The sequence below is a fragment of the Neorhizobium huautlense genome (assembly GCF_002968575.1).
Classification (GTDB): Bacteria; Pseudomonadota; Alphaproteobacteria; order Rhizobiales; family Rhizobiaceae; genus Neorhizobium; species Neorhizobium huautlense.
In genome coordinates, this window is sequence record NZ_PVBM01000005.1 from 169087 (window position 1) to 283265 (window position 114179).

Below are 114179 nucleotides of genomic sequence, written 5' to 3' on the forward strand. Positions count from 1 at the left end.
CGGGCCTAGCGCCACGACCACAAACCAGAAATTGTCTGCCATCGCTTTCTCCTTTCAGGCAAGGTCCCTGCGGGCCGTGCCGGGGCAGCCCAAGGGGCTGCTGATTGTGGGTTTCCCTCGATCACAGAGGCGTATCTGGGAAACAGCCGTTTGCCGCAAAAGGTTCCGGAACGGGCCTATCCCTGCCACCACTGCAGCACCTCGTCGGCGCCGGCGATCCGCAGCTGGGTCGAAAAGCGCCTGCCGAAAAGGGCGAGGGAGGCGTCGTGGGTTTCGTCGGAGGTGCTGCAGATCGCATCCTTGACGAGGATGATCGCATAACCGAGGTCGACCGCTCCCAGAATGGCCGCGAGGACGCAGACATCCGTTTCTCCGCCCGATATAACGAGCGTGGTCACGCCCTGATCTTGCAGGAAATGATGGAGCCGACCGTCGAGCCAGGGTGAATAGACCGGTTTGTCGAAGACGAGTGCTGGCGGAACAAAGGCTCTGAGCTCCGGCAGGATGTCGACCATCTCGTCGCCGAGCCGCTCGCGCGTCATCATCGCCCATTTCTCGTAATAGCTGCGCCAGCTTCCTCCTGCTTCGGCGGATGTTCTCGGAGGCACAAAGCGGGTGAAAATCGTCTCGGCGGGATGAGTTCCTGTAAGTTCGGCGACCGGCTCCCGTACCCGCGGCATCCAGGGAATATGCCAGGGGGTATCTTCTGCGAACATCCGTTGCATATCGACGCAAAGATGTCGGCAGCGGTTCGGGTCTTCCATGGCGCATTTACTCCGTCAGCGTTCACGAACGGCGGCCCGCGGGCAAAAGTTCCGGCGAAGAGGAACTTGAGGTGCGCGGATCGCGTTGCCTGTTGGGAATGGAGATGACTGCCGAAGGGAAGAGAAAATGCAGGACAGCCTTAAGATCTACCGCCTGGTGCCGATCGCGCCGCCCCATGATCCGAACTGGCAGAACTCGCCTCCGCAGGGCGAAGTGATCGTCCGCGCAAGGACGGCAGGCGACGCCCGTCTCGTTGCGAGCGAAGCGGAACTCGACTTTACCGAAATCGACGCCTTGCCCTCAGAAGGCAATTCCACACAGATGGCCAGCGCCTTCCGCAGCGAAAAACTCTATACGGTGATCGAGGACGAGAGCGGGCGGTTTGATGCGAAAGGCCCGCGAGGCGTGGTGGAGGGACAGGTCAGGATCGACAATCTGATATCGACCCAGCTCTAGCCGATATTGACCGGCTCAAGGTCGTCAGTCGGCCCCATTGGTCTTGCCGTTGAGCGCCTTCTGCAGCTCGCGGGCCAGTTCGAGCAGGCGGTCGGGAATTTCCTCCTTCTCGATTTCGGTGAGCAGGACCGAAACCCGGCGATTGACGCGCCGTCCCATCCTGACTTCCTGTTCCTCAACCGGACTATTCTGCTTCGCCATCCCGACCTCGTCATCGATATCCGGCCAATCCAAGCCGAAGTTGCCCGCCCCGCCAAAATTTGCAGTATTCCTCCTTACCGCAATATGCTTGGCTTCGGATATCCCGAAAAAGTCACAGGCCATAAATCAAATCAGGCGACTTCCTATCCAGGAAGCCGCCTGATTTGTTCCAGGACCCTGCCGAGAATCGTCTAATGCTTGGGCGGTTTCGGTGTGCCCGCGGGAATGGACGTCACCGTGGTCGAAACCGGATCGCTTGCCGGGAAGGTATCTTCCAACCCTTCGTTCAGCTGTTCTTCCAGTTCCTGGCTCTCGTGTTTCGAGCGTGCGGAGCGTTCGGCCGTCTTCTTGTCCCACTCCTTGCGGGGAGCGTTCGGGCTGTTGTTCGTGCTCATGGAAATACCCTCCTGTGCTGCGTCTGGAAGAAAACGGCTTCTCCTGCCGTTTGTTCCGGAACCAAGCCGGTGCGGCATGGGTTATCGCCGCAAAAGAAGGAGGTTCTCCGTGGCACCGCGCGTCTTCTGGAAAGGCTATCTGAAGCTTTCGCTCGTCACCTGCCGCGTGACGATGACGCCGGCGATCTCGGAAGGGGCGAAGGTGCGGTTCCACAACATCAACCGCAAGACCCAGAACCGGGTGCTGAGCCAATATGTGGATGCCGAGACCGGCGAGGCGGTCGAAGACGACGACCAGGTGAAGGGTTATCCCAAAGACGAGGAAAACTACGTGCTCTTCGAGGATGATGAGCTCGAGGATGTGGGACTGGAAAGCACCCGAACGATCGATATCGAGAGGTTTGTCCCGGCGGGTTCCATCGGATGGATCTGGTATGACAGACCGCATTATCTCGCCCCGGACGACGAGGTGAGCGCGGAAGCCTTCGCGGTCATCCGGGAGGCAATGGCCAAGACGAAGACTGGCGGGATCGCGCGGCTCGTAATGTATCGCCGCGAGCGCGCGGTGCTGCTGCTGCCGAAGGACAAGGGAATTGTCGTCTGGACGCTGCGCTACGGAGACGAAGTGCGCGATGCCGACGAGTATGCGGCGGAAGCGCTGCGAGAAAAGCCCGAAGCCCGGCATCTGACGATGCTGAAGAAGGTGATAGAGGAACGGACGGAGGCCTGGCAGCCTTCCATGGTCGACGATCCGGTCCAGGACCGGCTGCTGGAAATCATCGCCGAGCGCAAGAAAGGCCGCAAGGCGAAGAAACGGCCCGAAGAGAAAACCCCAGAGCGGACGAGCAATGTCATCGATATTACCGCCGCCCTGAAGAAGAGCCTCGAGGCGGAGCGCAAGTCGACGCGAAAATAGAAGCTATTTCTTCTTCTTCTCCTTAAATTCAATCGGCGTCTCCGCTCTGCGGAAATCGCCCCAGGGGTCGCTTGTCTGTTGAGAGATTCGGGCGGGCGCGTTGTTGACGGTGAAATAATTCGGGCCGATCGCGCCGCCGAGTTCTTCCCAGGCGACCGGCATGGAGACCGGGGCGCCAGGGCGGGCACGAGTGGAGTAGGGAGCGACGGCGGTCGCGCCGCGGCCATTGCGCAGGTAGTCGATCAGGATCTTTCCCTTGCGCTTCGATTTGGTGATGGTCGAGACGTATTTGTCCGGGTCGTCGCCGGCCATGCCGTCGGCGAGCGCCTTCATTGCGGCTTTGACTTGGGGCCATTCCGCTTTCGGCTTCACGGGCGCCACGACATGCAATCCTTTGCCGCCCGATGTCTTGACGAAGGCGGTGAGCCCCATGTCCTCAAATCGCTGCTTCACCTCGTGTGCCGCCGCAATGATTTCCGTCCACGAGACGCCGTCGCCGGGATCGAGGTCGATATTGACCATGTCCGGCTTTTCCCAGTCGTCGAGATTGGAGCCCCAGGGGTGGACCTCGAGCGTCGCGCCCTGGACCAGGCCTAGAAGGCCGTCTAGGTCGCGGATGGTGATATCTTCCTCGCTCGGATCGGCGGGATCCTTCACCAGGACGGCGTTTTTCGTCATGCCCTTCCAGCCGTGCTTCTGGAAGAAGAGCTGGCTGTTGATGCCGTCAGGGCCACGGATGAGCGCCAGCGGCCGGTTGACGACGAAAGGAGCCATCAGGCGCCAGACCTGCGTGTAATAATCCGCCAGACCGGCCTTGGTCACGCCTGCATCCGGCCAGTAGAGGCGGTCGGGATGGGTGAGATTGACCGTCCGTTTCGGCGGCTTTTCCTCCTCGGTAGCTGTCACAGGGCCGCCCTCCCGGACGATTTCGTTCGGATCCTTGTCTTCCCGCAATCCTCGGAACGCCGCATGCCGGATATGCGCGTCGGCCGTCCAGCCGCGGAATTCCACCTCGGCGACCAGCTCCGGTTTCAGGAAAACGACATCCTTCTTTTCCACCGCGGCGAGCTTTTCGTCAAACGGGCTCTTGTCGATGCGGATCTCGTTCAGCCGCTTGAAGAGGGATTGCGCCACCGCGCCGGAATAACCGGTGCCGACACGTCCGGCATGGCGGAGTTTTCCCTTCTCGTAATAGCCCATCACCAGCGAGCCGATCGCCTTGTTGCTGACGGAGGAGGGGACGTAGCCCGCTACGACGAATTCCTGCCGGGCGGAACATTTCGACTTTACCCAATCGCGCCCGCGCCCGGGGCGATAGGGTGCGTCGGCTATCTTCGAGATGATGCCTTCGAGGCTGAGCCGGCAGGCATGTTTGAGCACCAGCCCTCCCTCGTCGCCGAAATGTTCGCTATACCGCAGGGCAGGGCCGCTGCCGGCTAGAAGCCTCTCCAGCGCCTCCTTGCGCGCGAGCAACTTTGCCCCGGTCAGATCGTAGCCGTCGAGATGGAGGAGATCGAAGGCGTAGAATGTGAAGCGATCCGAGCGCCCCTCGCTCAGATCCTGCTGCAGCAGAGAGAAGTCTGTCGCACCGGAACCGGCTTCAACGGCAACCTCGCCGTCGATCACGGCGCTCGACAGATCGAGCTTTGTGAATGCCGAAACGATCTCCTCGCCGAACTTGTGGGTCCAGTCGAGGCCGGTGCGGGTGAGCAGCCTGACCTTGCCGTTCTCCACCCGCGCCTGCAGGCGATAACCATCGATCTTGATCTCGTGCAGCCACCGTTGTCCGGAGGGCGCGGCTTTCACCAATGTCGCAAGCTGCGGCTCGACGAATTCCGGCAGGTCGGCCTTTTTCGCGCCCTTAACCCCGGCGACCGCAACCTCCGTCGCTTCGGGCTCCGGAGCCGTCGGCCTGTTTTTCCTGATCGCCTTCTTCTTCTTGGGCGGCGTGCGGCCCCAGATTTCCTCGAGCGTCTTTCCGGTCTTCACCGAAAGCGGCATCTCCTCCAGAATGTCGGCATCGCCCTCGCTGCGGGCAAATTCGTCCTCACCCTTGATCAGCAGCCAGTTCTCGCGCTTTTCCCCTTCACGGTGGCCCATGCGCACCAGATGCCAGCGGCCTTCCAGCTTCTCGCCCTTCAGCTCGAATTCCATATGGCCTTTCTTGTAGGCCTTATGCGCATCGCCGATCGCCTCCCAGGAGCCGCGATCCCAAAGGAGGACGGCCCCGGCGCCATAATTGCCTTCAGGAATGGTGCCTTCAAAACCGCCATAGTCCAGCGGATGGTCTTCCACATGTACCGCAAGACGCTTTTCGCCGGGAACGAGGCTCGGGCCGCGGGTGACGGCCCAGCTTTTCAGAACCCCGTCCATCTCCAGTCGGAAATCGTAGTGGAGCCGGGTAGCGTCGTGTTTCTGGATCACGAAGCTGTTGCCGGTGGTCTTGCCCTTGCGGGTGCGGGAGAATTTCCCCTGAGGCTCCGGCGAGACCTTGAAATTGCGTTTCTGATTATAGGTTTCCAACGCCATGGTCAGCTAGCCTTTTTCTGCGGAGCGGCGGTCTTGCGAGATGCGGTTTTACCGGCGGTCTTCTTGGGCGCGGCCTTCTTCCTTGCTGAGGGTGTGCCGGCACTCTGACGCAAGGCGTCGAGCAGGCTCGACACTTTTTTCGGTTCCGCTTTTGCCTTCTTCTTCAGCTTGCGGCCTTCGATCTTGGCGCGGATCAGTTCGGCAAGGGCCGTCTCATAGCGGTCGTCGAATTCGGTGGGGTCGAATTCGCCGCGTTTGGTGTCGATGATGTGTCTGGCGAGATCGAGCATTTCGCCGTCGATCTTGAAGTTTTTGATGTCCGAGAAGATCTCCTTGGCCGGCCGGACCTCGTAATCATAGTTGAGCGTGCTGGCGATCAGGCCCTGCTCGCCCGGCCTGATCAGCAGCGTCCGGAGCCTCCGGAACAATACGGTCCGGGCAAGGGCTGCGACGTTCTTTTCTTCAAGTCCTTTGCGGATCAGGGCGAAGATCTCCGCCGACGGTTTGTCGGCCGGCGCCAGATAATAGGGCCTGTCGAGATAGGCGGTGTCGACACCGTCACAAGGGATGAAGGCTTCCAGCTCCAGCGTCTTGTCGGCCTCGGGCACTGCCGCCTTCACCTCGTCCGGCTCAAGGAAGACATATTCGCCGCTCGATATTTCGTAGCCTTTGATGATGTCTTCGTTCTCCACCGCCTTGCCGGTATCGGCATCGACCATCTGGCGGTGGACGCGGTTGCCGGTTGCCCGGTTGATGATGTGGAAGCTGACGCGATCGGACGTGGAGGCGGCGGTATAAAGCGCCACCTGACAACTCAATTCGCCAACCTTGAGATAACCCTTCCAATTTGCACGCGGTGCCACGATCAGAACTCCGTGAGAGTCCTATCAACAGGGGTATGGGCCGGTTTGTTCCGCGAGCAAGATGAACAAGCTATTCATCTTACTGGAACCAAACACGCAAGGCGTGCGTTTGCCACCGAAATTCCAGCCCATCGAGTTCGGAGAGGTAGGCAACGGTGTCTGAATCACAGTTGAATAGTGATCCTGCACGTGCGGACATAGTCAGGCTCATCCCGGCCCTCCGCGCATTTGCCCGCACTTTCTGCCGCAACCCCAGCGATGCGGACGATCTGGTGCAGGAGACGCTTGCCAAGGCGCTCGCCAACCTCGACAAATTCGAGCCGGGCACCAAGCTGAAGAGCTGGCTGTTCACGATCATGCGCAACACGTTCTACACCCGCGTCAAGGTGCTCGGCCGCGAGGCGCCGGGGGTCGAGGAAAATGTTTCCGGCGACACCGCCATGGCGGCGACCCAGGAGACCGCTGCGCGGGCAAAGGAGGTGCAGCGGGCGCTGCAGAAGCTTCCGCCGCACTACCGCGAAGTTCTGACCCTCGTGGCGATCCTCGGCGAAAGCTACGAGTCCGCTGCCGAAATCTGCGACTGCGCCGTCGGCACGGTGAAAAGTCGGCTCAATCGCGCGAGGCATCAGATATTGCAGGAACTGGGAGAGGATGCGAGCTGAGCTGTCGGTTGAGGCCAGTCGCCTTGGGGGGATCATCCATGAAATTCACGTTGATTGCCGTGGCCGTCATCGTTGCGACGATCGCGCCGGTTTTCCTTTTTATCTGATCCCGGTTCGGCCCGGATCCTGGTCCAATTCCGGATAATGCCGGAATATTCCGGACTGGTTGAAGGCGAGCCGACGATCGGACTTGAGATAGGCGTTGAGGTTTGGCCGATCGCGGACCATGTCGCGCAGTCTGGCAACACGCGGAAAAGAGCTGTCGAAGTTCTTCATGGCGCGGGGGAAGGCATAGGCGAGCCCTTCCGAAACATGAAACAGCGACAGATCCACGTAGCTTAGCGCACCGCCGATCGCGTAGCCGCCGCTTGCCGGATTGCCCTCGATGATCCGGTCGAAGTAACCCATGAACTTCGGCACGCGGTTTTTGAGGAAGGCCTCCGTACGCGCCTTGGCCTCGTCCTTCTGGTCTTCGTAATAGTCGTCGGTGCTGATCGGATGGTGCGTGTCGTGCGCTTCCATCACGAAATCGGCGATCGTGAGCTGCAGGCCGTGCGCAAAGATCCGGTACTTCTCGTCCTTCGGAACCAGATTCAGTTTCGGGCCGAGATAGTGCAGGATGTTGGCCACATGGGAGACGATGATGTCGCCATCCTTGAGAAACGGCGGAGCAAAGGGCGTGCAGAGATAACCGTGTTTACCACGCAGATATTCCATCATGGCGGACATCCCGTGGCTGGTTCGCACCACGTCGAGATATTTGGCGCCGGCTTCCTCGAGAGCGAGGCGCACGAATTCGCCCCGGCCGGGAATGCCGTCCCAGTAATAAAGTTCGTATGCCATGCCTACTCCACAAAATCCGCGATCTTCCTCAGGTCCTCAACAAACCGGGCCCTGTTCATTTCCGCATCCGGCTGATCCATGGTCCGCAGCAATGCCGAGGGATGGATGGTGACGAGGACCGGCAGCCCGTCTGGCGAACGCAACACGGTTCCCCGGTCGCGGGTGACCTTGGCCTGCCGTCCCAGTAAGGAATAGAGCGCCGTCGCGCCCAGCGCCACGGCAAGTTTCGGCTTCACCAGCCGCAGTTCGGCCGCCAGCCACCAGGCACAGGCCTGCACTTCGCCGGCATTCGGCTTTGCGTGGATGCGGCGCTTGCCGCGGGCGGCGAACTTGAAATGCTTGACGGCGTTGGTGACGTAGCAGAGGTCGCGGTCGACGCCCGCTTCGTCGAGGCAGCGGTCCAGCAGCCTGCCGGCCGGCCCCACGAAGGGTTTGCCCGCTAGGTCTTCCCTGTCCCCCGGCTGTTCGCCCACGAACAGGATCCTTGCCCGTCCGGGCCCTTCACCGAAGACGAGATGGGTGGCGTTTTTATAAAGATCGCAACGGGTGCAATTTTCCGCGTCGTTCCTGACGTCGGAAATGTGGTCTCCGTCTGCGCCCGTCGTTTCGAAAGCGGGGCCTTTGCGGGAGGTCAGCATGCCGGAACTCCTTGATGTGGCAGAACCAGCTCGACTGCCGCAGGTTCCGGAAAATCGAGCGGGGGAATGTCCGGTCGTGCTGGAACCTTTCCGCCAAGCTCGGGTTAAAGGCGCAGAGCGCGGATTGTTCCCACGCGGCTTCATATCTTTTTTGCGGACAGGGTTTTTCAAAATGGCCATCAAGATCACCGCGATCCTCTTTACGTTGATCGGGATCGCGCTGGCCGTCGGCGGCGGCCAGTTGGTGCTGCTCGGCGGAAGCGCCTATTATCTTATCTGCGGTCTGGGTTTCGTGCTGACTGCAATTCTTCTTTTCCTCAGGAAGTCCGTGGCGCTCAGGGTCTATGCGGTCCTCGTGCTGGCGTCGCTCGTCTGGGCGATCTGGGAGGTCGGCTTCGACTGGTGGCAGCTTGGACCGCGCGGAGGTGTCATCATTCTTTTGGGCCTTTGGCTGCTCACGCCCCCGATCCGGCAGCCGCTTGGCTTTCTCAGCCCTACCGGCGCACGTTATGGCGCAAGTGCCACGCCGCTTGCGATCTCGCTGGCGATTGCCATTGCGGTCGCCGTCCTCTCGATGTTTATGGATCCGCTCAGCAAAACCGGCGAATTGCCGACACAGTCGGTGGCGGCGGCGCCCGCCATGGGCGGAAACGTACCCCCCGGCGAATGGCATCAGTATGGACGCACGCCTTTCGGCCAGCGTTATTCGCCTCTCGACCAGATCAACCTGGACAATGTTGCCAACCTCACGGAGGTCTGGCGCTACCAGACCGGCGACGTCAAGCTTCCGGAGGATGTGGGCGAGACGACCTATCAGGTGACGCCGCTCAAAGTCGGCAACTCCCTCTATCTGTGCACGCCGCACAACTGGGCGATCGCCCTGGACGCCACCACCGGCCAGCAGAAATGGAAATATGATCCCAATGCCGGCCTCAATCCGGACAGGCAGCACCAGACCTGCCGGGGCGTGTCCTATTACAAGGATCCGGCAGCGGCGGCCGGAACGCCCTGCGCGGAACGCGTCTATCTGCCGACTTCGGATGCACGCCTGATTGCGCTCGATGCGGCAAACGGCCAGGTCTGCCCATCCTTCGCCGACAACGGCACGCTGCGTCTCGAGGCCGGCATGAAATACAATCCGGCCGGCTATTATTATTCCACGTCGCCACCCGCGATCGCCGGCAACAAGATCATCATCGGCGGGGCGGTCAACGACAACTATTCCACTCAGTCGCAGTCGGGCGTCATCCGGGCCTTCGACGTCAATACGGGACAACTGATCTGGAACTGGGATTCGGGCAATCCGGGGCAGACGCAGCCGCTTCAGCCCGGCCAGACCTACACGACGAATTCGCCGAACAGCTGGTCCGTCTTCAGCGTCGATGAAGAACTGGGGCTCGTCTATATCCCGCTCGGCAACCAGGTTCCCGACCAGCTGGGCATGGGCCGCAGCGAAAGCGTCGAAAAATATTCATCCTCCATCGTGGCGCTCGACCTCAATACCGGTGCGGACCGCTGGGTGCGCCAGACGGTGCATCACGACCTCTGGGACATGGACGTTCCCGCCCAGCCGGTGCTTCTCAACATCACCAAGCCGGACAACAGCGTCGTACCGGCGCTGGTCGGACCGACCAAGCAGGGCGATATCTACGTGCTCGATCGGCGCACCGGCGAGCCGATCATTCCGGTGACGGAAGAACCGGCGCCGGGAGGGGCGATCCCTGAGGATTTCACCGCTCCGACGCAGCCGACATCCGCCTTGACCTTCAAGCCGGAGCCGCTTGAGGAAAAGGACATGTGGGGCGTCACCATGTTTGACCAGATGGTGTGCCGTATCCGCTATCACCAGTACAACTACCAGGGCCGTTACACGCCGCCGTCCCTCAGGGGCACAATCGTCTATCCCGGCAATTTCGGCACCTTCAACTGGGGCAGCGTCGCGATCGACCCGGAACGGCAGGTGATGTTCGGCATGCCCACCTATCTCGCCTTCACTTCGCGCCTGGTGCCGCGCTCCGAGATCCCGCCGAAGGAGCAGGATCAGAAGGGCAGCGAACAAGGCCTTAACCGCAATGAGGGGGCACCCTACGGCGTGTATATGGGACCTTTCCTCGGCCCCTTGCAGATCCCCTGCCAGGCGCCGCCCTGGGGTTATGTCGCCGCTGCCGATCTGCGGACAGGCGAGATCGCCTACAAGCGCCGCAACGGCACCGTCTACGATATGACGCCGCTGCCTCTGCCTTTCAAGGTCGGGGTGCCCGGCATCGGCGGTCCGATGATCACCAAGGGCGGCCTGGCATTCCTCGGGGCGGCCGTCGACAACTATTTGCGGGCCTATAACCTCACCACCGGCGAGGAACTCTGGAAGGCGCGGCTGCCCGCCGGTGGGCAGGCCACGCCGATGACCTATGCGGTCGACGACGGCCGTCAATTCGTGGTGATGGTGGCCGGCGGCCACGGCTCGGTCGGCACCAAACCGGGCGACTACGTCATCGCCTACGCGCTGCCGCGCTGACGAATGGCCTGGAGTGCTCGAAGGCCCGAAGGTCTTGCCTTCGGGCCTTCGCCGTGATCGCTTCAAAAGCCCGCAAGGCCCTTGGCGCTGATCTCGTTTCGGACGTCTGTGACGCCAGCGACGCCGCGTGCGACTTCCCCGGCTCGGGCGATCTCGCGTTCCTGCAGGACAGTGCCTGCCAGCGTGACGGTTGCACCATGGGCCGTCACAGTCACGTCGGAGGCGTCTATGCCGCCGGCGGATGCGAGCGCATCGGAAACGGCGCCTTCCAGGGTGGCGCTCGGCGGAAATTCCGCTTCGACTTCCGGCGGTGTCTCGTGAAAATGCTGATGTTTGAAAACCATTGATCGCTCTCCGTTCCTGTCAAGGTCCGGCCAAACAACGTTTGTCGTAGCGAATTGGTTCAGGCTGCGCCCGCCAATACCGAGGCGATGGTTTCCTGAAGCTGGTTCTGCGAGAATGGCTTCGGCAGCCTTGGCAGACGGTTGTCGCCGCCCGAAGGCAGTTCGGCGTAACCGGTTGCCAGGACGACCGGAAGCCCCGGCCATTCCTCGCGGATGGCGGCTGCAAGTTCCGAACCGGTCATGCGCGGCATCGAATGATCCGTGATGACAAGGTCGACTTTGTGAGCGCCGCTTTTCAGCTCCCGGAGCGCGTCGACGCCGCTGTAGGCTTCGATCACGGTGTGACCGAGGTCCTCCAGCATCAGCGTCGTGTTCATCAGCACGAGAGCGTCGTCATCGACAGCCAGGATGGTCAGATTGCCTTTGGGAGGGTCGACAAGCGCGGACATCGCCGTCTCAGAAGGTGGAGGGCAGTCGTTGACATCGGCGACGGGGAGGAGCAGCGAAACGGTCGTCCCGTGCCCCTTTTTGCTCTCGATCAACAGCTTGCCGCCGGATTGTTCGGTCAGGCCCTGCACCATGGAGAGCCCGAGACCGGTACCTTTGCCGACACCCTTGGTGGTGAAGAACGGTATGGCGGCCCGTGAGATCGTCTCGCTGTCCATGCCTTCCCCGGTATCGGCCACGGACAGCCGGACATAGTGGCCGGGCTTCAGCTGCTTGTGATGTTCGTCCGCGACATAGTCTTCGGCAGCAATCGTAATCAGGCCGCCGCCGGGCATGGCATCGCGGGCATTGACGACAAGATTGAGGAGGGCCGTTTCGAGCTGCACAGGATCCGTGACGACCGGAGCCACATTGCCTGAAAATCGCGTTTCGATGCGCACCTCGGCGCCAAGCGACCGCTGAACGAAGTCCATCATGTTGCCGATCAGCGCGGGGGCATCGACCGTCTGCATGTTGAGTTGCTGGCGGCGGGAGAAGGCCAGCATGCGCTGCGTCAGCGCGGCACCCCGCTCGGCGCCCTGGATGGCGTTGTCGAGCAACGGCGTGATCGAAGGGTCCTGAGGCAATCGCTTCTTCAGAATTTCAAGGCTGCCGAGGACTGCCATCAGGAGATTGTTGAAATCATGGGCGACGCCGCCGGTGAGCTGGCCGATCGCCTCCATCTTCTGGGCTTGAAAGAGCTCTTCCCGGGCCTTTGCAAGTTCCTTCTGCGCCTCGATCTTTTCGGTGATGTCGCGGGTGATCTTGGCAAAACCGATAAGCTCGCCGTTGTCGTCGTGGATCGCATCGATGATCACATGAGCCCAGAACCGGGTACCGTCCTTGCGCTGCCGCAGGCCCTCCCTCTCGGTCCGCCCTTCTTTCCTGACCATATCGAGGCTGCGCTGCGGCTCGCCGCGTTCGCGGTCTTCCTCCGTATAAAATTGAGAGAAGTGTTTTCCGACGATTTCCTCGGCCTGGTAGCCCTTGATGCGTTCAGCGCCGACGTTCCAGCTGCTGACGTAGCCGTCGGGATCGAGCATGTAGAGCGCGTAGTCGGAGATGCCCTGAACGAGAATCTGGAATTGCCGCTCGCTCCGCCTGAGCTCGAGTTCGGCCTGTTTCCGCTCCGTTAGATCGCGGGTTACCTTGGCGAAACCCAGAAGTTCGCCCGATCTGCTCCATATCGGATCGATGATGACATGAGCCCAGAAGCGGTTGCCGTCCTTTCGCACCCGCCAGCCCTCGCTTTCGAAGCGGCCTTCGCTCGCCGCCGTCCGCAAGGCCTTTTCCGGCAGACGGGCTAGGCGGTCTTCGGGGGTGTAAAAGTGTGAAAAATGCTTTCCAAGCACTTCCCAGGCTTCGTAGCCTTTAAAGCGTTGCGCTCCCGGGTTCCAGCTCACGATCCGGCCGTCCGCATCCAGCATAAAGATCGCATAATCGGTAATTGCGTCCACGAGAAGTCTATAGCGCTCCTCATCAAGCAACGAGACGTCGTAACTTTGCGTCATACTCATTAATCGTCCCCAGCGCCGGCGGATCGCGCGGCGCGACGTAGCGTAACGTGCAACGCCCGGAATGGTTCCCGCCACGGTGCGACCTTAACACGATTCGCCCCTTTCGGCGGAGTCGGCGTTGACAAACACATGTGATGAGTTTACGACTGACGAAATATGAAATTCGTCAGTCGTAAACAGAAGGCCGCCAGCAAGATGGATTCCATGGAGCAGACCCTGGAGACAACGAAGCAGGAGAACGTCACCCGCATCCTCGATGCGGCAGAGCGTCTCTTCAAGCACTACGGCTACACAAAGACCAATGTCGCCGATATCGCCCGCGATCTCGGCATGTCGCCGGCCAACATCTACCGTTTCTTCTCCTCGAAGGCGGACATCCACCAGGCGCTCGCCCGGCGCATGCTGGAAGCAAGCCAGGCCGTCGCGCTTGAAAACGCAAGGCGCCCGGTAAGCGCGACAGAACGGATCCGCGACCATTTCCTGCAGCAGCACCGCATCACGGTCGAAACGTTTCTCCATGAGAACAAGGTGCACGAGATGGTGGTGATCGCCATCGAGGAGCAGTGGGGGGCCGTGCAGGACCACATCGAGAAGATGCGCGTCATCGTCGCCGGCCTCATCCGCGAAGGTATCGAGACTGGCGAATTCCGCGAGCAGAATCCGGACGTGGCGGCGGAATGCTGCTGCTCCAGCATGGTTGTGCTCTGCCATCCGCAGATCGTTGCCGAGTGTCTGGTCGAGAACCGGCACAGTACCCCTGCCGATATCGTGGAATTCGTTTTGCATGCATTGAAGTGATCGGCGCCGGACGCGCCTTTTTCGTTACCCGCTATTAGGAGTGCGGACCATGTTTGTCGTGACGCCCAGAAATCACGTGTCTTTTTTCTCCAAGGCTCTGGCGCTTGCTGCAGCGCTCGCCGTCCTCACCGCCTGCTCGGAAGAGAAGAAAGCCGAAGCGCCGGAAGTGGTGCGCCCCGTGAAGGTGGCTGAAATTGCCGCTCCCGATCAGGGGCGGCGGCTTGAATATTCCGGCTCCGTCAAGGCGCGCACGGAAATGAATCTCGGCTTCCGCGTTGCCGGAAAGGTCACCGAGCGGCTTGTAGATGTCGGCGACCGCGTCAGCCATGGCGAAGTCCTGGCGCGGCTGGATAACGTGGACTACGAATTGGCGGTTCGTCGCGCCGAAGCAGATCTGGCCTCCGCACAGAAGCAGGTGGAAATCTCCGAACTTGCCTATCGCCGCGCCGACTCGCTTCACTCGAAGAATATCACCTCGCAATCGGAACTGGAGCAGGCGGCGCTTGCCCGGGACCAGGCCGTTTCCGCCCGCCAATCCGCTCAATCCGCCCTCGATCAGGCGCGCAACCAGGTGGCTTATACCGAGCTCAAGTCCGACCAGAACGGCATCGTCACGACGGTCAGCGCCGATATAGGCCAGGTCGTCAGCATCGGCACGCCGGTCATGGCCGTTGCCGTCGATGGCGGCAAGGAAGTGCAGGTTGCCGTTCCGGAAGTAGAGGTTGGTCAGTTCAAGCCCGGCAAGACGGTCAAGGTCCGCTTCTGGTCCGCCGCCGATCTCGTGCTCGACGGCAAGGTCCGCGAGGTGGCCGGCAGCGCCGATGCGCAGTCGCGCACCTTCGCGGTCCGCGTAAGCCTGCCGGAAGACCCGCGCGTGCTTCTCGGAATGACTGCCACGATCGAAGCCGCCGAAGACAACGCGGTGCAGACCTGGTCCATTCCGCTTGCGGCGCTCGGCAAGAAAGAGGGTCATCCGGTGGTCTGGATCGTCGATCGCGAGAAGGGGACCGTCAGTTCCCGCGCCGTTACCGTCGCCGATTTCTCCGATGACGGCGTACGTGTCCTGCAGGGGCTCGAAAAAGGCGATCTCGTCGTTTCGGCCGGTACCCAGTTCATGCAGGAAGATATGAAGGTGAAGCTGCCCGAAACCGTTGCGTCCCGCTTCGGCTCCGTCAGCAGCATCAGCACCGCTTCGATTGCGCCCTGATTTCCGGTTTCAAGGACCACGACCATGAACTCCTCGCATCAGGCCGATCCCTCGGAAAAAGCCTCATTCAACCTGTCGCGCTGGGCAATCGCCCATCCAAGCATCGCGCGCTTCCTGTTTGGCCTCATCATCGTCATGGGCGCGCTCGGCATCATGAACATGGGCCAGAAGGAAGACCCGGATTTCACCTTCCGCGTCATGGTAGTTCAAAGCGTCTGGCCCGGCGCCTCGATCGACGAGATGCAGAACCAGGTGGTCAACAAGATCGAGCGCAAGCTGCAGGAGACGCCGCATCTCGATTTCGTGCGCTCCTATACCCGCGCCGGCTTCGCGATCACCACCGTCCAGATCAACGGCGATACTGATGGCGAGGAAGTCGCCGACGCCTTTTATCAGGTGCGCAAGAAGATCGGCGATATCCGGCAGGAACTGCCGTCCGGCCTGCTCGGCCCCTATTTCAACGACGAGTTCGGCGATACATTCATCACGCTGCACGCGATCACCGGCGAAGGCTACAGCTTTCCCGAGCTCAAGCAGTTCGCGATCCAGGCGCGTGACATACTGCTTGCGACGCCCGGCGTGGAAAAGGCCGTCATCCTCGGCGATCAGCCGCAGAAGATCTTCATCGACGTCTCGTCCAAAGCTCTTGCCGAGCGCGGTCTGACCGTTCTCAACATCCGCGACGCGCTTTCCGGCCAGAATGATGTCGATCCTTCCGGCAGTGTGGAGACCGCCGACCATTCCGTGCGGATTTCTGTCGAAGGCGGTGTTACGACGCCGGAAGACATTCGCGAATTGCGGTTGCGCGCCGGCGATCAGGTGATCCGGATCGGCGATATCGCCACCGTCAAGGAAGGTCTCGAAGATCCCTTCCAGCGCAAGTTCCGCTTCAACGGAAAGGACAGCGTCCAGCTTGGCGTCGTGATGGCCAAGGGCTTCAAGGTCACCGATGTCGGCCACGAGCTTGAAGCCGCCTATCACCGCTTCGAACAGACCCTGCCGGTCGGCGTTTCGGTCGAGCAGATCTCCAACCAGCCGGAAGTCGTGACGGAGGCGGTCGGCGAGTTCACCCAGGCGCTCCTCGAGGCGTTGGCGATCGTGCTCGTCGTCTCGCTGATCTCGATCGGCTGGCGCTCGGGAATCGTGATCGCGATCGCCATCCCGCTCGTGCTCGCGGCCACGCTTGCGATCATGTACTACCTGGGCATCGAGCTGCAGCGCATCTCGCTCGGCGCGCTGATCATCGCGCTCGGGCTCCTCGTCGACGACGCGATGATCGTGGTCGAGATGATGGAGCGCAAGCTGGAGGAGGGGCTGCACCGCATCGACGCCGCAAGCTTCGCCTATTCCTCCACCGCCTTCCCGATGCTCACCGGCACGCTGATCACCACCGCCGGCTTCATTCCGGTCGGTTTTGCCGAGTCGACCGCCGGCGAATATGTCCGTTCGCTGTTCTTCGTGGTCGGTATCGCGCTCGTCGTATCCTGGTTCGTGGCGGTCTATTTCACGCCCTGGCTCGGCTACATGATCCTGAAACAGCGGGCGCATGCCGGCACCCATCATGATGTCTATGACACGCGTTTCTACCGGCGGCTCCGCTCGACGGTCGGCTGGGCCGTCCGGCACCGGATCATCGTTCTCCTTCTGACGATCGGTGTCTTCGCCGGCAGCCTCTGGTCTTTCCAGTTCATCCCGCAGAGCTTCTTCCCGCAGTCGTCGCGGCCGGAAATCCTGGTCGACATGTGGCTGCCGGAAGGCACGGCGATCGAAGAGGTGGAGCGCCAGGCCAAGGCGCTGGAAAACAAGATCCTGCCCGATGAGGACAAGACCTTCGTTGCTACTTTCATCGGCGAAGGAGCCCCGCGCTTCTTCCTGCCGCTCGACCAGCAGCTCCGCAACCCGAACTATGCGCAGCTCCTGATCATGTCGAAGGGTGTCGAAGAGCGTGAGCGGCTGATCGTCAAGCTGAGGGACATCCTCGCGAAGGATTTCCCGACCGTGCGCGGCAAGGTCGACCGTCTCTTCCTCGGTCCGCCGACCGGCTGGCCCGTGCAGATGCGCGTGGTCGGTCCCGACAAGGCCGAGGTCCGCCGTATCGCCGATCTCGTCAAGGAACGCTACCGGCAGCAGCCGCTGTTCGGCGCCATCCACGACGACTGGCTGGAGCCGGTGCCCGCGATGAAACTGGTCGTCGACCAGGATCGCGCCCGCGCCCTCAGCGTTACCTCGCAGCGCGTTCGCCAGATGCTGCAGGCCTCCGCCTCAGGCGCGCCGATCAGCGACTTCCGAGACGGCGAGGAAACGGTGTCCATCGTCGTGCGTGAACCGGAAGCGACCCGCAATCTGCTTTCGGCCGTGCAGTCGGTCTATGTGCCGACCGATTTCGGCGGCTTCGTGCCGGTCTCGCAGGTGGCCAAGGTCGTGCCCGTGCTCGAACAAGGCATCGAGTGGCGCCGCGACCGCCTGCCGACGATCACCGTCAAGGCGACGCTGCCGGATGGCATCGAGCCCACCCAGGTTTCGCTCAACCTCTACAACAGCATGGCCGATCTGCGGGCCAGCCTGCCGGCGGGCTACAAGATCGAGATCCAGGGCGGGGCTGAAGATTCTGCCGAAAGCCAGGCGTCGATCGCCGCCAAGGCGCCGATCATGCTGCTTGTCATCCTGCTCCTGCTGATGGTCCAGCTCCAGCATTTCGGCAAGGCCATGCTGGTGCTGGCGACCGGCCCGCTCGGCATCATCGGCGCCGCCATGGCGTTGTTGATCACAGGCGCGCCCTTCGGCTTCGTCGCCATCCTCGGAGTGATCGCGCTGCTCGGCATCATCATCCGCAACTCGATCATTCTCGTCGACCAGATCGATCAGGATATCGCCGCCGGCATGGACCGGATGGAAGCGATCGTCGGCGCCGCCGTCCGCCGTTTCCGACCGATCACGCTGACGGCATTGACTGCGGTGCTTGCGCTGATCCCGATCTCGCGCGGCCTGTTCTGGGGACCGCTCGCCTATGCAATGATGGGCGGCATTCTCGTGGCCACCGTGCTCACCATCCTCGTCCTCCCCGCCGGCTATGCGCTCTTCTTTGGTCGCGAACGTAAGAAGAAGAGCGATGATGACCTCCAGCCGGCAAATCAAGGCGACCTGTTCGAAAGCCGTGAAACACCCCTGCCCATGGCTGCCGAATAATGTCGCCCGCCTTCCTCCGGGGCTTGGAATCCCCGGAGGAAGGCGTTTTGATTGTGTTTGACGGCGTCGAAGATGTAGTCCGTCACCATGCGCACCCGCGGTATGTGGCTCAGGTCCCGATGGCAGACGAGCCAATAGTTGCGCCGCAGTTCCACCTCGTCCGGCAGGACGATCTGCAGATCCGGCTGCGTGCGGGTGATGAAATGCGGCAGCACGCAGAGCCCGAGCCCGTTCAAAGTGGCCGTCATCTGGGCGAAGATGCTTGAACTCTGGAACCGCGCCTTGATGCCCGGATGCACGTCGCCGAGGTAATCCAGGCCGGGAACGAAGATCATATCCTCGATATAACCGATGAAGGGATGCTCGAGCAGATCCTCCCGGCTGCGGATTGGAGCGGCCTTGGCGAGGTAGGATTTCGACCCGTAGACGTTCAGGTTATAGTCGGTCAGCTTTTCGGTGAGATAGGGGCCTTCCTTGGGAGGATCGAGCGACACGGCGATGTCGGCTTCCTTGCGCGACAGCGACATGATCTGCTGGATCGTCACCAGTTCGAGCGAAATGTTCGGATGGCTGTCGCAGAAATCGCGGATCTTGTCGGCAAAGAAGAAGTTCGCAAATCCTTCCGGCGCGCTCAGGCGCACCACGCCCCGCTGGGCGGTCGTCCCGGAGGTTATGTCTGCGGCAAGTCGATCCGCCTCCGCCTCGATCCGTTCCGCCGCCTCTATGAAGCGCTGGCCGAGCGCGGTCAGAACATAGCCGCGCGGATTGCGTTCGAAGAGTTTTACCTTGAGCGAAAACTCCAGCCGGTCGATGCGGCGCGAAACGGTGGCGTGGCTGGTGCGCAACTGCCGGGCAGCCGTCGAGAGCTGGCCGGTGCGGGCCACCGCCAGGAAATATTGCAGGTCGTCCCAGGTGAAGTTCGGATTTCCGGTCATGATCCCCCCAAGCATCTGTTCAAAAATGCACAGATGCTGTTTGCAATTAATTTGATGTTCCAGCTTGCGTCAATGGCGGTTTTACTAAAGCATGAGGTTGGGAATGGTCGCTTTGAGGAGAGTGGCTCACCAATTTTGAACAGACTCGCACTCTGGCATCTCTGGGAGGAGAAATCATGCGAAAGACAATTCTGACGTCCCTGGCGGTTCTTCTGGCAAGCGGCGCGGCCTTTGCGCAGAGCCCATCGGACGGCAAGGTCAAGATCGGCGTCCTGAACGACCAATCGGGCGTCTATGCGGATTTCGGCGGCAAGTCGTCGGTCGAAGCCGCGAAGATGGCGGTGGAGGATTTCGGCGGCAAGGTGCTCGGCGTGCCGGTCGAGATCGTCGACGCCGACCACCAGAACAAGCCTGACATTGCCTCCAACATTGCCCGCCAGTGGTACGATACCCAGCAGGTCGATGCGATCATGGAGCTGACCACTTCGTCGGTTGCGCTCGCCGTGCAGGCGATTGGTAAGGAAAAGAAAAGGATCAATATGGTCACCGGCGCGGCGACCACCGATCTTACGGGCAAGGCCTGCAGCCCCTATGGCTTCCATTGGGCCTATGACACCCACGCTCTCGCCGTCGGCACCGGCGGAGCGCTCGTGAAGCAAGGCGGCGACACCTGGTTCTTCCTGACCGCCGACTACGCCTTCGGTTACTCGCTGGAGCAGCAGACCAGCGATTTCGTTAAGTCGAGCGGCGGCAAGGTTGTCGGCGCGGTCCGCCATCCGCTGGCGAGCACCGACTTCTCCTCGTTCCTCCTGCAGGCGCAATCTTCCGGCGCCAAGGTCATCGGGCTTGCCAATGCCGGTCTCGACACGGCAAACGCCATCAAGCAGGCGGCCGAATTCGGCATTACTGCCGGCGGCCAGAACCTCGCGGCCCTGCTCTTCACGCTTGCCGAAGTGCATGGTCTGGGCCTTGAAGCTGCTCAAGGCTTGACGCTGACGGAAGGTTATTACTGGAACCTCGACGACAAGAGCCGCGAATTCGCCAAGAAGTTCTTCGCCCGCACCAAGAAGATGCCGAACATGGTCCATAGCGGAACCTATTCGGCGGTGACGCAATATCTGAAGGCGATCCAGAAGGCCGGAACGGACGACGCGGACGCCGTCTCCAAGGCGCTGCATGAAATGCCGGTCGACGATTTCTTCGCGCGCAACGGCACGGTCGCCAAGAACGGCCGCATGATCCATGACATGTACCTGCTGCAGGTCAAGAAGCCGGCCGACAGCAAGGAGCCGTGGGATTACTTCAATGTTCTCGCTACCATTCCCGGCAAGGAAGCCTACATGGATCCTGCAAAGAGCGGCTGCGAGCTGGTGAAGTAATGGCGGTTTCCGCGACAGCAACGCATGAGGAGCCGCGGGTGGTGCTTTCCGCCCGCGGCCTCACGAAACACTTCGGCGCCTTCGCGGCGGTGAAGAATGTCGATCTCGACGTCGAACATGCGCGCGTCCACGCCCTGATCGGCCCGAACGGGGCGGGGAAAACGACCGTCTTCAACCTGCTCACCAAGTTCCTGCAGCCGACATCCGGCTCGATCACCCTGCTCGGCACGGATATCACCAGGACCGCGCCGGACAAGGTGGCGCGCATGGGGCTGGTGCGCTCGTTCCAGATCTCCGCGGTCTTCCCGCATCTGACCGTGCTCGACAATGTCCGCGTCGCGCTGCAGCGGCCGAACAGTCTCGCAACGCAGTTCTGGCTGCCGATGTCCTCGCTCGATCGCCTGAACGCCCGCGCCGACGAGCTGATCGAGGCAGTCGGCCTCAAGCGGGAGCGTAACTCGCTGGCCGCCGATCTTTCCTACGGCCGCAAGCGTGTGCTGGAGATCGCCACGACGCTGGCGCTCGATCCGAAGGTCCTGCTGCTCGACGAGCCGATGGCCGGCATGGGGCAGGAGGATATCGGCACCGTTTCCAACATCATCCGCGAAGTCGCCAAGACCCGGGCCGTGTTGATGGTGGAGCACAACCTTTCCGTCGTCGCCGACATCTGCCACCACGTCACCGTGCTCCAGCGCGGCGAAATCCTCGCCGAAGGCGACTATGCCACGGTCAGCCAGGACGAACGCGTGCGGCTCGCCTATATGGGTTCGGAGGACGCATGACCCCTCTGCTGCAAGTTTCCAACCTCAATGCCTGGTATGGCGAAAGCCATGTGCTGCACGGCGTTGACATGACCGTGGGCGAGGGCGAGACGATCACCATTCTCGGCCGCAACGGCGTCGGCAAGACCACAACGCTGCGCACCATCGTCGGCATCATCCGCGAGCGGAAGGGCGAAATCCGCTTCGCTGGCAAGGACATGCTCGGCGTGCCCCTGCACAAGACCGCACATGCCGGTATTGGCTTCGTGCCGGAAGAGCGCGGGATCTTCTCGACGCTGACCGTCGAGGAAAACCTGATGCTGCCGCCGGTGGTGGCGGAGGGCGGCATGTCGCTCGACGAGATCTACGAACTTTTCCCGAACCTGAAAGAACGCCGCGCCAGCCCCGGCACGAAACTCTCCGGCGGCGAGCAACAGATGCTGGCGATCGCCCGCATCCTGCGCACGGGCGTGAAGTTGCTGATCCTGGACGAGCCGACCGAAGGACTTGCCCCGGTCATCGTGCAGAGGATCGGCGAGGTTTTGAAGAAACTCAAGGAGCGCGGCATGACGGTGCTCCTGGTGGAGCAGAATTTCCGCTTCGCAAGCCGCATCGCCGATCGCTTCTACTTGATGGAGCATGGCAAGATGGTCGCGGATTTCCCGGTCGGCGAACTGCCGGGCAAGATGGACATGCTGCATAAAGTGCTGGGGGTGTAGGGATGGTGATCGCTCTCAGGAAACCTCGGCATTTGGATATGGAATATGGGCGGTGCGGCAGGCTCCCGATCTCCCCCCTTGTGGGGGAGATGTCACCGGAGGTGACAGAGGGGGGTAGTACGGCAAGTTCGACTGAAGAGGGTGTGGCGCCACCCCCCTCTGCCCTGCCGGGCATCTCCCCCACAAGGGGGGAGATTGGCACGCCGCGCCGTCTTCCTCAAATCGCGACGACATTGGTCAGGAGGAGCCTCGCCCCATGACGATGATCTTCGGAATCCCGCTCCAGGCATTTCTCGGGCAGCTCCTGATCGGGCTGATCAACGGCTCCTTCTACGCGATGCTGAGCCTCGGCCTCGCCGTCATCTTCGGGCTGTTGCGGGTCATCAATTTCGCCCACGGCGCGCAATATATGCTCGGCGCTTTTGCGGCGATGCTGATGCTGCAGTATTTCGGCATCAACTACTGGTTCGCGCTGATCCTCGCGCCGATCGTCGTCGGCCTGTTCGGCGCATTCATCGAACGCACCATGCTGTCGAGGCTCTACAATCTCGATCCGCTCTACGGCCTGCTGTTCACCTTCGGCCTGGCGCTGACGATAGAGGGCACCTTCCGTTATCTCTACGGTTCATCCGGCCAGCCCTACGCGGTACCGGCGCAGCTTGCCGGCGGCACGAATCTCGGCTTCATGTTCCTGCCGATCTATCGGGGCTGGGTCGTCGTGGTATCGCTTGTCGCCTGTATCGGCACATGGCTGCTGATCGAGAAGACCAAGCTCGGTTCCTACCTGCGCGCGGCGACGGAAAACCCGGTTCTCGTACAGGCCTTCGGCGTCAACGTGCCGGTGCTCCTGACGCTGACCTACGGGATCGGGGCGGGGCTCGCGGCCTTCGCCGGCGTGCTCGCGGCCCCCATCTACCAGGTCTCGCCGCTGATGGGTTCGAACATCATCATCGTCGTTTTCGCGGTGGTCGTGGTCGGCGGCATGGGTTCGATCATGGGCGCGATCGTCACAGGCTACATGCTCGGCATCGCCGAGGGCCTCACCAAGGTATTTTACCCGGAAGCCTCGAATATCGTGATCTTCGTGATCATGGCGATCGTGCTTCTGCTGAGGCCCGCCGGCCTCTTCGGACGGGATGCGTAAGATGAGCGACATGACCCATACCGCAGCCAAACCGCGCGCCGAACGGTCGGCCACCGCGTCGATGACCTACGCGATCTTCCTCACCACGGGATTGATCCTGCTCCTTCTCGCGCCGCTGTTCTTCTACCCGATCTTCCTGATGAAGCTGCTCTGCTTCGCCCTGTTTGCCTGTGCCTTCAACCTGCTGCTCGGTTATACCGGGCTGCTCTCCTTCGGCCACGCGACGTTCTTCGGGGGGGCTGCCTATTTCACCGCCCATGTGGTGAAGGAATGGGGTTTCCCGCCCGAGCTCGGCGTCCTGACCGGCGTCGTCGGCGCAGCATTGCTCGGCCTCGTCATGGGTTACGTGGCAATCCGCCGGCAGGGCATCTATTTCGCGATGATCACGCTTGCGCTGTCTCAGATGTTCTTCTTCTTCTGCCTGCAGGCGGAATTTACCAAAGGCGAGGACGGCATCCAGTCGGTGCCGCGCGGGCATCTCTTCGGCTTCATCGACCTCAGCCAGTCGACCAATATGTATTACTTCGTGCTGGCGGTGTTCCTGATCGGCATGGTGGTGATCTGGCGCTTCATCAACTCGCCCTTCGGGATGATCCTGAAGTCGATCCGCGAGAACGAGGCGCGGGCCACCTCGCTTGGTTATTCCGTCGCACGCTACAAGCTCGGCGCCTTCGTGATGTCCGCGGCGCTGGCGGGCCTTGCCGGCGGCGTCAAGGCGCTGGTCTTCCAGTTCGCGACGCTCACCGACGTCGCCTGGCAGATGTCCGGAGAAGTCATCCTGATGACGCTGCTCGGCGGCATCGGCACGCTGATCGGGCCGATCTTCGGCGCCGGTCTGGTGGTCACCCTGCAGAACTATCTGGCGACCTCGGATTTCCCGGTAACGATCATCACCGGTGTCGTCTTCATGGTCTGCGTCCTCCTGTTCCGGCGGGGCCTTATCGGCGAATTCTATGCCTCCCGCCTCGGCCGCAAGCTCGGCTTCGAGCATCGGCGCTGAACGGTCACAAGCAATGGAAAATTACGATTACATTGTCATCGGCGCCGGCAGCGCCGGATGCGTCCTCGCCAACCGGTTGTCGAAGGACCCGGCAAATCGCGTCCTGATCCTGGAAGCGGGCGGCAACGACAATTACCACTGGGTGCATATTCCGGTCGGCTATCTCTACTGCATCAACAACCCGCGCACCGACTGGTGCTTCACGACTGAGAAGGAAGAGGGGCTGAACGGCCGCTCGCTCTCCTATCCGCGCGGAAAGATCCTCGGCGGCTGCTCCTCGATCAACGGCATGATCTACATGCGCGGCCAGGCGCGGGACTACGATCTGTGGCGGCAGATGGGCTGCACCGGCTGGGGCTGGGACGACGTGCTGCCGATCTTCAAGAAGAGCCAGGATTTCTATCGAGGCGCCGATGAGATGCACGGTGCCGGCGGCGAGTGGCGGATCGAAAAGCAGCGTCTCCATTGGGCGGTGCTCGATGCCTTCCAGAGGGCGGCGGAAGAGGCCGGCATCCCGATCGTCGAGGATTTCAACCGGGGCGACAACGAGGGCTCCAGTTATTTCGATGTCAACCAGCGCTCCGGCATCCGCTGGAATGCGTCCAAGGCCTTCCTGCGTCCGGCGATGAAACGTTCGAACCTCACCGTGCTGACGAAGGCGCATGTGCGGCGGCTGATCATCGAAAACGGCGAGGTCAAGGGCGTCGAATTCCAGCACGACGGCGTCACCAAGAAGGCCTATGCGGCAAAAGAAACCGTGCTCAGCGCCGGCGCGATCGGTACGCCGCATATCCTCGAGCTTTCCGGCGTCGGCCGCGGCGATATCCTGCAGAATGCGGGGGTCGATGTGGTCAAGGAGGTCAAGGGCGTCGGCGAGAACCTGCAGGACCACCTGCAGCTGCGCATGGTCTACAAGGTGACCGGCGTTCCGACGCTGAACGAAAAGGCATCGAGCCTGGTCGGCAAGGCCGCGATCGGCCTCGAATATGCATTCAAGCGCTCCGGGCCGATGTCGATGGCGCCGAGCCAGCTTGGCATTTTCACCAAGTCCGGACCGGACAAGGAAACGGCGGATCTCGAATATCACGTGCAGCCGGTCTCGCTCGACAAGTTCGGCGACCCGGTGCATGCATTTCCGGCCATGACTGCCAGCGTCTGCAACCTTCGCCCGGAAAGCCGCGGTTCGGTGCATCTGAAAAGCCCGGATTTTGCCGCTTCTCCGGCAATTCATCCGAATTATCTTTCCGCGCCGGCCGACCGGCACGTTGCCGTGAAGTCGATCCGGCTAACCCGGGAAATCGTCCGCAAGCCCGCATTCGCGCGCTATCATCCGGAAGAATACAAGCCTGGCCCGAGCTACGAGACGGAAGCCGATCTCGAAAGAGCCGCGGGCGATATCGGCACGACCATCTTCCATCCGGTCGGCACCGCCCGCATGGGCGCCGATCCGGAGAGTGTCGTCGATCCACGGCTGAAAATGCGGGCGCTTGGGAAATTGCGTATCGCCGATGCCTCGATCATGCCCAATATAACCTCCGGCAACACCAATTCGCCGACGATCATGATCGCCGAAAAGGCGGCCGAGATGATTTTGGCGGATAACAGGTAGGGTGGGAGGTCGAATGTAGAGAGTTTGGACGGTGCGATGTTACCTTCTCCCCCGCGGGGAGAAGGTGGCCCAAAGGGCCGGATGAGGGGGCAAAGTCCTCGGTCTCGAAATGGGCGTTCTGCCGTGCGCTTCCTCATCGCCTCGCATTCGCTCGGCACTTCTCCCCGCTGGGGAGAAGGGAAAATCTCCCGCGCCGAACACCCAAAGGAGAAGGAAGCAGCATGCCCGATACCGCAAACCACACCGATGAAATCCTCCTCAATCGTATCGGCTCGGCCGCCATTATCCGGCTCAACCGGCCGAAGGCGTTGAACAGCCTCAATCTTTCCATGGTACGGACCATGAAGGCGGCAATGGAGCAGTTTGCGGGCGATCCGGACATTTCCTGCGTAATTTTGAAGGGGGAGGGCGAGCGGGGCCTGTGCGCCGGTGGAGATATCCGCGTCATCCACGAGATGGGCAGGACCAGGGACGCTGAGATGACGCGTTTCTGGCGCGAGGAATTTCCGCTCAATTACGCTATTTCCCATTACGGCAAACCCTATGTCGCGTTGATGGACGGCATCGTCATGGGCGGTGGCGTCGGTGTCGCCTCGCACGGCAAGCATCGCATCGTCACCGAGCGGACGAAACTCGCCATGCCGGAAACCGGCATCGGCTATGTGCCGGATGTCGGCGCCACCTGGCTCCTGCCGCGCGCTCCGGGCGAAACAGGTACGTGGATGGGGCTGACGGGCGAGATGATCGGTGCGGCTGACGCAATCTATGCCGATCTTGCCGATGTTTGCGTACCGTCCGAACGGCTCGATGCGCTGGTCGAAGCACTCGGCGAACTGAAGGGTGGCGCTTCGGACGAGCAGGTCCGCGCGGTGATGGATCGGTTTGCGGTCGTGCCGGGCGAGAGCCAGCTTCAGGCCAATCGCGATTTGATCAGCCGCTGCTTTGGTTTCGATACCGTTGAGGAGATTGTCGAAGCTCTGAATAAGGAGGATGATGCTTTCGCGGTGAAGACCCGCGAAGTGATCGCCAAACGCTCGCCGACGAGCCTGAAACTGGCCTTGCGGCTGCTGCGCCTGGGGCGTGGAAGCTCGAGCCTCGTCGAATGCCTGGAGCGCGAGTTCACGGTCGCTTCGGAACTGTTGCACAACCATGACTTCTACGAGGGGGTTCGGGCGGCTGTGATCGACAAGGACCGGAACCCGAAATGGCGGCCTCTAACGCTCGAAGAGGTGGGCGAGGCGGAGCTCGAAAAATATCTCGCCGTGCGGCATCCGGTTCTGTTTGCGGACCATCGGCTATAGATCGGGCCGCGCCCCGAAAATGGAAGCGGGTTTCGGGATAACGACCAAACGGCAGGAAGAAGAACAGACGGGAGGGAAAGATGACCAAGATCGCGTTTGTGGGCCTTGGAAATATGGGCGGACCGATGGCCGCCAATCTGGTGAAGGCGGGCCACGAGGTTCGCGGCTTCGATTTGTCGGAGGCTTCCGTAAAGGCCGCAACAGCAGCCGGTATCAAGGCCGCCGGCGCACTTTCGGAAGCCGTCAGCGATGCCGAATGCGTCATCACCATGCTGCCGAAAGGCCAGCATGTCACGGCGGTCTGGAGCGATCTGACGACGCTTTTGCCTGAGGGCACGCTGGTCATCGACTGCTCCACCATCGATGTGGAAAGCGCCCGCAAGGCGCACAAGCTGGCGGAGGTGATGAACTGCAGCGCGCTCGATGCGCCGGTCTCGGGCGGCACGGGCGGAGCGGCGGCCGGGACGCTGACCTTCATGGTCGGCGGTTCGGAAAAGGCTTTCGCAATGGGAAAACCCATATTGGAAGCCATGGGCAAGAAGATCGTTCATTGCGGTGCCCCCGGGGCCGGGCAGGCGGCGAAGATCTGCAACAACATGATCCTCGGCATTTCGATGATCGGCGTCTGCGAGGCCTTCGGGCTGGCGGAAAAGCTCGGTCTTTCGCATCAGGCGCTGTTTGACGTCGCCTCCACCTCGTCCGGGCAGTGCTGGTCGCTCACCAGCTATTGCCCGGTTCCGGGGCCGGTGCCGACCTCGCCCGCCAACAACGATTATAGACCCGGCTTCGCCGCCGCGCTGATGCTGAAGGACCTGACGCTGTCGCAGGAGGCAGCCAGGCAGACGGGGGCCGCCACGCCGCTCGGGCGTCACGCGTCCGAGCTTTATGCGGAGTTTGAGAAAGCCGGGCATGGCGGCGACGACTTTTCCGCGATCATCCAGATGCTGCGGGAGAAGGCGGGTGCCTAGGGTGGATCCGATCTTCTGATGCAGGCGGGCTTCGCCAACACGTTTGGCCACGCCGGCAGCACCGGCATGGTCGGGAACGGGGCAGGCAGTGGGTGATGCGGGTAGAAGGTAGATTTTGTCTGCCTGCCCCGGCCGCTTCGGCGATCATTCGAGGATTTCCCAGCCCTCGTCAGACCACTTTTCACGACCATCACCGGAACCGAGCCGAGAACCCGAGGAGGAGGCCGGTTCGCGAACCCGGTTCCCATCCGATGACGGGATGATTGTGGCGCGGCGGCGAGGGAGGGGGACGAAAAGAGCGGCTCGTTCGACGGAAGTCATTGAAGGGGTGGAGGATTATTTTTTGAGAGATCTTCGAATATCCCCGTGGGCATCTGCGGCTTATTTCGTGGACGAAATGGGAAACGCTTCGGGATACTTCGCCGACCAAAAAGGTTGATCCGGGTTGGGGATTGCAATCGATAGCCGATCAGCGCTGGACTTTTTCAGAGCAATCATAAAGAGGGGATGGCCGCTTCCGGGCGCAAACCGGAAGCGCCGTCTCGGCAGTCTTGAGGCCGCTTATTTTATGCACGGAGAAATAATATGAAAGTTATCAAGCTGATTTCGATCGCCATGATCGCACTGATTGCCGTCATCGGCTTCCGTTGGCACAGATACGTGACCAACAGCGAAACGGCGTATGAGGAGATCGGCATCGAACTGAACAGCCGGATGCCGGGGCCCATCAATAAATGGGGATGCGACAGGCTGCACGAAACCTTCGGCAATATTCTGCCCCCTTACGGCTGCCAGAGCGGCGCCGACGGCCGTCAGTGGCGCTAAGGTACCTGTCCGCCGAGAGCCCGTGGCGCATTCAAGCCCTGGGCTTTTCGGCGCGGGCCAAAGGGGGCATTGTAAAACAGGGGTAAAAGCTCCGCCAAATGATGCTGAAATGGAGAAAAATTTCCAAGCTCGCCATCTGGCGGGGTCCCCCCTTCCTCGCGGTCCGTCGTGTCTCCCGGTAGTTTCTCCGTCAGTCTCGAACACCGGAGAAATCCATGCACCGCCTCCTTATCCTCGGCACCGCGCTTGTCGCCCCCCTGGCCGCGCTTTTCGTAACGCCTGCGCTCGCCCAGCAGCCGAACAAACTCCTCAATGCCTCCTATGACATCGCCCGTGAAATCTTCGCGGCAGAAAACGAGGCCTTCATCAAGAGCCATCCGGGCGTCACGATCGATCAGTCGCATGCCGGTACCTCCAAGCAGGCCCGGTCCATCGTCGAAGGGCTGGAAGCCGATGTCGTAACCTTCAACCAGGTGACGGACGTCGATTTCCTGGTCAAACAGGGCTTTGTTTCGGCCGACTGGCAGAAGGAATTCCCGAACAGCGCCTCGCCCTTCTATTCCTTCCCGTCCTTCCTGGTGCGCGCCGGCAATCCGAAGAACATCAAGGACTGGGGCGATCTGGCGCGTGACGACGTGCATGCCGTCTTCCCGAACCCCAAGACCTCGGGTAACGCCCGCTACACCTATCTCGCGGCCTATGCCTGGGCCAAGGAAGCCTATGACGGCGACGAGGAAAAGATCGAAGCCTATATCGCCAAGATCTTCGACAATGTTCCGGTCTTCGATACCGGCGGTCGCGCCGCCACGACCACGTTCGTGGAGCGCGAGACGGGCGACGTGCTGATCACCTTCGAAGCGGAAACCCGCGGAATCGCCAAACAATACGGCGCCGACAAGGTCGAGGCCGTCACGCCATCCGTCAGCCTGCTTGCGGAATTCCCGGTTGCCATCGTCGACAAGGTCGCCAAGAAGCACGGCAGCGAAGCGCTCGCCAAATCCTATCTCGATTTCCTCTATTCCGAGGAAGGCCAGCGGATCGCCGCGCAGTTCGGCCATCGCATCAACAACGAGAAGGTGGCGGCAGAGTTCAAGAGCCAGTTCCCGGAAATCCGGCTCGTCAAGGTGGACGACGTGTTCGGCGGCTGGCAGAAGATCCAGTCGGAGCATTTCGCGTCCGGCGGCACTCTCGACAAGCTCTACGGCAGCCGTTAATCCGGCACCCTGACATTATTTGATCCTGCCCGGCGGATTCTCTTCGCCGGGCTTTGCCGTGAAAAAAGGAAGTAGCTGCGTGAGACGCAATGTCCTGCCCGGACTGCCATTGTCGCTGGGCGTGACCCTGTTTTATGTCGGGCTGATTGTCGTGCTCCCGCTGGCGGCGCTCGTCTTCAAGGCGGCGAGCCTCGGGCCCGAGGATTACTGGAGGATCGTCTCATCCAGCCGGGCGCTCGCGAGCTACCGCGTCACCGTGCTTTCGGCGCTGGGCGCCACAGTCTTCAATCTCTTCTTCGGCCTCGCACTCGCCTGGGTGCTGACCCGCTATCGCTTTCCCGGCTGGCGCATCGTCGACGCCATGGTCGATCTCCCCTTCGCGCTGCCGACGGCGGTGGCCGGCATTGCGCTGACGGCGCTGTTTACCACCAACGGCTGGTTCGGCTCGATCCTCGGCGATCTCGGCATCAAGGTGGCCTATACGCCGCTCGGCATCATGATCGCCATGTGCTTTACCTCGCTGCCTTTCATCGTGCGCACGGTGCAGCCGGTGCTGGAGGATCTCGATCCGGCGCTGGAAGAGGCGGCGCAATCGCTCGGCGGCTCGGACTGGGCGATCTTTCGCAAGGTCATCCTGCCGCTCCTGACGCCTGCGCTTCTGGCCGGCGTCTCGCTCTCGTTCGCGCGGGCGCTTGGTGAGTTCGGGGCGATCATCTTCATTGCCGGCAACCAGCCGATGTCGACGGAGATCACTGCCCTTTTAATCTTCATCCGGCTCGAGGAATACGACTATCAGGCCGCTGCTGCGATCGCGTCGGTCCTCCTCCTGACAGCGTTCTTCATGCTCGCGCTCACCAACTGGATGCAGTCGCGGGCGCTGCGCTACACGGCGAGGGGTTGACGATGAGCACTCCCGCTACCCGCCGCGAGCCGCCGCGCGTTGGCGACCAGCCGCTCTTTCGCCGATTGCTGATCGGCGTGGTGCTCGTCCTCGGCGCCTTCCTGATCCTCGCACCGCTGATCATCATCGGCGTCGAAGCCTTCGCCAAAGGCTGGGCGGTCTATCGCGATACGATCACCCATCCCGATACGCGCCACGCGATCATGCTGACGGTGCTTGCGGCGCTCGTCGCCGTGCCGGTCAATACGGTCTTCGGCATCGCAGCCGCCTGGGCGATCACCAAGTTCGATTTCTGGGGCAAGCGTTTCCTGCTCGTTGTGATCGAGATCCCGTTCTCCGTGTCCCCGATCGTCGCCGGCGTCGCCTATCTTTTCGTCTATGGCCTGCAGGGCATATTCGGGCCAGTGCTGGACGAATATGGGGTCAAGATCCTGTTCGCGATCCCCGGCATCATTCTGGCCTCGATGTTCGTAACCGCACCCTTCGTCGCGCGCGAACTTATCCCGTTGATGCAGGCTCAGGGGCGCGATCTTGAAGAGGCGGCGACCTCCCTCGGCGCGTCCGGCTGGCGGACCTTTTTCTCGGTGACGCTGCCGAACATCAAATGGGCGCTGCTTTATGGCGTCGTGCTCTGCAATGCGCGCGTCATGGGCGAGTTTGGCGCCGTCTCCGTCGTTTCGGGCAATATCCGCGGCCAGACCAATACGCTGCCGCTCCATATCGAGTTGCTCTATCACGACTACCAGGCGGCAGGTGCCTTCGCCTCGGCTTCCATCCTGGCGCTGATCGCCGTCTTCACCATCATTGCCAAGGTGGCGCTGGAGCGCCAGGGGGCGGGCCGGATCCGACGTCCGGCACTTGCCGCCAATACTGCGGAGAAAACCTCATGAAAATCCGCCTCGACCACGTCGTCAAAACTTTTGAAACCTTCCGTGCGGTGAAAGATGTTTCGCTGGAGATCGAAAGCGGTGAACTCGTCGCGCTGCTCGGGCCATCCGGTTCCGGCAAGACGACGATCCTGCGCATGGTCGCCGGCCTCGAATATGCGGATCAAGGCCACATCTATTTCGGCGATCAGGATGCGACCGATATTCCCGTGCGCGATCGCGGCGTCGGTTTCGTCTTCCAGCACTATGCGCTTTTTCCGCATATGACGGTCGCGGAAAACATCGCCTTCGGCATGAAGGTGTCCAGGGTGAAACGCGAAAAGGCGGCGATCGACGCCCGCGTTTTGGATCTGTTGCGTCTGGTTCGCCTCGAAGGCCTCGGCGATCGGTTTCCGGCGCAGATTTCCGGCGGCCAAAGGCAGCGTGTGGCGCTTGCCCGCGCACTTGCGGTCGATCCCAAGGTGCTGCTGCTCGACGAACCGTTCGGCGCGCTCGATGCAAATGTCCGCCGCGACCTTCGCCGCTGGCTGCGCGAGATCCATTCGGAACTCGGCATCACCACGCTCTTCGTCACCCATGACCAGGAAGAGGCGCTCGACCTTGCCGACCGGGTTGTGATCCTGAAAGACGGCCAGATCGTCCAGCAGGGCACCCCGGAAGAGGTCTGCCGTGATCCGAAATCGTCCTTCGTCATGAAATTCCTCGGCGATGCCAACGTGATCGCTGCCGAAGTGCGCGACGGCAGGGCCTATGCCAGCGGCGCCGCGATCGAGGTTTCCGGCCTGGCGAACGGCAAGGCCGAGCTTTATGCGCGTCCGACCGATCTCGACTGGTCGCTGCAAGGCCCCGGCATTCCCGCCAGCATCATCCGCGTACTCGACCGCGCCGACGGTCGCCGGGTGTTGGCGACGGCCGAGACTGGCGAGCATCTGGAATTCGATGTCGAGCCGGAACGCCTCGTGAAAGCAGGGGATGGCGGCTTCGTGACATTGCGGCGGGCGAAAGTGTTCCTGCTTACTTAAAGTTGTATTAAAATTGCATTTGCAATTATTGATACTGTATGCGAAGGTTGTTGCGTAAGCATACCTGCCCCGCATGTCGTCAGCTATCGTTGTCACCCTTCTGGAGGTCGCCGGCTCGCCGCGCGCCAGGGTTCTCCTTTGCGTGAGCGATCCGACTGCCGGCGTTCACGGGGCGCCACCTACGCTTGGAGGGGCGCATGTCGTTTTCAATCGCAAACCATAAACTTGTTTCGCAGGGCGTCGATATTCTCGATGAGGGCACGACCAAAATGGGCGGGGCGCTCGATCCCCGTTTTCTGGTCATCCACTATACCGCCGGGGCCTCTTTCGATGGAGACCTTCAGTCGCTTGCCCGCGACAAGGAGACCCAGGCGTCGGTCCACCTCCTCATCGGGCGGGACGGAAAGGTGGCGCAGATCGTGCCGTTCAATCGTGTCGCCTGGCATGCCGGGCGGAGCCAGTGGGGAGAAATCGCCGGCCTCAACAGTCATTCGATAGGCATTGAACTTTCCAACGGCGGTGTTCTGACAAAACTTGCGAACGGCAAGTTCACGACGTGGTTCGGCAAGGAAATCCCGGATGGCGAGGTCATGGAGGCAGCTCACGAGCGGGGAGGGCCTGTGCGCGGCTGGCATACATATCCGCAGAAGCAGCTGGACAGGCTGATCGAGGTCGCCCACGCACTGCATGCAAAATACAACTTCCTCGACATTTTGGGCCATGACGACATCTCGTGGCCGCGAAAGTCGGACCCCGGTCCGGCCTTCCCAATGAATTCCGTACGGTCGCGTATCCTCGGGCGCCATACCTGATCCGGGACTGGCAACTGCGTCAAGGCAGAAGTTCGAAGCTGCTCGTTGCCAGAACCTCGCCATTGACGATGAGTTCGACCGGGTGCCGCCCGGGATAGTGCACACGCGTGGTGAAATTTCGGATGGCGCGGCTGATCGAAAGCTCGCAGGCTGCTCCGGACGCAAGCGTGATCTCCTTCCACTTGAAGACCTTTTTCGACGTGCCGCCGGCCTTCTTCACATAATGGACGGCGTAGTCGATGACGAGCTTCTGCGGTTCAGTGGCGGTCGACGTGAGCCTTGCTGCGATCTTTACCGAACCGCCGAGCTTCACTGCGGGGGGCGTTACGGCAAAGGCATCGACCGTCACCTCCGCTTTGTGGCCCGCGCCGAAAAGATGGAGGGCGCGGGAATCCCCCTTTTTGATCAGCGTTCTGAGTGCCTGCTTGATGATCCAGCCGGTGCGGGGATCGTTCTGATCCCAATGCGCGATCGTGTCGAAAACCCATTCCGGGTGGTCTTTGGTGATGTCGTTCAGGTGGTTGGCGACGGATTTGCGGACATAGAGGCTTGGATCGCTCTTCAGGTTTTCGAGGATCGGCGCGACCGGTGAGGGGTCGGCGATCAGCGCCTTCAACTGGAAAGACCAGGGCAAGCGAGGCCGGCAGCCTTCGCTCGAAAGGCGTCGCACATGCTCATTCTCATCGAGCGACCAGCGCTGCATGACCTTGAGCGTCCGCTCGAGGTCCTTCAGGAGGAAATGCCTCACGGCAAATTCCGAGGAGCCGAAGCGGGTGAAAAAGGCGAGTGCATCCATGGAGAGATCGAAATGGTCGTGGCCGTAGAGGGCCACGTATTCCGGCAGGGTGATGGAGGCGAAGCCGTGGTCTATGCGCGGCGCGAGCGCGCGGAGAATTTCGAGGTTTCGTTCGAAACCGCCGGGCAGGACATGGTGGTAGGCGACCGCGATCTGCCTGAGCCGTTGCATAATGCTGAGGCCGTCGAGACCTTCCGAGGCCAGCGCGAGAAACTTCTCGCAGTCGAATGCGGGATAGATTGCGGCGGTTTCGGCTGCAAAGTGTCTAAGGCGTTCGCGATTGAAGATTTCCTTCAGCAGCGGAGCTGCTTCGGCTTCAGTCTCGGCCATGTCCTCACCTTCAGATGTTCCCTTTTTGTTTTGCTATTCGACTCGTCTGGGGGAGGCAAGGGCAAAAGAAAACCGGCCGATGCTTGAGGCGTCGGCCGGTTGTGGTTGGTTTGTCGGCGGGTGCGCGTTCAGCTCATCTGGCTGACGAAGCGGGTTTCGAGGTAGGCTTCGACCGCTTCCGAACCTCCTTCCGTGCCGTAGCCGGAATCCTTGATGCCGCCGAAGGGCACTTCCGGAATGGCAAGACCGTTATGGTTGATCGTCAGCATGCCGGCTTCCATCTCGCGCCCGAGGGCGTGAGCGGTCTTGACCGAGCCCGTGAAGGCGTAGGAGGCGAGACCAAAGGGCAGGCGGTTGGCTTCCGCGATCGCGTCCTCGAAATGCGAGAAGCGGTTGACGATTGCAAGCGGGCCGAAGGGCTCGTCGTTCATCACCTTCGCCGAGGTCGGCACGTCGGCAAGCACGGTGGGCTCGAAGAAATAGCCCTTGTTGCCGATGCGTTTTCCCCCGGTCTTCCATTCGGCGCCGTTCGATACCGCATCATGGATCATCTCTTCCATGGCAGGAATGCGGCGGTCGTTGGCAAGCGGCCCCATGGTGACGCCGTCTTCCAGGCCGTTGCCGACCTTGATTGCCCGCGCGGCCTTGACGAAACCTTCCATGAACCTGTCGGCGATGCCGTCCTGCACGAGGAAGCGGGTCGGCGCGACGCAGACCTGGCCGGCATTGCGGAACTTCGCCGCCGCCGTTACTTCGATCGCCTTTTCGAGATCGGCGTCATCGAAGATGATCGCCGGGGCATGACCGCCGAGTTCCATCGTCGCGCGCTTCATGTGCCTGCCGGCGAGCGCCGCCAGATGTTTGCCGACGGGCGTGGAGCCGGTGAAGGAAATCTTGCGGATGACCGGATGCGGGATCAGGTATTCGGAAATCTCGGCCGGGATCCCGTAGACCAGATTGACGACGCCTGCCGGAATGCCGGCATCGGCAAAGGCGCGGATCAGTTCGGCCGGGGAAGCCGGCGTTTCTTCCGGTGCCTTGGCGATGATGGAGCAACCGGTGGCGAGTGCCGCGGAAAGCTTGCGGACGAGCTGGTTGATCGGGAAGTTCCAGGGCGTGAAGGCGGCCACCGGACCGACCGGCAGCTTGATCGCCATGTTCGAGACGCCGCTGAAGCGGGCCGGGATGATCTGGCCGTAGGTGCGGCGGGCTTCCTCGGCGAACCAGTCGATCGTGTCGGCCGCACCCATGACTTCCATCTTCGACTGGGCGAGCGGCTTGCCTTGTTCGCGCGTCATCATATAGGCGATGGTTTCCACGCGCGAGCGCATGATGTCGGCGGCCTTGCGCATCAGTTTCGAGCGCTCGAAGGCCGAGGTATCGCGCCAGATCTTGAAGCCCTTGCCTGCCGCTTCCAGCGCCAGATCGAGATCGGCCTTGCGGGCATGGGCGATCTTGCCGATCACCTCTTCGGTTGCTGGATCGACGACGGACAAGGTCTCGCCGCCGATGGCATCGCGCCATTCGCCGTTGATGAAAAGCTTTACGTCAGGATAGGTCTGCATGAGGTCCACTTTCATGATCAAAGGGGGATCGGCGTAGTCGGGATCGCCGAGGCAGATGGAAATTCCGGTGCTGACGTAAGATAAAAGCCGTCCCCAATCAATGGGCTGGCGAAAAAGTAATACTAATAAAAGCGCAGGCGCGGGAAGCCCGCGCCTGCGCTCAAATGCCGGTTGAAAGCGGATCAGAAGAAGGCCTGTATGCCGGTCTGGGCACGGCCCAGAATCAGCGCGTGGACGTCGTGGGTGCCCTCGTAGGTATTGACGGTTTCCAGATTCTGCGAATGGCGCATGACGTGGAATTCGATCTGGATGCCGTTGCCGCCGTGCATGTCGCGGGCCTGACGGGCGATATCCAGCGCCTTGCCGCAGTTGTTGCGCTTGACGATTGAGATCATTTCCGGGGCCATCTTGTGCTGATCCATCAGCTGGCCGACGCGCAGGCTGGCCTGCAGGCCAAGCGCAATCTCGGTCTGCATGTCCGCGAGCTTCTTCTGGTAGAGCTGCATGCCGGCGAGCGGCTTGCCGAACTGCTTGCGGTCCAGGCCATACTGGCGGGCGCGGAACCAGCAGTCTTCGGCAGCCCCCATGACGCCCCAGGAAATGCCGTAGCGGGCGCGGTTCAGGCAGCCGAACGGACCCTTCAGTCCCGAAACGCCAGGCAGCAGCGCATCCTCGCCGACTTCGACGCCATCCATGACGATCTCGCCGGTGATCGACGCGCGCAGCGAGAGCTTGCCGCCGATCTTCGGCGCCGAGAGGCCCTTCATGCCCTTTTCCAGCACGAAGCCGCGGATTTCGTTGTTATGGGCTTCCGATTTTGCCCAGACGGCAAAGACATCGGCGATCGGGGCGTTGGAAATCCACATCTTGGAGCCGCGCAGGCGGTAGCCGCCTTCGATTTTTTCCGCGCGCGTCTTCATGCCGCCCGGATCGGAGCCGGCATCGGGTTCGGTCAAGCCGAAGCAGCCGATCAGCTCGCCGGAGACGAGGCCCGGCAGGTATTTTTGTCTCTGTTCGTCGGAGCCATAGGCGTAGATCGGGTAGATGACCAGCGAGGACTGGACGCTCATCATCGAGCGGTAGCCGCTGTCGATGCGCTCGATCTCGCGGGCAACGAGGCCGTAGGCGACGTAGGAGGCGTTGGCCGCGCCGTATTCTTCCGGCAGCGTGACGCCGAGCAGGCCGGTCTGGCCCATCAGCCTGAAAAGCTCGGGCTCCGTCGTTTCATCGAGATAGGCCTCCTGGACGCGCGGCAGGAGTTCGGATTTGGCAAAGGCGGCCGCCGCGTCGCGGATCATCCGCTCCTCGTCGGTCAGCTGGTCTTCGATGAGAAAGGGATCGCTCCAGGAAAAAGCCAAGGGTCTGCCTCCAATTTCAAAGTTGAAGGAATTATCGCCGCAGCGGGGCTGAGAGCAAGCACCGTTTACTCAATCCGCCATGATCTATAGTAATAGCACCATGGTGAACCTTTCGAGAAAATTCCTTCCTTCCACCTCGGCTCTCGCCGCCTTCGATTCCGTTGCACGGCTAGGCAGTTTTTCCGGTGCGGCGGACGAGTTGTCGCTCACGCAAGGGGCGATCAGCCGCCAGGTTTCCGGGCTGGAGGAGCAATTGGGCATCCTGCTTTTCGACCGCACCAGCCGCGGCGTGGTGCTGACCGAAGCGGGCGCAGACTATGCCAAGGCGGTTGCCGGCGCACTCGCGCAGATCCGCTCCGCGTCGCTGGCCGCCATGACCAAACGGCATAGCGACCAGCTGAATATCGCGATCCTGCCGACCTTCGGTACCCGCTGGCTGATGCCGCGTATTCCGCATTTCGTCGCGCGTCATCCGGAGATCACGCTGAATTTCGCGACCCGCATCGGCGTCTTCGATTTCGATCGGGACGGCATCGACATGGCGATCCATATCGGCGAGCCAGACTGGCCGGGCGCCGAATGCACCTTCCTGATGGAGGAGATGGTGGCGCCGGTCGCTTCACCCGCCTTTCTCAAGACGCATCCGATCGGCAAGGGGGAAGACCTCCTGCGTCTGCCGCTCCTGCACATGGCCTCACGACCGGGTGCCTGGAGCCACTGGTTCGAAAGCCTCGGCATAACCGGCACGCCGTCGCAGGGCATGCGCTTCGAGCAGTTCGGCAATGTGGCGCAGGCGTGCATCGCCGGGCTCGGCGTGGCGCTGATGCCGCTTTTCCTGATCGACTCAGAGCTCGCGAGCGGGCAGTTGGTCGAGGCGTTTCCGCATCAGGTCAGGAGCCCGAGCGCCTATTATGCGGTGGCGCCAATGAGCAAGAAGGATTTCCGGCCGGTGGTGGCCTTTCGGGCGTGGTTGCTGGAAGAGGTCGGGCGGTATCGGGAAAAGGAAGAGGTGGTGGGGTGGTAAGGCGCTGAGGTGGCCTTAATCCTCCCCGCAAGGGCAGAGGCTTAGGCTCAACCGGTTGAATCAAAAGGGCTGAGCAAGGCAAAGCGGTGCGGCATGTCGATCTCCCCCCTTGAGGGGGAGATGCCCGGCAGGGCAGAGGAGGGTATGGTGGCATACTCCCTCTGCTGTTGAGTTTGCGGCGGCACCCCCCTCTGTCACGTTCGTGACATCTCCCCCTCAAGGGGGGAGATTAGAGGGAGCCCGTTGCGCCCTCGCGGCTAAAGCCTCGGCCTCATATCCAACCAATCCGTCCCAGCTTCATAAGCAAGTGCCATTTCCAGCACCGCCTTGTCCGCCCGCGGTCGGCCGATGATCTGGATGCCGGTCGGCAGGCCCTTTTGCGAAAAGCCTGCGGGCATGGCGGCGACCGGCAGCCCAGCCATCGAGGGGCCGATGACCACTTCCATCCAGCGGTGATAGGTATCCATTGTGTGGCCGGCGATTTCCTTGGGCCAATGAATGTCCGCATCAAAGGGAAAAACCTGAGCCGACGGCAGGATCAGGTAGTCGTAGCGCTCAAAAAGCGCCAGCATATATTGATACCAGGCGCTGCGACGTTTCGAGGCGAAATGCACCTCGCGTCCGGTCATCTCGAGGCCGCGTTCGATTTCCCAGATGATCTCCGGCTTCATAAGCGCGCGCTTTTCCGGATCGTCGTAGCTGTCGCGCATGCCATTGGCGGCGAGCCAGCTTCGGAGCGTCGTCCAGGACCGCCAGACATCCGCCATGTCGAAATCCGGCACGAGATCATCGACCTTGCAGCCGAGCCGTTCGAAGAGGGGCAGGGTGGCGCTGCAGAGTTCCAGCACGCCGGGTTCGAAGGGCAGGTAGCCGCCGAGATCGCCGAGCCAGGCAATGCGGGTGCCGGAAAAGTCATGGCGGATTTCAGGCGTCAGGTCTTCGGTCGCCAGCGAATGCGGGTCGCGGGGATCATAGCCGGCCTGGGTGGAGAGCAATGCGGCGGCATCGCGCACGGTGCGCCCCATCGGACCGAGTACCGAAAGCTGACCCATGAAGAGTTCGAGCTTCAGCGACGAGGGGATGCGGCCGTAGCTCGGACGGAAACCGACGACATTGTTGAACGCCGCCGGATTGCGCAGCGACCCCATCATGTCGCTGCCATCGGCCACCGGCAGCAGATGCGCGGCAAGGGCTGCGGCTGCGCCGCCGCTCGAGCCGCCAGCGGTCTTGGTCGCATCGTAGGGATTTTTCGTCGTGCCGTGCACCGGATTGTAGCTCTGCGAGCCGAAGCCCTGTTCGGGCGTGTTGGTCTTGCCGATGATGATCGCGCCCGCCGCGCGGATCCGCTCGACCATCACCTCGTCCTTATCAGGCACGAAATCGGCAAAGAGCGGCGAACCGTAGGTGCAGCGGATGCCCTTTACCTCGCAGAGGTCCTTGATGGCGATCGGAAAGCCATGCATCCAGCCGCGCGAAGTCCCTCCGGCCAGTTCCGTGTCGCAGGCGGCCGCTTCGGCAAGCAGGGCGCCAGTGTCGCGAAGGCTGACGATGGCGTTGATCGCCGGGTTCAATTTCCCGATCCGTGCGAGATAGGCTTTCATTGCATCGATGCAGGAGAGCCGGCCATCATGGATCGCCTCCGAAAGCTCAATGGCGGAAAGCCCGGTAATTTCCTCGTCCTGCATATCTGTCTCCCGATGGCGGTCTGGATTTCCTTCCGGGAAGCTGAAAAAGTCAAGAAGCCCGGGACAAGTTGCGAGAGGCCTGTAAACGACTCGACAAAACAGTACGGCCCCTCTATCCTGATTAAACGTTTAAGCAGGGTCCCTGATGAAGGCTGTCCGAACCGGATCGAACATGAGCGCGATTGCGGCCGCACTGGGTGTGTCGGCGGCGACCGTGTCGAATGCGCTTTCCGGCAAGGGGAGGGTATCTCCGGAACTCGTCGAGAAGGTCCGCGCCAAGGCGGCGGAGCTTGGATATGTGCCGAGCCTGACGGCGCGGGCGCTGAGGACCGGCCGCACCGGAGTGCTCGGTCTGGTGCTGCCTGACATCGCCAATCCGCTTTTCCCGCAGATCGCCCAGGCGATCGAAAATGCCGCCTCGAATGCCGGCTTCGGCGTGCTGATTGCCGACTCCCGCGGCGATATCGGCCAGCAGACCGAGGCGATCAACCGGCTTCTCGAACGCGGCGTCGACGGCATGGTCATCGTACCCCGGCGCGGCACGCGGATCGCCGATGTCGGTTGTCCCGTCGCGGTCATCGATACGCCGTCGACCCCCGGTAACACCGTTTCCGCCGACCATTGGGATGGCGGGGCGCAGATGGGCCGGCATCTGGCCGCATTCGGACATCGAAAGGTCCTGCTGATCGGGACGGGCAGCTCCTCCAACGTGCAGAACGACCGGATCGGCGGGTTGAAGGCGGGCCTCGGCGCCGAAGTCGAATGCGAAACCCTGTGGATCGAAAAGGTGGAGGCTCTTTCAGGCAAAGGCTGTCCTCTCGGTCTCGTGGCCAAGGCGAGGGCCGGGTTTACTGCGTTTGCGGCGGTTTCGGACCTTTCGGCGCTGAGGGCGCTTACCGAATTGCAGCGCGCGGGCATTCGCGTGCCGGAAATGGTCAGCGTCACCGGCTTCGACGATCTCGTCTGGTCGCCCGTGGTCACTCCGGCGTTGACCACCATGCGCATGGACATGGCACAAATCGCCGATCTGGCGGTTGCAGCCCTTACCGGCGCCATCGAGGCTGCCGGCGGCATCGAGCCGGAGACGGCGGAAAAGGTCTCGTCCGCCCGGGACCGCGTGCCCATGCAGCTTATCGTCCGCCAGTCGAGCGGCGTTCCGAATTCGCATGCCCAAACCTCAACGATAAAACCGACAGCAGGAGAACTTACGCGATGAAAAAGGTCATTTTTGCATCGGGCGCTGTTCTGATGCTCGCCACAGGGGCGGCTCAGGCCCAGGAAAAGACGCTGACAATCTCCGTCTATGCGCTGGCGCAGGACGAATACAAGCAGATCATCTACGATCCCTTCGAAAAGGTCTGCGGCTGCAAGCTTGTCGTGGAGACCGGCAACAGCGTCGAGCGCATCGCCAAGATGGAAGCCAACAAGGCCAATCCGGTGGTCGATATGGCGGTCGTCTCCATGGCCGATGCGCTGGCCGCTTCGCGCGCCGGGCTGATCGACAAGGTGGACACGTCCAAGCTCTCCAACTTCGACAAGCTCTACGACATCGCCAAGGATCCGAACAAGGACGGTATGAGCGTCGGCTACACGTTCTACGCCACCTCGATCGCCTATCGTTCCGACAAGATGAAGATCGAATCCTGGGCAGATCTCCTGAAGCCGGAATATGCAAGCCATATCGCCTGGCCGAACGTCACCACCAACCAGGGGCCGCCGGCGCTCTACATGCTGGGGCAGGCGCTCGGCAAGGATACGCCGGACCTGAAGGCGGCGATCGCGGCGGTCGGCGAAAAGAAGGACGAGATCGTCACCTTCTACGAAAAGTCCTCGCAGCTCGTGCAACTGATGCAGCAGGAGGAAATCTGGGCAGCGCCGATCGGCCGCTTCACCTGGGCGCCGTTCACCAAGCTCGGCATGCCGATCGCCTGGGCCACTCCGAAGGAAGGCCAGACCGGCGGCATGAACGTCATGGTCGTCACAAAGGGTTCCAAGAACCGCGACCTGGCGTTGCAGTTCATGGACTTCTGGCTCTCGGCGGACGTTCAGACCAAGGTGGCTGAAAAGATGATCGACAGCCCGGCCAACAAGGAGGTGAAGCTGTCGGAAGCCGCCGCCAATAACCTTACCTATGGCGAGGAAACGGCGAAAAGCCTGAAGCTCATTCCATCCGCCGTCGCACTCGACAACCGGGCCGGCTGGATCAAGAGCTGGAACGAGGCGGTCGGTCAATAAGCAATCCATAAAGTAATTACGAGATAGCCTCCCAAGGCTGAGGGATGCGGGCAGCGCGCGAATGCCTGTCCGCATCCCTACTTTCTGCGGAACAGGGTCACTTCAGATGTTTCAAAACAGGGCCGAAGCGCTTGCACTTGCGTTGCCCGCCGCGCTCTTCGCCGCGGCGGTCTTCCTCGTGCCGGTGGTGATCCTGCTTTCCGACGGATTTCGCAGTTCCGCTGGCGGCTGGACGATCTCGGCCTATACGGATTTCTTTTCCAATTCTCTGAACCAGACCGTTTTCCTGCGCACGCTGAAGCTCGGAGCGCTGGTGACGGTGGTCTCGGCGGTGATCGGTTATGCGGCGGCATTCGCGATCGTCAGCCTGGAGCCCGGCGCCAAGGGCCGGATGACGGGGCTCGTCGTGCTGCCGCTGATGATCTCGCCGGTGGCTCGCACCTACGCCTGGATCGTCATCCTCGGCCGCACCGGCATCGTCAACCAGGCGTTTCAGGCTCTGGGGATTACTGAAGTGCCGCTGCGCATCCTGTTCTCCGAGACGGCGATCTTCATCGGCCTTCTGCAGCTCTTCCTGCCGCTGATGATCATCTCGCTGATCTCGGCGCTCGAAAACATGCCGAAGGACGCCATTCCTGCCGCCCGGGTACTCGGCGCGAACTGGTTCCAGGTGTTCTGGAAAGTGGTGCTGCCGCTGACCAAGGAGGGTCTTGTCATCGGCGGCACGCTGGTCTTCACCGGCTGTCTGACGGCCTATATCACGCCGGCCATCCTCGGCGGCTCCAAAGTGCTGATGCTGGAAACGCTGCTCTACCAGCAGGTTTCGGTCTCCAACAATTTCGTCTCGGCGAGCGTCATCGCCTTCATCCTGATCGTCATGAGCTTTGCCGCCAATATTCTCCTGAAGCGCGTTGCGACCGCGAGGAACAAGATGAGGAGCCGGCCATGAATGCGCGCAGCCTCTTCATCCCCATTACATTGGTTCTGGTGCTCGGCTTCCTGATCGGGCCGTTCCTGATCATCGTGGCAGCCTCCTTCTCGGCCGGCGAGACGCTCAATTTCCCGCCGCAGGGCTTCTCCCTCCGCTGGATCGCCAAGGTCTTCACGGTCGAGAGTTTCCAGGCAAGTTTCGCCATGTCCCTGTTTCTGGCGATCGGCGGCACAGCGGCGGCGCTGGTGCTCGGCATTCCGGCCTCCTATGCCCTGTCGCGCTACAAGCTGCCGGGCGCGGAAATCGTCCGCACCGTCGTTTCCGCGCCAATCATTGTGCCGGGCATCATCGTCGGCCTGGCGCTCCTGCGCTATATCGTGGTCCCCTTCCAGGTGGGCATAACGCTGGCGCTGTTCGTCGCCCATACGGCTTTGGTGCTGCCCTATGCGGTGCGGGTCGTTTCCGCCAGCCTCGACAACCTGCGCTCCGATATCGAGGAGGCCGCCGTGCTGCTCGGCTCGTCGCGGCTCGGTGCCTTCTTCCGGGTGGTGATGCCGAACATCCGCGGCGGCATCATGTCGGCCTTCATCCTCGGCTTCGTCACCAGCTTCAACCAGGTGCCGGTGTCGCTCTTCCTTTCCGGGCCGGGCGTGCGCACTCTTCCGGTGGACATGATCGCCTATATGGAGATCGTCTTCGATCCGTCGGTTGCCGCACTTTCCTCGCTGCTCGCCTTTCTTTCCATCGGCATCGTCTTTGCCGCCGAACGTTTTCTCGGATTTTCCCGCTATGTCTGATGCGTCCTACCTCTCGCTCGAAAAGCTGACGCTCGCCTATGGCGACACGGTCGCGGTCGCCGATCTCGATCTCGACATCAGGAAGGGCGAACTGATCGCGCTTCTCGGCCCGTCCGGCTGCGGAAAGACGACGACCATGCGCGCGATCGCCGGCCTGCTGCCGGTGAAAAGCGGCCATGTCCGTCTCGACGGTGCCGACATGACCTGGGTGCCGGCCAACAAGCGCGCCGTCGGCCTGGTGTTCCAGTCCTATGCGCTGTTCCCGCATCTTTCCGTCTATGAAAACGTCGCTTTCGGATTGAAGCTCAAGGGAATGCGGGGTGCCGATCTCGATGCCAAGGTTCAGGCCGGCCTGAAATCCGTCGGCCTGTCGAGTTTTGCGAACCGCAAGCCGGCGGAGCTTTCGGGCGGCCAGCAGCAGCGCGTGGCGCTGGCCCGGTCCATGGTCATGGAGCCGAAGGTGCTGCTGCTCGACGAGCCGCTCTCGAACCTCGACGCCCGCCTGCGTCTCGAAATGCGCACCGAACTGCAGCGCGTCCAGAAGGAAACAGGGGTGACGATGATCTTCGTCACCCACGACCAGGCCGAGGCGCTGGCGCTCGCCGACCGGATCGTGGTGATGAAGGGCGGGGCGATCGAGCAGATCGGATCACCGGAGGACATCTACAACCGCCCCGTCTCGTCTTTCGTTGCCGATTTCGTCGGCTTCGAAAACATCTTTCCTCTTGAAGGCGGCAGGCTCAGGACGAGCGGCGGCCTGATCGAACTCTCAGGCGAGGCCCCTTCAGCGGCGGGTCTCGCCTGGCGGCCGCGTATGGTGACCCTGGGAACTGGTCCTTTCCGGGGCACTGTGCGCGGCACATCCTTTGCCGGCGATAGCCGGGAATATCTGCTGGATACTTCGCTCGGCCCGATCAAGGCGGAGGTCGAGGCAGGTCTGTCCGCTCACCCGCTCGGTGCCGATCTTCTCTTCGACCTGCCGGCCGAAAAGGCCGCGCTCCTTTCCAAGTTTTCGTAAGGCGTCGCTGACATGGGCATCTGGATCGATACCGACATGGGCTTCGACGACATAGCAGCGGTCATGGTGGCTGCGCATGCGGGACTTGCGATCGACGGTGTTTCGCTCGTCTTCGGCAATGCGCCGCTGGAGCGTGTCCGCCACAACGCCGCCGGCGCAGCGTCAGCCTTCGTCTGGCCGTTCCCAATTCATGCCGGACGCGCCGCTCCCGCACTTGGCCGGCTGGAAACGGCGGCCAACGTTCTGGGCGATGCCGGCATGCCGACGACTGGTCTCCACCTTCCCGAGTTCGCCGATACCTTCCACAACGATGCCTTTAAAGCGCTTTGCGCCTGGCTGGAGAAGGATGAGGGAGAACGGCGCGTCCTGGCACTCGGCCCGCTTACCAATATCGCCGCCGTGGCGCTTGCCCGGCCGGATCTAGCCGACAGGATCACCGATCTCACCTGGATGGGCGGTGGGGTGACTTCCGGCAATCACACGGCTTCCGCCGAATTCAACGCCTTCGCCGATCCCGAAGCGCTGGCAATCCTTTTGGCGCACGGGATCCCGTTCCGGATGATCGATCTCGATCTCTGTCGCCAGGTTCTCTGTGCGCCCGAGGACGTGGCGCCGATCCGAGCTGCGGGAGGGCGCAATGCGGCGCTGCTCGCCGATCTGCTCGCCGGGTTCGTCGCCATTGCCACGAGCCGGGGCCGCCCGGCCATGCCACTCTACGATGCAGTGGCGGCGGTCGCCTTCGCTCATCCCGAACAAGTCATCTGGCGAAAGGCTCGCCTCGACGTGGAGCTTGCGGGAACATTCACGCGCGGACGCACCGTCATCGAGACGCGGGCCGGCCGTGGGGAATTCAATGCAGCCTTCGGCGTCGAGATCGACGTCGAGAAGGCAAGAACCGTTATCCTCGAAACATTGCGCGCGGAGGCAAGCTGGTGAAGAGCATCATAGCGACCGTACAGGAGTTTACAGAGCCCGGGTTGCGCGACCGCGCGGTGGCGGCCGCGCGAGGCGACGGTCCGTTCGACATCCTGATAACCGGCGGTACCCTGGTCGACGTGGTGACCGGCGAGCTACGCCCTGCCGACATCGGCATCATCGGCCCGTTGATCGCCAGCGTTCATGAGGCCGGCAGCCGGTCCGATGCGGCTGAGATCGTCGATGCGTCCGGCACCTTCATTTCGCCAGGCCTCATCGATACCCATATGCACATCGAGAGTTCGATGGTGACGCCTGCGACCTATGCCGGCACCGTCCTGCCGCGCGGCGTCACGACAGTCGTCTGGGATCCCCACGAATTCGGCAATGTGCACGGCATCGACGGGGTCGGCTGGGCGCTGGATTCGGTCAAGCTGCTGCCGCTTCGGGCCGTCGTGCTGGCACCGTCTTCGGTCCCTTCCGCTCCCGGTTTCGAGGTGGCAGGAGCCGATTTCGACGTCTCGGCCATCGAGGAGATGCTTTTCTGGCCGAAGATCGCCGGGCTTGCCGAGGTGATGAACATGCGCGGCGTCATCGACCGCGAACCTCGCATCAGTGCCATCGTGCAAACCGCGCTGACCTCGGAGAAACTCGTTTGCGGCCATGCGCGCGGCCTCGCGGGACCGGATCTCCAGGCATTCATGACGGCAGGCGTGACCTCCGACCACGAGCTCGTCTCGGGCGAGGATCTGATCGCCAAACTGCGCGCAGGCCTTACAATCGAGCTGCGCGGCTCGCATGACCACCTGCTGCCGGAATTCGTCCAGGCGCTCAATGGACTCGGCCAGCTGCCGCAGACCGTGACGCTCGCGACGGATGATGTCTTTCCGGACGATCTCGCCAAGAACGGCGGTCTCGACGATGTGGTGCGCCGGCTCGTCCGCTATGGGATGAAACCGGAATGGGCGTTGCAGGCGGCCACCTTGAACGGTTCCGTCAGGATTGGTCGTGCCGACCTCGGCCTCATCGCCGCCGGTCGGCGGGCAGACATCGTGCTGTTCGAGGATCTCAAGGATTTCCGCGCGCGCCAGGTCTTTGCAAGCGGCACCTTGGCCGCGCGGGCCGGGGCCATGACGATCGATCTGTTTGCCGCCGACCCGTCGCTGCTTCGCGACTCGGTCAAGCTTGAGCCCCTCCAGGCCGAGGATTTCAGGCTTCCCGCGACGGGCAGGAAGGTGCGGCTCGCGACCATCGATCGCCCGCGTTTCACGAACTGGGGGCAGACGGATGCGGATGTCGTCGACGGCTATGTGGTACCCCCGGAGGGCGCGACGTTGATCGCCGTGACCCACCGCCACGGCCGCGCCGACAGCCGCACCCGTCTTGGGTTCCTCACCGGCTGGGGCAAATGGAAGGGCGCTTTCGCAACCACGCTCGCCCATGACAGCCACAACCTCACCGTCTTCGGGTCCGATCCCGCCGACATGGCGGCGGCCGCCAATGCGGTGATAACCGCGGGCGGCGGAATGGCGGTGGCAATCGGCGGAAAGATCGAAGCCTTGCTGCCTCTTCCGCTTTCCGGCCTCGTCTCGCAGGCCTCGATGCAGGAGGTTTCCGCGAGCTTTGAGAAAATCCGCGCGGCCATGGACCGCGTGGTGGACTGGCAGCCGCCCTACCTAATCTTCAAAGCCTGTTTCGGCGCGACGCTTGCCTGCAATGCAGGTCCGCATCAGACCGATCGCGGCATTGCCGATGTCGCCACCGGCACGCTCATGGAATCGCCGATCCTCGAAGTGCTCGAATAGGAAACGCGCATGCAGCCGCACGATTTCTGGCAGGACGTCCACCCGGCGGGCACATTCGATCGTGGTGGACCGTTCTCCGGCTTTTTTCCCGCCACGCTCGACGACGGCCGCCAGATCAGGCTGCCGATCCGTCCTCTCGCCGATGGGGAGCATGCGCTGGCGTCGCTGATCATCAACCAGGCCAGCTTCGACGTTCAGGACGCGCTTGCCGCAGATCTTGCTCCGAAGCTTGCGGCGCATCGGCCGGAGGTAGTCGTCGGCCTGCCGACGCTCGGGTTGACACTGGCGGCGGCCGTCGCCCGGTCTCTCGGTTTCGCCCGCTATGTGCCGCTCGGGACCTCGAAGAAGTTCTGGTACGACGAAGGCCTGTCGGTGCCGCTATCCTCGATCACGACGCCCGAACAGCAGAAGCGGCTTTACGTCGATCCGCGCATGCTGCCGCTCATTGAAGGAAAGCGCGTCGCCCTGGTGGACGACGTGATATCAAGCGGCGCGTCGATCGTCTCCGGCCTTTCCCTGATGGCATCGCTCGGGATCGAGCCGGTGGCAGTCGGTGCCGCCATGCTGCAATCGGAGCGCTGGCAGGACCGGCTCGACGGCTTCGGCCCTCAATGGCGCCCGCGCGTCGTCGGGGTCTTCAGGACGCCGATGCTGAAGAAGGCGGGCGAGGGGATCTGGACCGCCTGAGGCGTTTTGTGCCTTGCGAAAGGCTGATGTCTGAATAGGATCGACAGATCACTCACCGCGGGATTCTCACAAAATCGGGAATAGCTTCATGGAACTGGTGTTCGATGGCCATAACGACGTGCTTCTACGCCTCTGGCGAACCATGAAGGCGGGTGGCGACCCGGTCTCCGAGTTCATGAACGGTACGCCCAGCGGCCATATCGACGGCCCCCGCGCCAAGGCCGGCGGCCTCGCGGGCGGGCTTTGCGCCATCTATATTCCGTCAGGTGACCTCGTTCTCAAGGAGCCCGACGCTAACGGCCGCTACGAAACGCCGCTTTCCGCGCCGCTCGATCACCTTCCTTCGCTGGCGATCGCGCTGGAGAAGGCCGCGATTGCGCTCCGTCTCGATCGTGCGGGAGCGTGGCGCCTGTGCCGTTCGTCCGCCCAAATCCGTCAGGCAATGGAGGACGGCATCTTTGCCGCCGTCATGCATATGGAAGGCTGCGAGGCGATCGATCCCGACCTCGACAATCTGGAGGTTTTCTACGCCGCCGGCCTGCGCTCGCTCGGACCCGTCTGGAGCCGGCACAACATCTTCGGGCACGGCGTACCTTTCGCTTATCCGATGTCGCCCGACACCGGCCCGGGGCTTACCGATCTCGGCTTTGAACTCGTCAGGGCCTGCAACAGGCTCGGCATCCTCATCGATCTTGCGCATATCACCGAAAAGGGCTTCTGGGATGTGGCGAGGACCACCGACCAGCCGCTGATCGCCAGCCATTCCAACGCTTATGCGCTGACGCCGGTCGCCCGCAACCTGACGGACAAGCAGCTCGACGCGATCAAGGAGAGCGGCGGCCTGGTGGGGCTCAACTATGCGGTCACGATGTTGCGCCCCGACGGGCGCGACAATGTATCGACGCCGCTTTCCGACATGGTGCGTCATGTGAACCACCTTGTCGACCGCATGGGCATCGATCACGTGGCACTTGGCTCGGACTTCGACGGAGCGTCGATTCCCGAAGAGATTCAGGATGCTGCGGGCAATCAGAATCTGGTTGCGGCCCTCAAAACTGAGGGATACGCTGACGACGAACTCATAAAGATGTGCCGGGAAAACTGGCTGAGAGTTTTGGGGAAGGCCTGGCACGAATAGGTTGCTTCTCCAGGGGTCCAAAAAAGGAAAAACAGGGAACAACGACCATGATTCATTCGCTGAACAAAAGCCTTCGCGTGCTTACGACCGGCGCTGCCCTTTCCGTATTGCTGATGGCCGCACCGCAGGCCTTCGCGGTGACGCCCGCCGACACGCTGGTCGAAGGCTTCGCGATCGACGACATCATCAGCCTTGACCCCGGCGAAGCCTTCGAACTGTCGACCGCGGAAGTGACCGCCAACAGCTACAGCAAGCTCGTCATGCTCGATCCGAGCGACACGTCGAAGGTGGTCGGCGAACTCGCCGACAGCTGGACCGTTTCCGACGACGGGCTCACCTATACCTTCAAGCTCAAGTCGGGCCTGAAATTCGCGTCCGGCAACCCGATCACGGCGGACGACGTCGCCTTCTCGTTCGAGCGTGCCGTCAAGCTCGACAAGTCGCCGGCATTCCTTCTCACCCAGTTCGGCCTGACCGGCGACAACGTGGCCGAAAAAGCGAAGGCATCCGACCCGAACACCTTCGTGTTCGTGGTTGACAAGCCCTATGCACCGAGCTTCGTGCTGAACGTGCTGACCGCGACGGTTGCGTCCATTGTCGACAAGAAGGTCGTGATGGAAAAGGCCAAGAAGGTCACGCCCAGCGCCGAATACAAATACGATACCGATTTCGGCAACGAATTCCTGAAGACCGGTTATGCCGGTTCGGGACCTTACAAGGTGCTTGCATGGCGCGCCAACGAGGCGGTGATCATGGAAGCCAACCCGAATTACTTCGGCGAGAAGCCGAAGCTGAAGCGGGTGATCTATCGCCATATGAAGGAAAGCGCGGGCCAGCGGCTGGCACTTGAAAACGGTGACATCGACATTGCGCGCAACCTCGAGCCGGGCGACCTCGATGCGGTTACCAAGAAGCAAGGCATCTCCACGACCTCGGCTCCGAAGGGCACGCTGTACTATTTCAGCCTTAACCAGAAGAATCCCAACCTTGCCAAGCCGGAAGTGGTCGAGGCGATCAAATATCTGGTCGACTACGATGCGATCGGCGCCACGCTGATCAAGGGCATCGGCGAAATCCATCAGACCTTCCTGCCGAAGGGACAGCTTGGGGCGCTTAACGAAAATCCGTACAAGCTGGACGTCGCCAAGGCCAAGGAGCTGCTGGCGAAGGCGGGCCTGAAGGACGGCTTCACCGTCACCATGGATGTCCGCAACACCCAGCCGGTTACCGGGATTGCCGAAAGCGTGCAGCAGACGCTCGCCCAGGCGGGGATCAAGATGGACATCATCCCCGGCGACGGCAAGCAGACGCTGACCAAGTATCGCGCCCGCCAGCACGACATCTATATCGGTCAGTGGGGCTCGGACTATTTCGACCCGAACTCGAATGCGGAGACCTTTACGATCAACCTGGACAATTCCGACCAAGGCAAGAACAAGACGCTCGCATGGCGCAATGCCTGGGACGTGCCGAAGGAGTTGAGCGACGCCTCAAAGGGCGCGCTGCTCGAGAAAGATAGCGCAAAGCGTGCCGCGACCTACGAGGATCTGCAGAAAAAGGTGCTGGCCCAGAGCCCGTTCGTGATCGTTTTCCAGCAGACGGAAGTCGCGGGTTATTCCTCCAAGCTCAAGAACTTCAAGCTGGGCCCGAGCTTCGATACCAACTTCGTCTATACGGTCTCCAAGGAATAACCGGAAGGGCCGGTTCCTTGACCCTCACCGATTCGACAATCGCGACACGGCGCAACAGGCGCCGTGCCTCGTCGTTGCTGACCGCCGTGCTGCGTTTCGTGGTCACCGCGGTCACCACCTTTTTTGGTCTCCTGGCCGTCACCTTCTTCATCGGCCGCGTCGTGCCGATCGATCCGGCGCTCGCCATTGTGGGCGATCGCGCGCCTGCCCATGTGGTCGAGCGCGTGCGGGAGGAGCTGGGGCTCAACCTGCCGCTCTACCAGCAGTTCTACCTCTATGTGAAACAGGCCCTTTCGGGCGATTTCGGCACGTCCGTGCTGACCACCAATCCGGTGATGACGGATATCGCGAGGGTTTTCCCGGCGACGATCGAACTTGCAACGATCGGTACGCTAATCGGAGCCTTGCTTGGCGTTCCTCTCGGAGTGCTGGCCGCCGTCAAGCGCGGCAGCATCGCCGACCAGGTGGTGCGGGTGATCGGACTGATCGGCTACTCGGTGCCGATCTTCTGGCTCGGGCTCCTGTCGCTGGTGCTGTTCTATGCGCGACTGAACTGGGTTGCCTATCCGGGCCGCATCGACATCGTCTACGAATATACCTTCACGCCGATCACCGGCTTCTACCTTCTGGATGCAGCCTGGCAGGGACAATGGGATGTGTTCTGGGACGTGTTCCGGCATGTCATCCTGCCGGCATCGCTGCTCGGTTATTTCTCGCTCGCCTATATCAGCCGCATGACCCGCTCCTTCATGCTGAACGAGCTTTCGCAGGAGTATGTCGTGGCCGCGCGGGCGAAGGGGCTTTCCGAGGCCCGCATCATCTGGTTTCACGCGCTGAGAAACGCAGCGGTGCCGCTGGTGACCGTGATCGCCCTTTCCTACGCCAACCTGCTGGAGGGTTCGGTGTTGACTGAAACCATCTTCTCGTGGCCGGGGCTCGGCCTTTACATCACCAATTCGCTGCAGAATGCGGACATGAACGCGGTGCTCGGCGGCACCCTGATCATCGGGTCGGTCTTCGTCGGCATCAACATCTTCTCCGATCTCCTCTACCGCACGCTTGACCCGAGGACTCGCAACCGATGAGCATCGTGGAACCCGAAACGAGACCCTATAGCCGCGAATGGCTGCTCTCCGACCGCCCGACCTCGCGCAAGCAGGCGCGGCTCGGACGTGCCTATATCGTCTGGCGGCGGTTTGCGGAAAACCGGCTGGCATTGGTGGGGCTCGGCATCCTCATCCTTCTGCTTGTGGTCGCGGCCTTGGCTGACGTGCTGGCGCCTTACAATCCGGTGCAGGGGGACCTGCGCAATGCACGCCTGCTGCCGCCTGGAACAGCAGGCTATCTGCTCGGAACCGACGACCAGGGGCGCGACATCCTCTCGCGTCTCATCCACGGCTCCCGGTTGACTCTGCTCGTGGTCGTGCTGGTGGCGGTCATCGCGGCTCCGATCGGGCTGATCGTCGGTACGGTTGCCGGTTATGCCGGCGGCTGGATCGATGCGGTGCTAATGCGCATCACCGATATCTTCCTTGCGTTCCCGAAACTCGTGCTGGCGCTTGCGCTGGTGGCGGCCCTCGGCCCCGGCATCGAGAATGCCATCCTCGCCATCGCCGTCACGTCCTGGCCGCCCTATGCCCGCATTGCCCGCGCCGAAACGCTGACCTTCCGCCATTCCGAGTTCATCGCCGCGGTGAAGCTGATGGGTGCGTCGCCCTTCCGCATCGTCCTGCGTCACGTCATGCCGCTCTGCCTCTCCTCGCTGATCGTCCGCGTCACGCTCGACATGGCGGGTATCATCCTGATCGCCGCAGGCCTCGGCTTCCTCGGGCTCGGCGCCCAGCCGCCGCTTCCCGAATGGGGGGCAATGATCGCATCCGGCCGCCGATTTATTCTCGACCAGTGGTGGGTCGCCGCCATGCCGGGCTTTGCGATCCTGATCGTCAGCCTCGGATTCAACCTTCTGGGCGACGGCTTGCGCGACGCGCTGGATCCGAAGGAGGCCGGCCAATGACCGGATCACCAAGCCCGCTCCTGACGGTCGAGGATCTTCGCGTCACGTTCCCGACGCGTACCGGTGAAGTCAACGCGGTGCGCGGCGTCTCCTTCACGCTCGGCAAGGAACGGCTCGGCATCGTCGGCGAATCCGGTTCCGGGAAGTCGCAGACAGGCCGCGCCATCATGGGGCTGACGCCGGGCCACGCGAAGATCACCGCAAGGAAGCTCGCCTTTGGGGATCGGGATCTTCTGGCCATGCCGAAGACCGAGCGCCGGGCGCTCAGGGGCAAGCGGATCGCGATGATCCTGCAGGACCCGAAATATTCGCTCAACCCGGTTTCGACGATTGGCCGGCAGATCGTCGAAACTCTCAAGACCCATGAGAAGGTAAGCTCGGCGGAAGCGAAGAGCCGGGCGCTCGCCATGCTGGAGGCGGTGCAGATCCGCGATCCGGAACGGGTGTTCGGCCTTTATCCGCACGAGGTTTCCGGCGGCATGGGACAGCGGGCGATGATCGCCATGATGCTGATCTGCGGCCCCGAGCTGCTGATTGCCGACGAGCCGACCTCGGCACTGGACGTCACCGTGCAGCTCGAAGTCCTGTCGATCCTCGACAAGCTGGTGGCCGAGCGCGGAATGGGGCTGATCTTCATCTCCCACGATCTGAGGCTCGTTTCCTCCTTCTGCGACCGCGTCATCGTCATGTATGTCGGCAAGATCGTGGAGGAGCTGCCGTCCGCCAACCTTGCCGATGCGCAACATCCCTATACACGCGGGCTTTTGAACTGCCTGCCGACCATCGGCTCCGACCGGCACCCCTTGCCGGTGCTTGATCGCAAGCGGGAGTGGGCGCTATGACCTCTGCGATTTCCATCCGCGACATGCTCGTCAGCTATGACGGCTTTCCGGCGCTCGACCATGTCAGCCTGGATGTCGGCGTGGGCGAGTCCTTCGGGATCGTCGGCGAGTCCGGTTCCGGCAAATCGACGCTGCTGCGGGCCGTTTCGGGTCTGACAGCGTTTTCCCAAGGCACGCTTACGGTCAACGGCCGCTCCTATTCAGGGCGGCGGCGCGACAAGGACTTCTACCAGACCGTCCAGATGGTCTTTCAGGATCCCTATGGCTCCCTGCATCCGCGCCAGACGGTGGACCGCCTGCTGCTGGAACCCCTCGTCATCCACGGTTTCGACAATATCGAGGCGAGGATCACCCGGGCGCTCGACGAGGTGGGATTGGGATCGGGTTTCCGTTTCCGCTATTCGCACCAGCTTTCCGGCGGCCAGCGGCAGCGCATCGCAATCGCCCGCGCACTCATCCTGGAGCCGAAGATCCTGCTCCTCGACGAGCCGACCTCGGCGCTCGATGCCTCGATCCAGGCGGAAATCCTGAACCTTCTCGAACAGGCGCGGCGCGACCGGAACCTCACCTTCGTCATGGTCAGCCACGATCTCGGCGTCATCAGCCACATGTGCGAAAGGCTGGCGGTGATGAAGACCGGCAAGGTGGTGGAAACTATGCCGGTCGAAGCGCTGGAAAAGCGCGAGTTTTCCGCCGATTATACCCGCCAGCTGCTTGTCGCCAGCGAAGGTTTCCGCCGCGGCTGACAGGGCAGGTTTGACAGGACAAGGGTCGCATGCAGCTTCGCGCGCTTATGTATTTCGATGAACTGGTGCGGACGAACTCCATGCGGGCGGCGGCAGAGAACCTCAATGTCGCTGCCACCGCCGTGTCGCGGCAGATCGAGAACCTCGAGCATTATTTCGGGACGCCGCTTGTCGAGCGCAGCAATCGCGGCATCAAGCTGACCGCCGCCGGCGAGCTGCTGGCGGCAAGGGCAGGGCGCACGCTGCGGGAGCTGGAGCATGTGCATCAGCTCATCGACGACCTGCAGGGGCTTCAGCGCGGGCGGGTGGTGATCTATGCCAATGGAGCGACGGTCGCCAATCTCCTTGCGCCGGTCCTGGCGGAGTTCAGCCTGAAATATCCGAAGCTGAGGTTCGAGGTGACGATCACCAGCGCCCGCGAGGCGGTGGAGGCGCTGGCTGCCGCCGAAGCCGATCTCGTCGTGACGCTTTTTGCGCCGAAGATATCCGGCGTGAAGGTGCGGCTGCGCTCCGAAATCACCTATGACGTCATCATGGCGGCCGATCACCCGGCGGCCGGAGCCAGGGAAATGACGTTGCGCGATCTCGCCCAGATGCCGCTTGCGCTGCCGGACAAGAGTTTTGGCGCGAGACAGGCTTTCGAGGAGATCTTTTCCAGGGACGGGCTGGAGCTCGATCCGGTCTTCGTCACCGGGGCATTGGAAATGCTCAAGGAACTGGTGCTGCGCCGCGCCGCGATAACGCTGCTGCCGGCGCTTGCCGTGCAGCGCGAGATCGATGCGGGCCAGCTCGTCGCCGTACCGATTGCGGCCGGCAAGGGTGTGCGTACTCCGATCGATCTCTGCGTCGCGCCGGACCGGCAGCTTTCTTTTGCGGCCGGCAAGCTCATCGATTTCATCGAAGGGTTCATGCGGGGCGCCGGCAACCGCAAGCCGGCGGCCCGCAAAGCGGCGAGCTAAACGCTTTCGTGTATCGATTTCGGCTACACAGAGAACACAAAAATCTGCATTGTGTGTGCACCTGCGAAATGACACACTCCGGTTAAACAGCGGTCCTGCAGGTGCCGATCAGGCCGGATCGCGAACCAAAAGGGGACATTGATGGGCAGGATTACGTTGTTGAGCTCGGCTGCGATGCTGAAAGGCGCGACATTCGCGCTGGCTGTAGCTGCAGGTACTTTCTTTGCGGAAAGCGGCGCTGAAGCGGCGCCCAAAACTGCAATCACAGTCGGCATGACGATCGAGCCTGCGGGTCTCGACCCGACCATTGCCGCACCGGTCGCCATCGGCCAGGTGACCTGGCAGAACATTTTCGAGGGCCTGACGACCATCGACAAGGCCGGCAAGGTGCAGCCGCAGCTTGCCGAGAGTTGGCAGATTTCGCCGGACGGCCTCACCTACACGTTCAAGCTGCGCGAGGGCGTCAAATTCCACAACGGCGTTGCCTTCGATTCCTCCGTCGCAAGATTTTCGATCGACCGGGCTCGCGGTGCCGATTCCGTCAATCCGCAGAAGCGCTATTTCGCTTCGATCGACACGATCGAGACGCCGGATGCATCGACACTGGTCCTCAAGCTCAAGCAGCCGGCTGGCAGCCTGCTCTACTGGCTGGGCTGGCCGTCCTCCAGCATTGTGGAACCGAGATCAGCGGCTGAGAACAAGACGACTCCGATCGGTACAGGCCCGTTCAAGTTCGTAAGCTGGGCAAAGGGATCGAAGGTCGATCTCGCCAGAAATCCCGACTACTGGAACAAGGCCGTGTCGCTGAAGCTCGACACGGCCTTGTTCCGCTTCATCAGCGATCCGCAGGCCCAGGCGGCTGCGCTCAAGGCCGGCGATGTGGATGCGTTTCCGGAATTCGCTGCACCGGAACTCATCAAGTCCTTCGAAGGCGACAAGACGCTTGCGACCGTGATCGGCAATACCGAACTCAAGGTGGTTGCCGGGATGAACAACACGCGCAAACCGTTCAGCGACAAGAAGGTCCGGCAGGCGCTGATGATGGCGGTCGATCGCGCGACCGTGGTGGAAGGAGCATGGTCCGGCTTCGGGACCCCGATCGGCAGCCACTACACGCCGAACGACCGCGGCTACAAGGATCTGACCGGCGTCTATGCCTATGACGCGGAAAAGGCGAAAGCGCTGCTTGCGGAGGCCGGTTATCCTGATGGATTTACCTTCACCATAAAGGCGCCGCAGATGGCTTATGCACAGCGGACCTCGCAGATATTGCAGGCGATGTTTGCCGAAATCGGCGTGACGATGAATATCGAAACGACCGAATTCCCCGCCAAGTGGGTGGCGGACGTACTGAAGGCCGCGGACTACGACATGACGATCGTCGCTCATGCCGAACCGATGGACATCGATATCTATGCCCGCGATCCCTACTACTTCAACTACAAGAACCCGGTCTTCAACGACGTCCTGAAAAAGGTGGAGGCGACCTCGGACCCTGCCGAGCAGGAAAAGCTCTACGGCGAGGCGCAGACCATTCTCGCCAGTGACGTGCCGGCGCTCTACCTCTTCGTGATGCCGAAACTCGGCGTCTGGAACGCCAAGGTGAAGGGGCTCTGGGAAAACGAGCCGATCCCGTCGAACGTCCTCACGGATGTTCATTGGGAAGAGTGAAGCCTGGATCATGAGTTGGAGCGGGGTTGGTGCGGCATATCGATCTCCCCCTTTGAGGGGGAGATGCCCGGCAGGGCAGAGGGGGGTAACCTCTCAGCATATTCTTGAGCCATCGTGTTTGCCGCGCCGTTGCTACCCCCCTCTGTCACCTTCAGTGACATCTCCCCCTCAAGGGGGGAGATCGGTGGGAGCCTGCCGCACCGCTTCCCGTACCCTCGTCGCTATGACAAGCACAGGAATGAGGATCGTTCAAAATCAGGAGGTCTCCCCATGATCTCCATCCTTATCCGCCGCATTCTCAGCCTCGTCGTGACGCTTCTCGTCGTTTCCCTGATCATCTTCACGGTCATGGACCTTTTGCCCGGCGATCCGGCGGCGATCATGCTCGGCACGTCGGCCAGTCCGGAAACGCTTGCCGCGCTCCAGAAGCAGCTCGGCCTCGACCAGCCGCTGCCGGTGCGATACCTCGCCTGGCTTAGTGGGGTCCTGCAAGGCGACCTCGGCCAGTCCTATACCTACGGGGTGCCTGTCGCCGGTCTGATTGCCGAACGGCTTGTCGTCACCCTCCCGCTGGCGCTGATCGCGATCGTCATTTCCGTTCTCGTGGCCGTTCCGCTCGGCGTGCAGGCGGCCCGCAGGCATAACGGCGCCTTCGATTTCGCCGCCGGACTGTTCTCCTATATCAGCATTGCGGTGCCGGCCTTCTGGGTCGGGCTGATCCTCATCATTCTCTTTTCCACCATGCTTGGCTGGATGCCGGCGGGCGGCTTCCCCGGCTGGGAGGCCGGATTGTCCGCCGGCCTCAAGGCTCTCATCCTGCCGGCGGTGGCACTCGCCTTGCCGCAGGCGGGTGTGCTGACGCGGGTGGCACGGGCGGCGGTGCTTGAAGTGATGAACGAGGATTTCGTCCGCACTGCGCGCGCCAAGGGCCTGAGCGACGGCACCGCCATCTGGCGGCATGCGGTGCCGAACGCGCTGGTGCCTGTCGTCACCATGCTCGGCCTGCAATTCACCTTCCTGATTGCCGGCGCCGTGCTGGTGGAAAACGTCTTCAATCTGCCGGGGCTCGGACGGCTTGCCTATCAGGCGCTTTCCCAGCGGGATATCGTGGTGATGCAGGATGTCGTGCTGTTTTTCTCAGGCCTGGTGATCCTCATGAATTTCGTGGTCGATCTCGCCTACCTGGCGATCGACCCGCGCCTGAGGGCCGGTGTGCGATGAAGAAAACGCTTCGCCGTCCTGTCTTTCTGATCGGGCTTTTCATCTCGTTGGGGCTGTTTTCCGTGGCACTCCTCTCGCTCGTCTGGACGCCGTTGCCGCCGACCAAGATGAACATCGTCCACAAGCTCAAGGCGCCGCTCGAATTCGGCTTGCTCGGTACCGACCAGTTCGGCCGCGACGTGGCCTCCGCGCTGATGGTCGGCGCCTGGAATTCGCTGTCCACCTCCATTCTTGCCGTGGCGCTCGGCGCCAGCATCGGCACCATGGCCGGCGTCGTTGTGGCCATGCGGCGCAGCTGGCTCGAACTCATCGTCATGCGCGGCTGCGACATTATCTTTGCCGTGCCGCCGATCCTGTCAGCCATGATGCTCGGCGCTTTCATCGGCTCCGGCCGGTTCACCGCGATCGTCGCGATCGGCGTATTTATGGTGCCGGTCTTTGCCCGGCTGACGCTGAGCGCGGCGCTGCAGATCTGGACAAGAGACTATGTGGCCGCGGCGGTTGGAATGGGACGATCGAAAGCCAAGATCACGCTCGTCCACGTGCTGCCGAACATCTCCAATCAGATCATCGTGCAGGTGACGATCCAGCTCGGGCTTGCGATCCTGACCGAGGCGGGGCTTTCGTTTCTCGGTCTCGGCATGCCGCCGCCGGCGCCGACCTGGGGCCGGATGCTTGCCGACTCCCAGACGTTTCTCGGCCAGGCGCCGTGGCTGGCCCTGATGCCGGGCCTTGCCATCGCGCTTGCCGTCCTCGGCCTCAACATGCTGGGCGACGGGCTGCGGGACCTTCTCGATCCGCGCGACAATTCCTGATTTCAAGAACGAAGATATTGCGATGAACGACCTCCTGAAACTGACCATCCGCGAGCTGCAGGGCCTCTATGCGGCCAGCAAGCTCTCTCCTTCCGAATATTGGCAGGCGGTCGAAGACCGCATTGCGGCTTTCGAGCCGCATGTGCAGGCGCTTTATCTCTACGATCCGGACAGCGCGCGCGGCCAGGCCGCCGCCTCCACCGAACGATGGATGAAGGGCGAGACGCTCGGTCCCCTCGACGGCGTGCCCGTCACGCTCAAGGAACTGATCGCCACCAAGGGCCAGCCGGTACCGCTCGGTACGGCTGCGGTGGAACTCGTGCCGGCCGCCGAGGACGCGCCGATCGCCGCACGCTGCCGGGAAGACGGCGCGGTGATCTTCGCCAAGACCACGTGTCCGGACTACGGCATGCTCTCCTCCGGCCTTTCGAGCTTCCATCACCTGAGCCGCAACCCCTGGGATCTGACACAAAATCCGGGCGGGTCGAGCGCCGGAGCAGCGGCGGCCGGTGCGGCCGGTTTCGGACCTTTGCATATCGGCACGGATATCGGCGGGTCGGTGCGTCTGCCGGCCGGCTGGACCGGCCTTTTCGGCTTCAAGCCGAGCCAGGGCCGGATCCCGGTCGATCCCTATTACGTCGGCCGCTGCGCCGGTCCGATGACCCGAACGGTCGAGGACGCCGCCATGTCCATGGCGACGCTTTCGCGGCCGGACTGGCGTGACGGCACCAGCCTGCCGCCCAACGCCTTCGACTGGCTCGACCTCCACTTGGATGTGAAGGGCATGAGGATCGGGCTGATGCTCGACGCGGGTGTCGGTCTGCCGCTCGACGACGAGGTCCGCGATGCGGTTGTCGCGGCGGCCAAACGTTTCGAGGAGGCGGGCGCCATCGTCGTCCCGGTCGAGCCGGTGATGACCCGCGTCATGCTCGATGGGCTCGACAATTTCTGGCGCTCACGCTTCTGGGGCGATATCGAGAAGATGCCGGAGGAGCGCAGAGCCTTGATCCTGCCCTATATCTATCAATGGGCGGAAGGAGGCGCTTCTGTTTCCGGCGTCGAGGCAGTGCGCGGCTTCAATCAGACGATCGAGATGCGCAAGGCCTGCGGCAGACTGCTTACAACCGTCGATGCGGTCCTCTCGCCTACCAATCCGATCGTTTCCTATCCGGCCGAATGGGCGTCACCCACTAACGATCCGGCGCTGCCATTCGAGCATATCGGCTTTACCGTTCCCTGGAACATGTCGGAGCAGCCGGCTTCGTCCATCAACTGCGGCTTCTCGAAATCCGGCATGCCGATCGGCCTGCAGATCGTCGGGCCGCGCTTCGACGACATGCTCGTCCTCAAGCTCTCCCGAGCCTTCGAAGAATGGACTGGCGGCATCGCTCGCTGGCCGGAGCCGCCCGCCACGAACTGATCCTACGATTCATCGGCAGGTCTTCTGCTCCATACCTTGTCTCGGAACAATCACGTTTCTGCCGCGTTCAACGCGGGCAGTCCGAAACGGGACCGCAAAGCCGCGCGCTCGTCACGTATTTGTCGAGGAGGGGTGAAGATGAGAGGTATATTCCTGTGGCCTTGGGTGACCGGATTCCGGTGACCGATCTGCTCACCCACTTCTGCGTCATTTGATTTTTCGCAAAGCCGGATCGCGGCCTGAGTGCTTCAAAGAACCGATAAACCGAGGAGATCGAATATGCCCACTGCCAATCCGACCAGCGAATTCGCCCGCAGCGGCAACGGCCAGAACTCTGCCGCTTCGAAGGACATCGAAGCGCAGCTGCAGCAGCTTCGGGAGGACATCGCCTCGCTCGCCCGCTCTGTCGCCACCGTCGGCAACGAGAAGGCAAGCGAAGTGCGCGGCAAGGCGCGCCGCGCTGCCCACGAGGCGGCCGACGCATCCATGCATATGGTGGAGGCCGCCCGCGAACAGGCCGTATCGCTGGAGCGCGACCTCGAGCGTCAGATCCGGACAAACCCCATTCAGGCCGTCGCGATCGCCGCAGGCGTCGGATTCCTGTTCGCACTCATGACGCGCCGCTGATGATGACGGGACTTGGGCCTCTCCTGGCTTCGCTCGCCGCGATCGACATCGCGGCGTTCATGAGCCGGTTCAGGCGAAACGCAATTCTTTATGGTTTCGCACTGCTGTTCCTGCTGACGGCCTATGCGCTGGTGGTCGCGGCGCTCGCCGTCTATCTCGGTGGCCTGTGGGGCATGCCGATGGCCTTGCTGGTCGTCGCAGGCGGCGCGCTCGTCCTGGCTCTCATTATGTATTTCTGGGTCGCGACGGCAAATCGGGCTGAGGCGAGGCGCAAACGCGAAGCAGCGGCAGCCAACAGCAGCAAGGCGCTGATGGCAACCGCGGCACTTTCGGCACTGCCGTTGATCGTAAAGTCGCGGCCGCTCCTGTTTGTTTCGGTTGCGGCCGGCCTTGGTTTCCTGTTGACGAGACAGATGGCGCCGGCCAAGCGTCATGCTGACGAACCGGCCGAATAATAAAAAGCGGCCCCCGGTTTCGGGGGCCGCTTTTCCTTGTTGATCAACCGCTTGATTTTCAGCTGCCGAAGGCGCGGGCGGTGATTGCGGCGTGGTCCGGGTCGGGACCGAAGTCGCCTTCGCCGGAGACGCCGAGCAATTCCTGAAGACGGGTACGGGCCCGGCTGACACGGCTCTTGATCGTGCCGACGGCACAGCCGCAGATCGTGGCGGCCTCTTCATAGGCAAAGCCGGCAGCTCCCACGAGAATGATCGCTTCACGCTGATCGTCGGGCAGCTTGTCGAGAGCCTTGCGGAAATCCTGAAGGTCGAGGCGGCCATACTGCTCCGGATGCACCGAAAAACGCTCGCTGAAGAGGCCGTCGCTGTCCTGGACCTCGCGGCCGCGCTTGCGCATCTGGCTGTAGAATTCGTTGCGAAGGATCGTAAACAGCCAGGCCCTCATGTTGGTCCCGGCAGTGAAGCTGGACTGGTTGGCCCAGGCCTTCATGATCGTGTCCTGCACCAGGTCGTCGGCTTTGTCGTGCCGGCCGGTCAGGGATACCGCAAAAGCGCGCAGATTGGGCAGCGACGCCAGGAGGTCGCGCTTGAAGCCGCGATCGTCGATCTCGTCTTCTTTGCTCATTTTACTTTCACCGGCTTTGCGTTTCTCTCGGCCTGCTCCAGGCGCTCAAGAAGGTCGAGAAAACGGTCCGGAATTCCTTCCTCTTGCACGGCATCGTAGAATTCGCGCAGTTTGCGAGAAATGGAAGCGTTAGGCTGCACCGCTCCAGGTCTGACTTCGTGGGGTTGAATTGTCGTCATATCATCTTTTTTTCTATCTTCTTCTTCACTCATCACGCGGGCAGCCTGTTGCGATATCTCGGGCATGAGAATTCCTGGGAGGAAAATAAGTTCCCCCTTCCGGAACTTTTTTTACTTGCCCACGTTCATAATGGGTCAATTGCCCGTCGGGCATCAGGGGAGATTTTGTATGTCACTTACCACACGCGTTGCGTCTCACCTTCCTTATCTGCGTCGATATGCAAGGGCAGTCACCGGATCTCAGACCTCGGGAGACGCCTATGTCGCTGCGGTCCTGGAAGCGCTGATCGCAGACGTTTCTATATTCCCGGAAACGTCCAAGGACCGTGTCTCGCTTTATAAACTATTCGTCACGATTTTTGGTTCCACCAACATCGAAATCCGGCCGATCGAGTCGCCTTTCGCGTGGGAGCAACGTGCGGCATCCAATCTGTCGACATTGCCCTCGCAGGCCCGGCACGCTTTTCTGCTGATATCGGTCGAAGGTTTCAGTATCGAGGAAACAGCCGAGGTGCTGGATGTCAGCGTCAGCGAAGTCAACCGCCTGCTCGATGAAGCGACCCGCGAGATCTCCCGCCAGGTTGCAACGGAGATCATGATCATCGAAGACGAACCGCTGATTGCGCTTGATATCGAGCAGATGGTGCAGGACCTCGGACACCGTGTCACGGGCATCGCGCGCACCCACAAGGAAGCGATTTCGCTCTTCAATACGTCTCATCCGAAGATGGTGCTTGCCGATATCCAGCTTGCGGACGGCAGCTCCGGTATCGACGCCGTCAATGAAATCCTGAAGTCGTCCAGTGTGCCGGTCATCTTCATTACCGCTTTTCCGGAGCGGCTCCTGACCGGCGAACGCCCGGAGCCTGCCTTCCTCGTCACCAAGCCGTTCAATCCGGACATGGTGAAGGCACTGATCAGCCAGGCGCTCTTCTTCAACGAGGCGGTGAAGGCGGCTGCGTGATCTGCGCGACGCAAGGAGAACAGCGGTCGTCGCCAGCTGGCGCGACCCTGCCTACTCCTTTAGCGGCAGCTGATGTCGTCGCTGCCGGGTTGTTCCAGCACTTGCGACGTCCTATAAATGCCAAACTTGCAAATCCGGGGTCTCTCCAGCGGGCACCCCGGTTTCCCCGGAAGTCCGCAACGGAGTGAGGAAATTGTCGCATCCCCTGACATGGCAGCAGGCTGGTCAGAGCGATGACAAACTGCGTGAATTTTTCATGCCGGCACTCGTGGATCTCGGCGTGAGCGTCATCATCCAGGATTCCCGCCTCAATTATCTCTTCGTCACAAACCTTCCGGAGGTCTGGGCAACCGAGCACGTGACGACGCCGAGCGATATCAGCCTCTTTGGCGAAGACGTAGCCGCCAAGCTTAAGGCTCTCAAGTCGGCCATCACCGAGCCGGGCAAAAACGGCCATATCGAAATCACCGTCGGAACCGAGCAGGTCTACGAATTTCGCGTGCAGGCGGTGGAATTTTCAAAGCGCGGCATCCACCTCGTCACCACCATTATCGACCGGTCGGAGGAGCGCCATCGCGAGCGGCTGCTGCGGGCGCTGTTGAGAGAAGTCAGCCACCGCTCCAAGAACCTGCTTGCGATCATCCAGAGCATTGCGCTGCAGACGGCCCGTTATTCCGGCTCTCTCGAGCTTTTCCTGCACAAGTTCCGGGGGCGGCTCTATTCGCTTTCGCAATCCCAGGACCTGATTACCGATTCCAGCTGGCGCGGCGCTTATTTCTTCGAGCTCGTGCAGCAGCAGACGGAAAAATACCTGCCGGAAAACAAACATCTGGTGCGTGTCGAGGGCGACAACGTGCTGCTGACGCCGAACGCATCGCTGCATCTCGGGCTCGCCTTGCACGAACTGATCGTCAATGCGGTAAGCCACGGGTCGCTTCTGCGCAGCGGCCGCGTCATCAATATCACCTGCGGGCGCATGCAACTTGACGGCCATGACGTGCTGGAGATCGTCTGGGACGAGGTTCTGGAAGCGGCCGTCAACTCGCAGGAGCATGAAGAGGCGTTGAAGGCGCATTTCGGCAGCACCGTGCTGGAGCGCGTCGTCCCGGCTGCCGTCAACGGCAAGGCTCAATATGTCATCGCCTATGACCGCATCAGCTACAGGCTGGTTTTTCCTCTGGAAGGCGCCAACGACTAAGAAGATCGAGGGAGACTTCGACGTCGCGACGAGGGATGCTACCTCCGTGTGTCGCCGTGATGGAAGATACCGCTGCCTGCTTGCTTGTCCCCAAAACTGAGCTGGCCCGGTTCCGATTGACGGAGCCGAGCCAGTTCGTCTCTTCGAGGGGGATTGAAGAGTATGTCCGAAGGCTTTTGTAGGGCGGGGGACGGGGGGTTGCCTTCGAACACTGCTATAACGAGTGGTCCCGGAATAGGTTCCGGGACCCTCGAAAAAAAATTCAGTGCCGGCGGAGCCAGTCGTCGACTTCCCGATCGGCCTCGTCCTGTGCCTTGCCGTAGCGTTCCTGGATCTTGCCGGCGAGCTGCTTGCGGTTGCCCGCGATGACATCCAGATCATCGCCGGTCAACTTGCCCCACTGGCTCTGAACTTTGCCTTTGAACTGTTCCCAATTTCCTTCCACCTGATTCCAGTTCATCGTCTTGCTCCCGTGTTTGTGGGGTGGGTCATTCCACCACGCAGTTGAACGAGATGATCCGGTTGCGGGTTCCGGCCGAGGACAAAACAAAAATGGCGGCCGAAGCCGCCATCTGGGTGCATGGGGGCGGATCAGTGTTTCAACGCCCTTGGATCCAGCGCGTCGCGGATTGCGTCGCCCATATAATTGACGCTGAGCACAGTGAGCGAGATCGCCAGGCCCGGCCAGAGCACGCGCGATGGTGTGAGCTGCAGGAAATTTGCGCCGTCGAACAGGAGGCGTCCCCAGGTCGGGAAATCCGAGGGGAAACCAAGGCCCAGGAAGCTAAGAGCCGACTCCGTGATAATCGCCGAAGCGATGCCGAGCGTGGCCGAGACCATGATGGAACTCAGCACGTTGGGCAGGATATGCCTCAGGATGATCCGGTACTCCCGCATGCCGCTCGATTTCGCCGCCAGGATGAATTCCTGGCTTTTTACCGCCAGCACGTCGCCGCGGACGATACGGGCAGTGTGCATCCAGCTGGTGATCCCGATCACGAAGACGATCAGGATGAAGATGCCGGTTTCCGGTCCGAAGGCGGCGCGGAGCGTGTCGCGGAACAGCATGATGATGACGAGCAGCAAAGGCAGGAGCGGCAGCGCCAGGAACAGGTCGGTGATGCGCATCAGTGGCCCGTCGAGCCTTCGGATATAGCCGGAGACGACACCGACCAGCGTTCCGAGGAAGAGCGCCAGCAGCATGGCGGTGATGCCGACGGCAAGCGAGATGCGTCCGCCGGCGAGCACCTGGGCAAGCATGTCCTTGCCCAGGTTGTCGGTGCCGAACGGGTGAGCGAGCGACGGCCACTGGTTTTTGTCGCGGATGTTGATGGCATTCGGGGCCACCCGGTGGATATACGGGCCGACGAAGACCGCCGTCACGATGAACGTGAAGACGATAAGCCCGACGACGCCGCCTCTGTGAGCGCGAAACTGTCGCCATATATCGACGAGGGCGGAACGAGCGGGCGAGGCGGCCTTGGCGGGCGGTGCGGTTACGATGGTCGCATCAGTCATAACGGATCCTCGGATCAAGAATGCCGTAGAGTACGTCGGCGATGAGGTTGAAGAGCACGATCAGCACCGCGAAGATGAAGGTGAGCGTCTGCACGAGCGGGATATCCGCCCCCTGCACGGCAGTGATCAGCAATTGGCCGAGGCCATTTACGCGAAAGATCTGCTCCGTGATGATGGCGCCCGAGAAGATCGTCGGGACGCCGAGCGCAATGACCGTCACCACAGGGATCAGGCTGTTGCGCAGCACATGGATGAGCAGGACGGACTTTTCCTTGACGCCCTTGGCGCGGGCGGTCCGCACATAGTCCTGATGCAGGTTGTCCAGCATCGAGGCCCGCACGAAACGGGTGATCTGGGACGCGTTGAAGAGAGCCAGGACCGTGACGGGCAGTATCATCTGCTTCATTTGCGCAATGAAACTTCCAAAGTCCGTGACCCTCAGATTGGTGTCGTAGACCGACGGAAACCATTGCAGATAGGAGGAGAAGATGACGATCAGGAGGACGCCGGTGAAGAAGGTCGGAACGGAATAGCCGACCATGGCCAGGAAGGTGCCGATCTGGTCGAAGATCGAATACTGCTTGTAGGCGGAAATGACGCCGATCGGGATGGCGATCAGGACGCCGAAGAGATAGGCGAGACCGACCACCCAGAGGGTCTGCGGCAGGCGCTGGACGATCAGATCGACCACCGGGCTTCGGGTCGCCCAGGAGAGCACCCGCATGCGCTCGCCGTCGCCGACCTGCCAGCCGGTGAGGCTTTCGAAAATGTTGAGCGGTTCATTGATGAAGAATTGCTGCAGCCATTTCAGGTAGCGGATGAGGAAAGGTTGATCGAGGCCGAGAGAAGCGCGGATCTGTTCGCGGACTTCCGGGGGGATCGTCAACGGCAGGTCGCCGGTCGGATCGCTGGGCGCAAGATCCAGCAGCGCAAAGATGACGAAGCTGATAACCAGCAGCGTCGGGATTGCAAAAAGCAATCGCCGCAAAGTGTATGTGAACATCGAGAACTCTCCGAACTGGCGCGGAAGGAAGGGCGTTCGCCGGGCCTACGCTCAAAGGCGAGGCCCGGCGATCGTCGTTACTTCTTGCGCGACCAGTCGGCGACGTTCCAAAGTTCGGAGTCCCAGGCGTTCATCCGAACGCCGTCAAGCTTTACGGAATGCGAGGAGACGCTGCCGCGGTGGATGAGCGGGATATGCGCACCCTCTTCGGTCAGCATGTCGTTGAGTTGCTTGGCAAGTTCTTCACGCTTGGAAATATCAGCGGTCTTGGAGAGCTCGCCGACGAGCTTGTCATAAGCCGGGTTGCAGTAACGCGGGATGTTCTGGCCCTGCCAGCCGTTCTCCGGGCTCGGAACCTTGTCGCACAGCCATTCGGCCAGGTACTTTTCCGGGTCGGTGCCGTCGAAGTTGTTGGTGTACATTTCGACGTCGGCATAGAACTTCTGAAAGGTGTCAGGGCTTGCCGGGTCACCACCGAAGAAAACCGAAGCGCTGACGTTGCGCAGTTCGGCACCCACGCCGATCTGCGACCACATGTCCTTGACGAGTTCCTGCGTCGCCTGACGGACAGAGTTGGTCGAAGTCTGGTAGAGGAAAGACAGTTTCACGCCATCCTTGGCGCGGATGCCGTCGCCGCCCTTTTTCCAGCCGGCGTCGTCGAGCAGCTTGTTGGCCGCGTCAACGTCCTGCTTGAGGCACCAGCTGTCGTTCTTGGTCGATGCATAGGCTTCCGGCGCAGGAACGATATTGCAGGTCGGCTTGCCAGCTTCGCCGTAACCGGCCTCGTCGATCACGCTGCGATCGATCGCCAGCGAAAGCGCGCGGCGGACAGCCGGGTCTTTCAGGGCCGGATGCGGGCCTGCTTCCTTGGTGGAGCGCTTGTCGCCGAGCTTCGGATCCGGGTTGTACCAATTGAGGTTGATACGTTCGACCTGGGTGCCGAAGGCGGTCACGAGTTCGCCCTTGCCGGCTTTCAGCATGGTGGCCAGCACTTCCGGCTCGACCTGCATGTTCCAGGCATAGTCGAACTCGCCCGTTTCCAGAACGGCGCGTGCGGCCGAAGCGGCATCGCCGCCGCCCTTCAGGGTCGCGGTTGCAAACGCCGGCTTGGCGGGATCGCGATAGTTCTTGTTGGCCTCGAAGGTGATGACGTCGTTCGGCTTGAATTCCTTGACGACGAAGGGACCGGTGCCGATCGGGCCGAAGTTGGCCGAGGTGCAGCCCGGAGCCTTGGCGCCGACGCAGTTTTCGAACTGCTTCTTCTGGATCACCGGGGACTGGGCGCCGACGAAGGCGCTGTAGGGATAGGGCTTCGGTTCGGAAAAAGTGATCTTGACGGTCATCGGGTCCGGAGCTTCGACGCTCGTGACGCCTTCATACTGGGCCTTCTGCGCGCAGCCGCCATCCGGCGCGACGCAATATTTCCAGGTGAAAATGACATCATCGGCCGTAAAAGGCGTGCCATCCGACCACTTGACGCCGGATTTCAGCTTCCAGGTCATGCTAAGCAGGTCCTTGGCGACGCCACCGTTCTCGATCGTCGGGATCTCGGTGACCAGCATCGGCACGAGTTCGCCCTTCTCGTCGTAACGGGCGAGCGGTTCGATCACCATAGAGGATGAATAGACTTCCTTGGTGCCGCCGGACAGGTAAGGATTAAGGGTGGAGACGGCCTGCCAGAAGAGGATCTTCAGGTCGCCGTCGGTGCCTCGTTCGGCATGGGCGGCGGAGCCGGCGAAGGCAAGCGCGGCAACCGTGCCAGCCAGAAGAAGTTTGCGGTTTTTCATGCTGTTATTCCCCTTGTCGTTCTCTTATGAGTTGTGTTGACGGGCCTTCCGGTCATGCCGGAATTTGGAGCCTGGGGTCCGCGAAGGCGTTTTGTAACTTGTTGACTTCGCAGGACGATTTTTCCTTTTATCCTCCTCGAAAATTATACTCAAAACAAGTTAAACCGTGTCGCCTGAAGCGAGCATGATCAAAATTTGAGCCATCTAAGCATAGGCCTATTTTCCGTTCAAGCCGGAAAATTGAAGCTTGCAAAACCTGCTTTATGCGTCGCAATATCCGCCCCGACCAGAGTGGGAAACAGAGAAAGACAACGAGGTCTCGATCATGCCAGTCATCAATCGCGTCGCGGAAATGCAGGATCAAGTCGCCGAATGGAGGCGCCATCTGCACCAGAATCCGGAGCTGCTCTACGACGTTCACGAGACCTCCAAATTCGTCGCCGAAAAGCTGAGATCCTTCGGCTGCGATATCGTCGAGACGGGCATCGGCCAGACCGGCGTCGTCGCCGTCATCAAGGGCAATCAGGGCGAAGGCCCTGTTGTCGGTTTCCGGGCCGACATGGACGCGCTGCCGATCCTCGAAACCTCCGGCAAACCCTGGGCCTCGAAGACACCTGGCAAGGCACATTCCTGCGGCCATGACGGCCATACCGCAATGCTGCTCGGCGCTGCCCAATATCTCGCCGAAACCCGGAATTTCAAGGGTTCCGTCGCGGTAATCTTTCAGCCGGCCGAAGAGGGTGGGGCGGGCGCGTTGGCGATGATCAACGACGGCCTGATGGAGAGGTTCGGCATCGCCCAGGTGTTCGGCATGCACAATGAGCCACGCCTGCCGGTCGGCAGCTTTGCGATCCGCAAGGGTTCGACCATGGCGGCTGCCGACACGTTCGAGATCACCGTCCATGGCCGCGGCAGCCATGCCGCGCAGCCGCATCTTTCGATCGATCCGGTCCTCGCGGCCTCGCATATCGTCGTTGCGCTGCAGTCGATCGTCTCACGCGAGACCGATCCTTTGAAGTCGCTCGTGGTGACCGTCGCATCGATCCACGGCGGCGAGGCGAGCAACGTCATTCCCGCCTATGTCAAGCTGGCCGGCACGGTGCGTACCCTGCTTCCGGAAACCCGCGATTTTGCCGAAAAACGACTGACGGAAGTAGCCCAGTCGACCGCAATCGCCCATGGCGCGACCGCGGAGATCGTCTATAACCGCGGATACCCCGTCACCTTCAATCATGACGAGGAGACCGATTTCGCTGTGGAGATCGCCAGCAAGGTTGCGGGCTCCAGAGCCGTGCACACCAATGTTCCGCCGCATATGGGAGCGGAAGATTTCTCCTACATGCTGGAAACCCGGCCCGGCGCGTTCATCTTCATCGGCAACGGCGATACCGCAAGCCTCCACAATGCGGCTTATGATTTCAACGACGAGGCCATTCCCTACGGCGTCAGCTATTGGGTGACGCTCGCCGAAACAGCACTCGCCGCCTGACATCCGAACCTCAAGGAGAATTTTCCATGCTGCTTTCGGGAACTGCAATGGAACAGGGCGGCGGTTCGGTGACCCCGGTCCTTTCGGTGCGTAATCTGTCAACCTCGTTTCGCGTGAACGACGAATGGCGCACGGTGGTCCGCAATATTTCCTTCGACGTGGCGCCGCGTGAAACGGTGGCGATCGTCGGTGAATCCGGCTCGGGAAAAAGCGTCACGTCGCTTTCGATCATGCGGCTCCTGCCGAAGAATTCGAGCCGGATCGAAGGACAGGTCTTCCTCAACGGCCGGGAGCTTCTATCCCTTCCCGAAGAGCAGATGCGGCAGGTGCGCGGTAACGACATCTCGATGATCTTCCAGGAGCCGATGACCTCGCTCAACCCGATCTTTCCGATCGGCAAGCAGATCGCCGAAGCTCTCACCGTCCACACGGAGATTTCCAAGGCCGAAGCCAAGGCGGAGGTGATCCGCCTGCTCGAAAAGGTGCGGATCCCGAACGCGAAAAGCCGCTTCGATGAATATCCGCACCAGTTTTCGGGTGGCATGCGCCAGCGGGTGATGATCGCCATGGCGCTCGCCTCCAAGCCGAAGCTGTTGATCGCCGACGAGCCGACCACGGCGCTCGACGTCACCATCCAGGGGCAGATCCTCGACCTCATCAAGGTGCTGCAGGAAGAGGAGGGCATGTCGGTTCTCTTCATCACCCACGACATGGGTGTCGTGGCCGAAGTCGCCGACCGCACCATCGTCATGTATCGGGGCGATGCCGTGGAGACGGGGGAAACCGACGACATCTTCCATCGCGGCAGGCATCCCTACACGCGAGCACTCCTGTCCGCCGTGCCGCGGCTCGGGTCGATGGGCGAGCGCAAGCTTCCCTTGCGATTCCCGATCATCGACGTCAAAACCGGCGAACAGCAACCGCTAGCGGATGTCGCCGACACTGTCGCCAAGGGAAAGACGCCGATCCTCGATGTCAAGGATCTAACCACCCGCTTCGACATCCATTCCGGCCTTTTCGGCCGCAAAAGCGGCGCCGTGCACGCGGTGGAGAAGGTTTCCTTCAATCTTTTCGAAGGCGAAACGCTGTCGCTCGTCGGCGAATCGGGCTGCGGCAAGTCGACCACCGGCCGCTCGGTCACGCGTCTCATCACGCCGACCAGCGGCGAGGTGATGCTCGACGGCTATGAGGTGATGAAGCTCGACCAGCCGACGCTGCGCAAGATGCGCCGTTCGATCCAGATGGTCTTCCAGGATCCCTTCGCCTCGCTCAACCCGCGCATGAGCATCGGGTCGGCGGTGATGGAGCCGTTCATCGAGCACAATCTCGGGACCAAGCAACAGGCGCGCGACAAGGCGGCGAGCCTGATGGACAAGGTCGGCCTTTCCGCCGACATGATGAAACGCTTTCCGCACGAATTCTCAGGCGGCCAACGGCAGCGCATCGCGATCGCCCGGGCGCTGATGCTCGATCCGAAGGTGATCGTGGCGGACGAGGCGGTCTCCGCACTCGACGTGTCGATCAAGGCGCAGGTCTGCAATCTGCTTTTGGACCTGCAGCAGAGCCTGAACCTCGCTTTCCTGTTCATTTCCCACGACATGGCGGTGGTGGAGCGGGTCAGCCACCGGGTTGCCGTCATGTATCTTGGCGAAATCGTCGAGATCGGCCCGCGGGCGGCGGTATTTGAAAATCCGCAACATCCCTATACCCGCAAGCTGATGTCGGCCGTGCCGATCCCCGATCCCTCGCGCCGCAGGGTCAAGCGCAACATGTCGACGGATGAGATCAAAAGCCCGATCCGCCCCGTCGGCTACGTACCGCCGAGACGGGAATATCGCGAGGTGGGCGTGGGGCATCTGGTGCAGGTGGCTTGAGGTTTCCTATCGCCTTTACACCCGTTTGACAGAAACTCGCAAAACGTGGCAGCAACGCGCGGAGGAGATTTTCTGCCATGGCAAAACGGTCTGATACGCAAGGACGGCTCGATGATGCGGCGCGGGCCGGGTGGCTCTATTATGTTGCGGGGCGCACCCAGGACGAGATTGCCGCGGCCATGAGCATCTCGAGGCAATCGGCACAGCGGCTGGTCTCGCTCGCGGTGGCCGAACGTCTCATCAAGGTGCGTCTCGATCATCCGATAGCGGCCTGCCTGGAACTTGCCGAAGCGCTGCGCAAGAAATACGGCCTGCGCCATTCGGAGGTCGTGCCGAGCGATCCTGCCGGCGTCTCCAGCACGGTCGGCATCGCCGAAGCGGCTGCTGCCGAGATCGAGCGCTGGCTCAAGCGTCCGGACCCGATCATCATCGCCATCGGAACAGGCCGTACGCTGAAAGCCGCCGTCGACCAATTGCCGCCGATGGAATGTCTGCAGCACCGGATCGTCTCGCTCACCGGCAATATCGGCCCAGACGGCTCAGCCGCTTACTACAACGTCATCTTCTCCATGGCGGACGCGATCAAGGCACGGCATTTCCCGATGCCGCTGCCGGTCCTCTGTTCGTCGGCGGCGGAGCGCGAAACGCTGCACGGCCAAGCGCTGGTTCGTTCAACACTGGAACTCGGCGCTCAGGCGGACGTCACATTCGTCGGCATCGGCGAACTGGGCGTCGACGGTCCTCTGTGCATTGACGGGTTCCTCGGCAAGGAGGAGATGCTGGACCTGGTCAAGAGCGGCGCTGCCGGCGAGATCTGCGGCTGGATTTACGATCGCGAAGGGCAATTGCTCGGCAATTCCATCAATGATCGCGTTGCCAGTGTTCCAATCCCGTCCCGCGAAAAGTCTTCGGTTATCGGAATCGCCCTGGGCAGGAAAAAGTTTGCGGCAATTTCCGGCGCGCTGAAGGGCAAAATCATCAACGGCATCATCACGGATGAAGCCACTGCCGAGCAATTGCTCTCCGTTTGAGCAAAATTATCCACTGTTGAATCAATGGCATGTCCCGTCTCCGCTGCAGTGCAGCGACGAAAGGCGATTGACTTTCCGTGTGGGTTGATGAGTAATTGCCCACGAGCAAAGCGAATGCTCGTTACTCATCTTCTGGGAGGAAGATATGACATTGAAGACGGTTTTGCTGGGCGCCTGCTCGGCGCTGGCGTTTGCCGGCATTTTCTCCACCGCGGCTTCGGCTGAAACTCTCACGATTGCTACCGTCAACAACGGCGATATGGTCCGCATGCAGGGCCTGACTTCGGAGTTCACCAAGGCCAATCCGGATATCGAGATCAACTGGGTCACGCTGGAAGAGAACGTGCTGCGTGAGCGCGTCACCACCGACATCGCCACCAAGGGCGGCCAGTACGACATCCTCACGATCGGCAACTACGAAGTGCCGATCTGGGCGAAACAGGGCTGGCTGCTGGAGCTCAACAAGCTCGGCGACAAATACGACGCCAACGACATACTGCCGGCGATCAAGGGCGGTCTGACGGTCGACGGAAAGCTTTACGCCGCGCCGTTCTATGGCGAGTCCGCGATGATCATGTACCGCAAGGACCTGTTCGACAAAGCGGGCCTCAAGATGCCGGAAAACCCGACCTGGGAATTCATCGGCGATGCTGCCCGCAAGATCACCGACCGCGCCAACGACATCAACGGCATCTGCCTGCGCGGCAAGGCCGGTTGGGGCGAGAACATGGCCTTTGTTACGGCACTCACCAATTCCTTCGGCGGCCGCTGGTTCGACGAAAAGTGGAACCCGCAGTTCGACCAGCCGGAATGGAAGGCCGCTCTTCAGTTCTACGTCGATCTGATGAAGGATGCCGGTCCGTCGGGCGCTTCCTCGAACGGCTTCAACGAGAACCTGACGCTGTTCCAGCAGGGCAAGTGCGGCATGTGGATGGACGCCACGGTTGCGGCTTCCTTCGTTTCCAATCCGAAGGATTCGACCGTTGCCGACAAGGTGGGCTATGCGCTCTTCCCGAGCAAGGAAGGCGTCAACAACCACGGCAACTGGCTGTGGTCCTGGAACCTTGCCGTCCCGACCTCCTCCAAGAAGGGCGACGCGGCTCAGAAGTTCATCTCCTGGGCGACCAGCAAGGAATACACCCAGCTCGTCGCGTCCAAGGAAGGCTGGGCGAACGTTCCTCCGGGCACCCGCACCTCGCTCTACAACAACGCCGAATACAAGAAGGCCGCAGCCTTCGCGGCTCCGACGCTTGCAGCGATGGGTGCGGCCGACATCACCAAGCCGACTGTCAAGCCGGTGCCCTACACCGGCGGCCAGTTCGTCGCGATCCCTGAATTCCAGGCGATCGGCACGAATGTCGGCCAGCTCTTCTCCGCGGTGGTCGCCGGGCAGTCCTCGGTGGATGATGCGCTCGCACAGGCCCAGTCGGCCACCAAGCGCGAAATGACCCGCGCCGGCTACATCAAGTAACCTCCCGAGCATCGGCCGCCCGGTCCTCTTTTCCACCGGGCGGTCAAGCTACAATCCGTCACTGATACAACAAAAGCAGCGATGTTCCTGCGCCGGTCTCCTTCCCAAAGAAAAAAGGCGCGGGGCAACAGAGGGAGGGCGTCGATATGGCAACGCAAAACACGAAAACGTTGGCGCGCCTGATGATGGCGCCCTCCGTCTTGCTTCTTCTCGTCTGGATGATCGTTCCCCTGGCGATGACATTGTGGTTCTCGTTCCAGAACTACAATCTGCTCAATCCCGCCAATGTGAGCTTCACCGGTTTCTTCAACTACGAGTATTTCTATACCGATCCGGCCTTCTTCCAGTCGATCTGGAATACGCTGGTCATCGTCGGCGGGGTGCTGCTGATCACCGTGGTGGGCGGTATTGCGATCGCGCTTCTGCTCGACCAGCCGATCTTCGGCCAGGGCATCGTCCGCATCCTGGTGATCTCGCCCTTCTTCGTCATGCCGCCGGTCGCGGCGCTGATCTGGAAGAACATGATCATGCATCCGGGCTATGGTGTGCTGGCGGATATCGCCAAGTTCTTCGGTCTCCGGCCCGTCGACTGGTTCGCGCAATATCCGCTGTTTTCGATCGTCGTCATCGTTGCCTGGCAATGGCTGCCTTTCGCCACCCTGATCCTGCTCACTGCGCTGCAGTCGCTCGACGGCGAACAGAAGGAAGCGGCGGAGATGGACGGGGCCAATTTCTTCAACCGCTTCATCTATCTGGTGCTGCCGCATCTCGCCCGCGCCATCACGGTCGTCATCCTGATCCAGACGATCTTCCTGCTTGGGGTTTACGCGGAAATCCTCGTCACCACCAATGGCGGCCCGGGTTATGCCTCCACCAACCTCGCCTTCCTGATCTACCGCACGGCGCTTCTCGGCTACGACGTCGGCGGCGCCTCGGCAGGCGGCATCATCGCGGTCGTTCTCGCCAATATCGTCGCCTTCTTCCTGATGCGCGCTGTCGGCAAGAACCTGGATCGATAGGAGACGGATATGGCTCGCAATGTCACGACAAGACACAAGGTCACCGCCACGGTTTTTGCCTGGATCGTCGCCCTCATCATCTTTTTCCCGATCCTCTACACGCTGATCACCAGCGTGAAGACGGAGCCGGAAGCAATCGCCGGCTTCAGCCTGATCCCTTCCGGCACGTTCGAGAACTATGTGACGGTGCAGACGCAACGCGACTATTTCAAGCCGTTCATGAACTCGGTCGTGCTGGCGGTCGGTTCGACCATCCTGGCGCTGATCATCGCGATCCCGTCGGCCTGGGCCATGGCATTCTCGCCGACCAAGCGAACCAAGGACATCCTGATGTGGATGCTCTCCACCAAGATGATGCCGGCGGTGGCGGTGCTGGTGCCGATCTACCTGATGTTCCGCGATTTCGGGCTGCTCGACACTCGCATCGGGCTCACCGTCATGCTGACGCTGATCAACCTACCGATCGTCGTGTGGATGCTCTACACCTATTTCCGCGAGATTCCGGGCGAGATCCTGGAAGCGGCACGCATGGACGGCGCCGGCCTCTGGCAGGAGATCGTCTACGTGCTGACGCCGATGGCGGTGCCCGGCATTGCCTCGACGCTGCTCTTGAACATCATCCTCGCCTGGAACGAAGCCTTCTGGACGATCCGGTTGTCGACAACCAATGCGGCGCCGCTGACGGCCTTCATCGCCTCGTTCTCCAGTCCGCAAGGCCTCTTCTGGGCGAAACTATCGGCGGCCTCGACCATGGCGATCGCGCCGATCCTCATCCTCGGCTGGTTCAGCCAGAAACAACTCGTTCGCGGCCTGACCTTCGGCGCGGTTAAGTAAGGAATACGGATATGGGCAGCATCACGCTCAGACAAGTGTCGAAGGTCTTCGGCGAAGCGAAGGTCATCCCTTCGATCGACCTCGAGATCAACGACGGCGAATTCGTCGTTTTCGTAGGCCCGTCGGGCTGCGGCAAGTCCACGCTGCTGCGGCTGATTGCCGGTCTCGAAGACGTTTCCGGCGGCCAGATCCTGATCGACGGCAAGGACGTCACCCACGCAGCACCCGCCGAGCGCGGCCTGGCTATGGTCTTCCAGTCCTATGCGCTTTATCCGCATATGAGCGTCAGGAAGAACATCGCCTTCCCGCTGAAGATGGCGAAGATGGAGCAGTCGGCGATCGACAAGAAGGTAGAGGCCGCCGCCCGCGTTCTGAACCTCACCGACTATCTGGAGCGCCGCCCCTCGCAGCTTTCCGGCGGCCAGCGCCAGCGTGTCGCGATCGGCCGCGCCATCGTGCGCGAACCCTCTGCCTTCCTGTTCGATGAGCCCCTGTCGAACCTCGACGCGGCCCTGCGCGGCACGATGCGGCTCGAAATCAGCGATCTGCATCATCAGCTTAAGACGACGATGGTCTACGTCACCCATGACCAGGTGGAGGCCATGACCATGGCCGACAAGATCGTCGTCTTGAACCGCGGAAATATCGAGCAGGTCGGCTCGCCGCTCGACCTTTACAAGTCGCCGCGCAACCTCTTCGTCGCCGGCTTCATCGGTTCGCCAAAGATGAATTTCATCGACGGAGCCTATGCCCAGTCGAGGAGCGCCAGGACCGCCGGCATCCGTCCGGAACACCTCGGCCTCTCGAAGGACAGTGGCACCTGGCGCGGCACCGTGAAGGTCGCCGAACATCTCGGCGCCGATACGTTCCTGCACCTCGATGTCGACGGTATCGGTCCCATCACCGCGCGCTGCGACGGCGAGTTCGGCGCCTATCATGGCGATACGGTCTACATGACCCCGGACGAGTCCAAGCTGCATCGTTTCGACGACAAGGGGCTGGCGATCCGGGGATAAGATGCCGACGGGGGCGCTGTGTTCTCCGCCGTCATCCTCGGGCTTGTCCCGAGCATCTAAGCCGGTTCAGCAGGGTAGGCGTGGATAGATCCTCGGGACAAGCCCGAGGATGACGGCGAGGGGAGTGCAAGACGCCTGCCGACCGCGGCTTTCAATCGGGGTCCAGGTCTTGGTCTGAATTATTGGCTTGGGATTTCTCAGGCCATACTGGAGTTAAGATAATGACGGTAAAACTTTCGCTGGCGAGCTTGAAAGACGTGGCGCGCACCGCCGCCGTGCCGGCCTATGATCCGAAGAGTTTGACCCCCGGCATCCTGCATTTCGGGGTGGGTAATTTCCATCGTGCCCATCAGGCGATCTACCTCGACGACCTGTTCAACACCGGCAAGGCACATGACTGGGCGATCATCGGCGCGGGCGTCATGCCATCCGATGCGGCGATGCGCGACAAGCTCGCGGCCCAGGATTTCCTCACTACCGTGGTCGAACAGGACAACAACAGGACCGCCGCCCGCGTCACCGCGCCAATGACCGATATCATCGCTCCGGGCGAAACCGCGGCGCTGATCGAGAAGCTCGCGGACCCGACGATCCGTATCGTCTCGATGACGATTACCGAAGGAGGCTATTTCATCGATGCCGCCGGCCACTTCAACCCGGCCCATCCGGCGATCGCCGAGGACAGCAGGAATCCCGATAGTCCGAAAACCGTCTTCGGCCTCATCCTTGCCGGCCTCAGAGAGCGGAAGGCGAGGGGTATTGCGCCCTTCACCATCATGTCCTGCGACAACATTCCCGGAAACGGCGAGGTGACGGAGAACACCGTCATAGGGCTCGCAAAACTTGCCGATCCGGACTTTGCCCGCTGGATCCACGACAACGTCGCGTTTCCCAATTCGATGGTCGACCGCATCACGCCCGCGACCGGCCAGCGCGAGATCGGCATCCTCAGGAACGATTTCGATATCGATGACAACTGGCCGGTCTTCTGCGAAGAGTTCAAGCAATGGGTGATGGAGGACAATTTTCCCTCCGGCCGACCGCGGCTGGAAGAGGTCGGCGTCCAGTTCGTGCCCGATGTTGCGCCCTACGAGCTGATGAAGATCCGCATCCTGAATGGCGGCCATGCGGCAATCGCCTATCCGGCAGCACTTCTCGACATTCATTTCGTGCATGAGGCGATGGAGCATCCGCTGATCCGCGCGTTCCTCGCCAAGCTGGAAAAGGACGAGATCATCCCGATCGTGCCGCCGGTGCCCGATACCGATCTCAACGACTATTACGGCCTGATCGAGCGCCGTTTCCTCAACCCGAAGATCGGCGACACCATTCCGCGGCTGGCGCAGGACGGTTCCAACCGGCAGCCGAAATTCATCCTGCCGTCCACCCGCGACCGGCTCGCCAAGGGCCTCGATATCATCGGCCTGTCGCTCGTCTCGGCGCTCTGGTGCCGCTACTTTGCCGGCACGTCAGATAGCGGCCGGGAGATCGTCTTCAACGACGCCAGCGCCGACAAGCTGCACGCGGCCGCGCTGAAAGCCAGGGATAACCCGGACGCCTTTCTTGTGTTCGACGAGATCTTCGGCGAGGTTTCGAAATCCGAGCTGTTCCGGAAACGCTTCGCCCATGCGCTCTCGACGCTCTGGAGGGAGGGGACGGCCAGGACGCTCGAACTTTATCTTCGGGACGAACTTGTCAAATAACGGGTTGGCAAAGTGCTTCAAACGGCGGGACCACTGGTGATCTTCGATTGCGACGGGGTTCTCGTCGACAGCGAACCCGTTTCGGTCCGCGTTCTGGTCGATGCCCTTCGCCGCAAGGGCCTCGACATGGACGAGACGGAAGCCTATCGCCGCTTTCTCGGCCGCAGCCTCGCCACCATTACCAGGACCATGCGCGAGGAATTCGCCGTCGAGGCGGACGAGAGCTTTCTGGAAGACATGCGCCACGATCTCTACGCCCGCTTTCGCAGGGAGTTGCAGCCCATGGCCGGCATTGCCGATGCGCTCGATGGTCTTGATCTGCGTCGCTGCGTCGCCTCGTCCAGCCAGCCGGAGCGCATCCGGCTGTCCTTGACGCTGACGGGCCTCATCGACAAGCTCGAACCGAACATCTTTTCCGCCGCTATGGTTGCACACGGCAAGCCGGCGCCGGACCTCTTCCTGCATGCGGCAAGCCAGATGGGGACCGATCCGGAAAATTGCATTGTCATCGAGGACAGTCCCGCCGGCATCGAGGCGGGCCACCGTGCCGGGATGGCCGTTTTTGCCTTCGTCGGCGGTTCGCATGCCGGCACTCCGGGCTACCGGGAAAGGATCGACGCGCTTTCGCCCGAAGTGGTGTTTGACGCGATGCCGGATTTGATCCACCTTGTCCGAAAATATGTCGAGGGCCGCAATGGCTCCGTTTCGCAGCAGGCTTAGGCTTGCAGCGGCATATGGGACAGGCACAGGGACAGGAAACAGATCCGGATGCGTGATCACCTCGTCGCGGTCGATATCGGCACCGGCAGCGCACGTGCCGGAGTGTTTGACCGCAGCGGGCGGCTCCTAGCAAAGGCTAAGCAGCCGATCCTGATGTTCCGGCCGAAGGAAAACCACGCCGAGCACGATTCGGAGGACATCTGGGCCGCCGCCTGCCGCGTCGTGAAGGAAGCACTGGGCGAGGCCGGAATCACGCCGGACCGCATCGCCGCGATCGGCTTCGATGCCACCTGTTCGCTCGTCGCCCGTGATCGCGATGGCAATCAGCTCAGCGTCTCGACGACCGGCAGGGACGCGCAGGACACCATCGTCTGGCTCGACCATCGGGCAATCGAGGAGGCCGATCTGCTTTCGGCCACCGGCCACAAGGTGCTGGAATTTTCGGGCGGCTCGCTGTCGCCCGAGATGGAAATGCCGAAGCTGATGTGGCTGAAGAAACACCTGCCCGGGAGCTGGGCGAGGGCAGGTTATTTCTTCGACCTTGCCGATTTCCTCACCTGGAAGGCGACCGGTTCGGGTCATCGCTCACGCTGCACGCTGACGGCCAAATGGAACTATCTCGCCCACGAAAATCCCGGCTGGAACGCCGATTTCTGGGCGCTTGCCGGGCTGGAGGACCTCAAGGAGAAGGGCGGCCTGCCGGAAGAGACCCTCGGCGCCGGAGCCACGATGGGCAGCCTCGGCGCGAAGGCAGCTGAGGAACTCGGCCTCGATACCGGCGTTCAGGTGGCGCCGGGTCTGATCGACGCCTATGCGGGCGCTTTGGGCGTGCTCGGCGGTGCGTCGGGAAGAGCAGAACTCGAGGCGAGCGTTGCCCTGATCGGCGGCACGTCGAGCTGCGTCGTCGCCTTCGCACGGGATGCAAAGCCCGGGCGAAGCCTCTGGGGCCCCTACTACGAAGCGGTCCTGCCGAACCATTGGGTGGTCGAGGGCGGCCAGTCGGCGACCGGCGCGCTGCTCGACCATATGGTACACATGCATGCCGCCGGCGGCGAGCCGACAGCGGACCTGCACGGGCGCATCATCGCCCGCATCGGCGAATTGCGCGCAGAGACCGATGGCGACATTGCCCCGAACCTTCACGTCCTGCCGGATTTTCACGGCAACCGCTCGCCGCTTGCCGATCCGCATGCGACAGGCGTCATCAGCGGGCTCACTCTCGACACCTCCTTCGACGGGCTTTGCCGGCTCTACTGGCGCGCTTCAGTCGCCATCGCGCTCGGCATCCGCCATATCCTCGAAACGCTCGCCGATCACGGCTATCGTTTCGACACCCTGCATGTCACCGGCGGCCATGTGAACAACCCGCTGCTGGTCGAGCTTTATGCGGACGTGACAGGATGCAAGGTGGTGATCCCACAAAACCGAGACGCCGTTCTGCTCGGCACGGCAATGACCGCGGCGGTCGCCGGCGGCGTGCAGCCGAGCCTGTTCGAGGCGGGGCGGGCGATGGACGGCGGCGGCAGCGAACGGCTGCCGGATTCGGCGCGTGCGGCGCAATACGCCCGGGATTACCGGCGGTTCCTGGCGATGGTCAGGCATCGGGAGGAATTGCGGGGGATTTGACCATGAACAGCCCGGACCTCGACGAAATATATCGCGAATACATTGCCTGCCTGAACAGCCAGGACTGGCAGAATCTGGCTTGCTTCGTCAGTGACGAGGTTGTCCACAATGGCAGACGGCTTGGCCTGTCAGGCTATCGGAGCATGCTGGTCCACGACTTTGAGCAGATTCCCGACCTGCATTTTTCCATCCATCTGCTCGTCTGCGAACCACCTCATGTGGCGGCGAGGCTTGCCTTCGATTGCGCCCCAAAGGGCACGTTTCTCGGCCTCGACGTTAACGGAAGGCAAGTTTCTTTCACCGAGAATGTTTTCTACCGATTCCAAACGGGAAAGATCACGGAGGTCTGGTCCGTCATCGACAAGGCCGCCATCGAGGTTCAGCTTAAACAATAGGCCTCCCTTGCTCGCGATGCCACATGCCTACCTCCGCTCGTCATCCCTCTGCTCAGACGTTGCGTCTCACATAAGGCAGTGCAAACATATAGAGCCCGCTGAACAGCAGCAGAAATAGGGAAGGCAGTGGGGAGTAGACGATCCAGGCGGGCGGTTCGCCGAATGCCATGGCGGCGAAGTTGGCGGCGACGGTCAGCGTGAAGATGATCGACAGCCAGCGGTGGGACTGCCGGATTGCGTTGCTCCAGGTCATGGTCTTTTCTTTCAAAATCGGTCGTTGATGGTTGCCGGCTTGTCCGCCGGATGGCCGGATGCGGTTCCCATGACGGGCGGTTTTCAGGCCTGTGCGTCCAAAACCTTCTCCAGCGTCTCCAAAAAGCCCTGCCAGCCATGACGGGCGCCGTGAAAGGCCTGTTTCTGCTCCGGCCGGAAGCCGGTCTGCTCAATGCGCAGATGCGTTCCCTTGGCGGTCGGCGTGAGGGTCAGGGTCACCACGCTTTTCAGGTCATAGGCCGCATCGTCATGCGCAAAGTTCCAGGTGTAGGAGAGCCGTTCGTTCGGCTCGACGATCAGGACTTCGCAATCCAGCACGCCGCCCCATTCCCCGCGGAGATTGAAACGGTGTCCGACGACGGGTGCGAAATCGTTCTTCATCAGCCATTCCTGGATCAGGTGCGGCTGGGTAAGCGCGCGCCAGATCTTTTCCGGCGGGTGAGGGATCTCCCGTTCCACCATCACGGTGCGGGCCTCAGGCGATACTTCGTTCATTGGTCCATCCTTTTAAGAAGATCTTCGAGAGCATCGAACTTCTTTTCCCAGAAGCTGGTCATCTCGTTTGCCCAGTCGACCAGGGGAGCAAGCGCGGCGAATTCCGCGCTGTAATGCGTCTGCCGTCCCTCGGGGCGGTCGCGCACCAATCCGGCCCGCTTCAGGGCCGCAAGATGTTTCGAAACGACCGGCTGCGAAACTCCGGCCCGGGCCGTCAGGGCTCCGACCGTCTTTTCTCCTTCCCGGCACAGGCGTTCGAAGATCGCCCGCCGGGTGGGATCGGCAAGCGTTCTGAAGATCTCGTCATGGGCGGCTGTCACGTCAATTCATACCTCGTCGGCTATGAATTGATGTATAGCTGGTGAGCTATGAATTGGTCAAGCGGGAAACGCGAAGTGGCATTTGCATAATTTATTACGGTGTTCCGCCCTGGCCGCCGCCGGTGAGGAGGGGCGCTCGTGCTTGTTCGCGCGCACTCTCCCACCTACATCTTGGCGGCAACCGGAGACCTTGCATGATCCTCGACGCAGCACGCCTTTCGCTTCTCAATCTTTTCGCGCCGGAAACACGCAATGTCTTCTGGAAGACGCTGGGGTTGACGATCCTGGTCCTGGTCGGCCTCTGGTTCGGGCTGCGGGAGCTCTTTTCCTTTTATGCCTGGCCGTGGATGGCTGCGTTCTTTCCGGATCTGCCGGATTGGACCGGCTGGCTCACCTTCATTGCCGCCATCGCTGCCAGCATCGGGCTAGCCCTGGCGCTGGCGCTCCTGATCGCGCCGATCACGGCGCTGATCGCCGGCCTGTTTCTCGACGATGTCGCCGAGGTGGTCGAGAAGCGCGATTATCCCAATGACGTGCCCGGCAAGGCGATGCCGCTTGCCGAGGCGATGGCAAGTTCGATCAAGTTTCTGGGCGTCGTCATCGTCGGCAACATCATCGCATTGTTTCTGTTGTTCATTCCCGGCATCAACCTGATCGCCTTCTTTCTGGTGAACGGTTATCTGCTCGGGCGGGAATTCTTCGAGTTCGCGGCGATGCGGTTTCGCACGCCGACGGACGCTCGCGCCTTCCGCTCGAAACATTCCTCGACTGTGTTCATGGCGGGCCTTCTGATCGCTTGTTTTCTGGCCGTCCCGATCGTTAACCTTCTGACGCCGCTTTTTGCCGCGGGCCTGATGGTGCATCTCCACAAGGCGATCTCGAAGCGCGATCCGGCGTTCAAGGGTTAGGCCGGCAGAGCCAAACCATCGTACATTGATGCAAACTCGGCACTTGGCGGGATAGGCTTGATGACGTCGATCAACACGCCGTTGGGGTCTGACGTGATGAAATGCCGCTGGCCGAAATCTTCGTCGCGGAGATCGAGCCGGATCGGCAAACCGGCTGCTTTGAGACGTTCGTAGACCGCATCGACATCCTCAACCTCGAAGTTCAGGAGCAGGCCGGAGACTTTGCCGCGACTGCTTTTCGGGATGGTTTCATGGCTACCGTCGAGGATTGCCAAGGTTACGTGTTCGCTTTTCCTGGATTGCAGATGCACATACCAGTCTGCCGAAAACAGCGCCTCGAAGCCGAAGTGCCGAATGTAGAAATCGGATGTGCCGGCGACATCGCCGGTCATAATGACGGGATAATAGCTGCAGATCTTCATGGCTTTCCCTCCTAGGACTTTACGGATACATTCAGTCTGTATGTAAATTTATAGATACATTCAGTCTGTATGTAAACAGCGAGATTAAGATGGCGCGCAGCAACCGCGAACGTACCGATGCGACCCGCACCGCTCTTCTGGATGCGGCCAGACGCTTATTCGTGGAAAAGGGATATGCCGAGACGGCGACGCCCGACATCGTCGCGGCCGCCGGGGTGACGCGCGGCGCTCTTTACCACCACTTCCCAGACAAAAAAACGCTGTTCTGGGCGGTGGTGGAGCGTGAAGCGGGGGAGGTCGCTGCGGATATTGAGGCGCGGTCGGCCGAGGCTTCATCGGCACGGGAGGCTCTTTTGCAAGGTGCCTGCGCATATTTCGATGCCATGGCCGCGCCCGGGCGAACGCGGCTGCTGCTCAAGGAGGCTCCGGCCCAGACCGTCGTGGATTCCGGGAATGGCGAAGATCCAGCGGAATCGAGCCTCAAGGTGGGGCTCTCGCATCTCCTGGAGGGCGCCGCACTTCTTCCGCTTCTCGATCCTTTGACCGTGCTGGTCTCGGCGGCTTTCGAACGGGCGGCGATCGCCATCGATTGCGGCGGCAACCGCAAGAATTACGAAGCAGCGATTGCAGCCTTAATCGACGGCCTCCGCCCCGATGAATTGAGGCGGTAGCTCGACCAGCGGCGCCGGCACGTCGCAGGTCTTTTCCGGCGAGCGACAGAGATCGGCGATCACGCAGCGTTCGCATTCCGGGCGTCGCGCCTTGCAGGTATAGCGGCCGTGCAGGATCAGCCAGTGATGGGCGTGATAGAGATACTGCTCCGGGATGACCTTGAGAAAATGCGCCTCGACCTCGTCCGGCGTCTTGCCCGGCGCCATCAGCAGGCGGTTGCCGATGCGGAAGACATGCGTGTCGACTGCAAGTGTCGGGATCCCGAAGGCCATGGACATCACGACGTTGGCCGTCTTTCGGCCGACGCCCGGCAGCCGGATCAGTTCCTCGCGGCTCTTCGGCACTTCGGAGCCGAATTCCTCGATCAGCATCCGCGAGAGCGCAATGACGTTCTTTGCCTTGTTGCGGTAGAGGCCGATCGTTTTGATGTATTGGGTGACACCTTCCTCGCCGAGCGCCAGCATCTTTTCCGGCGTATCGGCGATCTTGAAGAGGGCGCGTGTCGCCTTGTTGACGCCGGCATCCGTCGCCTGTGCGGAAAGCGCTACGGCCACCACCAGCGTGAAGGGGTTGACATGCTCCAGCTCGCCCTTCGGCTCGGGCCGCTGCACGGAAAAGCGGCGGAAGATCTCCTCCATCTCCGCTTTGGTATAGGTGGATTTGTAACGGCTGGGCTTTCGCGCAGAGCCGTGATTTGACTTTTGCAAAGTGCTGGTGCTGGATTTGGTCTTGGAAGTCGCCATATGCGTCTATAGCCAGCCTGCATGAAGGAATGCAACGTGGACATGCCAGAAGATCGGCCGGTTTTCGCAGCCGAACTCACGCCCCATCGTTCGCTCGGCAAGACCGGGTTCCGTGTCGTGCTGGCGTTGTCGGGTGCGGTCTGCCTGGTCTATGGCGGGTTTTTCCTGGTTGCCGGCGCCTATCCGATCGGCCTCTTCTTCGGGCTCGATTTTCTGGGCCTCTATATCGCGCTGAAGATGAGCTACCGCTCGGGCAAGGCGCGGGAGGAAGTCACCGTCACGCGCACCAATCTTTCGATCCGCAAATTTTCGCCGGCGGGGCGCATGGTGGAGCATCGCTTCAATCCGTTCTGGGCGCGATTCCGGGTGAAGCGGCATGAGGAATTCGGCATTACCGGCATGTTCGTGACGGGCGAGGGGCGGTTTACCGATATCGGCTCTTTTCTCAATCCGGACGACCGGGAGAGCTTCGCAAAGGCCTTCAAGGGCGCTCTCGCCACGGTGAAACGAAAAGTCTGATACTGCAAGAAACGGGTGGTTTCGGCAGAGCCGAAGGAGCATCTATGGGTGAAAGGAGAGATGTCATGAACGCTTTCGCTCAGATTGCTCAACCCGTCACCGACGTGACGCCTGAAGGTTCCGATTATGAAACCGTCCGCCGCGTCATCGAAATGATTACGCTGGATTACCGCGACCAGCCGTCGCTCGAAACCATTGCCGCCGAACTCGGCCAGTCGCCGACCCAGTTGCAGAAGGTTTTCACCCGCTGGGCAGGGCTCTCGCCCAAGGCCTTTCTGCAAGCGGTGACGCTCGACCACGCCAAGCGGCTGCTCGGCAAGGAAGAACTGCCGCTGCTCGAAGCCTCCTACGAGCTCGGCCTGTCCGGCCCCGGACGCCTGCACGACCTGTTCGTCACCCACGAAGCCATGTCTCCCGGCGAGTGGAAGGCGCGCGGCGGCGGGCTGACGATCCGTTACGGCTTTCATCCGTCACCCTTCGGCATTGCGCTCGTCATGGCGACCGACCGCGGACTGGCGGGCCTTGCGTTTGCCGATCAGAACGGCGAAAAAGCCTGCCTCGAGGACATGACCTGCCGTTGGCCGAATGCCGAGTATGTGGAGGACCGCGAGATCACGGCGCCTTACATCACGCGCATTTTCGACCGTTCGAAATGGTCTGGGGACCAGCCGCTCAAGGTGGTGCTGATCGGCTCGGACTTCCAGGTGCGGGTCTGGCAGAGCCTCTTGAAGATACCATTCGGCAAAGCCGTTACCTATTCGGATGTGGCAAATGACATCGGCCAGCCGACCGCCAGCCGCGCCGTGGGTGCCGCGATCGGCCGCAACCCCATCTCCTTCGTGGTGCCTTGCCACCGGGCGCTCGGCAAAAGCGGCGCACTGACCGGCTATCACTGGGGACTGACCCGCAAACGGGCGATCCTCGGCTGGGAAGCAGGAGCGGCGTGACCGGCCAGGATTATTCGGCCGAGCATGGATCGGGAATGAAGCTGTTCTATATTGCCGTCACGTTGGGCAGCTTCAGGGGATCTACATGCACATCAATCCATCGTTTGGAGAGAGAGTCCGCGGCGCGCTGCGGTTGCTGAAGGGCAGAGGTGACGATGCCGTGGTCTGCAGTTTCTGCGGAGAAGACCGGCATGCCAATGTAGGCAATATCGTTAGCGGCCCGGGCGTGGCGATCTGCGGCGCCTGCGTCGATATCGCGATGAATTGGAAAACGCTGGCATCAGCCAAACCGGACGAAGGGAAGGAATTAGATAGCTTTCCCCTGTTCGAGCATCCGGCCTCGCTACTGCCGGAGAGCCGTGCAACCCTCAACGACCTGATCGAAGATTGCGCCGCAGAGCTTTCCTCCTCGCTCATAGGCTGGTCCTATGCGCGAGGCTACGGAGACTTCACCGACGGCATTTCCGTCTTTGTTCAGAGGCCGCAAGGCGCCAATGGCCAAGTCTATCAGCAGACGTTCACCCGGATGCTGTTCTGGCCATCGCAATTCAAAAAGACGTCTTCCTGACGGCTTGTTGAGTTTCAAGGTCAATGCGCAGGCAATGACTCCTCGCCCAGCCTCAACAGCTCCCTTGCCGCCGTCTCGTCGGTGATCAGCGTATTGCAGCCGATGCGGCGGATGGTGGCGCGGATCGCCACCGCCCTGTGGGCGCCACCGGAGGAAAGCACGATGTGCTTGGCCTTTTTGAGGGTATCGAGATCGATCGACATAACCCGCTCGTTGAGCGCGTGATCGACGGAACGACCTTCCTTGTCGAGGAAATTGAACATGGTATCGCAGACGCAGCCGGCGGCAATCAGCCGGTCCAGTTCCCCCTTGGAGATGAACCCTTCTGACAATGACGTCGAATGCGGGCCGATGTCGCCGCAGCTCACCACCGCGAGATCGAGGTTTTCGGCAAGATCGTAGATGGTCTTCAGCCCGCACTGCTCGATCAAGGCTCGTTTTGTCTTGATGGAGTCGACCAAAAGCGGTGCCAGGAACATGTAACATTCGGCGCCGAGCTGGCCGGCGAAGCGCCATGTATAGTCGATCGGGTTGGTCTGGTGGACGGCGACGATGCCGCCTAGCAGCGAAACGACCTTGCAGTTCTCGCGTCGCGGCGGACGAAAGCTCGACAGCGAGGCGGTCATGGTGCGGCCCCAGCCGACTCCGATCGTCATGTCGTTCTGCACCACCTCGGAGAGGAACTGCCCGAGCGCCAGCCCGACCGCGCTCGCCATCGCGGTGGCACTTTCGTCACGCGGCGCCGGCACCACGACGGCCTCGTCCAGCCCATAAAGCTTTTCCAGCCGGGTCGCGAGTTCGACGCAGTTGTCGATCCCCTCGCTGATCCAGATCTGCACCTCAGAGCGTTTCATCGCTTCATCGAGCATGCGGATCACGGTGGAGCGGCTGATGCCGAGACGCTCGGCGACATCTTTTTGCGTCAATCCCTGGTTATAATAAAGCCATGCAGCGCGCAGCCTCAGCGACGCGGCTTCGGAAAAGGCGGTATGGGTCTCGCGTCTGAGCTTGGCCAACGGGGCTCCGGAAAAAGGTCGGCATGAGGTGGGCAGATCATCAACTCATGTGAAACATATGTCAATTCGGAATGACAAATGTCTTGACTTCTTAACCACGGAAGGTCGATAGTCTCTCCACGCGCCGGAGGAGCAAATTCCCGCGACAGGCGTTCAGGTTATAAGTGGATGACCTAAGTTTCCAACGAGGAATATTCGGATGACGTCGAAACTAGAGCAGCTTCGTTCCATGACCACGGTCGTTGCCGATACTGGCGATATCGAGGCGGTTGCCCGCCTGAAACCCGTGGATTGCACGACCAACCCGACGATCGTCTTAAAGGCGCTCGGCACGCCGATCTTCGCCGACAAGGTGAAGGAAGCAATCGCCTGGGGCCGCAAGCAGGGCGGCCAGGACGATGCGGTCGTATCTGCGGTGGCGGACCGTCTGGCCATCGATGTCGGTGCGGCACTTGCCGAACTCGTTCCGGGCCGCGTCTCCACCGAAGTCGATGCCGATCTCTCCTTCGATACGGAAGCTTCGATCGCCAAGGCCCGTTCGATCATCGCAGCCTACAAGGAGCGCGGCATCGAACGCGACCGCATCCTGATCAAGCTTGCTTCCACTTGGGAAGGTATTCGTGCCGCCGAAGTCCTGCAGACGGAAGGCATCGACTGCAACCTGACACTTCTCTTCAGCCAGGCCCAGGCAATCGCCTGCGCCGAGGCCAAGGTCTTCCTCATCTCGCCTTTCGTCGGCCGCATCCTCGACTGGTACAAGAAATCGACCGGCCAGGACTATACCGCCGAGACTGACCCCGGCGTGCTTTCGGTCCGCCAGATCTACAATTACTACAAGGCGAACGGCGTTTCGACGATCGTCATGGGCGCCTCGTTCCGCAATGCGGGCGAGATCGAAGCCCTTGCCGGCTGCGACCGTCTGACGATCAGCCCCGCCCTCCTCGACGAACTCGACAAGGATACCGGCAAGCTGGAGCGCAAGCTTTTTCCGGAAACCTTCAAGGCCGAGCCGCTGCAGTCGCTGAATGAGAAGCAGTTCCGCTGGATGCTGAACGAAGACGCCATGGCGACCGAAAAACTCTCTGAAGGCATCCGCGCCTTTGCCAAGGACCTCGTCGCCCTGCGCACCATGGTCCGCAAGGAACTGACTCTCGCCGCCGCCTGATATTCCACCGCCTGCATGAACAAAAGGCCCGTCCCGCGACGGGCCTTTTTTGTGGAAGCGGCGTCTACGCCGCTTGGGGCACCGGCATTGCCGAGCCGGGCTTCCGCAGCAGGAGAACCGAGACGGCGGCGATCATGCACATCACGCCGGCGATCTGGAGCGCGGGCATATAGGTGTTGAAGTCGCTCTTGAAGAAACCGGCGCCGAAGGCTGCGGTTGCCGCGCCGATCTGGTGTCCGGCGAATACCCAGCCGAAGACAAGGCCCGCCTTTTCACGGCCGAACTTTTCGGCAGCGATCTTGACGGTTGGGGGCACGGTCGCCACCCAGTCGAGGCCGTAGAAGATCGCAAAGACCGACAGTTCCACGAAGCTGAAGCCCGAAAGCGAGAGGTAGATCAGGGACAGGCCGCGCAGGCCGTAGAACCAGAAGAGCAGCCAGCGATTGTCGTAACGGTCGGAGAGCCATCCGGCAAAGATCGTGCCGAAGAAATCGAAGATGCCGATGACGGCAAGCGTGCCCGCAGCCGTTACGGCAGCCATGCCGAAATCGCCGCAGATGGAGATCCAGTGCGTCTGGATGAGGCCGTTGGTCGACAGCCCGCAGACAAAGAACGTGCCGAACAGCACCCAGAAGGTGGCGCTGCCGGACGCCTCGCGAAGAGCCACGAGCGGCGAGACGAGCGTCGCCAGAAACTTGTGATCCTGCTTCGGCGCCTTCGACACCGCTGTGTCGCCGTAGGCGGGCAGGCCCACGTCGGCGGGATAATCGCGCATCAGGAGAAGCACCAGCAGCATAGCCGCAGCGATGACGGCGACGGTGAGCGTGAGTGCCGCGCGCCAGCCATAGGCTTCGGTGATTGCGGCAAGGAGAGGCAGGAAGACGAGCTGACCGGTGGCATTGCTCGCCGTCATCAGGCCGACGACGAGGCCGCGGCGCTGCGAGAACCAGCGGGTTGCAACGGTGGCGCCGAGCACCAGCGCCGTCATGCCGGTTCCGACGCCGATCACCACGCCCCATAGAGCCACGAGCTGCCAGACCTCGGTCATGAACAGGGAGACGACGAGGCCGCCCATGATCAGGGCGAGCGCGAAGGATACGACCTGCCGGACGCCGAAATGGTTCATGAAGGCGGCGGCGAAGGGGCCGAGCAGGCCGAAGAGGACGAGACGAACGGCCATGGCCGAGGAGATGTCGGCGATGTCCCAGCCAAATTCCTGGTGCAGCGGCTGGATCATCACGCCGGCCGAGCCCATGGCGCCGGCGGTCGCCAGCATGGTCAGGAAGGTGGTGGCGGCGACCACCCATCCGTAGTGGAGGTTTCTGCCGGCCATCCATCGGGCGGCGCTGGTGGAGATCATGTAACTGTCCCTTTCCTGATCGTCGCCGCGGCTGCGGCGTTTTGTGGGTATATGCCCGCTTTTGGGCAAAAAATCAGAGCTCTTTGAGCAGATCCAGAAGCTGTTTCGTCTTCTCCGGGCCAAGCCGGACTTCGATATCTTCCTGAACGCTATCCCAAAGGGGCCCGCCTTCCTTCAGCAGGTCGCGGCCTTTTTCCGTCAGCGTCAGCATCGCCTCGCGCTGGTCTTCGCCGTGACCGATCGCAACCAGCCCCATGCGCTCCAGCACCTTCGTGTTGCGGCCGACCGTCGAGCGGTCGAGCTCGACCTTGCCGGCAAGCTCGGTGAGCGAGATCGGCTCAAGCCGCCTGATGTTGCGCAGCAGGCTGAACTGGCCAATGTTCACTCCGAGCGGCGCCAGCGCCTCGTCGTAATAGGACGAGACCTTCCGGGAGGCTTGGCGCAGGACAATGCAGTGACAGGTTTCGCTTGGCATGGCTGCGGGTATATACCCGCGACTGCGATTGCGCAAGCGAGAAGTTTTAGCCTGCAGTGCGTGGCGTCAGGATGGTCCTGATAAAGGCCAGGATGAACAGTGCCGTCATCAAGAGGACGATGGTGGGGGCGGGGGCGCTGTCGATCAGGAAGCTCAGGTGGATGCCGCAGACTGAGGCCCCGACCGCGATCGCCACCGCCGTCAGCAGCATCGCCGTGAAGCGGCGGGTGAGCAGGAAGGCGATGGCGCCGGGCGCGACCAGCATGGCGACCGAAAGGATGATGCCCACCGCCTTCAGCGCGCCGACGACGGTCAGCGACAGCACCGCGAGCAATCCGTAATGCAGCAGGCGCGTCGGCAGGCCGATCGCCTTGGCATGCTGTTCATCGAAGGAATGGACCAGCAGGTCCTTGCGCAGGATCACAAGGAACAGGGTCGCGGCAAGCGAGATCAAGCCGGTTTCAACAAGGTCGGAGGGCAGGAGGCCGAGCATATCGCCGAAGAGGATGTGGTCGAGATGCACGTCGGACTGCACCTTCACATAAAGCACAAGCCCCAGCCCGAACATGCCGGAAAAGACGATGCCGAGGACCGTATCCTCCTTGATCCGGCTGTTCTCCTTCAAAAAGCCGGTGGCGAGCGCGCAGATCATGCCGGCCGCGAAGGCGCCGACGGAGAGCGGAATGGCGAGAATGTAGGCGACGACGACGCCCGGCAGCACCGCATGGGAGACGGCATCCCCCATCAGCGACCACCCCTTCAGCACCAGGAAGCAGGAGAGGATCGCCATCGGCACGGCAATCATCAGCGTCACGATGAAGGCCGATTGCATGAAGGGCAACTGGAAGGGCAGGATCGCCAGTTCTAGGATCTCGCTCATGCGGTTTCCTCCAGCGTCTTGCGCAGCCGCCTGCGGGCCGCGAGCATTCCGTGTTTCGGAGCGAACAGGAAGGCGGCGAGGAAAAGTGCTGTCTGCAGCACGACAATGATGCCGCCTGTCGCGCCGTCGAGGAAGTAGCTCAGATAGGCGCCGACGAAACTTGTTGCGGCGCCGATCACGAGCCCCATCAGGACGAGCCTGTCGAAACGGTCGGTCAGCAGATAGGCGGTTGCGCCGGGCGTCACGACCATGGCGATGACGAGGAAGGCGCCGACGGTCTGGAGTGCTGCGACGGTGGAAGCCGACAGCAATGTGAAGAACAGGATTTTCAGGAGGTCGGGTTTCAGGCCGATGGTGCGGGCATGGTTCTCGTCGAAGAAAGTCACCATCAGGTCCTTCCATTTCAGCGCCAAGATCGCAAGGCTGACGCCGCCGATGATGACCAACTGGATCGTGTCCGCGGGTGTGATGGCGAGAATGTTGCCGAGCACGATCGTCTGGATATTCACCGAAGTCGGCGACAGTGACACCATGAAGAGGCCGAGACCGAAAAAGGAGGTGAAGATCAGGCCGATGATGGCGTCCTCCTTCAACCGCGTGCGCTGGTTGAGGAAGAGCATCGCGCCGGCCGCCAGTCCGCCCGACAGGAAGGCGCCGATCGAGAAGGGCAGGCCGAGCATGTAGGCTCCCGCCACGCCGGGCACGATCGAATGGGAGAGCGCATCGCCGATCAGCGACCAGCCTTTCAGCATCAGGTAGGCGGAGAGGAAGCCGCAGACGCCTCCAACCAGCGCGCTGACCCAGATGGCGTTCAGCATATAGCCATAGGTGAAGGGCTCAAGGAGCGTCTGGAGCATCTGTCTTCACCGAAGCCTTTTGTTGGCCGTTGCCGTAGGTCACGAAGGGCCGTTCGTCGTCGCTGATGACCTTGACCCTGCGTTCGTCGGCGTCGTCGTGGAGATCGGAGCCGCCGAGGATGAAATGGCGCAGCACGCCGCCGAAGGCCAGTTCCAGATTGGCTTCCGTGAACGTGTCCTCGGTCTTTCCATAGGCAAGCACTGTGCCCTTCACGAAGACGGTGCGGTCGCAGAAGTCCGGCACGCTGCCGAGATTGTGGGTCGAGACCAGCATGACACGGCCTTCGTCGCGCAGTGCGCGCAGAAGTTCGACGATCTGTTCCTCGGTCGTCACATCCACACCGGTAAAAGGCTCGTCGAGCAGGATCACCTGTCCCTCCTGCGCGAGCGCCCGGGCGAGGAAGACGCGCTTCCTCTGTCCGCCGGAGAGTTCACCAATCTGGCGCTTGCGGTAGTCCTCCATGTTCACCCGCTGCAGAGCCCGGGTAACCATGTCGTGGTCGTGGCGCGAGGGGATCCTCAGAAAATTCATGTGGCCGTAGCGGCCCATCATCACCACGTCCTCGACAAGCACCGGGAAGTTCCAGTCCACCTCTTCGGCCTGCGGCACATAGGCGACGAGGTTCTTGCGGAGCGCTTCCCGGGCGGGCATCCCGAGAATTTCGACGGAACCTTCGGTGAGCGTGACGAAGCCCATGATCGCCTTGAAGAGGGTGGACTTGCCGGCGCCATTGACGCCGACCAGTGCCGTGATGGTGCCCTTCGGCACGACGAAGCTCGCATGCCTGAGCGCAGTCAACCCGTTGCGATAGGCGACAGTGACGTTGTCCAGTTTCAGTCCGGCGCTTGTCGGCGCCGTCTTGCCCATCATCATTGCGAAAGACCTTTTGCGATTGTTTCGGTGGTCACTCGAAGTAGGTCGAGATAGGTCGGCACCGGTCCGCCTTCCTCGCTAAGCGAGTCGACATAGAGGACGCCCGCATATGTCGCGCCGGTTTCGGAGGCGATCTGCTTCGCCGGCTTGTCGGACACCGTGCTTTCGCTGAAAATGACCTTGATCTGATGCTCGCGCATCGCGTCGATGACTTCGCGCACCTGCTGCGGCGTGCCCTGGCTGTCGGCATTCACCGGCCAGAGATAGAGTTCCTTGAGGCCGAAATCGCGGGCGAGATAGGAAAAGGCCCCTTCGCTCGTCACCAGCCAGCGGTGATCTTCCGGCAGTTTGCCAAGTATATCGCGGATCGGCTGGACCGCAGCCCGGATCTTGTCCGCATAAGCCTTGGCATTGGCGGCATAGGTGTCGGCATGCGCCGGATCGATTTCGGAAAGACCCTTGCGAATGTTTTCGACATAGATCACCGCGTTTTCCGGCGACATCCAGGCATGCGGGTTCGGTTTTCCCTGATAGGCGCCTCCGGCGATCGCCATCGGCTCGACGCCATCGGAGACCGTAATGCTCGGCACCTTGCCGAGATTGGCGAGGAATTTTTCGAACCATTGCTCGAGGTTCAGTCCGTTGCGAAGAACGAGATCCGCGTCGCGGGCGCGCAGAATGTCTCGCGGGGTCGGCTGGTAGTTGTGAATCTCGGCGCCCGCCTTGGTGATGCTTTCCACGTCGGCTGCATTGCCCGCGACGTTCTTTGCCATGTCGGCGATGACGGTGAAGGTGGTCACGACCTTCGGCTTCTCCTGCGCATTGGCAAACGCGGGCACCGCCAGAACGGCTGCGATGAGGAGGAATTTTCGGAAAGACATGCGGCGACGGATCCCTAGCTGCAATTCATTCGCAATCTAACCTAGTCGGGATTTTGCTTCTGTCAATGCTATTGCAAATCATTTGCAACTAGACATGTGGTTGAGCGATGGAAAAGGCAGGGCCGGTTTCGGATGATCGGTCGAAACATCCGCGCGGGCTTAAAGCTTCTTCAAGGAGAATGACCGATTATGCCGCCGATATTCCCTCGGTTGTTTTGCGTAAAGTGGGGTTGACCATGCCGGAGTTCGGCAAGTGAAGGGCCTGGCGTTCCGGGTCTCGAAAAAGCTCATCCTGATCATGGGCGGCATTGTCGTGCTGGGCGGCGGCAGCGGCGCGGCAGCGGTCTTCGTTGGTGCGGACAAGCTTCTCGGCCCGTCCTATCTGGAGATGAACGGGTTCGAATGCACTGCTCTGGAGACGATCAAGATCAAGCGCGATCAGCGCTATTGGGTCCGCAAATATGTCACCACCGAAGAAGCGGGCGACGGCATGGCGCGTATCCGCACGGCGCTCCGGGTCGCCCGCGCGGTGCAGGAAAAGGAGAAGGCGGATCTCGTCCAGGTGGCGCTGATCGACAAGGCCGGCCCGACGGACCGGGCCTTGATGCGCGGCCGGATGATCGGCGCGCAGGTCATCTATATTCCTGATCCCGGCAAGATGCCGAAGGGGACTGCCGCGGCGGTCTATTCCGCCTATTATCTCGACGGTTCGGCCAATGCCAGCGGCGAATATTACGGCATGCGCATCGACCTGCCGGTCGAGGATGTCGAGGCGGTCACGGCGCGGTTGACCGATCATGCCGATTGCGTCGAACCTGCGGCTGCGGTTCCGGAAGGGGCACATGGCGCATCGGCTGACGGGCACGGTGCGACTGCTGGCCGGCACGGCGAGCCATCAGGCGGACACGGTGAAAGCAGTGGCGGACATGGCGAAGAACCGGCGGCCGAAGGCCACGGAGCTCCCGCCGAAGGGCATGGGGACGAGGTCGCAGCCAAGGATGGCGGCGGGTTCTTGAGTTCCGTAACGGGCATGATTTTCGGTTCCGGCAAAAATGCGGAGGCTCCGGCCGAAAGTCACGCGGCCGAAGCTGCGGACCACGCGCCGGTTCCGGCCGATGGTCATGGGGCGCCTGCAGACAATCACGCGGCAGCCGAGGATCACGGCGATCAGGCCTCTGCCCCGGCTGCAAAGCCAGGCCCGCACGAGCCTGCTCCGGAGCCGAGGACTGCGGCAGAAGGCGGCAAGCGTTGGTCGAAGGCGACCGATGCGGATGAAAAACGGGCAGAAACCGTGCATGGCGAAGCGGCCACGCAGCCGACCGGCGGAAAAATGGATGCCGATGCGGCAGGCGCTGCCTGGCTTGCCAAGATGCGCGGCGAAGAGGGCCAGCAGCCGGTGAAAGGCAAGGAACCGGGTCAAGTTCCGCCCGCTGCAGCCAAGCCGGACGAGGAAGCTTCCGTAAGGCCGGCGCATTGAATTTGGAGGTGATCCCTCCCTTGCGATTTCCCTGCAAGAGGAGAGGCTATAAAATCCATGGTCTTAGCTGAAGCTAAGACCATGGATTTCGTTGGTAAGGCTTGCCAATCCCGAAATAAGCAGAACTGCTCAATCCGCCTTCGCGCGGCGCGCCGGGAAGAGGATCACGTCGCGGATGGATGGCGAATCCGTCAACAGCATGACAAGACGGTCGACGCCGATGCCCAAGCCGCCGGCGGGCGGCATGCCCTGGTCCATCGCGTCGAGGAATTCGTCGTCCAGCTGCTTGTCCTTCTCGCCGCGGGCATGCGCCTGCTCGAGCTGCTCCACCATGCGCCGACGCTGCTCTTCCGGATCGTTGAGTTCGGAAAACGCGTTGCCGAGCTCCCAGGTGTTGCAATAGGTCTCGAAGCGCTCGACGAGGCGCGGTTCGCCCGGCACTTCCTTGGCAAACGGCGAGATGTCCTTCGGAAAATGGGTGACGTGGCTCGGCTGGATCAGCGTCGGCTCGACCTTTTCCTCGAAGATGAAAGCGAGGCATTCGCCCCAGGTCCAGTCCTTCTCCACCTCGAAGCCGGCGGCTTGTGCCGCGGCGCGGGCTTCCTCGTCGGCCTTGATCGACAGAAAGTCGATGCCGGTCGCTTGCTTGACGGCGTCGGGCATGGACACGCGCTTGAATGGGCCCTTGAACGAAAGCTCCTTGTCCTGGAACTTGAACTCGGTCGAGCCGTGGATGCTCAAGGCGAGCGTCTGGAACATGCGCTCCACGAGATCCATCATGTCCTCGTAGTCGGCATAGGCCCAGTAGCATTCCATCATCGTGAATTCGGGATTATGGCGGGTCGAGACGCCTTCGTTCCTAAAGTTGCGGTTGATCTCGAACACCTTGTCGGTGAGGCCCGAGACCAGCGTGCGCTTCAGATAGAGTTCCGGCGCGATGCGCAGATACATGTCGAGCTTCAGCGTGTTGTGATGCGTCTTGAACGGCTCGGCAGTGGCGCCGCCGTAGATCGCCTGCAGCATCGGCGTCTCGACTTCCATGAAGCCATCGTTTTCCATGAAGCGGCGGATACCGGAGACGATCTTCGAACGCTGCTGGAAACGAAGCTTGGATTCTTCGTTTGTCATGATGTCGAGATGGCGCTTGCGGTAGCGCAGTTCGATATCGGAGAGGCCATGCCACTTTTCCGGCATCGGCAGCAGCGACTTGGTGAGCATGATGATCGACTGGGCGTTGATCGTCAGCTCGCCGCGCTTGGTGCGGCGCACGACGCCGGTGACCCCGACGATGTCGCCGATATCGATAAGCGACAGAAGCGCACGGGCATCCTCCGGGGTGGTGTCCTTGTGCGAGAAGATCTGCACCTTGCCCGAAGCGTCATGGATATCCATGAACATGCCAGAATTGCGCGAGGAATAGACACGGCCGGCAACGGTGACGATATCCTGCGTTTCCACGTCTGCCTCGAGGTTCTTGTATTTCTCGGCGAGCTCCGCATTCGTCAGCGTCCGGTGGAAATGCGCCGGATAGACGTCGCCGACCTTCTCGCGGAGGATGGCAAGCTTCTGGGCGCGCACCTGCGTCGCGTCGGAGGAGAGGGCGGTTTCAGTCGTGTTATTGTCGGTCATCGTGTTTGCCTTTTCGGCGATATCGCCGCAGATCAATTTGCAATGCGGAGCCTTTGGCCCCTCACCCCACCCTCTCCCTGAGGGGAGAGGGAAATTAGAGTATGCCGCCGGTGCCGCAACTTTCTTCTCCCACTCGGGGAGAAGGTGCCGGCAGGCGGATGAGGGGGCTGCGGACTAGGCCGCGCTTCCCACCATCGAAGCCACCACCGTGGCGGCGATCTTCAGGCGCTGGCGCACCACTGATCGGCCGAGCAGCGCCATGGAGTCAAACAGCGGCAGCGAGCGGGACGAACCCGAGACGGCGACGAAAAGCGGCGGCGTGACGACGCGCAGCTTCTTGCCGAGCTTGTCGGAGATTGCGCGCAGCTCCGCATCGATCGACTCGACGTTCCATTCGATCATCTTTTCGAGATCGGCCTGGACCGTCTGCAGGATTTCAAGCGTCTCGGCCGGGTTGGTCTTGAGGCCGGCGAAGGAGGCGGGCGTCAGGCCGACATCGTTGGAAAGCAGGAAGCCGGCGAGGCCCGGCAGTTCGCCGAGCTTCGAGATCCGGCTCTGGGAGAGCTTCAGGCCTTCCGTCAGGCGGCTGTTTTCCGAGGCCCATTCGAGCGTGCGGGCAATAAAGTCTTCCGGCGAAAGCTTCTCGCGGATCCAGCGGCCGTTCAGCCAGTCGAGTTTCTGGATGTCGAAGATCGCGCCGGCCTTCGAAAGGTTGTCCGGATCGAACTTTGCCGTCAGCTCGTCCATGGTCAGCATTTCTTCGCCTTCCGGGATCTGCACGAAGAACAGACCGAGGAAGTTCATCAGTGCTTCCGGCAGGTAACCGAGCGCGGAATAATAGGAGATCGAGGTCGGGTTCTTGCGCTTCGACAGCTTCGACTTGTCGGCATTTCGCATCAGCGAGAGATGCATGAAGACCGGCTGCTCCCAACCGAAATAGCGATAGAGCAGGATGTGCTTCGGCACGGACGCCAGCCATTCCTCGCCGCGTGCCACATGGGTGATCTTCATCAGGTGGTCGTCGATGACATTCGCCATATGATAGGTCGGCATGCCGTCGCCCTTGATCAGCACCTGCATATCGACCGAATCCCATGGGATCGACACGTCGCCGTAGACGCCGTCGTGGAAATCGCAGGAACCTTCCGTAGGGATCTTCATGCGGATGACCGAGCTTTCGCCCGCCGCCATCTTGGCGGTCACTTCTTCTGCGGTCAGATTGAGGCAGAGGCCGTCGTATTTCGGCGGCTTGCCGGCGGCGCGCTGGGCCTCGCGCATCTGTTCGAGGCGTTCCGGCGTGCAGAAGCAGCGGAAGGCATGGCCCTTGTTCAGAAGCTCCTGGCCGTAGGGCTGATACATCGCCTTGCGGTCCGACTGGCGGTAGGGGCCGTAGGGGCCGCCGACATCCGGACCTTCAGACCAGCTGAGGCCGGTCCATTTCAGTGCATCCAGCACCTTCTGTTCGAATTCCAGCGTCGAGCGCGTCGCATCGGTATCTTCAATGCGCAGAATGAACGTACCGCCGTGCTTTTTGGCGAAGAGGTAGTTGAAGAGAGCGATATAGGCGGTGCCGACATGCGGCTCGCCGGTGGGCGAGGGGGCGATGCGGACGCGGGGGCCGGTGATTGTCATGAATACTGCTCGATCTTTGCGCCTTCAGCGGCGCGAACCTGCTTATCGGGACTAAGGATTTGAGGCAGGCCTTAGCGCATATTCAGCCGCAGGCGTCAAGGTTCTTAGCCGCTATCCTATCTCACGGGCCAGACATAGAGCAGCGCCGGGACGCTGACGAGGACGATCAGGAACGAAAGCGGCAGGCCGAGGCGCGGATAGTCGGAGAACCGGTAGCCGCCGGGGCCGAAGACCAGCGTGTTGCACTGGTGGCCGACGGGGGTCAGGAAATCGCAACCGGCGCCGATCGCCACCGCCATCAGGAAAGCCTCGGGCCTGAAACCGAGATTGGTCGCGAAGCTCGCGGCGATCGGTCCCATGACGAGTACCGTCGCGGCATTGTTCAGGAAGGGTGTGACGGCCATGGCCGTGATGGTGATCAGCGCCAGCGCTCCCCATGCGGGCAGGCTTGCCGCCACGCCGCCGAGCCAGCCGGCGATCAGTTCGCTGCCGCCCGTGGTCCGCAGCGAATCCGACACCGGGATCAATGCCGCCAGCATGACGAGGATCGGCCCGTCGACCGACTTGTAGAAGTCGGCAAGCGGTATGGCACGGAACACGACCATGCCGAGCGCTGCCGCGAAGAAGGCGACGGGCACCGGAGCGATACCCACGGCGGTCGCCGCCATGGCGAGCGCCAGGATGATCAGAGGCACGAACGCGCGCCGGTGGGTGCCGAGCAGAATTTCGCGCTGGGCAAGCGGCAACAGGGAAAAGTCCTGCAGCACGCCGGGCAGGTTCTTGCGGCTTCCTTGCAATACCAGCACATCGCCGGCCATCAGCGTCAGGTTCCCTAACCGTTCCTTGAGCCGCTCGCCGCGGCGGCTGATCGCCAGGAGATTGACGCCGCGCGTGTAGGATAGGGCCAGTTCCTTGGCGGAAAGCCCCCTCAGCGTCGATTCCTGGCTGATGACGGCCTCGACGGAAATCACATCCGGGCGGGCTTGGCCCTTGCCGCTCAGCGGTTTGCCAGAAAGTTTCAATCGGCCGCTGGAGACGATCCGGTCGAGTTCGTTCGAGGGACCCTCGAGCAATACGGCGTCGCCTTCACGCAACTGGAGATCGGGAAACGGCGACATGCGGGCCGTGCCACGCAGAACGGCCGTGGCGATGACCTCGCCGTCGCCCAGCTTCAGCAGATCGCTGATCGGCTTGCCGAGCACGGCGGATTGCGCAGTGACCGATACTTCCGAGGTGTAGTTCTTGATCTCTATCGCTTCTTCGATCGAATTGTTCTGCTTCGTCCGGCTGGGCACCAGCCAATGGAAGAAGAGCAGGAAGGTGATGCCGACGACGGTCAGCAGCGCACCCATCGGCGTAAAGTCGAACATGGTGAAGGAACTGCCGGTGAGTTCCTGTCTCAGCCTCGAGACGACGATGTTCGGCGAGGTGCCGATCTGCGTCATCAACCCTCCGAGAAGAGCCGCAAAGGCCATCGGCATCAGGTATTTCGAAGGCGATGCGCCGGATTTCTTGGAGAACTGGAAGGCGACCGGCATCATGATAGCCAAGGCGCCGATATTCTTGATGAAGGCGGAAAGCAGTGCCACCGCGATCATCAGCAGCGCCAGCTGCGTGTGCAGCGTGTTGAGGTTCGGGAAAAATTTCTTGACCGCCATGTCGACGATGCCCGAGCGGGCGACGCCGGCGCTGACGACGAGTGCGCTGCCGACGATGATGACGATATCGTCCGAGAAGCCGGAAAATGCCTTGTCGACCGGCACGACGCCCAGTGCCACCGCCAGCACCAGTGCACAACAGGCGACGACGTCGTAACGGAACCGATCCCAGATGAAGACCGCCATCATGAGGGCGATCAGGGTGAAGGCGAGGATCTGCTGTGTGGTCATGCGGCTCCGCAGCTTTGAGAGGTCGGCGAATGAGTTTCCGCTTTTGGAGGAAATCGCCGCTCCGAGGTAGCGCATCAATTCCGCCGGCAGTCCAAAGTTCCGATAAAGCAGGTTCGAATGCTAAACAACCCTGGCGCAGGATATTGCTCCGCAGGGCTGTCGCATGGAGACAGTATCCGCCGGAGGGAGCACAATCGTATACCGCGGGCAAACGAAAAAGGGCGCCGCGGGCGCCCTTTTCATATTCTCCGGTCTCAGTGCAGCGTTTGCTGCCCCGCCTTCTTCTTCCGGCGGGCGTTGCGGGCGATCATGTTCAGGATTTCGACCAGCGCCGAGAAGGCCATGGCCGAATAAACGTAGCCCTTCGGCACGTGAAAGCCCATGCCGTCGGCGATCAGCGTCGTGCCGATCATCAGCAGGAAACCGAGCGCGAGCATCACGATCGTCGGGTTCTTCTCGATGAAATTGGCGAGCGGAGTTGCGGCCACCAGCATCACCGTCACGGCCGCGATCACCGCGACGATCATGATCGGCAGATGTTCGGTCATGCCGACGGCCGTGATGATGCTGTCGATCGAGAAGACCAGGTCCAGGAGGAGAATCTGCCCGATGGCGGCTGCAAAAGACATGCTGGCCGCGCCGCCAACCATATCCTCCTTGTGATCCTCCGGATCGACGTTGTGGTGGATTTCCTTCGTCGCCTTCCAGACGAGGAAGAGGCCGCCGGCGATGAGGATGATATCTTTCCAGGAGAAGGGGTGGCCAAAAAGCTCAAACAGCGGATTGGTGAGCTGGACGATCCAGGCGATCGTACCGAGCAAAGCAAGGCGCATGATGAGCGCCAGGCCGATGCCGATCTTGCGAGCTCGGTCGCGGTGCTCAGGAGGCAGCTTGTTGGTGAGGATGGAAATGAAAATCAGGTTGTCGATGCCGAGCACGACTTCCATGACCACAAGTGTAACGAGCGCTACCCAGGCCGCCGGGTCTGCTACAAGCGCTGCAATGTCCATCCAATCTTCCCTTTCAATCGCAAAACACAATCGCCTGCCGATTTAAGGATCGGCAGCGGGAAGACAAGAGGCGGTCGCGCGACGACCGCCAAAATCAGGCGTGTTCCGCCTCTTTTGCGATCACGGATGTGTCATGAACGCCATAGGCAGCCATGAAAACCTTGATGGCTCCCTTGACGACCTCATCGACTTCCACCTGCGGGGGAGCGTCGCAGAGATCGCCGAACAGCCTCAATTTGAAGAATGTGCCGCTTGTCATGTCAATGAACTGACGGGCAGCGAGATCGCTGTGCTCGACGTTCAGATTGCCCAGCGCCACATGCCGCTTGATGAAATCGTCGAGCACGGTGCGGACGTTCATCGAAGGCGAATTGAAGAACTGCCGACAGAGGCTCGGCATGCGGTCGACGACACCGATCACGGTTCGCATGGCGTTGATCACCTGCAAGGAGGTGATATGCGCAACGAAGTTTATTCCGAATCGGTAGAGTCCTACTTCGACCTCCTCGCTGCCGGCGAGAATATCGCGCATCCGTAGCGTGACGCGTTCCTTCTCCCGAGCGACGAGTGCCGCGAACAGATCTTCCTTGTTCTGGAAATAGACGTAGATCGTGCCCTTCGACACCCCCGCCTCGCGGGTGATATCGTTCATGCTCGCCGCGTCGAAGCCGAGCTTCATGAAGACGCGGCTTGCGCCGTCGATGATCTGCTCCCGTTTCGCGGGGTCTTCCCCTGCCGCGAAACGTCCGGCTGCAACCGGATCGGATTTCTCCTGCTTCCTTGTCTGTCTGGCCATTGGATGCCTTTTTTAACCTTTTCGAACCGAGCGGTTCGATTGCCCTTGATATGTGTCATCGAAAGGTCTATGTCAAGCTCATTGAACCGAGCGGTTCGATGAAATGCTGAACTCCCATTGACGGTATACGAACATGACGGCCTCTCAAAATGGCGGCGCATTGCGCGCCGTAACGACGGATAACATTGGCACCAGCGAAGCCGAAGCCCGCAACGAGCGGCCGACAACCGAGCAGCCTGCGGCGGAAGCGATCGCTGCGCCGGCCGCCGCGAAGGCGCCTGAAAAGAAGAAGCGGCGTGGATTTCTGTTGCCGGTCATTGCGCTTGCCCTCCTCGGCGGCGCCGGATGGTATGGTTACAACTGGTGGACGGACGGTCGGTTCCTCGTTTCGACCGATGATGCCTATGTGGAAGGCAACCTTGCCGTCATTTCTCCCAAGGTCTCCGGTTATGTTGCGAAAGTAAACGTCGTCGAAAACCAGTCCGTCAAGGCCGGCGATCCGCTCGTCACGCTTGATGACGGGGATTATAAGCTTGCGCTCCAAAAAGCAGAAGCGGCGATCGAATCCGCCAATCTCGCAATCTCCCGCATCGACGCCCAGATCGTCGGCGGGCGGGCCGCTCTTGAACAGTCCAAGGCGCAGCAAGGAGCGCTTGAGGCGGCGGTACGCGGCGCCGAGATTACCCAGAAGCGGGCAAGCGAGCTCGCCGCGAAATCCGTAGGCACCACCGCCGACCTCGACAATGCAAAGATCGCGCTCGAACAGGCCCGCGCCAATCTCGTCGCCGGGCAGGCCGCCGTCGCCTCCGCCGAGGCGAATATTGGCCTCCTGCAGGCGCAGCGCAAGGAAGCGGTCAATACGGTCCGCACCCAGGAACTCGCCCGCGACCAGGCAGCCCGCGATCTCAGTTTCACCGTGCTCAAGGCGCCTTATGATGGCGTGATCGGCAATCTCGCGGTCCAGACCGGCGATCTGGTTTCGGCCGGCAAGCGGCTTGCCTCGCTCGTACCGCTCACCGAACTCTACATTGAAGCCAACTTCAAGGAAACCCAGATCGGTCACCTCGAACCGGGCTCGAAAGTGCGCGTGCATGTCGATGCCTATGAGGACCAGCCGATCGTCGGCACTGTCGAATCCATCGCGCCAGCGTCAGGAGCGGTTTTCTCGATGCTGCCGCCTGAAAATGCCACGGGCAACTTTACCAAGGTCGTCCAGCGCGTACCGGTTCGCATCTCGATCCCGAAGGAGGATCTGGAGCGCGAACATCTGCGCGCGGGATTGAGCGTCGTTGTCGATGTCGACACGCGCACCGCGCCGGACAACACCACCGTGGCAGCGGCCAAGTAACCCATCAAGGAGAACGGCCATGGCTACAGCAACGGCCGCGGCGGGTGTCATGCCCGCCGACCAACCTATGGACAGGCGCAAGCTCATCGCCTTTTTCGCGATGGTCTTCGGCATGTTCATGTCGATCCTCGACATCCAGATCGTCTCGGCATCGCTGTCTGAAATCCAGGCGGGCCTGTCGGCCGGTTCGGACGAGGTCGCCTGGGTGCAGACATCCTATCTGATCGCCGAAGTGATCATGATCCCGCTGTCGGGAACGCTCGCCCGCATTCTCTCGACGCGCGTACTCTTTTCCATCTGTGCCGGCGGCTTCACGATCGCCAGCGTGCTCTGCGCCACCGCCACGAATATCGAGCAGATGATCGTCTACCGGGCGCTGCAGGGCTTCATCGGTGGCGGCATGATCCCTTCCGTCTTCGCCGCTGCCTTTACGATCTTCCCCCCCTCGAAGCGCAGCATCGTGTCGCCGATCATCGGCCTCGTCGCGACACTGGCTCCGACCATCGGACCAACGGTCGGCGGTTATCTCTCCCATGCCTTCTCCTGGCACTGGCTCTTTCTCGTCAACGTCATTCCGGGCATCCTGGTAACTGCCGTCGCCTGGAGCATGATCGATTTCGACAAGCCGCAGATGCAGCTCTGGAAGAAGTTCGACTGGTGGGGGCTTGCCTCCATGGCGATTTTCCTCGGCTCGCTGGAATACGTCCTGGAGGAGGGCAACAACAAGGACTGGTTCAGCGACGAACATATCGTCATGGGCACGGTGTTCATCGTCCTAGGGGCGGTGGTGTTCTTCTGGCGCGCCTTCAAGATCGAATTCCCGGTGGTCGATCTCAGGGCCTTCGGCAATGCCAATTTCGCCTTCGGCTCGCTCTTTTCATTCGTCATGGGCGTCGGCCTTTACGGCCTGACCTATCTCTATCCCCTCTATCTCGGCCGCATCCGGGGCTATGACTCGCTGATGATCGGCGAAACCATGTTCGTCTCCGGCATTGCGATGTTCGTTTCCGCTCCGATCGTCGGGCGCCTGACGAACGTTCTCGACCTTCGGGTGATGATGGCGATCGGCTTCGGCGGCTTCGCACTCGGCACCTGGCTGCTGACGGGTATCACGGCGGACTGGGATTTCTACGAGTTGCTCCTGCCGCAGATCCTGCGCGGCGCGTCGATGATGATGTGCATGGTGCCGATCAACAATATCGCGCTCGGCACGCTGCATCCCTCGCGCATCCAGGGTGCTTCCGGCCTGTTCAACCTGACGCGAAATCTCGGCGGTGCCGTTGGCCTGGCGATCATCAACACCATGCTGACCCAGCGTTCCGACGCGCATTACCAGCGGTTGGCCGAACACGTGAACTACGCCAATCCGGCAGCTCTCGACTGGCTGGAGAGCGTTGGCGCCAACTTCAATTCCTACGGACTCGACGGCAGTTCTGCGGCGCTTCAGAAGATTTCCGGGATCATCACCCAGCAATCCTGGCTGCTTTCCTTCATGGACGTTTTCCTGTTGCTCACCGGCCTTTTTGCCAGCTTGATCTTTTTCGTCTTCCTGATTGCCAAACCCGCGGCGCCTGCCGGCGCCGGAGGCGGAGGCCACTAGGTTCCAGAGATTCCACCGCCGGAAAGGGCCGCCGCGCAAGCGACGGCCTTTTTCGTTGTGCGCCCAGCATGGGCGCATTCTTGTGGGTGGAAGTCCCACCGTAAGCTGGTCATGGCGAGCGAAGTGAAGCGCAACTGCGGAAGGGCGACCGACCGTGGGGAGGAAGCGTGGATCGAACCTGCGGGCCGATGGACAAGAACCGGATATGAGGCGGTGCCGACCAGGGCGAGCGGGCAACATTCCGCGAAGCTCTTGTGACCAAGGGGCGGTGGCGTAAATCCGGCGGTCGTGCAGCGAAGGAATGCGTTCTTACCTGGGGAGATCTCGCCTTGTGCCTGAAAGGGCGACGGTGTCGAGCCGGAGCGAGAAGTCAGCAGAGGCCGTAGTAGGAGCGCCTTGCGCGAACGAAGGGCCGAAGGAGCGGAAGGGAGAGCCGCTGGTTATCGGATTTGAATGGTCTCAGATGGTCGCGTCAGCGAAGCTCGCCGATCTGGAAGATAGGGTGAAGCCCGAAGGGCCACGGCAGCGAGAAATCAAATCCGCCGAACCAGAATAAGCAAACCCAGGCGCCAGGCCGGGAGAACTACGGGCCTGACGACCTCAACTGCTCCAACCGCCCGGTGCGGACCCGCATGCCGGGTGGTGTGGGAGGGGCGGAGCCAATAGGCTCCCCCCTATCCCGATTGGGGTAGATTTCCAGAACTTCGAGCGGCGTCTGCGAAATTCTGATTTACGTACCTCAAAAATTGAGCTAGGACCTCTTTGCGGAGGAGTTCATGAAGCCCACAGTGCATGACATCGCCAAAAGTGCGGGCGTCAGCCTTGCGACCGTCGACCGGGTTCTCAACGGCCGGCCGGGTGTTCGCGGCGTGACGCGTGCCAGGGTGGAGGAGGCAATCGCCTCGCTCGGCTACGTGCGCGATCTGGCGGCGGCAAACCTTGCCAAGGGACGAACCTATTCCTTCGTCTTCATCCTTCCGGAAAACGACAATTCCTTCATGATCGGCCTGCATGAGGAAGTGCGCGGCGCGGTTGCCCGGTCAAGCGCGGAGCGGACCAGGATCCGGATCGTCGACGTTCCGCCCTTCGATGCCAAGGCTCTCGTTGCCGCGCTCGAGAACGTGCTGGCCGAAAAGCCGGCCGGCGTCGCCTTTGTCGCCATTGATGCGCCGGGCGTCCGGGAGGCGGCTATGCGCCTTCGTGAGGCGGGCATTCCGATGGTCACCCTGGTTTCGGACCTGCCCGACTCGTCGCGCGATCATTATGCGGGGATAGACAATATCGCTGCCGGGCGCACGGCGGGCAGCCTGATGGGCCGGTTTCTGAGCGGTCGCGAGGCGACTGTTGCGGTGCTGGCGGGTTCCATGCTGGTGCGCGACCATCGGGAGCGTCTGGAAGGTTTTTCGGCCGTCATCGGCGACCACTATTCTAACATCGTCATCCTGCCGGTGCTGGAAGGGCGCGACGATCCGGTGCTTGCCGAGAGCATGGTCGCCGATACGCTCAGTCGGCACCCGGATATCGCGGGCATTTACAGCCTCGGCGCCGGCAATCGCGGCTTGATCCGCGCGATCCAGAAGGCGGACATCGTCAAGCGGCCGGTCGTGATTGCTCACGAGCTTACCAATTCCACACGTTCCGCCCTTGTCGGCGGGGTTATCGATGCCGTTCTGAATCAGGATGCGGGGCACGAAGTCCGCAGCGCCATCCGGGTGCTCACGGCCAAGGCGGACGGCTTGCCGGTGATCGCCGCGCAGGAGCGCATCCGCATCGACATTTTCTTGAAGGACAATCTGCCCTGAACGGTGCCGCACGCACAGCGTGAGGCGGCTGCGGGTGCGCCTAAAACAAACAAACCGCCGGAGAAAAGTCGGCGGAAAAAGGAGAAACACCATGTATCTGGGACTCGATCTCGGCACCTCCGGCGTCAAGGCGATGCTGATCGACGGCGATCAGAAGATCATCGGCTCGGCGACCGGTTCGCTCGACGTCTCGCGTCCGCATTCCGGCTGGTCGGAGCAGGAGCCGGCCCAGTGGATCCGCGCGACGGAGGAGGCGGTCGCGGGCCTCAAGGCGAAGTTCCCGAAGGAACTGGCCGCGGTGAAGGGCATCGGCCTGTCCGGTCAGATGCATGGCGCGACACTGCTCGATGCCGAGGACAAGGTGCTGCGTCCCTGCATCCTCTGGAACGACACGCGCTCCTATGAAGAAGCCGCAGCGCTCGACGCCAATCCGATTTTCCGCAAGCTGACCGGCAATATCGTTTTCCCCGGCTTCACCGCACCGAAACTCGTCTGGGTGAAGAACAACGAGCCGGAAATCTTCGCCAGAGTGGCCAAGGTGCTGCTGCCGAAGGATTATCTGCGTCTCTGGCTGACCGGCGAACATATTTCGGAAATGTCGGATTCGGCCGGAACCTCCTGGCTCGATACGGGCGCGCGCAGATGGTCGTCCGAATTGCTTGCGGCAACCGGCCTTTCCGAAAGCCAGATGCCATCGCTCGTCGAAGGCACGGACCAGGCCGGCAAGCTGCGCGGCGAACTGGCGGCTGCCTGGGGTATTTCCGGCGGTGTCGTGGTCGCCGGCGGGGCAGGGGACAACGCCGCCTCCGCCTGCGGAATGGGCACGGTTGCAGAGGGCAATGCCTTTGTTTCGCTCGGTACATCGGGCGTGCTCTTTGCTGCCAATGGCTCTTATCTGCCGAAGCCCGAAAGTGCCGTGCATGCCTTCTGCCATGCGCTGCCGAAGACCTGGCACCAGATGGGGGTCATCCTGTCGGCAACCGACGCGCTCAACTGGTATTCGCACATTGCCGGCCGGTCCGCCGCCGAATTGACCCAGGAACTTGGCGACAGGCTGAAGGCGCCGACCGGCGTCACCTTCCTGCCCTATCTCTCCGGGGAACGCACGCCGCACAATGACGCGGTGATCCGCGGCTCGTTCATCGGCCTCGGGCACGAAAGCGACCGTGCGGCGCTGACGCAGGCGGTGCTGGAGGGCGTGACCTTTGCTATCCGCGACAATCTCGAGGCGCTGAAATCTGCAGGCACCTCGATTTCCCGGGTGACTGCGATCGGCGGCGGTTCGCGCTCGCGCTACTGGCTCGCTTCGATCGCAACGTCGCTCGGCGTGCCGGTCGATATCCCTGCGGACGGTGATTTCGGCGCAGCTTTCGGTGCCGCTCGCCTTGGCCTGATCGCGGCGACGGGTGCTGATCCGCTTACCGTCTGCTCGGCGCCGAAGACCGACGAGACGATCGAGCCGGTCGCTTCGCTGAGCGGGGCCTACGAAACCGCCTACGCCCGCTACCGAGCTGCCTACCCGGCGGTGCGGGTCTTGGCGCATTAAACCGAGGCGCCCCCTCATCCGCCTGCCGGCACGTTCTCCCCAAGGGGAGAAGGATCGCGGCGGTGCTTCAGTCCCCCTCTACCCTTGGGGAGAAGGTGGCCCGAAGGGTCGGATGAGGGGGCGCTTCATGAACCAACCGGACAATTTGAATACCCAAGGAGAAACAACCATGAGCACAGGCTTTTTCGGAGACATCCAGAAGATCAAATACGAGGGGCCGGAGAGCACCAATCCGCTCGCCTTCCGTCACTACAATCCTGATGAGATCGTCGGCGGCAAGCGCATGGAAGACCATCTGCGCTTTGCGGTCGCCTACTGGCATACCTTCACCTGGCCGGGCGGCGACCCCTTTGGAGGCCAGACCTTCCTGCGCCCCTGGTTCGAGGACACCATGCAGGCGGCGAAGCTGAAAGCCGACGTCGCATTCGAGTTCTTCCAACTGCTCGGCGCGCCGTTCTACTGCTTCCACGACGCGGACGTGCGCCCGGAAGGCAACAACTTTGCCGAAAACACCCGGAACCTCAACGAGATCGTCGACTATTTCGAGAAGAAACAGGCCGAGACCGGCGTGAAGCTTCTCTGGGGCACGGCGAACCTCTTCTCCAACCGCCGCTATATGGCCGGTGCCGCGACCAACCCGGATCCGGATGTCTTCGCCTTTTCTGCCGCGACCGTGAAGACCTGCCTCGATGCCACCAAGCGCCTTGGCGGCGCCAATTACGTGCTTTGGGGTGGTCGCGAGGGTTACGAGACCATTCTCAATACGGATTTCACCCGCGAGCTCGACCAGATGGGCCGCTTTCTCAATCTCGTGGTCGAGTACAAGTACAAGATCGGCTTCGAAGGCACGATCCTGATCGAGCCGAAGCCGCAGGAACCGACCAAACATCAGTACGACTACGACGTTTCGACCGTTTATGCCTTCCTGCAGAAGAACGGGCTCGAGAAGGAAGTGAAGGTCAATATCGAGCAGGGCCATGCCATCCTTGCCGGACATTCCTTCGAACACGAGATCGCCATGGCGAATACGTTCGACATCTTCGGTTCGATCGATATGAACCGCAACGACTACCAATCCGGCTGGGATACCGACCAGTTCCCGAACAACGTGCCGGAAATGGCGCTCGCCTATTACCACATCCTCTCCGGCGGCGGCTTCCAGAACGGCGGCACCAATTTCGACTCCAAACTCCGCCGCCAGTCTCTTGACCCGCAGGACCTCCTGATCGGCCATATCGGCGGCATGGATTGCTGCGCCCGCGGCATCAAGGCGGCGGCAAAGATGCTGGACGACGGCGCGCTCAAGAAGCCGCTGGATGCCCGCTACGAGAAATGGGACAGCCCGGAATACCAGAAGATGCTGCGCGGCGAATACAAGCTGGACGATATCGCCGCGTGGGTCGAAAAGAACAACATCAACCCCGAGCCGAAGTCCGGCCGCCAGGAATATCTGGAAAACGTCGTCAACCGCTACGTTTGACGGTCCGCCTCTTTCTCGGAGAACGCCCAGGTTTTCAGGAGCCTGGGCTCCGACGGAGGGCTAGAACAGCCCTCCGTCGGTGTTTCAGACCGAAGCATGGCCGAATCTGACAGCGCGATAGGCTTCGACGATCGTTTCGGCCACATCCGCCGCCACATCGGTCGTCGTCTGGTAGTTGATGACCGAAAGGCGCATCACCTGCCTGCCCCGCCAGCTCGCGCCGCCGGCAAACATCGATCCTTCTTGCTGCAGCCTTAAAATCGTATTTTTCGTCAGTTGATCGCCCTGTTCCGGTGGCAGGTCGCTGCCGAAACGCAGGACGATCTGATTGAGGACCACTTCGTTCACGACGGCTATTCCAGGTTCAGCCGCGAGCCTTTCCGCCAGCAGGACCGCTGCATCGCAGGCGTTGTCGACAAGTCCAGTGATTCCGTCGCGACCGAGATGCTTCATCATCGCCCAGGTGGGAAACCCCCGGGCACGTCTCGAAAGCTCAGGCACATAATGGGAGGGATCGCGCTCGTCGTTGCTGGCGAGCGGCAGATAACTGGCGGCGATCGTCATGGCGCGGCGGTGGGCGGTTTCGTCCCTGACGATCGCATAGCCGCTGTCATAGGGGGTCTGCAGCCATTTATGCCCGTCGGTCGCCCAGCTGTCGGCTTGATCCAAGCCAACGGCGAGGTGACGGGTTTTGGGAGAGGCCTGCGCCCAAAGGCCGAAGGCTCCGTCTAGGTGGACCCAGGCGTTCTTGCTCTTTGCCAGCGGGATGAGCGAGGCGAAATCGTCAAAGGCGCCCGTATTGATCTGTCCGGCTTGCAGGATGACGATGGCCGGGCCGTTCACTTCGGCAATCGACCCGGCGAAGGCGACATTGTCGATCCTGCCCTGGTCGTCTGTCGCTATCCGGACCACGCGATCATGTCCGAGCCCCAGGAACTGCAGCGCCGAGAAGACGGTGGTATGAGCGTCATCCCCGATCAGGACAGTGATCGGAGGTGCGCCGAACAGGCCTCTGGCATCCGCGTCCCAGCCGGCGTTCCGCAGCACCTGGCTTCGCGCCGCTGCAAGGCAGGTGAAATTGGCAACCGTCGCACCGGTGACGAAACCGACCGAACATCCCGGCGGAAGCGACAGAACGTCGAGCAGCCAGCGGGCCGCAACGGTCTCGACGGCGGCTGCCGAGGGCGAGGCCGTGTGGTTTCCGGCGTTCTGTCCCCAGGCGCTGGTGAGAAAATCCGCGGCGACGCCCACCGGATGGGAGCCGCCGATGACCCAGCCGAAAAACCGCGGCCCAACCATCAGGTGGAGGCCCGGATCTGCCTTTTCGGCAAGCAAAGCCAAGACATCTTCCATATCGGTTCCCTGCTTCGGCAAATCTTCGGAAAAAGCCTCGACCGATGCTGCATAGTCCCGGCCAGGGCGATGAGGGCGGTTGAGGACCGATGCGCGAAAATCCGCTGCAAGGCGTGCCGCCATGGAAAACAGTGTCTCAGTCGTCATCGCGGTCGCTCCCAAAACCATTTTTCCGCAAGCATACACCGACCATTGATCCTCGTCGCGACCGAGAGGCACCGCAAACCCTCGTTCACCGGTTGAATTG

General features: G+C 61.6%; 107 protein-coding genes (1 of these 107 running past the window's edge). 68 read left to right on the forward strand and 39 right to left on the reverse strand.

Translation table 11 applies throughout. The features are described 5' to 3' along the window. Positions 1-42: the 5' end (the start) of a hypothetical protein gene (locus tag C5L12_RS07825; RefSeq protein WP_105371466.1), read on the reverse strand. It extends 144 nt beyond the left edge of the window; the window shows 42 of its 186 coding nt (coding positions 1-42); it begins with the start codon at positions 40-42; the stop codon falls past the left edge of the window. Positions 43-176: 134 nt separating this feature from the next. Further along, positions 177-764 carry a cysteine hydrolase family protein gene (locus tag C5L12_RS07830; protein WP_105371467.1) on the reverse strand — a complete coding sequence of 196 codons (588 nt, stop codon included), beginning with the start codon at positions 762-764 and terminating at the stop codon, positions 177-179. Positions 765-891: 127 nt separating this feature from the next. Here C5L12_RS07830 and C5L12_RS07835 point away from each other — a divergent pair, with 127 nt between their 5' ends. After that, positions 892-1221: a hypothetical protein gene (locus tag C5L12_RS07835; RefSeq protein ID WP_105371468.1), complete on the forward strand. Its 330-nt coding sequence runs from the start codon at positions 892-894 to the stop codon at positions 1219-1221. Between the two features lie 24 nt (positions 1222-1245). On the opposite strand, the gene C5L12_RS28060 is transcribed toward C5L12_RS07835, so the two are convergent. After that, positions 1246-1422 carry a hypothetical protein gene (locus tag C5L12_RS28060; protein WP_157949003.1) on the reverse strand — a complete coding sequence of 59 codons (177 nt, stop codon included), beginning with the start codon at positions 1420-1422 and terminating at the stop codon, positions 1246-1248. Between the two features lie 191 nt (positions 1423-1613). Continuing rightward, the gene (locus tag C5L12_RS07845; protein ID WP_105371470.1) at positions 1614-1817 is read right to left on the reverse strand and encodes a hypothetical protein; all 204 of its coding nucleotides are present in this window, start codon (positions 1815-1817) and stop codon (positions 1614-1616) included. 109 nt (positions 1818-1926) lie between these two features. On the opposite strand from C5L12_RS07845, the gene ku (C5L12_RS07850) reads away from it, so the two are divergent. Then, positions 1927-2733, forward strand: a complete 807-nt coding sequence (gene ku / locus C5L12_RS07850; protein WP_105371471.1) for a non-homologous end joining protein Ku — start codon at positions 1927-1929, stop codon at positions 2731-2733. Between the two features lie 3 nt (positions 2734-2736). Here the strand turns inward: ku (C5L12_RS07850) and ligD are convergent, their stop codons facing one another. Next, the gene (ligD, locus tag C5L12_RS07855; RefSeq protein ID WP_105371472.1) at positions 2737-5262 is read right to left on the reverse strand and encodes a DNA ligase D; all 2526 of its coding nucleotides are present in this window, start codon (positions 5260-5262) and stop codon (positions 2737-2739) included. A 2-nt stretch (positions 5263-5264) separates the two neighbouring features. Then, positions 5265-6125 carry a non-homologous end joining protein Ku gene (gene ku, locus C5L12_RS07860; protein WP_105371473.1) on the reverse strand — a complete coding sequence of 287 codons (861 nt, stop codon included), beginning with the start codon at positions 6123-6125 and terminating at the stop codon, positions 5265-5267. A gap of 155 nt (positions 6126-6280) precedes the next feature. Between ku (C5L12_RS07860) and C5L12_RS07865 the strand changes: the two genes are divergently transcribed. Further along, a complete protein-coding gene (locus C5L12_RS07865; RefSeq protein ID WP_245422808.1) occupies positions 6281-6787 on the forward strand; it encodes a sigma-70 family RNA polymerase sigma factor in 507 nt (168 codons plus the stop codon). 99 nt (positions 6788-6886) lie between these two features. Here the strand turns inward: C5L12_RS07865 and C5L12_RS07870 are convergent, their stop codons facing one another. Both C5L12_RS07870 and C5L12_RS07875 read right to left on the reverse strand, forming a co-directional pair. Next, the gene (locus tag C5L12_RS07870) at positions 6887-7630 is read right to left on the reverse strand and encodes a glutathione S-transferase (protein ID WP_105371475.1); all 744 of its coding nucleotides are present in this window, start codon (positions 7628-7630) and stop codon (positions 6887-6889) included. A gap of 2 nt (positions 7631-7632) precedes the next feature. Then, on the reverse strand, positions 7633-8268 hold the full coding sequence (locus C5L12_RS07875) for a UdgX family uracil-DNA binding protein (RefSeq protein WP_105371476.1): 636 nt from the start codon (positions 8266-8268) through the stop codon (positions 7633-7635). A 172-nt stretch (positions 8269-8440) separates the two neighbouring features. Here C5L12_RS07875 and C5L12_RS07880 point away from each other — a divergent pair, with 172 nt between their 5' ends. After that, on the forward strand, positions 8441-10783 hold the full coding sequence (locus C5L12_RS07880) for a glucose/quinate/shikimate family membrane-bound PQQ-dependent dehydrogenase (protein WP_105371586.1): 2343 nt from the start codon (positions 8441-8443) through the stop codon (positions 10781-10783). A 62-nt stretch (positions 10784-10845) separates the two neighbouring features. Here the strand turns inward: C5L12_RS07880 and C5L12_RS07885 are convergent, their stop codons facing one another. Then, entirely contained in the window at positions 10846-11127 is a 282-nt protein-coding gene (locus C5L12_RS07885) for a BON domain-containing protein (protein ID WP_105371477.1), read from the reverse strand. A 59-nt stretch (positions 11128-11186) separates the two neighbouring features. Then, on the reverse strand, positions 11187-13130 hold the full coding sequence (locus C5L12_RS07890; protein WP_105371478.1) for a hybrid sensor histidine kinase/response regulator: 1944 nt from the start codon (positions 13128-13130) through the stop codon (positions 11187-11189). Between the two features lie 195 nt (positions 13131-13325). Here C5L12_RS07890 and C5L12_RS07895 point away from each other — a divergent pair, with 195 nt between their 5' ends. Genes C5L12_RS07895 through C5L12_RS07905 form a run of 3 tightly spaced genes read left to right on the forward strand, consistent with a single transcriptional unit; the run spans position 13326 to position 18321 of the window. Next, on the forward strand, positions 13326-13928 hold the full coding sequence (locus C5L12_RS07895; protein WP_245422813.1) for a TetR/AcrR family transcriptional regulator: 603 nt from the start codon (positions 13326-13328) through the stop codon (positions 13926-13928). A gap of 49 nt (positions 13929-13977) precedes the next feature. Next, entirely contained in the window at positions 13978-15135 is a 1158-nt protein-coding gene (locus C5L12_RS07900; protein ID WP_105371480.1) for an efflux RND transporter periplasmic adaptor subunit, read from the forward strand. Positions 15136-15159: 24 nt separating this feature from the next. Continuing rightward, positions 15160-18321 (forward strand): efflux RND transporter permease subunit, encoded by a 3162-nt coding sequence (locus C5L12_RS07905; RefSeq protein ID WP_105371481.1) that lies wholly within the window; start codon positions 15160-15162, stop codon positions 18319-18321. Here C5L12_RS07905 and C5L12_RS07910 read toward each other — a convergent pair. After that, a complete protein-coding gene (locus tag C5L12_RS07910) occupies positions 18267-19256 on the reverse strand; it encodes a LysR family transcriptional regulator (protein WP_105371482.1) in 990 nt (329 codons plus the stop codon). The two genes, C5L12_RS07905 and C5L12_RS07910, sit on opposite strands and share 55 nt — an antisense overlap. A 176-nt stretch (positions 19257-19432) precedes the next feature. On the opposite strand from C5L12_RS07910, the gene C5L12_RS07915 reads away from it, so the two are divergent. The 14 genes from C5L12_RS07915 (at position 19433) to C5L12_RS07980 (ending at position 33798) form a co-directional block, all read left to right on the forward strand. Further along, positions 19433-20635 carry an ABC transporter substrate-binding protein gene (locus C5L12_RS07915; RefSeq protein ID WP_105371483.1) on the forward strand — a complete coding sequence of 401 codons (1203 nt, stop codon included), beginning with the start codon at positions 19433-19435 and terminating at the stop codon, positions 20633-20635. Then, positions 20635-21417, forward strand: coding sequence for an ABC transporter ATP-binding protein (locus tag C5L12_RS07920; protein WP_105371484.1), 783 nt, complete (start codon positions 20635-20637; stop codon positions 21415-21417). Before C5L12_RS07915 ends, C5L12_RS07920 begins: the two co-directional genes overlap by 1 nt. Further along, positions 21414-22115 carry an ABC transporter ATP-binding protein gene (locus tag C5L12_RS07925; RefSeq protein WP_105371485.1) on the forward strand — a complete coding sequence of 234 codons (702 nt, stop codon included), beginning with the start codon at positions 21414-21416 and terminating at the stop codon, positions 22113-22115. Before C5L12_RS07920 ends, C5L12_RS07925 begins: the two co-directional genes overlap by 4 nt. A 256-nt stretch (positions 22116-22371) precedes the next feature. Continuing rightward, entirely contained in the window at positions 22372-23259 is an 888-nt protein-coding gene (locus tag C5L12_RS07930; protein ID WP_105371486.1) for a branched-chain amino acid ABC transporter permease, read from the forward strand. 1 nt (position 23260) lies between these two features. Beyond that, positions 23261-24259: a branched-chain amino acid ABC transporter permease gene (locus C5L12_RS07935; protein ID WP_105371487.1), complete on the forward strand. Its 999-nt coding sequence runs from the start codon at positions 23261-23263 to the stop codon at positions 24257-24259. 13 nt (positions 24260-24272) lie between these two features. After that, positions 24273-25868 carry a GMC family oxidoreductase gene (locus C5L12_RS07940; RefSeq protein WP_105371587.1) on the forward strand — a complete coding sequence of 532 codons (1596 nt, stop codon included), beginning with the start codon at positions 24273-24275 and terminating at the stop codon, positions 25866-25868. 221 nt (positions 25869-26089) lie between these two features. Further along, the gene (locus tag C5L12_RS07945) at positions 26090-27169 is read left to right on the forward strand and encodes an enoyl-CoA hydratase/isomerase family protein (protein WP_105371488.1); all 1080 of its coding nucleotides are present in this window, start codon (positions 26090-26092) and stop codon (positions 27167-27169) included. Between the two features lie 80 nt (positions 27170-27249). Beyond that, positions 27250-28137, forward strand: coding sequence for a 3-hydroxyisobutyrate dehydrogenase (mmsB, locus tag C5L12_RS07950; protein WP_105371489.1), 888 nt, complete (start codon positions 27250-27252; stop codon positions 28135-28137). A 585-nt stretch (positions 28138-28722) separates the two neighbouring features. Beyond that, a complete protein-coding gene (locus tag C5L12_RS07955) occupies positions 28723-28962 on the forward strand; it encodes a hypothetical protein (protein ID WP_105371490.1) in 240 nt (79 codons plus the stop codon). Between the two features lie 215 nt (positions 28963-29177). Next, positions 29178-30176 (forward strand): thiosulfate ABC transporter substrate-binding protein CysP, encoded by a 999-nt coding sequence (gene cysP, locus C5L12_RS07960; RefSeq protein ID WP_105371491.1) that lies wholly within the window; start codon positions 29178-29180, stop codon positions 30174-30176. 79 nt (positions 30177-30255) lie between these two features. After that, entirely contained in the window at positions 30256-31077 is an 822-nt protein-coding gene (gene cysT, locus C5L12_RS07965; RefSeq protein WP_105371492.1) for a sulfate ABC transporter permease subunit CysT, read from the forward strand. 2 nt (positions 31078-31079) lie between these two features. Beyond that, positions 31080-31967: a sulfate ABC transporter permease subunit CysW gene (gene cysW / locus C5L12_RS07970; RefSeq protein WP_105371493.1), complete on the forward strand. Its 888-nt coding sequence runs from the start codon at positions 31080-31082 to the stop codon at positions 31965-31967. After that, the gene (locus C5L12_RS07975) at positions 31964-32986 is read left to right on the forward strand and encodes a sulfate/molybdate ABC transporter ATP-binding protein (RefSeq protein ID WP_105371494.1); all 1023 of its coding nucleotides are present in this window, start codon (positions 31964-31966) and stop codon (positions 32984-32986) included. Before cysW ends, C5L12_RS07975 begins: the two co-directional genes overlap by 4 nt. A 197-nt stretch (positions 32987-33183) precedes the next feature. After that, the gene (locus C5L12_RS07980; protein WP_105371495.1) at positions 33184-33798 is read left to right on the forward strand and encodes an N-acetylmuramoyl-L-alanine amidase; all 615 of its coding nucleotides are present in this window, start codon (positions 33184-33186) and stop codon (positions 33796-33798) included. A 19-nt stretch (positions 33799-33817) separates the two neighbouring features. Here C5L12_RS07980 and C5L12_RS07985 read toward each other — a convergent pair whose 3' ends face one another. From C5L12_RS07985 to C5L12_RS07995, 3 genes are all read right to left on the reverse strand, one after another. Further along, positions 33818-34924, reverse strand: coding sequence for a DNA alkylation repair protein (locus C5L12_RS07985; RefSeq protein WP_105371496.1), 1107 nt, complete (start codon positions 34922-34924; stop codon positions 33818-33820). Positions 34925-35052: 128 nt separating this feature from the next. Continuing rightward, the gene (locus tag C5L12_RS07990; RefSeq protein WP_105371497.1) at positions 35053-36489 is read right to left on the reverse strand and encodes an NAD-dependent succinate-semialdehyde dehydrogenase; all 1437 of its coding nucleotides are present in this window, start codon (positions 36487-36489) and stop codon (positions 35053-35055) included. 182 nt (positions 36490-36671) lie between these two features. Next, positions 36672-37847: an acyl-CoA dehydrogenase gene (locus tag C5L12_RS07995; protein WP_105371498.1), complete on the reverse strand. Its 1176-nt coding sequence runs from the start codon at positions 37845-37847 to the stop codon at positions 36672-36674. 100 nt (positions 37848-37947) lie between these two features. On the opposite strand from C5L12_RS07995, the gene C5L12_RS08000 reads away from it, so the two are divergent. Continuing rightward, positions 37948-38871 (forward strand): LysR family transcriptional regulator, encoded by a 924-nt coding sequence (locus C5L12_RS08000; protein ID WP_105371588.1) that lies wholly within the window; start codon positions 37948-37950, stop codon positions 38869-38871. 257 nt (positions 38872-39128) lie between these two features. Here C5L12_RS08000 and C5L12_RS08005 read toward each other — a convergent pair whose 3' ends face one another. Then, complete coding sequence (locus tag C5L12_RS08005; protein ID WP_105371499.1) at positions 39129-40556, reverse strand: amidase; 1428 nt, start codon at positions 40554-40556, stop codon at positions 39129-39131. A 145-nt stretch (positions 40557-40701) separates the two neighbouring features. On the opposite strand from C5L12_RS08005, the gene C5L12_RS08010 reads away from it, so the two are divergent. The 21 genes from C5L12_RS08010 (at position 40702) to C5L12_RS08110 (ending at position 62543) form a co-directional block, all read left to right on the forward strand. Next, positions 40702-41772, forward strand: a complete 1071-nt coding sequence (locus tag C5L12_RS08010) for a LacI family DNA-binding transcriptional regulator (RefSeq protein ID WP_165924127.1) — start codon at positions 40702-40704, stop codon at positions 41770-41772. Next, positions 41769-42791: an ABC transporter substrate-binding protein gene (locus C5L12_RS08015; RefSeq protein ID WP_105371500.1), complete on the forward strand. Its 1023-nt coding sequence runs from the start codon at positions 41769-41771 to the stop codon at positions 42789-42791. Before C5L12_RS08010 ends, C5L12_RS08015 begins: the two co-directional genes overlap by 4 nt. A 106-nt stretch (positions 42792-42897) precedes the next feature. Then, positions 42898-43740, forward strand: coding sequence for an ABC transporter permease (locus tag C5L12_RS08020; RefSeq protein ID WP_105371501.1), 843 nt, complete (start codon positions 42898-42900; stop codon positions 43738-43740). After that, positions 43737-44519 (forward strand): ABC transporter permease, encoded by a 783-nt coding sequence (locus tag C5L12_RS08025; RefSeq protein WP_105371502.1) that lies wholly within the window; start codon positions 43737-43739, stop codon positions 44517-44519. Before C5L12_RS08020 ends, C5L12_RS08025 begins: the two co-directional genes overlap by 4 nt. Further along, complete coding sequence (locus tag C5L12_RS08030; protein ID WP_105371503.1) at positions 44512-45537, forward strand: ABC transporter ATP-binding protein; 1026 nt, start codon at positions 44512-44514, stop codon at positions 45535-45537. The genes C5L12_RS08025 and C5L12_RS08030 overlap by 8 nt, the downstream gene beginning before the upstream one ends. Positions 45538-45549: 12 nt before the next feature. Further along, positions 45550-46473 carry a nucleoside hydrolase gene (locus tag C5L12_RS08035; RefSeq protein ID WP_105371504.1) on the forward strand — a complete coding sequence of 308 codons (924 nt, stop codon included), beginning with the start codon at positions 45550-45552 and terminating at the stop codon, positions 46471-46473. Next, positions 46470-48257 (forward strand): adenine deaminase, encoded by a 1788-nt coding sequence (locus C5L12_RS08040; RefSeq protein ID WP_165924126.1) that lies wholly within the window; start codon positions 46470-46472, stop codon positions 48255-48257. The genes C5L12_RS08035 and C5L12_RS08040 overlap by 4 nt, the downstream gene beginning before the upstream one ends. 9 nt (positions 48258-48266) lie before the next feature. Then, entirely contained in the window at positions 48267-48944 is a 678-nt protein-coding gene (locus tag C5L12_RS08045; protein ID WP_105371505.1) for a phosphoribosyltransferase, read from the forward strand. An 88-nt stretch (positions 48945-49032) separates the two neighbouring features. Beyond that, positions 49033-50082: a dipeptidase gene (locus C5L12_RS08050; protein WP_105371506.1), complete on the forward strand. Its 1050-nt coding sequence runs from the start codon at positions 49033-49035 to the stop codon at positions 50080-50082. Positions 50083-50129: 47 nt separating this feature from the next. Next, entirely contained in the window at positions 50130-51773 is a 1644-nt protein-coding gene (locus tag C5L12_RS08055) for an ABC transporter substrate-binding protein (protein WP_105371507.1), read from the forward strand. A gap of 38 nt (positions 51774-51811) precedes the next feature. Further along, the gene (locus C5L12_RS08060; RefSeq protein ID WP_425350758.1) at positions 51812-52858 is read left to right on the forward strand and encodes an ABC transporter permease; all 1047 of its coding nucleotides are present in this window, start codon (positions 51812-51814) and stop codon (positions 52856-52858) included. Beyond that, the gene (locus tag C5L12_RS08065; protein ID WP_105371509.1) at positions 52855-53787 is read left to right on the forward strand and encodes an ABC transporter permease; all 933 of its coding nucleotides are present in this window, start codon (positions 52855-52857) and stop codon (positions 53785-53787) included. Before C5L12_RS08060 ends, C5L12_RS08065 begins: the two co-directional genes overlap by 4 nt. Continuing rightward, a complete protein-coding gene (locus C5L12_RS08070; protein WP_105371510.1) occupies positions 53784-54629 on the forward strand; it encodes an ABC transporter ATP-binding protein in 846 nt (281 codons plus the stop codon). Before C5L12_RS08065 ends, C5L12_RS08070 begins: the two co-directional genes overlap by 4 nt. After that, on the forward strand, positions 54626-55375 hold the full coding sequence (locus C5L12_RS08075) for an ABC transporter ATP-binding protein (RefSeq protein ID WP_105371511.1): 750 nt from the start codon (positions 54626-54628) through the stop codon (positions 55373-55375). The genes C5L12_RS08070 and C5L12_RS08075 overlap by 4 nt, the downstream gene beginning before the upstream one ends. A 29-nt stretch (positions 55376-55404) precedes the next feature. Further along, positions 55405-56334, forward strand: coding sequence for a LysR family transcriptional regulator (locus C5L12_RS08080; RefSeq protein ID WP_105371512.1), 930 nt, complete (start codon positions 55405-55407; stop codon positions 56332-56334). Between the two features lie 141 nt (positions 56335-56475). Further along, entirely contained in the window at positions 56476-58005 is a 1530-nt protein-coding gene (locus C5L12_RS08085) for an ABC transporter substrate-binding protein (RefSeq protein ID WP_105371513.1), read from the forward strand. A 270-nt stretch (positions 58006-58275) separates the two neighbouring features. Beyond that, entirely contained in the window at positions 58276-59226 is a 951-nt protein-coding gene (locus tag C5L12_RS08090) for an ABC transporter permease (protein ID WP_105371514.1), read from the forward strand. Next, positions 59223-60041 carry an ABC transporter permease gene (locus C5L12_RS08095; protein ID WP_105371515.1) on the forward strand — a complete coding sequence of 273 codons (819 nt, stop codon included), beginning with the start codon at positions 59223-59225 and terminating at the stop codon, positions 60039-60041. Before C5L12_RS08090 ends, C5L12_RS08095 begins: the two co-directional genes overlap by 4 nt. Before the next feature lie 22 nt (positions 60042-60063). Continuing rightward, positions 60064-61461, forward strand: a complete 1398-nt coding sequence (locus C5L12_RS08100; protein WP_105371516.1) for an amidase — start codon at positions 60064-60066, stop codon at positions 61459-61461. A gap of 279 nt (positions 61462-61740) precedes the next feature. Further along, entirely contained in the window at positions 61741-62088 is a 348-nt protein-coding gene (locus C5L12_RS08105) for an ElaB/YgaM/YqjD family protein (RefSeq protein WP_105371517.1), read from the forward strand. Further along, positions 62088-62543: a hypothetical protein gene (locus C5L12_RS08110; RefSeq protein WP_105371518.1), complete on the forward strand. Its 456-nt coding sequence runs from the start codon at positions 62088-62090 to the stop codon at positions 62541-62543. The genes C5L12_RS08105 and C5L12_RS08110 overlap by 1 nt, the downstream gene beginning before the upstream one ends. 58 nt (positions 62544-62601) lie before the next feature. On the opposite strand, the gene C5L12_RS08115 is transcribed toward C5L12_RS08110, so the two are convergent. Continuing rightward, positions 62602-63168: an RNA polymerase sigma factor gene (locus C5L12_RS08115; protein ID WP_105371519.1), complete on the reverse strand. Its 567-nt coding sequence runs from the start codon at positions 63166-63168 to the stop codon at positions 62602-62604. Beyond that, a complete protein-coding gene (locus tag C5L12_RS08120; RefSeq protein ID WP_105371591.1) occupies positions 63165-63347 on the reverse strand; it encodes a NepR family anti-sigma factor in 183 nt (60 codons plus the stop codon). The genes C5L12_RS08115 and C5L12_RS08120 overlap by 4 nt, the downstream gene beginning before the upstream one ends. Before the next feature lie 169 nt (positions 63348-63516). Between C5L12_RS08120 and C5L12_RS08125 the strand changes: the two genes are divergently transcribed. Together C5L12_RS08125 and C5L12_RS08130 are read left to right on the forward strand one after the other, a co-directional pair. Continuing rightward, positions 63517-64311 (forward strand): response regulator, encoded by a 795-nt coding sequence (locus C5L12_RS08125; protein WP_105371520.1) that lies wholly within the window; start codon positions 63517-63519, stop codon positions 64309-64311. 193 nt (positions 64312-64504) lie between these two features. Next, a complete protein-coding gene (locus tag C5L12_RS08130; protein WP_245422809.1) occupies positions 64505-65509 on the forward strand; it encodes a sensor histidine kinase in 1005 nt (334 codons plus the stop codon). 262 nt (positions 65510-65771) lie between these two features. Here the strand turns inward: C5L12_RS08130 and C5L12_RS08135 are convergent, their stop codons facing one another. The 4 genes from C5L12_RS08135 to C5L12_RS08150 all read right to left on the reverse strand — a co-directional run bounded on the left by C5L12_RS08135 (position 65772) and on the right by C5L12_RS08150 (position 69817). Then, positions 65772-65969 (reverse strand): CsbD family protein, encoded by a 198-nt coding sequence (locus C5L12_RS08135; RefSeq protein ID WP_105371521.1) that lies wholly within the window; start codon positions 65967-65969, stop codon positions 65772-65774. 131 nt (positions 65970-66100) lie between these two features. Further along, entirely contained in the window at positions 66101-67027 is a 927-nt protein-coding gene (locus C5L12_RS08140) for an ABC transporter permease (protein ID WP_105371522.1), read from the reverse strand. Then, on the reverse strand, positions 67020-68030 hold the full coding sequence (locus C5L12_RS08145; RefSeq protein ID WP_105371523.1) for an ABC transporter permease: 1011 nt from the start codon (positions 68028-68030) through the stop codon (positions 67020-67022). Before C5L12_RS08145 ends, C5L12_RS08140 begins: the two co-directional genes overlap by 8 nt. Positions 68031-68107: 77 nt before the next feature. Beyond that, complete coding sequence (locus tag C5L12_RS08150; protein WP_105371524.1) at positions 68108-69817, reverse strand: peptide ABC transporter substrate-binding protein; 1710 nt, start codon at positions 69815-69817, stop codon at positions 68108-68110. A 325-nt stretch (positions 69818-70142) separates the two neighbouring features. Here C5L12_RS08150 and C5L12_RS08155 point away from each other — a divergent pair, with 325 nt between their 5' ends. The 11 genes from C5L12_RS08155 to C5L12_RS08205 all read left to right on the forward strand — a co-directional run bounded on the left by C5L12_RS08155 (position 70143) and on the right by C5L12_RS08205 (position 82995). Beyond that, on the forward strand, positions 70143-71306 hold the full coding sequence (locus C5L12_RS08155; protein WP_105371593.1) for a M20 aminoacylase family protein: 1164 nt from the start codon (positions 70143-70145) through the stop codon (positions 71304-71306). A 26-nt stretch (positions 71307-71332) separates the two neighbouring features. Further along, positions 71333-73180, forward strand: coding sequence for an ABC transporter ATP-binding protein (locus tag C5L12_RS08160; protein WP_105371525.1), 1848 nt, complete (start codon positions 71333-71335; stop codon positions 73178-73180). Positions 73181-73257: 77 nt separating this feature from the next. After that, the gene (locus C5L12_RS08165) at positions 73258-74211 is read left to right on the forward strand and encodes a sugar-binding transcriptional regulator (protein WP_105371526.1); all 954 of its coding nucleotides are present in this window, start codon (positions 73258-73260) and stop codon (positions 74209-74211) included. Positions 74212-74356: 145 nt separating this feature from the next. Next, a complete protein-coding gene (locus tag C5L12_RS08170) occupies positions 74357-75682 on the forward strand; it encodes an ABC transporter substrate-binding protein (RefSeq protein ID WP_105371527.1) in 1326 nt (441 codons plus the stop codon). A gap of 146 nt (positions 75683-75828) precedes the next feature. Continuing rightward, positions 75829-76701, forward strand: a complete 873-nt coding sequence (locus C5L12_RS08175) for a carbohydrate ABC transporter permease (RefSeq protein WP_105371528.1) — start codon at positions 75829-75831, stop codon at positions 76699-76701. A gap of 9 nt (positions 76702-76710) precedes the next feature. Continuing rightward, the gene (locus C5L12_RS08180; RefSeq protein WP_105371529.1) at positions 76711-77535 is read left to right on the forward strand and encodes a carbohydrate ABC transporter permease; all 825 of its coding nucleotides are present in this window, start codon (positions 76711-76713) and stop codon (positions 77533-77535) included. An 11-nt stretch (positions 77536-77546) separates the two neighbouring features. Next, positions 77547-78551: an ABC transporter ATP-binding protein gene (locus C5L12_RS08185; protein ID WP_105371530.1), complete on the forward strand. Its 1005-nt coding sequence runs from the start codon at positions 77547-77549 to the stop codon at positions 78549-78551. Positions 78552-78772: 221 nt separating this feature from the next. Then, the gene (locus C5L12_RS08190) at positions 78773-80254 is read left to right on the forward strand and encodes a mannitol dehydrogenase family protein (protein ID WP_105371531.1); all 1482 of its coding nucleotides are present in this window, start codon (positions 78773-78775) and stop codon (positions 80252-80254) included. Positions 80255-80266: 12 nt separating this feature from the next. Beyond that, entirely contained in the window at positions 80267-80974 is a 708-nt protein-coding gene (locus C5L12_RS08195; protein WP_162712376.1) for an HAD family hydrolase, read from the forward strand. Between the two features lie 48 nt (positions 80975-81022). Beyond that, positions 81023-82600: an FGGY-family carbohydrate kinase gene (locus C5L12_RS08200; protein ID WP_105371533.1), complete on the forward strand. Its 1578-nt coding sequence runs from the start codon at positions 81023-81025 to the stop codon at positions 82598-82600. 2 nt (positions 82601-82602) lie between these two features. Continuing rightward, positions 82603-82995 carry an ester cyclase gene (locus C5L12_RS08205; protein ID WP_105371534.1) on the forward strand — a complete coding sequence of 131 codons (393 nt, stop codon included), beginning with the start codon at positions 82603-82605 and terminating at the stop codon, positions 82993-82995. A 52-nt stretch (positions 82996-83047) separates the two neighbouring features. Here C5L12_RS08205 and C5L12_RS08210 read toward each other — a convergent pair whose 3' ends face one another. From C5L12_RS08210 to C5L12_RS08220, 3 genes are all read right to left on the reverse strand, one after another. Further along, positions 83048-83248, reverse strand: coding sequence for a hypothetical protein (locus C5L12_RS08210; RefSeq protein WP_105371535.1), 201 nt, complete (start codon positions 83246-83248; stop codon positions 83048-83050). Between the two features lie 83 nt (positions 83249-83331). Beyond that, positions 83332-83763 (reverse strand): SRPBCC family protein, encoded by a 432-nt coding sequence (locus C5L12_RS08215; RefSeq protein ID WP_105371536.1) that lies wholly within the window; start codon positions 83761-83763, stop codon positions 83332-83334. Further along, the gene (locus C5L12_RS08220) at positions 83760-84083 is read right to left on the reverse strand and encodes an ArsR/SmtB family transcription factor (protein ID WP_105371537.1); all 324 of its coding nucleotides are present in this window, start codon (positions 84081-84083) and stop codon (positions 83760-83762) included. The genes C5L12_RS08215 and C5L12_RS08220 overlap by 4 nt, the downstream gene beginning before the upstream one ends. A gap of 194 nt (positions 84084-84277) precedes the next feature. On the opposite strand from C5L12_RS08220, the gene C5L12_RS08225 reads away from it, so the two are divergent. Next, a complete protein-coding gene (locus C5L12_RS08225) occupies positions 84278-84991 on the forward strand; it encodes a sulfate transporter family protein (RefSeq protein ID WP_105371538.1) in 714 nt (237 codons plus the stop codon). Here the strand turns inward: C5L12_RS08225 and C5L12_RS08230 are convergent. Then, complete coding sequence (locus tag C5L12_RS08230; protein ID WP_105371539.1) at positions 84988-85413, reverse strand: VOC family protein; 426 nt, start codon at positions 85411-85413, stop codon at positions 84988-84990. The genes C5L12_RS08225 and C5L12_RS08230 overlap by 4 nt on opposite strands. A gap of 89 nt (positions 85414-85502) precedes the next feature. Between C5L12_RS08230 and C5L12_RS08235 the strand changes: the two genes are divergently transcribed. After that, positions 85503-86084, forward strand: coding sequence for a TetR/AcrR family transcriptional regulator (locus C5L12_RS08235; RefSeq protein WP_105371540.1), 582 nt, complete (start codon positions 85503-85505; stop codon positions 86082-86084). Here the strand turns inward: C5L12_RS08235 and nth are convergent. Then, on the reverse strand, positions 86046-86828 hold the full coding sequence (gene nth / locus C5L12_RS08240) for an endonuclease III (protein ID WP_105371541.1): 783 nt from the start codon (positions 86826-86828) through the stop codon (positions 86046-86048). The two genes, C5L12_RS08235 and nth, sit on opposite strands and share 39 nt — an antisense overlap. Before the next feature lie 21 nt (positions 86829-86849). Here nth and C5L12_RS08245 point away from each other — a divergent pair, with 21 nt between their 5' ends. The 3 genes from C5L12_RS08245 (at position 86850) to C5L12_RS08255 (ending at position 88862) form a co-directional block, all read left to right on the forward strand. Then, a complete protein-coding gene (locus C5L12_RS08245; RefSeq protein ID WP_170109067.1) occupies positions 86850-87347 on the forward strand; it encodes a DUF2244 domain-containing protein in 498 nt (165 codons plus the stop codon). 65 nt (positions 87348-87412) lie between these two features. Further along, on the forward strand, positions 87413-88294 hold the full coding sequence (locus C5L12_RS08250; RefSeq protein WP_105371542.1) for a methylated-DNA--[protein]-cysteine S-methyltransferase: 882 nt from the start codon (positions 87413-87415) through the stop codon (positions 88292-88294). A gap of 85 nt (positions 88295-88379) precedes the next feature. After that, on the forward strand, positions 88380-88862 hold the full coding sequence (locus tag C5L12_RS08255; RefSeq protein WP_105371543.1) for a ClpX C4-type zinc finger protein: 483 nt from the start codon (positions 88380-88382) through the stop codon (positions 88860-88862). 20 nt (positions 88863-88882) lie between these two features. On the opposite strand, the gene C5L12_RS08260 is transcribed toward C5L12_RS08255, so the two are convergent. Then, the gene (locus C5L12_RS08260; RefSeq protein WP_105371544.1) at positions 88883-89878 is read right to left on the reverse strand and encodes a sugar-binding transcriptional regulator; all 996 of its coding nucleotides are present in this window, start codon (positions 89876-89878) and stop codon (positions 88883-88885) included. 199 nt (positions 89879-90077) lie between these two features. Between C5L12_RS08260 and tal the strand changes: the two genes are divergently transcribed. Beyond that, the gene (gene tal, locus C5L12_RS08265; protein ID WP_105371545.1) at positions 90078-91043 is read left to right on the forward strand and encodes a transaldolase; all 966 of its coding nucleotides are present in this window, start codon (positions 90078-90080) and stop codon (positions 91041-91043) included. Between the two features lie 64 nt (positions 91044-91107). On the opposite strand, the gene C5L12_RS08270 is transcribed toward tal, so the two are convergent. From C5L12_RS08270 to C5L12_RS08295, 6 genes are all read right to left on the reverse strand, one after another. Next, positions 91108-92403: an MFS transporter gene (locus tag C5L12_RS08270; RefSeq protein ID WP_105371546.1), complete on the reverse strand. Its 1296-nt coding sequence runs from the start codon at positions 92401-92403 to the stop codon at positions 91108-91110. A gap of 73 nt (positions 92404-92476) precedes the next feature. Beyond that, a complete protein-coding gene (locus tag C5L12_RS08275) occupies positions 92477-92878 on the reverse strand; it encodes a MarR family winged helix-turn-helix transcriptional regulator (RefSeq protein ID WP_105371547.1) in 402 nt (133 codons plus the stop codon). Between the two features lie 46 nt (positions 92879-92924). Then, positions 92925-93758: a metal ABC transporter permease gene (locus C5L12_RS08280; RefSeq protein WP_105371548.1), complete on the reverse strand. Its 834-nt coding sequence runs from the start codon at positions 93756-93758 to the stop codon at positions 92925-92927. After that, positions 93755-94615 (reverse strand): metal ABC transporter permease, encoded by an 861-nt coding sequence (locus C5L12_RS08285; protein WP_105371549.1) that lies wholly within the window; start codon positions 94613-94615, stop codon positions 93755-93757. The genes C5L12_RS08280 and C5L12_RS08285 overlap by 4 nt, the downstream gene beginning before the upstream one ends. Then, on the reverse strand, positions 94596-95489 hold the full coding sequence (locus C5L12_RS08290) for a manganese/iron ABC transporter ATP-binding protein (protein ID WP_425350755.1): 894 nt from the start codon (positions 95487-95489) through the stop codon (positions 94596-94598). Before C5L12_RS08290 ends, C5L12_RS08285 begins: the two co-directional genes overlap by 20 nt. Continuing rightward, positions 95486-96370 (reverse strand): metal ABC transporter substrate-binding protein, encoded by an 885-nt coding sequence (locus C5L12_RS08295; RefSeq protein WP_105371550.1) that lies wholly within the window; start codon positions 96368-96370, stop codon positions 95486-95488. Before C5L12_RS08295 ends, C5L12_RS08290 begins: the two co-directional genes overlap by 4 nt. Before the next feature lie 253 nt (positions 96371-96623). Here C5L12_RS08295 and C5L12_RS08300 point away from each other — a divergent pair, with 253 nt between their 5' ends. Then, positions 96624-97847, forward strand: a complete 1224-nt coding sequence (locus C5L12_RS08300) for a hypothetical protein (RefSeq protein ID WP_105371551.1) — start codon at positions 96624-96626, stop codon at positions 97845-97847. Positions 97848-97976: 129 nt separating this feature from the next. On the opposite strand, the gene lysS is transcribed toward C5L12_RS08300, so the two are convergent. From lysS to C5L12_RS08325, 5 genes are all read right to left on the reverse strand, one after another. Next, entirely contained in the window at positions 97977-99476 is a 1500-nt protein-coding gene (lysS, locus tag C5L12_RS08305) for a lysine--tRNA ligase (protein WP_105371596.1), read from the reverse strand. A gap of 174 nt (positions 99477-99650) precedes the next feature. Then, positions 99651-101108 carry a glutamate--tRNA ligase gene (gene gltX / locus C5L12_RS08310; RefSeq protein WP_105371552.1) on the reverse strand — a complete coding sequence of 486 codons (1458 nt, stop codon included), beginning with the start codon at positions 101106-101108 and terminating at the stop codon, positions 99651-99653. A gap of 116 nt (positions 101109-101224) precedes the next feature. Next, entirely contained in the window at positions 101225-102997 is a 1773-nt protein-coding gene (locus C5L12_RS08315; RefSeq protein WP_105371597.1) for an SLC13 family permease, read from the reverse strand. A gap of 254 nt (positions 102998-103251) precedes the next feature. Then, positions 103252-104007 carry a TerC family protein gene (locus C5L12_RS08320; protein ID WP_105371553.1) on the reverse strand — a complete coding sequence of 252 codons (756 nt, stop codon included), beginning with the start codon at positions 104005-104007 and terminating at the stop codon, positions 103252-103254. Between the two features lie 94 nt (positions 104008-104101). Beyond that, entirely contained in the window at positions 104102-104803 is a 702-nt protein-coding gene (locus tag C5L12_RS08325) for a TetR/AcrR family transcriptional regulator (protein WP_105371554.1), read from the reverse strand. A gap of 133 nt (positions 104804-104936) precedes the next feature. Between C5L12_RS08325 and C5L12_RS08330 the strand changes: the two genes are divergently transcribed. The 5 genes from C5L12_RS08330 to xylA all read left to right on the forward strand — a co-directional run bounded on the left by C5L12_RS08330 (position 104937) and on the right by xylA (position 112579). Then, positions 104937-106151, forward strand: coding sequence for an HlyD family secretion protein (locus C5L12_RS08330; RefSeq protein WP_105371555.1), 1215 nt, complete (start codon positions 104937-104939; stop codon positions 106149-106151). A gap of 19 nt (positions 106152-106170) precedes the next feature. Further along, on the forward strand, positions 106171-107751 hold the full coding sequence (locus C5L12_RS08335; protein ID WP_165924124.1) for a DHA2 family efflux MFS transporter permease subunit: 1581 nt from the start codon (positions 106171-106173) through the stop codon (positions 107749-107751). 776 nt (positions 107752-108527) lie between these two features. Then, complete coding sequence (locus C5L12_RS08350) at positions 108528-109553, forward strand: LacI family DNA-binding transcriptional regulator (RefSeq protein ID WP_105371556.1); 1026 nt, start codon at positions 108528-108530, stop codon at positions 109551-109553. Between the two features lie 91 nt (positions 109554-109644). Continuing rightward, positions 109645-111099, forward strand: coding sequence for a xylulokinase (gene xylB / locus C5L12_RS08355; RefSeq protein ID WP_105371557.1), 1455 nt, complete (start codon positions 109645-109647; stop codon positions 111097-111099). Positions 111100-111268: 169 nt separating this feature from the next. Next, positions 111269-112579, forward strand: coding sequence for a xylose isomerase (gene xylA, locus C5L12_RS08360; protein WP_105371558.1), 1311 nt, complete (start codon positions 111269-111271; stop codon positions 112577-112579). Positions 112580-112663: 84 nt separating this feature from the next. Here the strand turns inward: xylA and C5L12_RS08365 are convergent, their stop codons facing one another. Then, positions 112664-114079, reverse strand: a complete 1416-nt coding sequence (locus C5L12_RS08365) for a pyridoxal phosphate-dependent decarboxylase family protein (RefSeq protein ID WP_105371599.1) — start codon at positions 114077-114079, stop codon at positions 112664-112666. Positions 114080-114179: the final 100 nt, after the last annotated feature.

Bases quoted from the DNA above. Each gene is read 5' to 3' on its own strand.
- C5L12_RS07870 (WP_105371475.1), bottom strand. From the start codon at position 7,630: ATGGCATACGAACTTTATTACTGGGACGGCATTCCCGGCCGGGGCGAA.
- C5L12_RS08125 (WP_105371520.1), top strand. From the start codon at position 63,517: ATGTCACTTACCACACGCGTTGCGTCTCACCTTCCTTATCTGCGTCGA.
- C5L12_RS07880 (WP_105371586.1), top strand. From the start codon at position 8,441: ATGGCCATCAAGATCACCGCGATCCTCTTTACGTTGATCGGGATCGCG.
- C5L12_RS07875 (WP_105371476.1), bottom strand. From the start codon at position 8,268: ATGCTGACCTCCCGCAAAGGCCCCGCTTTCGAAACGACGGGCGCAGAC.
- C5L12_RS08180 (WP_105371529.1), top strand. From the start codon at position 76,711: ATGGCTCGCAATGTCACGACAAGACACAAGGTCACCGCCACGGTTTTT.
- C5L12_RS07900 (WP_105371480.1), top strand. From the start codon at position 13,978: ATGTTTGTCGTGACGCCCAGAAATCACGTGTCTTTTTTCTCCAAGGCT.
- C5L12_RS08350 (WP_105371556.1), top strand. From the start codon at position 108,528: ATGAAGCCCACAGTGCATGACATCGCCAAAAGTGCGGGCGTCAGCCTT.
- xylB (WP_105371557.1), top strand. From the start codon at position 109,645: ATGTATCTGGGACTCGATCTCGGCACCTCCGGCGTCAAGGCGATGCTG.
- C5L12_RS07830 (WP_105371467.1), bottom strand. From the start codon at position 764: ATGGAAGACCCGAACCGCTGCCGACATCTTTGCGTCGATATGCAACGG.
- lysS (WP_105371596.1), bottom strand. From the start codon at position 99,476: ATGACCGACAATAACACGACTGAAACCGCCCTCTCCTCCGACGCGACG.
- C5L12_RS08030 (WP_105371503.1), top strand. From the start codon at position 44,512: ATGTCTGATGCGTCCTACCTCTCGCTCGAAAAGCTGACGCTCGCCTAT.
- C5L12_RS08200 (WP_105371533.1), top strand. From the start codon at position 81,023: ATGCGTGATCACCTCGTCGCGGTCGATATCGGCACCGGCAGCGCACGT.
- C5L12_RS08325 (WP_105371554.1), bottom strand. From the start codon at position 104,803: ATGGCCAGACAGACAAGGAAGCAGGAGAAATCCGATCCGGTTGCAGCC.
- C5L12_RS08020 (WP_105371501.1), top strand. From the start codon at position 42,898: ATGTTTCAAAACAGGGCCGAAGCGCTTGCACTTGCGTTGCCCGCCGCG.
- C5L12_RS08025 (WP_105371502.1), top strand. From the start codon at position 43,737: ATGAATGCGCGCAGCCTCTTCATCCCCATTACATTGGTTCTGGTGCTC.
- C5L12_RS07945 (WP_105371488.1), top strand. From the start codon at position 26,090: ATGCCCGATACCGCAAACCACACCGATGAAATCCTCCTCAATCGTATC.
- C5L12_RS08005 (WP_105371499.1), bottom strand. From the start codon at position 40,556: ATGCAGGACGAGGAAATTACCGGGCTTTCCGCCATTGAGCTTTCGGAG.
- cysP (WP_105371491.1), top strand. From the start codon at position 29,178: ATGCACCGCCTCCTTATCCTCGGCACCGCGCTTGTCGCCCCCCTGGCC.
- C5L12_RS07835 (WP_105371468.1), top strand. From the start codon at position 892: ATGCAGGACAGCCTTAAGATCTACCGCCTGGTGCCGATCGCGCCGCCC.
- C5L12_RS28060 (WP_157949003.1), bottom strand. From the start codon at position 1,422: ATGGCGAAGCAGAATAGTCCGGTTGAGGAACAGGAAGTCAGGATGGGA.
- C5L12_RS08075 (WP_105371511.1), top strand. From the start codon at position 54,626: ATGACCTCTGCGATTTCCATCCGCGACATGCTCGTCAGCTATGACGGC.
- C5L12_RS08185 (WP_105371530.1), top strand. From the start codon at position 77,547: ATGGGCAGCATCACGCTCAGACAAGTGTCGAAGGTCTTCGGCGAAGCG.
- C5L12_RS08285 (WP_105371549.1), bottom strand. From the start codon at position 94,615: ATGCTCCAGACGCTCCTTGAGCCCTTCACCTATGGCTATATGCTGAAC.
- C5L12_RS08135 (WP_105371521.1), bottom strand. From the start codon at position 65,969: ATGAACTGGAATCAGGTGGAAGGAAATTGGGAACAGTTCAAAGGCAAA.
- C5L12_RS08290 (WP_425350755.1), bottom strand. From the start codon at position 95,489: ATGATGATGGGCAAGACGGCGCCGACAAGCGCCGGACTGAAACTGGAC.
- C5L12_RS08140 (WP_105371522.1), bottom strand. From the start codon at position 67,027: ATGACTGATGCGACCATCGTAACCGCACCGCCCGCCAAGGCCGCCTCG.
- C5L12_RS08320 (WP_105371553.1), bottom strand. From the start codon at position 104,007: ATGGACATTGCAGCGCTTGTAGCAGACCCGGCGGCCTGGGTAGCGCTC.
- C5L12_RS07930 (WP_105371486.1), top strand. From the start codon at position 22,372: ATGACGATGATCTTCGGAATCCCGCTCCAGGCATTTCTCGGGCAGCTC.
- C5L12_RS08115 (WP_105371519.1), bottom strand. From the start codon at position 63,168: ATGAGCAAAGAAGACGAGATCGACGATCGCGGCTTCAAGCGCGACCTC.
- C5L12_RS08250 (WP_105371542.1), top strand. From the start codon at position 87,413: ATGAACGCTTTCGCTCAGATTGCTCAACCCGTCACCGACGTGACGCCT.
- C5L12_RS08055 (WP_105371507.1), top strand. From the start codon at position 50,130: ATGATTCATTCGCTGAACAAAAGCCTTCGCGTGCTTACGACCGGCGCT.
- C5L12_RS08085 (WP_105371513.1), top strand. From the start codon at position 56,476: ATGGGCAGGATTACGTTGTTGAGCTCGGCTGCGATGCTGAAAGGCGCG.
- C5L12_RS08315 (WP_105371597.1), bottom strand. From the start codon at position 102,997: ATGACCACACAGCAGATCCTCGCCTTCACCCTGATCGCCCTCATGATG.
- C5L12_RS08065 (WP_105371509.1), top strand. From the start codon at position 52,855: ATGAGCATCGTGGAACCCGAAACGAGACCCTATAGCCGCGAATGGCTG.
- C5L12_RS08330 (WP_105371555.1), top strand. From the start codon at position 104,937: ATGACGGCCTCTCAAAATGGCGGCGCATTGCGCGCCGTAACGACGGAT.
- C5L12_RS07955 (WP_105371490.1), top strand. From the start codon at position 28,723: ATGAAAGTTATCAAGCTGATTTCGATCGCCATGATCGCACTGATTGCC.
- C5L12_RS07935 (WP_105371487.1), top strand. From the start codon at position 23,261: ATGAGCGACATGACCCATACCGCAGCCAAACCGCGCGCCGAACGGTCG.
- C5L12_RS08000 (WP_105371588.1), top strand. From the start codon at position 37,948: ATGGTGAACCTTTCGAGAAAATTCCTTCCTTCCACCTCGGCTCTCGCC.
- C5L12_RS07985 (WP_105371496.1), bottom strand. From the start codon at position 34,924: ATGGCCGAGACTGAAGCCGAAGCAGCTCCGCTGCTGAAGGAAATCTTC.
- C5L12_RS08110 (WP_105371518.1), top strand. From the start codon at position 62,088: ATGATGACGGGACTTGGGCCTCTCCTGGCTTCGCTCGCCGCGATCGAC.
- C5L12_RS08235 (WP_105371540.1), top strand. From the start codon at position 85,503: ATGGCGCGCAGCAACCGCGAACGTACCGATGCGACCCGCACCGCTCTT.
- C5L12_RS08165 (WP_105371526.1), top strand. From the start codon at position 73,258: ATGGCAAAACGGTCTGATACGCAAGGACGGCTCGATGATGCGGCGCGG.
- C5L12_RS08335 (WP_165924124.1), top strand. From the start codon at position 106,171: ATGGCTACAGCAACGGCCGCGGCGGGTGTCATGCCCGCCGACCAACCT.
- C5L12_RS08105 (WP_105371517.1), top strand. From the start codon at position 61,741: ATGCCCACTGCCAATCCGACCAGCGAATTCGCCCGCAGCGGCAACGGC.
- C5L12_RS08225 (WP_105371538.1), top strand. From the start codon at position 84,278: ATGATCCTCGACGCAGCACGCCTTTCGCTTCTCAATCTTTTCGCGCCG.
- C5L12_RS08170 (WP_105371527.1), top strand. From the start codon at position 74,357: ATGACATTGAAGACGGTTTTGCTGGGCGCCTGCTCGGCGCTGGCGTTT.
- C5L12_RS08230 (WP_105371539.1), bottom strand. From the start codon at position 85,413: ATGAAGATCTGCAGCTATTATCCCGTCATTATGACCGGCGATGTCGCC.
- C5L12_RS07845 (WP_105371470.1), bottom strand. From the start codon at position 1,817: ATGAGCACGAACAACAGCCCGAACGCTCCCCGCAAGGAGTGGGACAAG.
- C5L12_RS08150 (WP_105371524.1), bottom strand. From the start codon at position 69,817: ATGAAAAACCGCAAACTTCTTCTGGCTGGCACGGTTGCCGCGCTTGCC.
- C5L12_RS08215 (WP_105371536.1), bottom strand. From the start codon at position 83,763: ATGAACGAAGTATCGCCTGAGGCCCGCACCGTGATGGTGGAACGGGAG.
- C5L12_RS08120 (WP_105371591.1), bottom strand. From the start codon at position 63,347: ATGACGACAATTCAACCCCACGAAGTCAGACCTGGAGCGGTGCAGCCT.
- C5L12_RS07915 (WP_105371483.1), top strand. From the start codon at position 19,433: ATGCGAAAGACAATTCTGACGTCCCTGGCGGTTCTTCTGGCAAGCGGC.
- C5L12_RS08175 (WP_105371528.1), top strand. From the start codon at position 75,829: ATGGCAACGCAAAACACGAAAACGTTGGCGCGCCTGATGATGGCGCCC.
- C5L12_RS07925 (WP_105371485.1), top strand. From the start codon at position 21,414: ATGACCCCTCTGCTGCAAGTTTCCAACCTCAATGCCTGGTATGGCGAA.
- C5L12_RS08090 (WP_105371514.1), top strand. From the start codon at position 58,276: ATGATCTCCATCCTTATCCGCCGCATTCTCAGCCTCGTCGTGACGCTT.
- gltX (WP_105371552.1), bottom strand. From the start codon at position 101,108: ATGACAATCACCGGCCCCCGCGTCCGCATCGCCCCCTCGCCCACCGGC.
- C5L12_RS07940 (WP_105371587.1), top strand. From the start codon at position 24,273: ATGGAAAATTACGATTACATTGTCATCGGCGCCGGCAGCGCCGGATGC.
- C5L12_RS08155 (WP_105371593.1), top strand. From the start codon at position 70,143: ATGCCAGTCATCAATCGCGTCGCGGAAATGCAGGATCAAGTCGCCGAA.
- C5L12_RS08050 (WP_105371506.1), top strand. From the start codon at position 49,033: ATGGAACTGGTGTTCGATGGCCATAACGACGTGCTTCTACGCCTCTGG.
- C5L12_RS07975 (WP_105371494.1), top strand. From the start codon at position 31,964: ATGAAAATCCGCCTCGACCACGTCGTCAAAACTTTTGAAACCTTCCGT.
- C5L12_RS07890 (WP_105371478.1), bottom strand. From the start codon at position 13,130: ATGAGTATGACGCAAAGTTACGACGTCTCGTTGCTTGATGAGGAGCGC.
- cysW (WP_105371493.1), top strand. From the start codon at position 31,080: ATGAGCACTCCCGCTACCCGCCGCGAGCCGCCGCGCGTTGGCGACCAG.
- C5L12_RS08205 (WP_105371534.1), top strand. From the start codon at position 82,603: ATGAACAGCCCGGACCTCGACGAAATATATCGCGAATACATTGCCTGC.
- C5L12_RS08070 (WP_105371510.1), top strand. From the start codon at position 53,784: ATGACCGGATCACCAAGCCCGCTCCTGACGGTCGAGGATCTTCGCGTC.
- C5L12_RS07980 (WP_105371495.1), top strand. From the start codon at position 33,184: ATGTCGTTTTCAATCGCAAACCATAAACTTGTTTCGCAGGGCGTCGAT.
- C5L12_RS08210 (WP_105371535.1), bottom strand. From the start codon at position 83,248: ATGACCTGGAGCAACGCAATCCGGCAGTCCCACCGCTGGCTGTCGATC.
- C5L12_RS07910 (WP_105371482.1), bottom strand. From the start codon at position 19,256: ATGACCGGAAATCCGAACTTCACCTGGGACGACCTGCAATATTTCCTG.
- C5L12_RS08010 (WP_165924127.1), top strand. From the start codon at position 40,702: ATGAAGGCTGTCCGAACCGGATCGAACATGAGCGCGATTGCGGCCGCA.
- C5L12_RS08160 (WP_105371525.1), top strand. From the start codon at position 71,333: ATGCTGCTTTCGGGAACTGCAATGGAACAGGGCGGCGGTTCGGTGACC.
- C5L12_RS08295 (WP_105371550.1), bottom strand. From the start codon at position 96,370: ATGTCTTTCCGAAAATTCCTCCTCATCGCAGCCGTTCTGGCGGTGCCC.
- C5L12_RS08245 (WP_170109067.1), top strand. From the start codon at position 86,850: ATGAAGGAATGCAACGTGGACATGCCAGAAGATCGGCCGGTTTTCGCA.
- C5L12_RS08145 (WP_105371523.1), bottom strand. From the start codon at position 68,030: ATGTTCACATACACTTTGCGGCGATTGCTTTTTGCAATCCCGACGCTG.
- C5L12_RS07895 (WP_245422813.1), top strand. From the start codon at position 13,326: ATGGATTCCATGGAGCAGACCCTGGAGACAACGAAGCAGGAGAACGTC.
- C5L12_RS08015 (WP_105371500.1), top strand. From the start codon at position 41,769: ATGAAAAAGGTCATTTTTGCATCGGGCGCTGTTCTGATGCTCGCCACA.
- C5L12_RS08280 (WP_105371548.1), bottom strand. From the start codon at position 93,758: ATGAGCGAGATCCTAGAACTGGCGATCCTGCCCTTCCAGTTGCCCTTC.
- nth (WP_105371541.1), bottom strand. From the start codon at position 86,828: ATGGCGACTTCCAAGACCAAATCCAGCACCAGCACTTTGCAAAAGTCA.
- C5L12_RS08255 (WP_105371543.1), top strand. From the start codon at position 88,380: ATGCACATCAATCCATCGTTTGGAGAGAGAGTCCGCGGCGCGCTGCGG.
- C5L12_RS08045 (WP_105371505.1), top strand. From the start codon at position 48,267: ATGCAGCCGCACGATTTCTGGCAGGACGTCCACCCGGCGGGCACATTC.
- C5L12_RS08190 (WP_105371531.1), top strand. From the start codon at position 78,773: ATGACGGTAAAACTTTCGCTGGCGAGCTTGAAAGACGTGGCGCGCACC.
- C5L12_RS07920 (WP_105371484.1), top strand. From the start codon at position 20,635: ATGGCGGTTTCCGCGACAGCAACGCATGAGGAGCCGCGGGTGGTGCTT.
- C5L12_RS07885 (WP_105371477.1), bottom strand. From the start codon at position 11,127: ATGGTTTTCAAACATCAGCATTTTCACGAGACACCGCCGGAAGTCGAA.
- C5L12_RS08095 (WP_105371515.1), top strand. From the start codon at position 59,223: ATGAAGAAAACGCTTCGCCGTCCTGTCTTTCTGATCGGGCTTTTCATC.
- tal (WP_105371545.1), top strand. From the start codon at position 90,078: ATGACGTCGAAACTAGAGCAGCTTCGTTCCATGACCACGGTCGTTGCC.
- xylA (WP_105371558.1), top strand. From the start codon at position 111,269: ATGAGCACAGGCTTTTTCGGAGACATCCAGAAGATCAAATACGAGGGG.
- C5L12_RS08365 (WP_105371599.1), bottom strand. From the start codon at position 114,079: ATGACGACTGAGACACTGTTTTCCATGGCGGCACGCCTTGCAGCGGAT.
- C5L12_RS08100 (WP_105371516.1), top strand. From the start codon at position 60,064: ATGAACGACCTCCTGAAACTGACCATCCGCGAGCTGCAGGGCCTCTAT.
- mmsB (WP_105371489.1), top strand. From the start codon at position 27,250: ATGACCAAGATCGCGTTTGTGGGCCTTGGAAATATGGGCGGACCGATG.
- C5L12_RS07990 (WP_105371497.1), bottom strand. From the start codon at position 36,489: ATGCAGACCTATCCTGACGTAAAGCTTTTCATCAACGGCGAATGGCGC.
- C5L12_RS08270 (WP_105371546.1), bottom strand. From the start codon at position 92,403: ATGATCTCCACCAGCGCCGCCCGATGGATGGCCGGCAGAAACCTCCAC.
- C5L12_RS08035 (WP_105371504.1), top strand. From the start codon at position 45,550: ATGGGCATCTGGATCGATACCGACATGGGCTTCGACGACATAGCAGCG.
- C5L12_RS08080 (WP_105371512.1), top strand. From the start codon at position 55,405: ATGCAGCTTCGCGCGCTTATGTATTTCGATGAACTGGTGCGGACGAAC.
- C5L12_RS07905 (WP_105371481.1), top strand. From the start codon at position 15,160: ATGAACTCCTCGCATCAGGCCGATCCCTCGGAAAAAGCCTCATTCAAC.
- ligD (WP_105371472.1), bottom strand. From the start codon at position 5,262: ATGGCGTTGGAAACCTATAATCAGAAACGCAATTTCAAGGTCTCGCCG.
- C5L12_RS08275 (WP_105371547.1), bottom strand. From the start codon at position 92,878: ATGCCAAGCGAAACCTGTCACTGCATTGTCCTGCGCCAAGCCTCCCGG.